We start from the raw sequence: 83,452 nt of genomic DNA, 5'->3' as shown, positions 1-83,452 counted from the left end.
TGGTTCATCAGAACCGCGAGGAGGAGAATCGGAGAGGTTTCCGGTAAACCTCGACGAAGAGAAGTGAGGCATCGGCCGACCTTCGACCATTTCTGAATGAATGGTTCATCAGAACCGCGAGGAGGAGAATCGGAGAGGTTTCCGGTAAACCTCGACGAAGAGAAGTGAGGCATCAGTGTTCTTCGAGGAATTATTTGCCCTATGTCGAAGCGATTCCGACGGAATCGCTTCTCCCGCCTCACCTCACGTTCCGTGAGGTTCGTCGTCCCCAAGAGCGTCTACGCTGAAACCCACTGATTTTTACAGAATAAAAAAAGATCAGGAAATATTTTCCATGCTGTAACCCTTGAGGGACAGGAGTTCCTTTACCCGGTCCCGGTGATTACCCTGCAGTTCGATCGAATTTCCCTTGACCGTCCCGCCGCAGGCGAGTTTTCCTTTCATATATTTGGAAAGATCTTCCAAATCGATATCAGAAGGATCAAGTCCGTCGATAACGGTCACTTCTTTCCCGTACCGGCGTTTGTTCACTTTGACATTGATCCTCTGCTGTTCCTTTGCTACCTCCTCACAAATACAAAGTTCCTTAGGTAGTCCACACGTCGGGCAAATCCCACCAATCATTACCAGTATTTTTAAGTTTCTCTTTATTTATGTCTTGGCATTGCACCGGGGAAAACCGTGTCATATAATACCAGACAACCCGTGCCTGCCCAGGGCACGGCAGCCATTTCCTGTTTTTCCTGCCCCCGGAACAACCCGGGATACATGGGTACCTGTTTTTATGATCCGTGCATACATTGTACGAATGTCGCTGTTTGTGATGGGGTCTGCCTCCCACGTGGGAAAGAGCGTCACGGTCGCCGCCATCTGCCGGTCTCTCGTCCGCCGCGGGATACCCGTCGCCCCGTTCAAGTCCCAGAACATGAGCCTGAACTCGTATGTCACCCCGGAAGGAGGCGAGATCGGCATGGCGCAGGCGATGCAGGCGTTTGCGGCAAAGGTGGTGCCTCATACCGATATGAACCCGGTGCTCCTCAAACCCAAGGGCGACTGCGTCTCGCAGGTGGTCCTGAACGGCCGGCCTTATAAGGATGTCCCGATCGCAGACTATTACCGCGAAACCCCTGAACTCCTGGAGCAGGCGCTTGCCGCATATGGCCGGCTGAAGTCGGCATACGGGCAGGTAGTCGTAGAAGGTGCGGGCGGGGCAGCGGAACTGAACCTGTACGACCGGGACATCGCGAACACCCTGCTCGCACAGAGGCTCCGCATCCCGATCATCCTTGTCGCCGATATCGAACGGGGCGGGGTCTTTGCGCAGGTGTACGGTACGATCACGCTCCTTCCTGCCGATCTCCGGCCTCTCGTGAAGGGGATCATTATCAACAAGTTCCGGGGCGATCCTGCAATTTTTGCCCCGGGCGTGAAAAAGATCGAGGAGATCTGCGGGGTGCCGGTGCTGGGCGTAGTGCCGTACTTCTCCCTGCCGCTGCCGAGCGAGGACTCGCTCTCGATCGGTGACAAGAAGTCCGGGAAGAACGGGGTGCGGGTTGCGGTCATCCGCCTTCCCCGGATCTCGAATTTTACCGACTTCGAGCTGCTCGAACAGTATGCATCGGTCGACTATGTCGCTCCCGGCACCCCGCTGGAGAAGTATGACTGTGTCATCATCCCCGGGACGAAGAATACGATCGATGACCTCAGGGTACTCCGTGAGACCGGCACCGGGCAGGCACTGCTGGATGCCCGAAGGCGGGGTGCACCGGTCATCGGGATCTGCGGGGGATACCAGATGCTCGGGAAGACCCTGGTCGATGCAGGATACGAGTCAGCAGCCGGCACGTACGAAGGGCTCGGGCTCCTCGACTGCGTCACCCGTTTCACCTCGTACGACAAGAACACGACGCAGGTGACCCGGCAGGCGGCCGATATCGGGCCCATCCTCTCTGCGATGGGTACGGTCACGGGATACGAGATCCACATGGGTGTCACGGATAGCGGGCGGAACCGGGAGGCCTTTGCCGGGGACGGTCGCGTGAGCGAGGACGGGCTCGTCTTCGGCACGTATATGCACGGGCTCTTTCTGAACCTGTCCGCGGCAAATGCCCTGCTTGCGTACCTGTATGAAAAGAAGGGGATTGCTTTCGAACCGATCCCTGCAACGGCTGCCGACCCGTACGAGGCGCTGGCGGATCTGTTCGAGGAGCACGTGGATATGGATGCGGTGGAGAGGATGGTGAGGGAAGGGGAGTGATCTTTCTGGCGGGGGATTGGGGAAAGAATATCTGGAGGTTTGACGCTCATCGGAGCTCCGCCCCTTGCCGCGTGGGCTAGCCCCGGGGTTATAACCGGAAAATTCTTTCATCTCATGCAACCAGTTTCGAATGATTTTCTGAATATACCGGTTTATTAGTTTATTCACATCGATATTTAAATGTGATATCGAATGATTTCATGATATGATAATTCTAAAATTAAACAAAAATCAAAAAATAACACATATATATAAAAATGGATAATTTAAAAGATAGTAGGAACGGTCCACCTGCTGTAGGAAGTGAGATGAACCGGAATCCTTCCCAAGAGCATGACATAATTAACTTCTTTTAACGTGAAGTTTCCGGTCATGTTCCCGAGCGAAGCACCGAAAAATCATGGAGATTGGACGAATTATTGAGAGTATTGAACCTCCCGTAATCCTTTCTTCATCGAAACCTCGTTGCTTGAAAAAGAGGAAATTACAATGAAGCAATCGCGTTACTCAGGGCATTTGCCGAAATATATCGGTCTGATTGTATTCTGTCTGCTTACAACGATTTTCATTTTTTTACCGGTCTTGGCTGAAGATCAAACAACTTCGAAAATTTATATTTCAATATCGGAGAAGACCTCATCTAACAAATCATTGATAAATGAGGCTGGACAGAAATCCTCTTCAAGCGCATCTGCCAGTTCACTGACGGCAAATTATAGCAAATATGTTGGTAAAATTGTGCAAATGTGGGTTGCTGGAACTAACCCTATACCCGGAGAAACAGTATTGTTCCAGCGATCTGAAGACGGTATTAATTGGTGTACTTACCATACTGATGTAACCGGATCTGACGGTTACGCCTATTATAATTATACCGAATCGTGCCCCGGGATCGTTTATTATCGTGGAGCTGATGTAAATGGACAGAATTCAGGAAATACTATTTCGATCGAATGGCTCCAGACGGATCCGCCGACAACCTGTGTGCCGATTCCCAAATGTGTTCAGAAGACATATTCGATAACCTGTATAGAAAATTATGATAATGTCTGTGGAGGGCCGGGGAAAACAAATTGTTCTATCCCTGGCTCTCTACAGGAATGCGATAATTTTGCGACTGCATTGAATAATGCCGGATATAAACAGAATTTTTACAATAAAGATGGGGATGTAATCGCTGAGAATTTTGGTACAGATCCATCCTATTCAGGAAATACTCTTACCGAATCGGCATTTCATTATCATTCAGGGCATGGAGCAGATGCCGGGAAAATCGGCTTCGGATTAACAGGAACCTATTTACTTCTGAAACCATGGGCTATATGGAGTCCTTTGTCCTACACAGTCAGTGCAGGGGATGTCGAGAACAAATGGGGTGGCGAAAACAAATGGGTAATGTTAGATTCTTGTAATATTTTCCGCGATAATGATTGGGGTCAATCATTAACAACATCTCACGGGATTCTTGGATTTACTTCCGATTCTGGTGTCAATCTCACATTTCCCGACACATTTATGAAATATGCGTTAAATAAAGACGAGACGATTGTAGGAGCTTACAAACAAGCGACTCTCGATACATATCACGATGATAATGTGACTGCAAAAGTTCTAGTAAAAACATCCAATCAATTATATAATGATCAATTTCCGGGACACGGGTATATGGCACCTGATGGGGATCCTAATAGTTTTGATATAAAACATCTTGAATGGAAATGCAGGAGTGGATATGAATGGTGACGAAGAAGGAGAAAATTGTCATTATCAGCATCATCCTTGCTATTGCTTTTATTTGTTTCATTATATTAATAAATATTAACCAAAAAACGGAATTATCTACTTCATCATATCTAACACCGATGGGCACCATAAGCATTAGCAATAATCTACCAAAATCTCCAGAAAATGTAATTCGATATTGGGTATTTCCTCAAGAAAATGATATGATTGAATATTCAGCTCCCGACCGGGGCAAGCCCCAGCGAACAATTCCCTCTGAAATTGAGGCTCCACAAATTGCTCAAAAAATTTTGTCAAAATATGGAGGATTACCTGAAGATGGTACCTTCGGGTCTATTAATACCGAATATGTTTATACTTATAATTTCATCACTCGGCAAGATCTACCCACAGATCCGATATCAACCGATGTTGGATATATCCGCAAACTGGATGGAATACCCGTTATCGGAAATGGGGGATTTATACAACTTGAACTTGGTGAGAATGGAAAATTACTTTATCTGAAGAAAATATGGAGAACCGTCAATAGTTCTGGAACAATTAGAATCATACCGATTACTGCTGCGATAGATAAATTACAGCGTGGTGAAACGCTCAGTGATCGTCCAAAATGTATGTGTGAACTGAATGTTAATTCGACACATCTTGGATATTTTGAAAAAGGATATAATATAACTCAAAATTTTTTAGATCCTGTATGGATTTTTTCTGGAACATTATCTGATGGAGATTCGTGGAGTTATACGGTCTATGCCTGGCAATTTGCAAATTTCACTATAACCCCCTATCATGGCTCTGATCCACTAATGATCCAGTTCAATGACACTTCAGAGACAAAATCTGTAAAATGGAAATGGGTGTTTGGCGATGGAGAAAATTCAACGGTACAAAATCCGGTTCATACATATCATATTTCCGGGATGTACAATGTCACATTCACCGCATGGAACGATTTGGGAAGCGATTCGATAACAAGACCGGTTAATGTCCCCATTACCTCCATTTCATTATCGGATTTTAATAACAATGCAAATACTCCTAGCGAAATAACGCCGGCGGGTAGTAATTTCTGATATTAGAGGAGTGGAAAATGAGGCTCATTCCTTTATTGGTAGCAATCGTTATCATTTATATAGGAAATACCATTTTTATGGTTCCAGTTCAGGGACTTCCTATTAATGGAAATTATTATTCTCCAATCGGTGTCGTTAATATTTCTGCAAGTATTCCCGAATTCCCTTCAACTATTACTGCGTTCCGAATAACACCAGATTCAAATGATATGGTGTATTATTCCGTTTCAGATCTTGTAAAAACCCGAACCAATGTCACTTCTGAAGTGGATGCCCCCATAATCTCTCAAAAAATCTTGGATAAATATGGTGGATTACCTCCTGATGCAATACTTAATTATGTAAAAACTGAATATATATACACATATAATTTTAGTACAAAACAAGATATACCTACAGATACGGTATCAACCAACGTACAATATGCCCGTTCTCTTGATGGTAAACCCGTTGTTGGTGACGGGGCATACATCAACATGGAACTTGGCGATAACGGGGAACTACTTTACTTGAACAAGGTATGGAGAACCGTTACTGCTGACGGAAATCTGCCAATTCAATCGGTTTCTGTTGCTATAGACAAACTAAGAACCGGGGAAGTGATCAATCCCAAAAAAGATCCTTATAATGTAAATGTTACAAAAATCAGGCTGGGGTATTTCGAAAAAGGCATGAATCAGTCAGAGGAATATCTTGAACCTGCATGGCTCTTCAAAGGAACGACAGAATCCGGTGATCCGATCCAATATTATGTCTACGCTCGCCAGTTTGCAAACTTCACCACCCCGGAGACAAACATCTCCACATTCCATGCCGTAAACTTCAATGACACTTCAGAGACAACACCGGTACAATGGTTGTGGGATTTCGGCGATGGTACGAATTCTACCACCCAGAATCCCTCCCATGCATACTTGACGACAGGGAATTATACGGTCAGCCTCCGGGCCTGGAACGAGCTGGGAAGTGACACGGAAACGAAAACGGATTATATCACCGTCTGGTACCAGAAACCCATCAATGCGGATTTCAACGCTACACCAACCGCTGCAACCGCCGGAGATGATATCCAGTTCTACGATGCTTCCGATTCCTCCCCCAATAAATGGTACTGGGACTTCGGCGATGGAACAAACTCGACCGACCAGAATCCCACGCACGCATATTCCGCCGGCGGGAATTACACGGTCAATCTTACAGCCGGGAATATATACGGCAACGACACGATATCCCGTGAGAACGCCATTTTTATCTTCCCGTCACCAGCACCGGTTGCTAATTTCATATCAAATTATTCGTGGTCATCAACCCGGACTCCGGTACCTATCGCATTCAACGACTCATCAGAAGGCAACATTACCCATTGGATCTGGGACTTTGGGGATGGGACGAATTCATCAGAACCATCCCCGGTTCATGTATTCACGGTTCTGCCCGGGGAGACCTATTCATTGTATGAGGTTAATCTGACCATTGTCGATAACTATGGACGGACATCCTCTGGGTTCGATTATTTCGAGATAAAAAAAGGATATTATCCTGACTTCAACGGGACTCCCAGGGAGGGGTTTGCACCGCTGAACGTAACCTTTCACGACCTGACTCCCGATTCCGATACGGCAAATCGGGTAGTATGGGATTTCGGCGATGGGGAATCATTCGACGTCTGGCGCCAGCCCATCCTCGCGACGGTCTTACACAAATATGTTCAACCCGGAACGTACGATGTGACCCTGACATATTATGACGAGCTCCCGCCTCGATTGGCCGCGACAGCAAGAACTTCAGCGGATAATTACGTGGGTAACGAATTCGAAGGATATGATGACCATTCATATTACCGGACAAAGGAATCTTATATCGTCGTAACAGAACCTGCCGCGCCGGTTGCCGAATTTACGGCAAATGTTACCACCGGAAAGGATACTCTGCCGGTGCTTTTTAGCGATCAGTCTACAGGATTTCCAACAGCATGGAACTGGTCGTTCGGGGATGGCGCATTCGCGACCGACTGGGATCCGGAACATCTCTATTCCACCGTAGGGAATTACACGGTCTCGCTAACGGTCAACAATGCTTATGGTGGGGACAATACTACGGTAAAAAAGGATTACATCACAGTCTTCCCGCGATCCCCGCCCGTTGCTACCTTCATCGGCACCCCCCCCTCCGGGAAAGTCCCATTAACGGTCTCATTCAACGATACGTCCACCGGTTCTCCGGCTAGCTGGAACTGGGACTTTGGCGACGGATCGAATGCAACAGATCAAAATCCTGTCCATACATATCCGACAGGAGGAAATTACTCGATATCACTTACTGCACAAAATGCAGATGGTACAAATTCCACAATAAAGATCGATTACATCACTGTTTTACCCTTAGTACCCCCGGTGGCGGATTTCATTGCCACACCTATCTCTGGTAAAACACCGCTGACTGTAACTTTCAACGACATTTCGACAGGATCCCCGGACCACTGGATCTGGGACTTTGGTGAAGGATCAAATGCGACCGATCAGAATCCGGTCCATACCTACACACGTGCAGGAACCTACACGGTTTCATTATCTGTAACAAATGCTGATGGCACGGACCTGAAAGTCAGGCCCGACTGCATAATCGTCTCCACTCTTACACCCCCGGTCGTAGGATTTACAACAAACAGCACATCCGGCAAGAGTCCCCTTGCCATCGCGTTTACCGATACTTCCACGAATTCCCCGACATCGTGGAACTGGACGTTCGGTGATGGTGCATTTTCCGATGAACAGAACCCTGTCCATGTTTACTCGGCAACAGGGACCTATACCGTATCGCTCATTGTTACTAACCCTGATGGCAGTGACACTGCCACAAGAAACGGATATATTTCTGTATCAGCCCCGGTTTTGCCAGTCGCAGATTTTTCGTCAAACAGGACTACGGGCAATGCGCCCTTGACTGTTGGATTTACTGATAGTTCGACTGGCCAGCCAACCAGCTGGTACTGGGACTTTGGTGATGGGAAGAACTCCACAGGACAAAACCCGGTCCACCAGTATATCTCCGCCGGCTCATTCACCGTTTCACTCACAGTTGCAAACCCGGATGGTTCCAATACAAAGACGCGGACAAATTACATCACGGTTACGGCAATCTCCGGCCCGGCAGCCAACTTCACAGGTCACCCAACCCATGGGAAAGCGCCCTTGAAAGTTACATTCAATGATACCTCCATTGGATTCCCGACGCAGTGGTACTGGAGCTTCGGTGACGGGACGAATACAACTGATCAGAACCCTGTCCACATCTACCTGGCAACGGGAAAATATACGGTTTCGATGACCGCTTCGAATGCCGGTGGAAGTGATATGAAGACGCGGAAACAATACATCACCATCACGGCCCCAACGCCAACCCCAGCACCAGTCCCGTTTTACCCGGTTCCGACTGTCAATGTGTCCGCGGACAAATGCAATGTGCGCCTTGACTGGAATGTCATCACAGATTCCCGGTTGCAGGGTTACAAAGTAGTAATCTCGAAGACCAACTCAAACCCGAAATATCCGGATGACGGCTATATGTACTGGATCACCGACCGGTACCACAACTACTCGGTCCTCGATACAAAGACACCCTACAACGGCGGCGATATTGGTGGGTACCTGAAGCCAGGCCAGAAATATTACTTCAGCATCACAGCGGTCTATACAGATGCGAAAGTTCCGGGTAACAGTGTGGAATTCGTGTACCCTGCGTGTGGGACACCAACTCCTACCACAACTACCATAAAACCAACAGAGACCTGCACTGTTAAACCAACAACAACATGTACGATAAAACCAACCGTAGCCACAACGGCTGAGCCACCCTGCGCAGCCCCGCATGTCACCGGTATTACAGGGAATTCTACGATCCGCCTTGACTGGGACGCAATCATGGATAGCCGGTTGCAAGCATATAAGGTAGTGATCTCGAAGAATAATCCAAACCCGAAATATCCGGATGATGGGTATATGTACTGGATCACTGATAGATACCAGAATTACTCAGTTGTCGACACCAGAACATCTTACAATGGCGGTGACATCGGCGTATATCTGAAACCCGGTCAGATCTATTACTTCAGTATCATCGCAGTCTATACGAATACGAATGTTTCGGGGAATGTCATCCATCTGAAATTTCCGGGATCTGGGAAGTCCGTGACGTAATTAATGGATACAACACCATAATTCACCGTATCATTTAAAGATTCGGAAGTTTTGGTGAATAACCAGATATCCTAATCCAAAATCCTTTTTTACAAGGCGTTTTTATTGCAGATCACGTTCTTAAAATAGGGTATTTTCTATTATTGTTTAGTAATGAACTGCTATTTTGAAATGCAAGCCTGTAGCTGAGCATTCCTCCGTGAGGGTAGAAAAACCGGATAACCCATTCCTTAATGACCGCGAGTATCACAGAAAACCCCGGCTCAGCTTATAATATTCGTAATGCTATGGAACCCTTCCCCCTGCCGGTCAGCACACTTCACCGCAGTGGCCTTGGAAAAATCCACCCGCTCGGTCACCCGGCATCTCGTGCAGTAGGCCAGCGAGGGCGACTTGACGAACTTCCCGCCCACCTCGAACTCCCGGCAGAAGATGCAGAACCCGCAGTTCTCCGTCGGCTCTTTCTTCTCCGGCAGGCACTGCACCTGCCCCTTATTGACCGGTAATACCCGGTAATCCTCGTCCGCCATAGTATAATCCATTCTCATTTTACCCGCGATCATATAAACCCGGAGCTGGCGACAGGACCCTGAAAAACAGTATCCTTAAACCATCCCGGCACAAAAACTGTAGCATGAAGGTGTGTATCATGTGCGGGGGGGAAGGCACCCGGCTCCGCCCCCTCACATTCGAACGGCCCAAGCCCTGTATCCCCATCGTCAACCGCCCATCCATCCAGCACCTCGTCGCACACCTCACGAACCTCGGGTTCCGGGAAATAGTGCTCACCCTCGGCTACATGGGGAGTTCCATCGAGGAAGCACTCGGGGACGGCTCGCTCTTTGGGGCCGAGATCACCTATGTCCACGAGAAGTGCAAGCTCGGGACTGCCGGCAGTGTCAAGAATGCCCAGAAGTATCTCGAGGGGCAGGACTTCCTCATTGTCGGCGGCGACCACGTCACCGACTTAAACGTGCTGGAGTTTTACCGGTCACACCAGAAAGAGAAGGCGACCGTGAGTATCGGCCTGATATCGATCGATGATCCGGGGGAATATGGTATCGCCGAGATCGATGTCGCGTATAATATAAAGCGGTTCAAGGAAAAACCCGAACCCGGGGAAATATTCTCCAACCTGGCAAGTACCGGGATGTACGTCTGCAGCCCCGATGTGTTCGATTACATTCCTGAGGGTGTCAAATACGATTTCGCCCGGGACTTATTCCCCCGGCTGATGGAAGAAGGCCATGCCCTCAAAGGCTGGCTGGCCCGGGGGAACTGGACGGATGTCGGGAGCCCGCATTCCCTGCGGCAGGCGGAGCGGTGGAAACTCCAGGGGATTGATTTTACCGATATCATCGGGGACCTCTCCATGCACGGGGCTCAGGTCAAGGGACCGATCCAGCTCGGCGGTTCGATCACGCTCGGGAAGAACACGCGGGTCATCGGCCCGGTGGCGATTGCCTCCGGCACGACCATCGGCGACAACGTGCTGATCGGCCCCTACACGAGCATCGGGGAGAAATGCATCCTCCGGAACAACGTGAAGGTCTTCTCGTCCTCGCTCTACGACCGGGTCATCATCGGGGCGAACACCACGATCTCCGGCAGCATCATGGACAACGACACCCATATCGGGGAGCACTGCAGCATCGAGAACGACACCGTCATCGGCCCCCGGGTCGTCCTGCGGGACCGGGTCGTGGTCCACTCCAAGACCCGGCTCTGGCCGGAGGTCGTGATCCCGGACGGCACGGTGGTAAAAGAGCACGTGCTCAACGAAAAGTTCGACCTGCGCTACGACGGGTCGTAGGTCTTCACTACATACTCTTTTTCTCCAGAGGTCCGGAACCTGTTTGCCGGTGAAGTTGATGGTAAAATATTTTGATCCTCCTTTGGAAAACTGCGATTCCTGAAGGGGCACGAACTTCCCGTCCGGCCAGACCATCGTTGACCTGAGGTATCCTGCGAATAGCGAGATGAGTACTACCCTCTCTACGGTCTCGTCCACCCAGATCATCGGGGCGCTGCCACCAAAAGACCACAAAGGATAAAGTTCAATCATGGTCTGCGATACCCTGACAGTACTGCCCGGAAGATAAAAGGATGAGTGAATGGTTGAAATATATGAGCCGGATAATTTACAGAAATTAATATCACAATTTTTAAGTAGAGGAATTAGGATATTATGCGTTCGTAGGAGACTAACAATTGAGTGTTAGGAGATGTCTCTCCACAAAAATGCATTTTGGATTTTTTGACAGGTTGACCGAAGGGATTACCCCGGGAAATCTGTTAAGAAAATGAAGGTGAAGGTTGTTGTATGATTACTGAAACGGTGCTCAGAAGCAGGATATGCAGTAAAGCAAAAAGGTTATTGACTGGTGTGAAAGGAACGAACGTTCATCCACCACAGATGATCCATGGAACCCCGAAGAATCGTGCCAGGCCAACTACCGTGCCCTCTGCCGGAATTCCGGCGAAGCGGGCTCCGATTCGTACCCTGTTCATCCTGGCATCTCTCTTTCTCCTGGTTTTTCTTGTCGTCCCGGCGGTATCTGCACTGCCAGTCATCACCGGGATTTCGCCGGGCACCGGCCCGCAGAACGGCGGCAACACGGTAAACATCACCGGTACGGATCTGGTGGCTGCGTCCGGAACGCCAACGGTACAATTTAACGCAGGAGGTACCGACGGGAGCGGGGGCGCTTCAGCACCGGCAACTATTGTCGGGACTCCCACCGCCAGTTCGATCAGCGTGACCGCCCCATTTAGCCCGGTTGTTGGAGGAGGGGGTTACGTTGACGTCGAGGTCACGAACAATGACGGCACATCAGTCGATTTACCTGCTGACGAATATAACTATGTAACCATCTTACCATCTCCGAATATCGTGAGCATAACACCGGGTTCCGGCTACCCGGGGGGCGGTCAACCGGTAGAGATTGACGGTACGAACTTCGTCAACGGCAACACGTTTGGTGTGACCATTGGCGGTTTTCCGGCGTTGAACGTTGTCTATGTTTCCCCGACTGAGATTACCGCGGAAACCCCCGGTGGCCCAGCCGGAACCATGCAGGCCGTGGTTCTTACCAACTACGACGGCCAGACCGCGACGAGCGGCTACTTCTACGATGCAAACCCGACGGCTACGACCATTTTGCCCTCAGCCGGCTCGGTAGTGGGCGGCCAGTCGGTAACGATCACCGGTACGAACTTTATTACCGGCTCTGGGCTTGGTGTGACCATTGGCGGTAATGCAGCAACGAATGTCGTTGTTGTCGACCCCACGACGATTACGGCAACAACACCTGCCGGCTCAGGAACCGGCCAATCCGTAATAGTTACCATCGGCGATGGCCAGACGGCGACCGCGACGGGCACCTACACCTATGATCCAGTCCCGACGATTTCAACCATATCGCCTTCAGCCGGCTCGGTAACCGGCGGTCAGACGGTAACGATTACGGGTACGAACTTTGAGCCCGCCGGGACTTCAGCCGGTGTGACCATGGGCGGTCATGCAGCAACGGTTGTCAGCCATTCTGCCACTCAGATTGTCGTGACAACACCCGCCGGCACAGCCGGATCCCAATCCGTAGTAGTCACCATCTCTGATGGCCAGACCGCGACGACTTCCTACACGTATGATGCAGTCCCGACGGTTACGGGCATATCGCCGTCCCACGGCTCGGTATCCGGCGGCCAGACGATAACGATCAAAGGTACGCACCTGCAGACGAGCGGGTCGTCGCTCGGCGTGACCATTGATGGTGTTGCAGCAACAAGTGTTACTGCTGTCAACCCCACGACGATTACAGCAACAACCCCTGCCGGCGCAGCCGGAGTCAAAAATGTGGTAGTTACGATCGGGGATGGCCAGACCGTAACCGATACGGGAGCATACACGTATGATGAAGTCCCGACGGCTACGACCGTCACGCCGTCAGCCGGTTCGGCAGCCGGCGGCCAGACGGTGACGATTGCCGGTACGCACTTTATTTCCGGGACGTCGCTTGGGGTGACCATTGGCGGCAATGCAGCAACGAATGTCGTTGTTATCAACCCCGATACGATTACCGCAACAATACCTGCCGGCTCAGTCGGAGCCCCCCAGGCCGTCATCGTTACGAACGGAGACGGCCAGACCGTGACCGCGACGGGTACCTACACGTATGATGCAGTCCCGACGGCTACGATCATAACATCGTCAATCGGCTCGGTGACCGGCGGTCAGTCGGTAACAATTACCGGTACGAACTTTGTCACAGGCCCTTCGCTTGGTGTGTCTATTGGCGGTCATGCAGCAACAAGTGTCGTTGTTGTTAACGCCACTGCGATCACGGCAACAACACCTGCCGGCTCAGCCGGGGTCAAGAATGTAGTAGTTACGATCGGCGATGGCCAGACCGCAACCGATGAGGGCGCATACACGTATGATGCAGTCCCGACGGTTACGGGCATAACGCCGTCAGCCGGCTCGGTGACCGGCGGCCAATCGGTGACGATTTCCGGTACGTACTTTATTGCCGGGACGTCGCTGGGGGTGACCATTGGCGGTGCCCCGGCAACAAGTGTCAGTTTTGTTAACGCCAATACGATTACGGCGAGAACACCTGCCGGATCAGCCGGGGTCAAAAATGTAGTAGTTACCAGCGCAGATGGCCAGACTGCAACCGATGCAGGAGCATACACGTATGATGCAGTCCCGACGGCTACGGGCATAACGCCGTCAGCCGGCCCGGTGACCGGCGGCCAATCGGTAACGATTACCGGTACGAACTTTATTACCGGCCCTCCGCTTGGTGTGACCGTTGGCGGTAACGCAGCAACAAGTGTCGTTGTTGTCAACCCCACGACGATCACGGCAACAACACCTGCCGGCACAGCCGGATCCCAACCCGTTGTAGTTACGATCGGTGATGGCCAGACCGCGACCGTGTCAGGTACCTACACGTATGATGCAGTCCCGACGGTAACGAGAATAATGTCATATGTCGGCCCGGTGGCCGGCGGTCAGTCGGTCACGATTACCGGTACGAACTTTATTACCGGTGCTTCGCTTGGTGTGACCATTGGCGGTAATGCGGCAACAAGTGTCGTTGTTGTGAACCCCACGACGATTACGGCAACAACACCAGCCGGCACAGACGGGGCCAAAAATGTGGTAGTTACGATCGGCGATGGCCAGACCGCAACCGATGCGGGAGCATACGTGTATGATCCCATCCCGACGGTTACGACCATATCGCCGTCAGCCGGCTCGGTATTGGGCACTCAGACGGTAACGATTACCGGTACAAACTTAAGTTCCACCGGTTATTCTTCGCTTAGTGTGACCATAGGCGGTAATGCAGCAAGGGTCTGGTCTAATACTGCCACCACAGTTTCGGCGGAAACACCAGCCGGCACAGCCGGAGTCAAGGATGTAGTAGTTACCATCGCAGATGGCCAGACCGCGACCTTGCCGGGAGCATACACGTATGATGCAGTCCCGACGGTTACGGGTATAACGCCGTCAGCCGGCCCGGTGACCGGCGGCCAGTCGGTAACGATTACCGGTACGAACTTTATTACCGGTGCTTCGCTTGATGTGATCATTGGCTCTAATTCAGCAACGAATATCGTTGTTGTCAACCCCACCACGATTACGGCAACAACATCTACCGGCACAGACGTCCACAAGGATGTAGTAGTTGTGATCGGAGATGGCCAGACCGCAATCGATAACTTTGCATACACGTATGATGCAGTCCCGACGGCTACGACCCTATTGCCGTGGGACGGCTCGGTATTGGGCGGTCAGTCGTTAACGATCACCGGTACGAACTTTATTACCGGTCCTTCGCTTGGCGTGACCATTGGCGGTAATGCAGCAACGAATGTCGTTGTTGTTAGCCCCACGACGATTACGGCAACAACACCTGCCGGCACAGGAAGTGCCAGGCCGGTAGTAGTTACGATCGGAGATGGCCAGAGCGCAACCGATGCGGGTGTCTACACATATGATGCAGTCCCGACAGTTACAACTATATCGCCGTCAGCCGGCCAGTCATCGGGCGGTACCACGTTGACAATTACCGGTACGAACTTTGAGCCTGCCGGGACTTCAGCTGCTGTGACCATTGGCGGTAATGCAGCAACGGTTGTCAGTCACTCTGCCACTCATATTGTCGTGACAACACCTGCCGGCGCACCCGGAACACGGCCTGTAATAGTTACTATCTCTGATGGCCAGACCGCGACGGGTACCTACACGTATGATGCAGCCCCCACGATTACGGGCATAACACCGTCAGCCGGCCCGGTAGCAGGAGGTCAACCGGTAACGATCACCGGTACGAACTTGAATACTACCGGGACATCGCTTGGTATGACCATTGATAGTCTTCCCGCAACAAATGTCGTTGTTATTAACAACACTACGATTACGGCAACAACACCTGCCGACGCAGCCGGCGTCAAAACTGTCGTAGTTACGATAGGAGATGGCCAGACCGCAACCGATGCGGGAGCATATACGTATGATGCACAGCCAACGCTTACGGGCATAACGCCGTCAGCCGGCTCGGTACTGGGCGGTCAACCGGTAACGATCTCCGGTACCTACTTAAGTTCCACCGGTACTTCTTCGCTGAGTGTGACCATAGGCGGTGCGCCGGCAACAATTCTTACTGCTTCTGGCACTACGATTACGGCGACAACACCACCCGGCACAACCGGAGTCAAGAATATAGTAGTTACCATCGCAGATGGCCAGACCGCAACCGATGCGGGAGCATATACGTATGATGCAGTCCCGACAACTACCGGCATAACGCCGTCAGCCGGCCCGGTAGCTGGCGGTCAACCGGTAACGATCACCGGTACGAACCTGAATACTACCGGGACATCGCTTGGTGTGACCATTGGCGGTAATGCAGCAACAAATGTCGTTTTAGTTAACCCCACGACGATTACGGCGAGAACGCCAGCCGGCACAGCCGGCGTCAAAGATGTAGTAGTTACGATAGGAGATGGCCAGACCGCAACCGATGCGGGAGCATATACCTATGATGCAGTCCCGACGGTTACGGGCATAACGCTGTCAGCCGGCTCGGTAGCCGGCGGTCAACCGGTAACGATCACCGGTACGAACTTGCAGACGAGCGGGACTTCGCTGGGGGTGACCATTGGCGGTAATGCGGCAACGAATGTCGTTGTTGTTAACCCCACGACGATTACGGCGAGAACACCAGCCGGCACAGCCGGAGTCCAGACTGTTATAGTTACCATCGGAGATGGCCAGACCGCAACCGATGCGGGAGCATATACCTATGATGCAGTCCCGACCGCTACGGGCATAACGCCGTCAATGGGCTCGGTAGCCGGTGGTCAATCGGTAACGATTACCGGTACGAACTTGCAGACTGCCGGGACTTCGCTTGCTGTGACCATCGGGGGTAACGCAGCAACAAGTGTCAGCTTTGTTAACTCCACGACGATTACGGCGACAACACCAGCCGGCACAGCCGGAGCCCAGAATCTCGTAGTTACCATCGGAGATGGCCAGACCGCGACCTTGTCGGGATCATACACGTATATCGCACGCCCGGTCGTGTCCAACATCGCACCGACATCCGGGCCGACAACCGGCAATACCGTTGTAATGATCACCGGTACTGCCTTGAGCAATGCGACCGTAGTTAAGTTTGGTAATACCGTGGTCCCCATGAGAAATATCACGGTGGACACGGCTAATTTAATCACCTTGATCGCCCCGTCCAATGCAACAGCCGGATCCCCTGATATTATTGTCACCACGCCTGGTGGCACATCCGCGACATCATCTTCCGACCAATACACGTATCAAGCAGTCCCGACCGTCACCAGCATCTCACCGACTGCCGGCCCGGTAACAGCCGGCACTACGGTAACCATCACGGGTAGTAACCTGGCCGGAGCGACCACGGTTAATTTTGGTAGTACACCGGGAACCATCACCGCAAACACTGCCACTTCAATAACCGCGACAGCCCCGGGCGGTTCAGGAACCGTTGACATTACCGTTTCCACACCTTCCGGCACATCCGCACCAGTAACCTCTGACAAATTCACCTACATAGCACTCCCGGTCGTGTCCGGCATCTCGCCGAAAGTCGGCCCGCTCACCGCCGGCACCCGAGTTACCATCACCGGGACCGCGTTTACCGGAGCGACCGAAGTTGACTTTGGTAGCACACCTGCTACCGGTGTAACCGTTGTCAGCGCTACTTCAGTCACCGCAACCGCCCCGGCTGGTACTGCCGGAACCGTTGACGTTACCGTCACCACAGCTGGCAGTACATCCGTCACGTCAGCCTCGGACCAATACACCTATGAAGCAGTCCCGACCGTCACCAGTATCTCACCGACTGCCGGCCCGCTCACCGCTGGCACCACCGTCACCATCGCCGGGACTGGCTTGTCCGGACCGACCGCAGTAAAGTTTGGTAGCACAGCGGGAACCATCCTCACGAATTCATCTACATCAATCACGGTGACCGCTCCGTCTGGTACTGCTGGAATTGTTGACGTCACGGTCACCACACCCGGTGGCACATCCGCAACCGGATCAGGAGACAAATACACGTATACAGCACTCCCGGTCGTAACCAGTATCTCACCGGTTGCAGGTCCGCTGACTGCCGGCACCCGAGTCACCATCACCGGGACCGGCTTGGCCGGACCGACCGCAGTAAAGTTTGGCAGCACAGCGGGAACCATCCTCACGAATTCTTCTACATCAATCACCGCGACCGCCCCGGCTGGTGCTGCCGGAACCGTTGACGTCACTATTACCACACTTGGTGGCACATCCGCGACATCCGCCTCTGACAAATTCACCTATGTAGCACTCCCGGTCGTATCCAGGATCTCCCCGGCCGCGGGTCCGCTGACCGCCGGCACCACCGTCACCATCACCGGGACTGGCTTTACCGGAGCGGTCGCAGTGAACTTTGGTAGCACAGCAGCTACCCATGTGAGCGTTGTCAGCGCTACTTCAGTCACCGCAACCGCCCCGGCCGGTGCTGCCGGAACCGTTGACGTTACCGTCACCACAGCTGGCAGTACATCCGTCACGTCAGCCTCGGACCAATACACCTATGAAGCAGTCCCGACCGTATCCAGCATCTCACCGACTGCCGGCCCGCTCACCGCCGGCACCACCGTCACCATCGCCGGGACTGGCTTGTCCGGACCTACTGCAGTAAAGTTTGGTAGCACAGCGGGAACCATCCTCACGAATTCATCTACATCAATCACCGTGACCGCTCCGGCCGGTACAGCCGGAGTTGTGAACGTCACTGTCACCACGCCCGGTGGCACATCCGCAACTGGATCAGGTAATAAATACACGTATACAGCACTCCCCGTCGTATCCAGGATCTCACCGGCCGTGGGTCCGCTGACCGCCGGTACCACAGTCACCATCACCGGGACTGGCTTGACCGGAGCGACCACAGTTAACTTTGGTAGCACACCGGGAACCATCACTGCGAATACTGCTACATCAATCAGCGTAACCGCCCCAGGCGGTTCAGGAGCCGTTGACATCACAGTCATCACGCCGGGCGGCACATCCCCGGTTACACCAGCTGACAAATTCACGTATCAAGCAGCCCCGTTCGTATCCAGCACCTCACCGATTGCCGGCTCGGTAACCGGCGGTCGATCAGTTACCCTCTATGGGACAGGCTTTACCGGAGCGACCGTTGTTGACTTTGGTAGCACACCGGCAACCATCACCGCGAACACCGGGTCTTTAATCACGGTGATCGCCCCGGCCCATGCAGCCGGAGTTGTTGACGTTACTGTCACGACACTCCTCGGCACATCTGCAACCGGAACCGGTGACCAATACACGTATGAAGCAGCGGCCCCGACCGTATCCGGCATCTCACCAACTTCCGGCTCAGTGACCGGTGGCACATCAGTCACCATCACCGGGACCGCGTTTACCGGAGCGACCGCAGTTAACTTTGGTAGCGTAACGGGAACCATCACCGGGACCCCCACCGCTACTTCAATCACGGCGACCGCCCCGGCTGGTACTGCCGGAATTGTTGATGTCACGGTCATCACCCCCGGTGGAACATCCGCGACCGGAACCGGTGATCAATACACGTATGTAGTATTCCCCGTCGTTGGCAGCATCTCACCAGCATCCGGCTCGGTAACCGGCGGTCAATCAGTAACCATCACCGGGACTAACTTGACCGGTGTGACTGCAGTAAAGTTTGGTAGCACAGCGGCCACTCATGTGACCGTTGTCAGCGCTACTTCAATCACCGCGACCGCCCCGGCCGGTTCGGGAATTGTTAACGTTACCGTCATCAAGCTTGGCAAAACATCCACCGTTACACCAGCTGACAAATACACGTATGTTGCAGCCCCCGTCGTGTCCAGCATCTCGCCGAAAGCCGGCCCACTAACTGACGGTCAATCAGTAACCATTACCGGGACTGGCTTTACCGGAGCGACCACCGTTAACTTTGGAGGCACAGCGGCAACCCATATGACGGTTGTCAGCGGTACTTCAATTACCGCGACCGCCCCGGCCCATGCAGCCGGAGTTGTTGACGTCACGGTCATCACACCTGGTGGGACATCCGCAATGGGAACCGGTGACAAATTCACGTATCAAGCAGCCCCTGTCGTATCCAGAATCTCACCAATGTCCAGCTCACATACTGGCGGCACTACAGTCACCATCACCGGGACTGGCTTTACCGGAGCGACCACCGTTAACTTTGGAGGCACAGCGGCAACCCATATGACGGTTGTCAGCGGTACTTCAATTACCGCGACCGCCCCGGCCCATGCAGCCGGAGTTGTTGACGTCACGGTCATCACACCTGGTGGGACATCCGCAACGGGAACCGGTGACAAATTCACGTATACCTGATAACGCAAAAAATAAGGTCTGTGGGGGATTTACCCCCCTCATTTTTTTTAAATCCGCAGAGTCCCGCGATCATTGAGATGTGCGGTCGATCGGCTTCGAATCATCCTTGGCCTTCCGTCCCTTCGTAAACAAATTATGTGGAGGTACGTTATGCTCGCAATGATCCACGAGCCGTTTCACTTCCTCAAAGGCTTTTTGTTTGTCTTTGAAACCGGTGCAGAGGATGCGGATAGTGTCGATATCGTCTTTGAGGTATACGGCCTCGGGATATTCGATGAAGACGATCTGACCTTCGGGACCGAAGTGCCGCTCTTCGATCTTCCCTATCATATACCGTTCGCGCTGTTCCTGTGTCGGCGCGGCATACGTATCTGCAAACCGAAAAACGCCCATCTTAATCTTCCTGCAATGGTTGATTGTTACTTCCTGCGATGATAACATAGCGGGCTCTCCCATCGTTATTGCTGCACGTTGCTCCTCCCATACGTTCCCCCATTAGAAAGGTGGATACACCACCCGCCATCATACTCCGGGCAGTCGGGTCCTTTGCAGGGGACCAGCGATTTGTCGAAGTTCCCTCGGGTTTTTCATCCGTTTCAGGCCAGTTATTGGGTTTTTAGAAATACCAGTCTTTTTATATGACATAATGTAAAAAACTATAGACAAAAATTTCGATATATTTAACATCTCCAGAAGAAAAGGAAGACATATTGGGGTCTGGTTGATCGTCCTGAATTATAGGGGATGTGAATTTTCCGTAGCCATCAGTTCCTGAAATTCCTGTCCCCGTCCCTGTATGCGGAGGATGCTGTTCTCATCAGACAGGCATCAGGTCTTTGATCAGTCCTCCGGTTGCCTGAGGGGAATGACATGCCCGAACACCGCCATACCAGCAGATATGCCGGATCTTTTCCGGCAGAACTGTTGCGGGCAGTCACTTAACGGGAGGAAAAATGAGTATACTTGTGGATTTGGTACCAGGAAAACGCACGATGAAAAAATCGTTTGGGGGGTATTTTACGTTCGGAACTATGCGCAGTACAGACGGGAGAGCCGTTCCTCAACAGGGAATGCAGGGACCGGTTCCCCGGTTCGGGAGTACCTGCCACGCAACCGCTGCAAAAGACGGGGCCCTCCATCGGAGCCTGTCACATCCTAGGGGAAGTGCCCTGCCGGTTATGGCCGGGATTATTCTTTTATTCCTCCTGCTCGTGCAGGGCGTCTGTGCCGACGGGCAGATATGGTCTCCGACAACGATCATCACGCCCGGGACCTGGACGCTCCAGAACGATATTGTAACGAGTGTCAACCCATGCATCACGATCCAGGCGTCCGATGTTGTGTTCGACGGCATGGGATACCGGATTGATTCGAGCGCGGTCGGGTCGGGCACAGGTATCTTAGTGCAGGGGAGCAACGTCACCGTGAAGAACGTGACCGTGTCTGACTGGTATGATGGGATCTATTACCAGGATGCACCGAATGGTATCATCACAAATACCACAGTCAGCTCCATCAGTCAGAGCGGGATCGTGATCCAGTCGACCAATCTTACCATTACCGGGAACAGGGTGACGGGAAATAGTGGTTATGGATTAAGTTTCTATATTGGTGCCTCCTGGGCATACAACAACAACAGGATCTACAACAATTACTTCAATAACTCCAACAATATCTATCCGTTCGATACCAACAATGTCTGGAACACTACCCTGACACCCGGCACAAACATCGTGGGCGGTTCCCTTATGGGAGGCAACTACTATGCCCAGCCGGACGGCAACGGCTTCTCACAGACCCACGGGGACTCTGACGGCAACGGCATCTGCGACGAGGTATACGGCCCTGATTACCTCCCCCTCCAGGCCAGTCCCGTAAGCTACGACATCACCGTCCCGGGATACATCACTTCGCCCGGGACCTATTATCTCCATAACGATATTCTCACCGGTTCTTCGAATGCCATCCAGATAGTCTCCGGTAATGTTACCTTCGACGGCATGGGGCACCGGATCGACGGTTCCGGATCCGGAGGAGGACAGGACGGGATCTATGTAACGAAGCCCAACGTCACGGTGCAGAATGTAACCGTGACCGACTGGAGCTACGGCATTTATTATAATTCTGCCCCCAACGGCACGATCGACAGGGTCAACGCCAGTTCGAATGGCAATGATGGAATTCACCTTGAGTCCTCCAGTGGGGTCGCTATTAACGGCAGCCAGATGAGTGGAAACAGCGGCAATGGGATTTATCTTGATTATATAAACGGAATGACCCTCGCCAACAGCCGGGTAACGGGAAATTCGGGAACTGGGATTTATTTCTACTACTCCAACAATGGTGACACGATCTATAACAATTACTTCAACAACACCAACAACGCTGGAAACTATTACGGGCCTTCCGGGATGATCTGGAACACGACGCTGACACCCGGCACCAATATCGTAGGCGGTTCCCTGATCGGCGGGAACTATTGGGCGCAGCCGAACGGTCTCGGGTTCTCGCAGACGGACGGGGACTCCAACAATATCGGCATCTGCGATGATGCGTATGGACTCCCCGGGGGTTACGACCAGCTGGCGCTCCATACCCCCCCGGCGAGCTACGATATCACTGGGCCGGGATACATCATCTCGCCCGGGACCTATTACCTGCGGAACGACATTACAACGACAGCGACGGCAATCCAGATCGTTTCCGCAAATGTGATATTCGACGGCATGGGGCACCGGATCGACGGTTCCGGATCCGCGGGCGGATGGAATGGGATCTATGTAACAAAGCCCAACGTCACGGTGCAGAATGTAACCGTGACTGATTGGTCTTCTTCTGGAATCTTGTATGAAAATGCCCCAAACAGTACAACCGAGGGAGTCAATGCCAGTTCGAATGGCCAATATGGCATCTATTATTATTATGGCCCGAACAGCACGATCGACAGGGTCAATGCCAGTTCGAATGGTGGAGATGGCATCTATTATTATTATGCCCCGAACGACATCATCGACAGGGTTGATACCCGTTCGAATGGAGGACAGGGAATTCACTTCGAATCCTCCAGCGGGGTCGCTATTAACGGCAGCCAGGTGAGTGGAAACAGCCAAAATGGGATTTATCTGGGGTCCACCAACGGCATGACCCTCACCAACAGCCGGGTGACGGGAAATTCGGGAACTGGGATTTATTTCTTTAGCAGCTATGGTGACACGATCTATAACAATTACTTCAACAACACCAACAACGCTGGAAACTATTACGGGCCTTCCGGGATGATCTGGAACACGACGCTGACACCCGGCACCAATATTGTAGGCGGTTCCCTGATCGGCGGGAACTACTGGGCCCAGCCGAACGGGATCGGGTTCTCGCAGACGGACGGGGACTCGAACAATATCGGCATCTGTGACGACGTGTATGGACTCCCCGGCGGATCTGACCAGCTGGCGCTCCATATCCAGTCGTTTGCGTACAACATCACCGGGCCGGGATACATCATCTCGCCCGGGACATATTATCTCCGGAACGACATTCTCACCGGTTCTTCAAATGCCATCCAGATCACTTCCGGGAATGTGATATTTGACGGCATGGGGTACCGGGTTGATTCCAGCAATCCCGGCAGTGGAAATGGTATCCTGGTAACCAAACCCAACGTCACCGTGGAGAATGTGACCCTGACCAACTGGTCCTCCGGAATCTATTACCAGAATGCTCCGGACGGTTTCATCATGAATACTACGACCAGCTCGAACTATAATGGGATCGGGATCCAGTCGCCCAATCTTACCATTACCGGAAACAGGCTGACGAATAATATTTATGGAGTAAATATCTATGCTGGCTGGACCGGGACATACAACAACAACCGCATTTTTAACAATTACTTCAACAACTCCAATAATGTCTACGGTTTCGATACCAACAACATCTGGAACACCACCCAGACACCCGGCACTAATATTGTAGGCGGTTCCCTGATAGGCGGGAACTACTGGGCCCAGCCGAACGGGCTCGGGTTCTCGCAAACGAACGGGGACTCCAACAATGACGGCATCTGTGACGATGCCTACGTCCCCGACCAGCTCCCGCTTCATATCAATCCCGCGATGTACAATATCACCGGGCCGGGATACATCGTCTCGCCCGGGACGTATTACCTGCAGAACGACATTACTCCAACAACGACGGCCATCCACATTACCTCCGGGAATGTCATCTTCGACGGCATGGGGCACAAGATTGACGGTTCCGGATCCGGAGGGGGACAGGACGGGATTGATGTTACGAAGTTTAACGTCACCGTGCGGAACGTCACGGTAACAAACTGGGGGGCTCAGGGGATCTATTATAATAATGCACCGAACGGCACGATCGAGGGGGTCAATGTCAGTAATTGCGCGAATGTGGGAATTCTCCTTGCATCAGCATCCAGCGGGGTCGCTGTTAATGGCAGCCGGGTGAGTGGAAGTAGCAACGGAATTTATACTCAGTGGACAGACAGCGTGACCCTTACCAACAACTGGGTAACGGGAAATACGGGGTCTGGGATTTATCTCTACTTCTCCAATGGAAACACGATCTATAACAATTACTTCAACAACAGCAACAACATCGGGGGCTATTACTCAAACCCCGATTACTGGAACACGACGCTGACACCGGGTACGAATATCGTCGGCGGACCATGGCTCGGCGGGAACTACTATGCCCGGCCGGACGGCAACGGCTACTCGCAGACTGACTGGGACTCCAACAATGACGGCATCTGCAACGACTGGTATGGGTCCGGTGTCGGGGGGTACGACCAGCTGCCGCTCCATATGGTGGTAGCACCAGCCCGGTGGGTAATACCCGGCGGAACGGTCTATGTCGGCGAGAGCGGGCTCGACATCACCGGCTGCATGGCCGGGAATACCACGCTCGCATGGTGGCCGGCCGGAGCGGATCCCACGTCCACGTCTCCGGCGACGACGATGGGTATCAGCAGCACGGTCCACAACTTCGTGGTATCACCAGCTGGATTTTCCAACATGACCGGCCCCTGGTACAGCTATGACGGGTCGCCCGGCGGGTCACAGTACCTGGCATTCCGGGTTGTGAATCCGGCAGTTGATATTGCGATACGGGACATCACCACCGGAGGTTTGAACGTCACTAGGAAGACTGCACCGGTCGGCGACGAGCTGGGTTTCGCGATCACCAACAACATAGAGAATATCTCGGCAGAGAGGAACATCACCGGAATCCCGTTCGATATCCTTCTGACCGGCCCGGATGGCCGGAATATCCCGACCCTTGTCAATACGACCGGAACGGTCAGTTCTCTCACCAATATCACGTTGCCAATATCACAATATGATACCGGCGGGTTCTGGAACACGGGGAATACCCTGTACCCGACCGGTACCTATACGGTCCAGGTGGAAGCGGAAACCACCCTGAATGGTATGCGGGGCACCAGCGTGAACCGGACCGTAACCCTTTCCAACACTCCCGCCCTTGTGCTTCCGGCCCCGGTTATAGCATCTGTCCCGACGGCATCCGGGTACCGGAACAGCACGGTTGCATTCACGATTATGGGGAGCAACTTTGAACCGGGCCTTGGTAATACTACCGTGGAATTCCGGAACCAGTCTACCGGGGTTATCCCGACTGCCCTTACGAACGTTACCATAACCCGCATTGACGGGACGCTGGCGATCCCGTTGAATGCAACCACCGGATCGTGGAATATCCGGGTGATAACTGCTGATGGCGGGGAGAATATCAAGTTTAATGCATTCTCCGTCGTGAACCTCTCGAAACCGACCATCGCAGCAGTAACCCCGGCGACCACATGGTACCGGAACACAACGGTCCCGTTCGTGATCACCGGTACGAACTTCGAGCCCGGCCTGACTACCATCTCGTTCAATTACCCGTCGAATGGCACGGCACTCAACAGAACGAACGGGTTCACGGTGAATACCGTCACTGCGACCACCATCAACGGAACAGTCGTCGTGCCGTATGACGCCCCGACCGGCGCATGGAATGTCAGCGTGACGACAGCTGACGGCGGCACTCTCTGGAAATCCTCGGCCTTCACGGTCACCCGGTTCGTGAAACCGACCATCACCGCCGTGACTCCGGCAACAACGTGGTACCGGAACGCAACCGTTTCGTTCGCGATCACCGGTACGAACTTCCAGCCCGGCCAGACTACCGTCTCGTTCAATTACCCGTTGAATGGCACGGCACTCAACAGAACGAACGGGTTCACGGTGAATACCGTCACTGCGACCACCATCAACGGTACGGTCGTCGTGCCGTATGACGCCCCGACCGGCGCATGGAACGTGAGCGTGACAACACTCGACGGCGGCACGATCTGGAAACCCTCGACCTTCACGGTCACCCGGTTCGTGAAACCGACCATCACTGCAGTAACTCCGGCAACTGCATGGTACCTAAACGCAACCGTCCCGTTCGTGATCACTGGTACGAACTTCCAGCCCGGCCAGACTACCGTTTCGTTCAATTACCCGTCGAATGGCACCGCCCTCAACAGAACGAACGGGTTCACGGTGAATACCGTCACTGCGACCACCATCAACGGCACGGTCGTCGTGCCGTATGACGCCCCGACCGGCGGATGGAATGTCAGCGTGACGACACTTGACGGCGGCACGATCTGGAAACCCTCGGCCTTCACGGTAACCCGGTTCGTGAAACCGACCATCACTGCAGTAACCCCGGCAACAACGTGGTACCGGAACGCAACCGTCCCGTTCCTGATCACTGGTACGAACTTCCAGCCCGGCCAGACTACCGTCTCGTTCAATTACCCGTCGAATGGCACCGCCCTCAACAGAACGAACGGGTTCACGGTGAATACCGTCACTGCGACCACCATCAACGGCACAGTCGTCGTCCCCTATAACGCCCCGACCGGCTCCTGGAACGTCAGCGTGACAACACTCGACGGCGGCACGATCTGGAAAGCATCGACATTTACGGTTGGCACGTTCCCTGCTCCCACGATTACGTCAATCACACCGGTCTCAGGATTCCGGAACACTTCGGTTTCATACACAATTACCGGTACCAACTTTGAGCCCGGCCAGACAAGGGTAGTCCTGAGTAACTCCACATCTGGTGAATTGGCATCCACGGTTTATTCTGTCACATCCACCCAGATCACCGGTGCGTTCGGCATCTCCTCTACAACCCCGACCGGTACATGGAGACTCAATGTCAGTACTCTCGATGGGGGTCTTGCCAGTAAACCCTCCGCATTCACCGTCAACACGTTACCGGTACCCTCCATCACCTCCTTTACTCCATCAACTGCTTATCGGGGAACACCGGTCTCCTTTATCGTAAACGGCAATTACTTCCAGCCCGGTGGACTGACTACGGTAAACCTGACTAAAGCCGGCCAAACCGATATTCAGACTACTCTGACATCCGTATTCTCATCACAGATTACCGGGACGGTAACGATCCCGGCAGGTAACACGACCGGATCGTGGAAGGTGAACGTAACTACTGTCGATGGCGGTGTGGGCACAAAACCCAATGCCATTACCGTGCTTTAGGAAAACTCACTTTTTTTTAAAATCAGCCCGTGGATCATTACGAGCATAAAATACCGCAAAAAATTTGTTTACGAAGGGACGGAAGGCCAAGGATGGTTCGAAACCGATCGACCGGAGTACCTGCCTGGTCGCGCATGGACAGCACGGTGAATTGGAGGCTAATAATGCAGATTCGCTATAAATAATTGTTGTGGAGATTCTGGTGCGTGAGGGGGTATTAATTGCGGCACTCCAGAGTTGGGGAACCCCGTTCAAATTTTGTTCCTCAAGGAATCATACGTTCACATCCCGGGAATGCACGTCGTTCAAAAACGTGTGCTGATAAAAACAGAAACCCGTCCTTTTTTTCCCGGTAAAAAAAGTCGTGATTACCTATAATAGAGATAAAATCAAGGTTGTATTAATGCCAGAAAAAAAAGGAATGCCCCTTTTTTATATTGTGTGTGCACTTTTCCTCGTTCTCATTATCCCCCACTCATTCGCTGAACCCGTCACCGACCAGAACAGTTCCCTTGAACTCAAATATGATAGTGATTCTGCTTCGTACAGTTTTTACAGCCTTGGTAATGGGGGTCATGCAGTTTATTTTGACAATCCGGGGAGTATCACAATAACAGGAATAAAAATTTTTGGCAAGATGTATGGAAATAGTCCTGATAACCCGGTCCATGTGAGACTCTGGGATAAAAATTTCAATAATATATATGCCTATGATATTACCTACAAGGATTTCCCTCAGAGTGATGCCAGTTGGATAACTGTTCCGGTTCCCCCATTATTGAGAACCGGTGATTTTTACGCTAGTGTTTTCACTCAATCAGCCCCGCAGGGTAATACTGGCGGCGGAGTTTCTATCGGGTATGACACATCAACAAAATCAGGGCATTCGCACATTCTTTCGGGGGGTAATAATAAAAGGGTGCAGGATGTCAATATCGGACCCAATAAAACTATTCCCCCATCCATGATTGATTGGAAAATACGGATTCTCTATTCTGCTCAGCCACCAGCTGCGCTTACAACTGCTGCCCAAACCACTCAGCAACCGGCTGTCCAGCAACCGGCTGCCCAGCAGCAGGGTATCCCGATATCTCTCTTGATGGTGGTCGTTGTCGTAGTTCTGGCGGTTACTGGTATAAGTGCTGTTGGCTATTACAAATATCGTAAAAAATCCAGAATCTCTGCCCCTCAACCGGCGGTACTTGATTCGCAGATCCCATCCGATGACGGCCATCATGATGTTTTTATCAGCTATGCACATGTCGATAAACCTACAGCAGATGCGGTATGTGCCAGACTTGAATCCCAGAATATCCGATGCTGGATTGCCCCCCGGGATGTACCTCCCGGAAAAAATTTCCCTGAGGCCATTATCGATGGGATTGAAGGAAGCAAAATAATGGTGCTCATCTTCTCATCTCATTCGAACGCATCAGAGCATGTGATTCGTGAAGTGACGAAGGCAATCAGTAAATCACTGCTTATTATCCCCTTCAGAATTGAGGATGTGCAGCCTACAAAATCGATGGATTATCTTATTGGCACACCCCATTGGCTGGATGCGATATCACCCCCCCTAGACCAGCATATCGACAAGCTTATTACCACCATTAAAAATTTTTTATCGGACAGGAAACCTGCGAATTGATGCAGTGTGATGGAGATCATCCATAAAAATAAGGAACGTGGGTTCTGATAGGTTGGCGGTTGATTCGAAAATTTTAACGAGATGAAACATGGGCCATCAACCGCAGACGCATCAGAACCGATATATCATATCTGATTATCGGGGCCGGACAACGTCATCGCCAGCGCAAAACCCGACCGGGATCAGTCGTCGCATCAGCGAAGAGAGCCTGATGGCTCTCGTCTCGTGTTCCTTCGCCACACAGCGAGGATGGATTCGAGAAGATGAAACCTTCGAGTCGTTTTGCGCATAGCGCCATCTGGAACTGATGAAATATCGGGTACGTACGAAAAAGTTATCCGGCCCTTTTGACATGAGAACATATCATCAGACCTGTGAGTGTAGAAGAGGGTCTTTAGACCCTCTTCACGAACGAACATATCATCAGACCTGTGAGTGTAGAAGAGGGTCTTTAGACCCTCTTCACGAACGAACATATCATCAGACCTGTGAGTGGTTTAACGTGTCATCAGACACGTTTAACCAGACGGTGCGTGATCGCCACGAGCGGGTGGCGGGCATAGTCGAGCACCTGCACATCGTCAAGAGACTTCAGGTTCATCGCATGTGCCGTGCGTTCCATACCGAGCTCGATATCCTCCTTGATCCCGATGATATACGCATCGAGCGCCGAGATCCCGAGTCTCTTTGCCGCAATGGCGCGGTGGTGGCCGTCGACAAGAATAATACGGCCCGGGCGTTTCACGACAATGATCGGCTCGGCCAGCCCTTTCTTGATCTCATAGATCCGTCCCTCCAGTTCGTCCTCGTAAATCTTCGACTGGGTGGGCAGCAGGTCCTTGACCGGTACGGTCCCCCGGTCAAGGGTGGGATCCACGTTATAGAGTTTCTTGAGCGTGGTCATGAAGTTGAAGACCTTCTCCGGCGATACGTGCTCGATCTGGGAACGGATGACATCCGAATTGGAGATGATGCCCAGCAGGTTGTTTTTTTCATCGACCACCGGCAGTTTCTGGATACCGCTCCGGAAGATCACCCGGGCGGCATCGTTGATATCCATCTCCGGGTCGGCGACAATGAGGTTGGCGGACATGACCTGTTCGATCGGGGTGTCCTGCTGGACGAACAGCAGGTCGCGGGCCGATATGTACCCGACCACGCTGTTCCCGTCGACAACCGGGAAACCATCGTGGTGGGTCTTCTGGATCTTGTCGATGACGTCCTTTGCGGTACCGTGGAGGTCCACGCTGACGACATCATAGGTCATATAGTCCTTGACCTTTTTTTTCTCCATCGGTACAGCTTTACTGCGTCCTGCACGTTAAAACATCGGTAGAATGTGCATAAAAAAGATGATTTTTTGGTTTTTCCTGACGGTCACTCGATCTCGATGCGGCTTTTTTTCAGAGGTTTTGTCTTTTTCAGTGTCACTTCCAGGACACCGTTTTTGAAGCTTGCTTTTGCACCGTCTTCGCTGACATCCGACGGGAGTGCGACGATCCGGCTCATGGTACCGGACATGCGTTCCCGCAGGTAAAATCCCTCGGATTTCTCCTCTTTCTCCTTGGTGCGCTCGCAGGTGATCTCGAGAGCCCGGGGGTTCAGCAGCTGCAGGGCGACTGCCTCCTTGTCGACGCCCGGGAGATCGGCGACGACAATGATCTCGTCATCGTCTTCCCTGACATCCACCCGGAACTCCCCGCGGAGTGCCGGAAGCATACGGTCGCTCATCCCTCCGGCCGGCAGGAGCCTGCCGCCGGCTGATGCCTGGCGGAATATGCTGTCCAGTTCCGCCCGCATCTCGTCCATCTCATGCCAGATCGAATCAAACGGGTATCGTCTCCATGCCATGATCATCCCTCCTTTCTCGTGTACCCATCCGTTAATGGATTAACCGATAGTTAGTATTTATTTATTATAAATATTTCTACAAACGGTTCTGATAAGATGACGGGACTTTCAAACAAAACAAACGCGCTGATAAATGGCGGGACTTCTAAACAATACCACTGCTACAATCAGGATATTATATTAACGGGAGATTCCTATTCTCATTTGGGGCGAAATCCATTGACCATCTGTATAGCCGCAATAGGACAAGAGAGAGGACAAGAGTGCATAGTTTTTGCAACAGATCATATGGTCACAATTGATATTGGTCTGGGAAGAGAACAAATCCTTGGAAAATTTGAACACGATATTAAAAAATACAAACACATTCCTCCAAATACCGTTGCTATGTTAGCTGGTAAGATGGACATTTTTGGGATTTTAACAGAAATCCCCAGTTACATGGAGGATTATGATAAGATAAAGATCCAAATATTTGAAAATTTCAAAAAATATCGGGACGAAGTTATAAAAAATGAAGTTCTCGACGCATTCAATTTAGATAAAGAATCTTTAAAATTGATAATGGAATCAAACACAACAAATCCTATGAATTCGATAACAGAAGCAATTGTGGATTCGATTAATAAATACTATACGAATACCAGAATTTTGTTAATCGGGTTTGATCAAAAGAATCAAGCAAAGATTACAGAAATTGATGAATATGCAACTATAGATAAAACATCCATCCAGTTTGGTACTATTGGTTCTGGCTACTTACAAGCGACAAACACATTATTTTTTCAAAAGCACACAAAGCAAAATTCACTGAAGGAAACTATATACAATGTTTTTAAGGCAAAATCTAACGCAGAAGTTCATGAAGGTGTTGGGAAAGAGACGGAACTTCTTATCTTGAAAAAAGACGGTTGCTATAAGACTAGCACCAATATGATGAAGATACTTGGGAGAGTATACCAAGACGAATTGAAATATAGTAAAAAAGATAAAAGGCTAAAGACTCTAAATCTAGAGAAGGAGTGTAAGTTATGTTAAAAACAGAAAAAAAACAAGATCGCCTCTCACTAAGAGAGAGAGTGCGTCGTAATATATCAGAAGTAATTGAAAAACAAAGGCGTAATCGGAAAAAAATATCCTGTAATTGATTAATCTTCACTCTCTTTTTCGATTACAATCCTCTTCCCATCAATCTTCATTTTTAAGTTATCATTCGGAGAGAATGGAAATGCACTATCCCTAACAAAGTCGCTGGGTAGATTAATGCTATGTCGTGATTTTACAGCGTATAATTTGACCTTTGCGTGGTTTACCATAAAGATATGTTGGTGTATCAAATACTTAATACTTTTGTATACACCAAAGTGCACACATAAGTATAAATACATACAATGGTATATACTATAGTATACACCAAATGAGAGTGAACAATAATGCAACAATTAACCAACCCAAGAGAATTAAGAGGTCTGGCAATCCTCAGCCAACCAAACACGATCATTCAGACCGGGAAGAACGAATGGGATGTTCGATCACAATCAAAGAATGCGTACTATCAAGTAACCCGAACTTTTGTAAAGGGTCGCGACCCCCAACACCTGCACGATTGGAAATGCACATGCCCGGACTTCGCAACCAGAAATATGCCCTGCAAGCATATCCACGCGGTACAGTTCTCCTTGAAACTCTCCGGTGACATACAGGAACACAGCACACCCGCAACAATCGCAGAAACCGAAATAAAAGTTCTCTGTCCATCCTGCAAGAGTGGCAACGTTGTAAAACGCGGTATCCGTAAGACGCAATTTGGAGAGGTTCAGCGGTACGGGTGCACAGACTGTGATCACCGGTTTGTTGTAGATAAGGGATTCTGCCGTATGAAGTTCAACCCAAAAGTAATCACTCTCACCCTTGACCTTTACTTCAAAGGAGTATCGCAGCGCAAGATTGCCGATCACTTGAAACAATTTGAGAACGTCGAAGTTACACAGCCCACAATCCTGAGCTGGATCAAGAAGTATCTCCGGCTTCTTGGCAAGTATTCAGAGAAATACAAAGTCGAAGTTGGTAATATCTGGCATTCTGACGAAACGACAGTGTTCATCAAGAAAGAAGGCGAGAAGAAATATTATCAATGGATATGGAACGTAATGGACGCGAAGACGCGCTACCTTCTCGCTTGTCAGGTTACCGAAAACCGGTTTGTGAACGACGCACGCAATCCATTACAGAAGGCAAAGAGCGTTACTAACGTAAGACCCGACGCGATTGTCACTGATGGATTACAAGCATACAAAGAAGCGGTGAAAGCAGAATTCTACGACAATGAGGCATTTATCCAGAATCCCCACATCAGGCTCAAAGACTTTGAGACAAAGCCTAACAACAACATCCTAGAACGATTAAACGGAACTTTCAGGGAGAGGACAAAGGTTATCCGGAGTTTCGATAGCAGCGCGGGTGCCGGAGAGTTCGCAGCGGGAATGCAGACATATTACAACTACATCAGGCCCCACATGGGAATCAACGGAATGACACCAGCACAGATGGCGAATATCCCGATCAATCTGATGGGGAACAGATGGGAAACGATGATCGGATTAGCAGCAACAAAATAATTATTTTCGGTTATGCCAAATTTCCCACAATTTTTCGTGTTCTTCATTAGAACAAGGGTATAACCCCGACATTTTTTTCAAGGCATGTTTTCTAAATTTTCGGAGTTTACCCGTTGGATTCTTTACAAGAAACGAATCCCCGCCTTGGCCACCCATCGATTCCCAATCCCCCCATGTTGTTTTATATCTCCAGACACCCTTTGTGTGAGATCCAATTCTGGGAGTGCCCTCAAAATAGCGATTGAATAAGCATAATCGTATGTAAGTTATCCAGTTTTTCCATGACATTGTATGTTTTTGAATTATTACCCCCTCAATAAAAAAGACATTGGTTAAGTCCCGCCATTTATCATGCGCTCCCAAAAGTCCCGAAGTCCCGTAGAGTTATCAGAACCCTACAAACCCCGGTTGAATCGGAATAATTTATACCGAGTGGTTACGATGTAGTAAGGAGGATCGTTACGTATGGGATCTAAAAAACAGAAGGAAGCATCCCAGAAGAAATGGATGAAAGTCATTTTCGTCATTGTCGCGCTGGTGTTTGTATTCGCCATGGTAGGCTCCTACCTTACGAACTTGGTTACTGCGATTGCCCCGATCAAAGCCGGAGACCAGGTGGTAATCGATTATACCATCTACGATGCAGCAGGCACTCCCATCATGACCACCAGCCAGCAGCTGTACAATCAGGTGACCGGAAACGGGCAGGGGATTCTGTATGCAAAACAGATCACCCTGACAGCAAACCAGAGCTGGAAACAGGCCATCTACCCGGTGCAGGTATATGTCGGTGGTTCCAGCAATGGAAGTGTGGAAGGGTTCGCCCTCTACAATCCGGAATACAACGCGATCAGCAGCAGCATTGTCGGCATGAGGAACAACGACAAGAAAACGGTTACCCTCACGTCCAATAATACCCTGAGTGCCTTGTTCACACCGGAAGACCTCCTGAAAGAGAATATCAACATGAGTACCCTTGAAGTCGGGGAATCACTTGCGATGGGAGTATCAGAACCCTCCAATGCCACAGCATCCAACACATCGGCGGTCACGTATATCCGGCTCGGGGAAATTACCCGGAAATCCCCTGCTGGTGTCGTGGTTGATTTCGGTTATCCCTATGCCGATATCACGGTCGCTTCCGTTACCAAGCAGTGATCAACGACCCATACTCTTTTTATCGCCGGGGCCGATTCCTGTTCATGGCTCTTCGTGTACTCTGCTTTTTCCAGCCGGGATGTATGGGCTGCATGGAACAGGCGCCGATCAATGCCGAAGTGGCAAAGAAGCTCGGTGTTACCATCGAGGAGATCGACGCGGTACAAAACCCGAAGTATATCGGTGAATACCATCTGAAAGCGACACCCACCATTCTTGCACTGGTGGACGGGGTGGAAAAGGAGCGGTTTGAAGGCGTTGTCCATGTCGAACAGCTGGAATCCGCCCTCGAAAAATACCTATGATCGGACGCCGTAGATCCGCTTGATGCGGTGGGCAACGGTCTTCCATCCCTCTTTCCGCATGAGCGGGCCGTCCCGGAGCTTGAGGTGCGAGATCCGGAACCTCTTCCCGGAGGCCACATACATGTCGTTGACAACAAACGGCTGCTCGCCGTCGCACTCCATGTAGACCGGGATCGTCTTCCTGCCATCGTGGATGGAGACCTTGACCACGACGTTCTCGATCGCACGTGTCCAGAGGGTCGTGATGTCGGTCGCCTTCGCCCGGTTTACCCGTTTCTCTCCTCCGCACTCGATAGAGGTCACTTCGACACCAAAGGCATCATCACCGCATTCGGCAACGAGGTGGTCGTCCACGCTGCACTCGTCCTCTTCCGCAAGCTCGATCCCGCAGACCTTCGATGTTCCTTCGCGGGATACGATTGCTTTGATCATGAGGGCCTGCGGTTCGCGTTCTTTGGGGACCCGCTGGTGATGGCCGCAGGTGGTGCACCGGATGAGCAGGTCGCGGGACTCGGCGACGACCTCGTGCTCGGTCTCGTCTTTGCATTCGGGGCAGTTGGCGGTGATAAACATTGAATATCTATGGCAACCCTCACATGATAAAGCATGAAGGCGCAGGAGTTCGTACGGTGCCGGGGACACCCGCTGGTCCTCGGCACGCATCCGACCACGTTTGAGGTGACCCGCGAGGACCACCTCACGGCGAATGGTAACTGTATTATCGGGATCGCCGCGGACAAGGGCTGTGCCGGGCTGTCGGAAGATTTTAAACGGGTGCTTGCTCATAACGATGCGATCCTCGTGACACGGCTGGAATGCGGCGGGGTTGTTGCGGATATCACGTCCCGTGGCTCTGCACGGATGACTCTCGATCACCCCGCTGACATGGTCTGGCGCCGGAGTACATTTGTCTGCGGGAGGACGATCGGCATTCACTCCGACCTCGTGGCAGCGACGCTCCCGGAAGAGCTGATCCGGAATCTTGCTTTGGGAAAAGAGATGCTCGTGACCCTGACGGCTACTTGTCCCGGCTGAGCGTCGTGATCTTCACTTCCGCCTCGGCAAGCATGCCCTCGCACTGCTTGACGAGGGCCGCTCCCTGCTCGTAGAGTTTCATGCTCTCGTCGAGGCTGGTATTCCCGTCTTCGATTTTTTCGATGATCTTCTTCAGCTGTTCGATCTTCACTTCAAACGTTTCCGTCATGGTCCACACGCTCCACGTTCACGAGACTGTTCCCGTCATAAAACCGTATCTTCATGCGATCGCCCGGTGCAATGCTCTTGACGCCCCGCACGACCGTGCCGTCTTTTTCTGCAACACAGTACCCCCGGGCCAGCACCGCACGGGGGCTCCTGCCAACGAGAGCCGTCCTCATCTCCGCGAGAAGGAGGCGCTCGCGGTCGAGCCGGGTGGAGAACCCCCGATCGAGCCGGTCAGCGAGATCGGCGAGATCGGTTTTGCGCTCATCCAGTTTCCGGAGAAACCGCTGCGGGCGGAGCCGGTCCCGGAGGCCGGTACACTCTTCCTTTGCCCACGCAACCCTTCCCAGCAGGGCGGAGCCCATCTGGAGCAGGAGTTCCTGCAGCTGCATGCGCAGGATGTTCCGGTCCGGAACGACAAGCTCGGCAGCAGCGGAGGGTGTTGGCGCACGGACATCCGCGGCGAGGTCGGCCAGCGTAACATCCACCTCGTGGCCGATCGCACTCACGACCGGTACCGGGCAGGCCGCGATCGCCTTCACCACATCCGGGTGGTTGAAGGGGAAGAGGTCTTCGAAACTTCCCCCTCCCCGTGCCACGATCACGACATCCACGAGCCCCGCGAGGCGCCGTATCGCCGCAGCTATCTCGCGGTGGGCGTCCTCGCCCTGCACGGCCGTGGGCGAGATGATGATCTCGACCGGGTACCGCCGCCCGATCACATTCCGGATATCGTGGATCACCGCGCCGGTCTCGGACGTGACAACCCCGACCCGGCCGGGAAACAGAGGGAGCGGGCGTTTCCGCTCTGTTGCAAACAGCCCCTGTGCCGCAAGTTCCTTCTTCCACTGCTCCACGAGCAGGTATTTCTCCCCGAGGCCGGCCTTCTCCATAGCCCGGACCTGCAGCTGGTAGGCGCCGTGGGGGGCATACACGACTACCGAACCGGAGACCACGACTTCCATCCCCTCTTCCGGCGTGAACGCAAGCCGGTCCGCATCCGACCGCCACATCACGCACTTGATCACTGCTGCGGTTGAGCCGCCGCCCTTCTCCGAGAGCGAGAAGTACCGGTGTCCTCTCCCGTGGTGCTTGTAGTTGGTGACCTCACCCCGCACCCGGATATCCTGCAGCCGGGGGTCGTCGAGGAGCCCGGTGATGATTGCCGAGAGCTCGGATACCCGCAGTGGCGCACTTTTTCCCGCAGGTGGTTCGTCCGGGGTGTTGAACCAGTCCATCAACAATTATTAGGCTAAAACCGCATATCAAATAGTACTACCATGGTGTCGTTTTCCGTCGCGAGCATGTTCTTCCACGAGTACACTGTTCCGGAGATCTTCTCGTTTGTCTCCCGGTCCGGCCTCAATGGGATCGAGTTCTGGCTGGAGACCCCGCATTTCTGGCTCCGGGACATGCCCGTGGACGAGGTGGTTGCATGCCGGAAGCAGCACCCGGAACTGTCGACCTTTACCGTGCATGCCCCCATCCTCGACCTCAACCCGTGCTCCATCAACCCGGATGTGGCGGAGGTCTCCGTGGAGTATACCGTGCGGTCGCTTGGGATCGCCGGGCAGATGGGTGCGGGAGTCCTGACGGTCCACCCCGGCCGGAGGACGGCAAAGCGTCCCCCGGGCGATGCGGATTTCGCCCGGTTCGACCATTACATCAGCGTCCTCCGTGAGGCGGCGATGCGGGACTCGATCCGGGTCTGCATGGAGAACATGGAGCCGAAGGTCAACTCGCTGCTCTGCACACCCGAGCGGATGCGGGAACTCCTCGATGACGAACCGTGGCTCTTCTTCACGCTCGATGTGGCCCACGCCCTCTCAAAGTCGGAAGACGAGCCGCAGCGGTACATCGAGCTCTGCCATGACCGACTCGTGAACGTGCATATCAGCCGGGCCGAGGGAAAGACCCTGCACCTGCCGCTCGCGAAAAGCCCGGTCATGGCACGGGTCATGCGTTCCTTAGGGGACCACGGTTTTGCCGGCAGCCTCACGCTCGAGATCGAGGACCTGAACTTCGGCCGGCCCTACTCGTCCGGTGAGAAGATCGCCCTCCTCACGCAGGACTGCGCCTTCATGCACGACTGCATGGACTAGGCGCTGGTTTTATTAAATTCGCTCCCGAATATGATTGTGAAATCCCCCGCTTTCCCGCGGTAAAGATATGCGTGCACCCGCACGTTGTGAAACCCGATGATCCAGGATGCCCTAGAAATTCTTCTCTTCATCATCTGTATCCTTCTCTCCGCGTTTTTTTCCAGTTCTGAAGTCGCCCTTATCGGTATCACCCGTGCGAAGGTGCGGACGCTCGTCAACGAGGGGAAGCCGGGGTCGAAGGCGGTTGCAGCCTTAAAGGAGTCGCCCGAACACCTGCTGATCACCATCCTGATCGGCAATACGGTCGTCAACATCACGGCCGCATCGCTCGCAACAGCAATCGCGATTCAGGCGTTTGGTGATATCGGGGTTGGCATCGCTACCGGCTTTGTGGTGATTGTCCTCCTTATCTTTGGCGAGATCGGCCCCAAGATCTACGCGGCCCGGGCATCCGATTCGTTCCCGCTCACGATTGCCCCCATCGTCCTCTTCCTCTCCCGCATATTCTCCCCGGTCGTCTGGCTCGTGGAGCGGGTGAGCCCGAGCTTTGGGATCGGCAAGGAAGTCTCGGAACCGGCGGTCACGGAAGAGGAGATCAAGGAGTGGATCGATGTCGGCAAGGAAGAGGGCACGATCGAGCAGGGCGAGCAGGACATGCTCTACTCGGTGCTCGAGTTCGGCGACACCACGGTACGCGAGATCATGACCCCACGGGTCGACGTGATCCTGATGGAGGACACCGTGACGTTCGAGGAGGCGATCCGGATCTTCAACGAGACGGGTTTCTCGCGGATCCCGGTCTACCACGACCGCATCGACAACATCACCGGTATCCTGAATGTCAAGGATGTCTTCTCTGCCATGGTCTCCCACCGGAAGAGCTCCACGATCAAGGAGATCATGTTCGATCCCATGTTCGTGCCGGAGACCAAGAAGATCGACGACCTGTTGAAGGAGCTCCAGGTCCACCGGGTGCTGATGGCGATCGTGATCGACGAGTACAGCAGTTTCGTCGGGATTGTGACCGTTGAGGACATCCTCGAGGAGCTCGTAGGCGATATCATGGACGAGTACGACAAGGAGGAGCCGGAGGTGCAGGAACTCTCGCCGGGCGTCTTTGTCGTGGACGCCCAGATGTGGGTCGAGGATATCAACGAGCGGATGGACCTCGGGCTGCCGGTGGATGAATCCTACGAGACCGTAGGGGGCCTCGTCATCGACCGGCTCGGCCACCTGCCCCAACACCCCGGGGAGAAGGTGGAGATCGATTCAGGGCGGGTGACCCTTGTCGTCATGCAGATGCACGGACGGCGTATCGTGAAGGTGAAGATCATTACCCGTGCTGCGAACGGGAGCGGCAGCAGCCAGACGTGAAGTGCAGGAGATTGAGTGCATGAAAAAACGTATTGCAGTCCTCGCATCCGGCCGGGGCTCGAATTTCCAGGCCGTGATCGATGCCATCGCCGCGGGGAAGGTGCCGGCACGCTGCGTTGCGCTCATCACAGACAACCCGAAGGCCTACGCGATCGAGCGGGCAGAGAAGGCACACATCCCGGTCCGGATGGTCGATTTTGCTGCGTTTCCCACACGGGAGGCATATGAGCGGGCCCTGCTCGTCGCAATGCAGGAGGCCAGGGCGGACCTCTATGTCCTTGCCGGCTACATGCGCATCCTCGGGTCGGAGGTCGTCCGGGCCTTCCCGGGGAGGATGATGAACATCCACCCGGCTCTCCTCCCCAGTTTTACCGGCCTGCACGCCCAGCGACAGGCAGTGCTCCACGGCGTGAAGGTCTCGGGGTGCACAGTGCATTTCGTGGACGAGAGCCTGGACGGCGGTCCCATCATCCTCCAGACGTGCGTCCCGGTCCAGGACGACGATGACGAGGAGAGCCTTGCCGACCGCATCCTCGAACGGGAACACGAGTGCTTCCCCGAGGCGATCCGGCTCTTCTGCGAGGACCGGCTGGAGATCGTGGGACGGAAGGTGCGGGTGCGGAAGTAGGCCCTCTTTTCTTCATTCTTACCAGCAGTTCTCCGATAGTACGGGATTTTTACGATCCTGAAGATTATTAGGCAGGACGCTGATAGTATACCACAACCGGGAGCCGGTACAGGGAACATGAAAGAGAAATCCAGGAACCCGGCGACAAAAAAGATCGCCCGGGAGCGTATCAGTATATTGTTCGAACAGGCCCGGCAGGCATTCCCGGCACACCCGGAACGGAGCAACCGTTACGTGGAACTTGCCCGGAAGATCGCGATGCGCCAGCGGGTCCGGATCGACCGGGAATTCCGCCGCCAGTACTGCCACCACTGTTACGCGTTCCTTGTACCGGGCAGCAACATGCGGGTGCGGGTGCACCGTGGCAATGTCGTGGTCACCTGCCTCTCCTGCAACAAGAAGACGCGATACCGCGTGGTGAGACCAGATGCCGGAACCGAACAATAACTCAATGCAGGACCTCAAGCCGACCGTCTGGATCGGGAAACAGGGATGCACGAAGACGATGATCGATGAGATCGTATCCCAGCTCAGGAAGCGCACGCTGATCAAGGTCAAGTGGCTCCAGAACACGGAGGTCGACCCGGAGGCGATCGCTGCACAGACAAAGGCCCGGCTCGTCGAAGTGCGGGGCAGGACGATGGTGCTCGCGGATAAGGGCCGGGCGCCGGGAACCCCGGGAACTACGGCAAAGGCCCCCGCGAAAGTCACGGCAAAGGCAGCGGCCCGGGCTTCTGTCAAATCCCGGGAAAAAGTGCCGGAGAAGGCTCCAGCGAAGGACGCTGGAAAGGACGTTGCAAAGGATACGAAGCCTGCAAAACCGCGGCAGATCGGCATGATGAAACGGGCGGAGAAGTGAGTGCGATCAAGGCCGGTATCCTGACTGGTATCTTGGTCTGATGGGGGCTGATACTCGAAAATAATCCTGCGGATTATTTTCTCGAACCCGCATTGTCCCTGTGGACAATGCAGATTCCCCCCAAACCCCACCTTGTGATAACGGCTCGTGGGGATTGACAAGCATACGAAATCATCTTCGATGATTTCTCCAATCATTCGGGACATTGTCCCTCTTGACATCCCCTCTCGCTGCGGATGGGAGTACGGGTGATAATCCTCGAGGCGTTTCCCTGCTGGTCAGATTCATGATGACTCAGGTAATTCGCCCCGCCGTGCCCCGAAGGGGCCCTGAGGCGGGGAGCCCTCTTAATGGAAATAATGATATCGAAGGAATCTTCAACGCAGAGGCTTTCACTGCAATTAAATATCTGTTATCGGAACAGCTGGACACCCATCACCTTCTTTTCCCCATCCGTCGGGGCCTATGTCCTTGGAAATATATAAGAACCATCCTCACAAATAATATAAGACTGTTATTTCATTATTCAACAGTGAGGTAGTAGATGACAACAGTATACGATGTCCCCGCTGACCACATCATCCGGAGGGTTGCCGAGGAGCTCAAGAAGAAGAAGGAGATCACTCCTCCCGCCTGGGCAGCCTTCGCAAAGACCGGCGTGCACAAAGAGATGCCGCCGGAAGACCCCGACTGGTGGTTCATACGGGTAGCAGCAGTGTTGAGACGCGTCTATATCGACGGCCCTCTGGGCGTCGAGAGGATGCGAAGCTTTTACGGCGGTAACAAGAACCGCGGCTCGAAGCCCAACGCGTTCCGCAAGGGCAGCGGGTCGATCCTGCGCAAGGCTGTCCAGCAGCTGGAGGCAGCAGGTCTCCTTGTCCACGACAAGACCGGCCGGAAAGTCTCTCCTGCAGGTATGGCCTTCCTCGATGCATTTGCACAGGATGTGAAGAAGAACCCGCCCGCACCCGTCCCGAAGCGCGCCAAGCCGGTTGTCGAAGAGCCCAAGAAGGCTGACGGCAAGAGCAAGAAGAAGGGCGGCGACAAGGCAGCAGCCGAAGGCGCCGAGGGTGCCAAGGGCGAGAAGAAGCCGGCAGCCAAGAAAGAGAAGGCTGAAGGCAAGAAAGCAGAAAAAACTGAAGCCCCCAAGTAGAGGTAGCAGTATGGGAGACGACGAGCTTAACGAAATCCGCAGACGCAGGATGGCGCAGCTGCAGCAGCAGGCTGGCGATCAACAGGGTATGCAGGAAGAGCTCGAACGCCAGCAGCGTCAGAAGTCTCAGATCCAGATGATACTCATGCAGATTCTCGAGCCGGATGCACGGGAACGCCTGAATACCATCAAGCTGACCAAGCCGGATTTCGCCGGTTCGGTCGAGCAGCAGCTCATCCAGCTCGCACAGAGCGGACGGCTGCAGAAGAAGATTACCGATGCACAGTTCAAGGAGCTGCTCAGGCAGCTCGCGCCTGCCAAGCGGGATTACTCCATAACAAGGAAATAATGAAAGCCGGAGTGCTGTACAGCGGCGGTAAGGACAGTTCCCTTGCAGCAATCATGCTGGGTACGTATTACCAGGTCGAACTCAACACGTTTGTGTTCGACCCGGACCGCCTGATCCCCTCGGTTGAGGCTGCGGCAAAAGCACTGGGATTTCCCATAAAGAAACGAGTATTTCAGAAAGGATTGTTGAACGAAATGGTCGACCTGGTCATGGAGAAGGGGTATCCGAACGATGCCATCAACCGCGTGCACCAGTCGGCCGTGGAATCGCTCGCGGGAGAGTATAACGTGGTCGGGGACGGCACACGGTTTAATGACCGGGTCCCGATGCTCTCGCGTGCGGCGGTCCAGAGCCTGGGTAACCGGACAGGGTGCTCGTACGTGCGGCCCCTGCTTGGCTATGTCAGGCCCGAAGTCGACCGGCTGGTGGACCGTTTTCTCATCGTGGAATACGGGGAAACGGGGACGATCCAGAACGGCGATTACGAGACAGAGATCCGGGAGGCGTGCCGGGCCCGCGGGCTCGACTGCGCTTCCCTGTTCCCGCAGCACCACGACCAGTCGCTCGTGGTGGGCAGGAAAGATAAATAACAAGGTGAACAGAGATGAGCAAACTAAGCAAAGGCAGGAAAATCCGGCTTGCGAAGGCATGCGACCAGAACCGGCGCGTGCCCCAGTGGGTAATGGTCAGGACCAAGCGCTCGGTGGTTGCGCACCCGAAACGGCGCAACTGGCGTAAGAGCACGCTGAAGGTGTAGACAATGGCAGAGAAGATGGAAGAGCACGTCTATGTGATCCCTCTCAGGGATGCACGCCGCATGCCCCGCTGGAAGAGATCCAACGGTGCGATCAAGGATATCAGGAAGTACCTGGCCAAGCACATGAAGAGCGAGGATGTCAAGATCGACCAGGGCATCAACGAGAAGGTATGGGCACGGGGCAGTTCCAAGCCGCCATCAAAGATCCGGGTCCGTGCCATGAAGATGGAGGACGGGCAGGTCCAGGCAGAACTTGCACCGGAATCGTAAGATGGAACGGACGATCACGTTAAACGGCGATCCGAACATCGGGGTCTTTGCCCGGGTGTTCGGCGATATCGCCATTGTTCCCCCGGAAGCACCGGAGGATTTCAAGGCAGCTGTGAAGGCGGCCCTTGACGTTACGCTTGTCGAGACCACGATCCAGGGGAGCGCCATCATCGGCTCGCTCGTTGCCGGCAACAGCCGGGGGATCGTTGTCTCGGGGCTTGCCACGGAAGAGGAAGTCGGCATGCTGGAGAAGTACCGCAAGGTGATGCTCTTGAACGAGTCGATGAATGCCGCGGGCAACGTGATCATGGCAAACGATAGCTTTGCCGCAGTCCACCCGGACATGCCGGTCGACGTGATGCACGCGATCGGCGAGTTCCTTGGCGTCGAGGTCATTTCCCTCGTGCTGGGCGGTGTCAAGACCGTCGGCATGGCAGGTGTGGCGACGAACAAGGGCGTGATCCTGCACCCGCGGGCGACCGATCAGCAGATCGCACGGGTCGAAGCGGTTGCAAAGGTCCCGGTCGGGACGGGCTCGATCAACATGGGCAGCGGCCTCGTGGGTACCGGCCTCCTCGTGAACGAGAAGGGGTACCTTGCGGGCAATGCCACGAGCGGGTTTGAACTGGGCAGGATTGAGGACGTATTTGGTTTTCTGGAGTGAATGAATTATGGCAGATCAGAAGTTTGAAGTGAAAGGCACATTCAGGATGGGCGAGGACTGGATGCCCTACACGAAGATCGTCGAGGCACCCAACGAGAAGCAGGCGCAGGAGCGCACCTTCACCGTCATCGGCAGCAAGCACAACCTGAAGCGGCGCTACATCAAGATCGATGGCATCAAGGCTGTGAAGGCTGAGTAAAACTTTCTTTATTTCTTTCCTGTTTTTGCAGGATTTTTGAAAACCTCGGAGGATATCCTTGGGGAGTCTATTCAGCATTCGTTGAGAGAGTGATATCTTCCCATTATGAGGGACGCCGCCGCAGTCCAAGATTTTCTGAAGAAAATCTTCTCCACAGCCTTCGGCCGCCCCCGGCGGGGCGCCCCCACGGCGGATCTGTGACTAATACGGCAATAAAAAACTTCCTGCACCGCCGTGACTCGAAGTTCTCACGACCTTCTCGAATTCATGGTCGAAGAGGTTTGTCAGAACCTCGATGAGGAGAAGCGAGGCATCGGCCGACCTTCGACATTCTGATGAACCACTCAATCCCCGGAGAGGCCCTGATGCGGGGGAGCTTCACAAACTATCACCTTCTCTCTCGTTTTTAATGAGTCAACTGTTGGTTCTATCAAATTTTTTATCTCCTCCCGTACCGGATATATCCTCATGAAGGAAGAGATCCGCTGGAAATTATTTGCCGGTAGTGCACTGGTAACCCTGACCCTTCTCCTGATGCTTGCCCATTTCCTGATCTTCCAGGACTCACACTACCTGTTCACTTACCTCCTCGCTGACCTTGCCTTTATCCCGGTCGAAGTCCTCTGTGTGACGTTCATCATCGATGCGATGCTCTCGTCCCGGGAGCGGCGGCAGCGGCTGGAGAAGCTGAACATGGTGATCGGGATCTTCTTCTCCCGGATCGGGACACCCCTCCTCGCCCGGCTCGCGAAGGCCGACCCGCACGACCTGCCCCTGCAGGCACAGATCACGGCAGGCCTTGTCTGGGACAAGGCACGGTTCCGGGAAGCACACGGGAGCCTCACCGGCTGGAACGGGACCATCGATCCCGCCCGCATCGACCGCGAAGCGCTGCGGGTCTTCTTCCGGGAGAACGAGGACTTCCTCCTCCGCATTGTGGAGAACCCGATGGTCTACGAGCACGAAACCTTCACGGACCTGATCCTCGCGGTCACGCACCTCGTGGCGGAGCTGAAGGCCCGGGGCGATCTCTCGCAGCTTCCCCTTTCTGACATCGCCCATCTCACTGGTGATATGGAACGAGTCTATTCGCGGCTCGTGCCCGAGTGGCTGAAATACATGGAATATTTGCAGCGCTCGTATCCCTACCTCTTCAGTCTCGCGATGCGGATGAACCCGTTCGATGAAGGGGCACGGGTGGTGGTGGAGTAGGGACCCCCCATTCAGAAGGGGTACCCCCCTCTTATCAGGGAGGGTCAACCCGCCCAAAAATCCACCTGGGAGGGGGAATCTCCCGCAGACTCCCCCGATGGGCCGGGGCCGATCCTGCCACGGTTCTGTATTGCAGGCATTCACCGGCATATTTATAGGATGAACGGCAATTTTGTGGTGGTTGAACTATGAGAAATACTGCCGATCTTGTGAAGGAGATGCTGGACGAGGCGAAGGGGGCATGGCTGGTCGCGATAGCGGTCGGCTTCTATGATGATACGAAGTTTGTCTTCAGTTCCTCAAAGCAACCCATCGCCGAGCTGAATGGTTTCGTGAAGACCGGCGGGTTCCCGGTAGGGCTGCTCCGGTTTGAGAAGGAGAAGGGTTCGGTCCAGGGGTCTTACCGCCCGTTCCAGGAATACGAGAAAGAAGAGTGGGCAGCAACTTACCTCGCGGGGCTCCTCGAAAAAACCGGGAATATTGTTGCAATGAGCGAGGAGCAGCAGCCCGTTTATCGTACCGCGACCTGAACCCCTATTTTTCGGTAAAGAAACGGGCTCTGGAAAAAACCTTCGTTTGCATTGATTTTTTAAAAACACATGATGACGGAGGGGACAGTGCCCCGCCACCAGACCTGCCCCTTTAATGAGGGGGGTTGATACAACTATATCTTATGTTACGATGAATGCTGCCGCAGTCGAAGATTGATATCTTCTCCACAGCCTTCGGCTGTCTCCAGCGGGGCGGAGTCAAAGGTTTGCAGCCTTTTCATCGTCGTGGTTCTGATGAACCACTCAGAAGTCGAAGAATTCTGATGCATTCATCTCCCATCAGTCATCGCTGTGTGACACAGGAACCCGAGAAGAGAGCCATCAGGCTCTCTTCGCTGTTGCGATCACCGATTCCCCGCGGCGGACCGGTGACCGGAAGCACGATTAACAACACCTGCCCTGCCGTGCCGCGAAGACTTACACAGGATTGCGTAACCATGACCGTTGCAGTGCATGTAGAGAACCTGACCCGGCGATTCAACGATCTCGTCGCCGTAGACCACATATCCTTTGAGATCGGGCAGGGCGAGATCTTCGGCCTCCTGGGGCCGAACGGCGCCGGCAAGACGACCACCCTCTCCATGCTCGCGACCATGCTCAAGCCGACCGAAGGTACCGCCACCGTCAATGGTATCGATGTTGAACGTGACGAGGATGGCGTCAGGAGGTCCATCGGCATCGTCTTCCAGGACCAGAGCCTCGACGAAGAACTCACGGCCTGGGAGAACATGGACTTCCATGGCCGGCTCTACCGCATCCCAACGGAAGTACGGAATGAGCGGATCGACGAGCTCCTGAAACTGGTCGAGCTCTCTGACCGGAAAGACGACATCGTCAAGACCTTCTCCGGCGGGATGCGCCGGCGCCTCGAGATCGCACGGGGGTTGCTCCACCACCCCTTGGTCCTCTTCCTTGACGAACCCACACTCGGCCTCGACCCCCAGACCCGCAATCATCTCTGGCAGTATATTGCGACCCTGAGCCGGGAGAAGGGGATCACGATCATCCTCACCACGCATTACATGGAGGAGGCCGACCGGCTCTGCAACCGGGTCGCCATCATCGACCATGGGAAGATCATCGCGCTCGATACCCCCCGGAACCTCAAGGACGGGATCGGCGGCGATGTAGTCACGATTGTTTCGGCGGATACCGCTGCGATCGCCCGGACCCTTCAGGAGCCCTGGATCAACCGCATGGACACGAACGACGGTGAAGTGGTCATCAGCCTCCGGAACGCGGAGCAGCACATCAGTGAGATTGTCACGACTCTTGCCAGCCGGCAGATCCCGATCAGCTCGATCTCGATCCACAAGCCGACACTGGAGGATGTTTTCCTCTCCTTCACGGGAAAAACCATCCGGGAGCAGGAAGCGGGCAATACGGAGATCATGAGGCAGCATATGAAGATGATGCGGAGGCACTAGAACATGGATATTATCTACACCATCTGGCTCCGCAGCATGAAACGGTATATCCGGTCGAGAAGCAGGATCATCGGGAGCATCGCCATGCCGCTCTTCTTCCTCCTCTTCCTGGGGTTCGGCCTCAACTCGGTGGTCAGCATTCCGGGGTTCGGCCAGAACTACACCCAGTTCCTTATTCCGGGCATGGTTGCGATGAGCGTCCTCTTCACATCGGTATTCTCGGGGATCCAGATCATCTGGGACAAGCAGTTCGGGTTCCTGAAAGAGACCCTCGTCGCCCCGGTCACCCGGCTTGAGATCATGCTCGGCCAGACCGCCGGCGGGGCGACGACCGCGGTTGTGCAGGGCGTCATAATCCTCGTCCTGTCGCTCCTGATCGGCCTCTCGGTCAAAACGATCGCCGGGTTTCTCGTCGCGATCGGGTTCATGATCCTTATCGGGATCGGGTTCACCGCGTTCGGCATCGCGATCGCATCGACCATGGAGGACATGAACGGCTTCCAGCTGATCATGAACTTCGTCATCTTCCCGATCTTCGGGCTCTCGGGGGCACTCTTTCCCATCAGCTCGCTGCCCGGGTGGCTTTCGCCCATCACGATGCTCGATCCTCTCACGTACGGGGTTGAAGGGATCCGCTACGGCCTGACCGGCGTCTCGCAGATCAACCCCGTCATCAGCTTCGCGGTCATCGGCGGTTTTTCGGTGGCAATGGCGGTGCTCGGGGCGTACCTGTTCAGGAAGATCGCCATCTGAAATGAGATGAAGTCCCGGTTTTCCACCACCTTTTTCCGGGTCCAACGCTTCCGGGACCGGCAGGAATCACCTGCTGCCCGGATCACGCACCGCCTTCCCACCCTGCCATCACCTCCCGGAAAATGGGTGCTGGATGAGCCGGTGATCCCCCTTCGGATCCCCCCTCCCGGTATGTAAATAACACCGACTGCAATAAAGTTTGGAGATTCGGGTTGTTGCATCAACCCTTTGGTGACGAAACTATCCAGAAAAAGAAAAGAAGAAATGCTACGGGCAGCCCTCAGCTCTCCCGGCACACCAGGTCCCCGTTGTGCACCCGCTCGTTTACCCTGATGCCGATGTCCTGTCCCGGATCTGCCTCCTGGATCGGCTGGTGGTCGTATTCCATCGATGTCACGGTCTGGTAAATGTCGTCATGCGGCCCGTGGATGTGGATCCGGTCACCTTTGGCAATATGGTCCGAAAGGACGATCGCGGCGACACCTACTCTCGGGTAATAGTGGGTTACCCTCCCAATCATGGTCTCCATCGTCTTCTCCCTCCCAACATGAGACTAATACCGGGTACCGCGGGATAAAGGTTGTCCCTGAAGGGATCATTCCTGAACGTTTGTTTGCGTTTTTTCACCCTTACGCAGCAGACGCTAAAAAAACCTGGTGCAATTTCCTGCCGGACGAGTTTTAATGGGGTTGTAATTTTTCATGCGATTATAATAAAGCGTCCGGTGAAAATTTGATGAGGTGTGAAATTCTCTGACAATCCGACTATACGACTGCTGAATTCATCGACTGTTGTCGCCATATCCGGGGGGCTGCGCCTGCATGTCGCATTTCTCCTCACGGGTATTGCCATACGACTCCCCGAGTATATCGCCTTCTCCCTGATCGTCTATGCAACGTATACCCTGGATCGCACCCTTGAGTGCAAGGAAGATGTCCTGAACCGGGGCGAACTGGCCGGCGCCGATAAAAGGGCCGGTATGGTTGGTTGCCTTGCAGCATTCCTGATCGGTACGGTGATCCTCCTGCATGACGGCATCTGGGCCGCTCCGTTCTTTCCCTTCATTGTCGGGTACATTTATACCCGCGGTATACGGATTGGCCCAATAAACCTCCGCTTCAAGGCAGGGGCCGGCGTCAAAAATGTCGTGATCGGGCTGACCTGGGGTGGTACCATTGCCCTCATCGTCAGCCAGTGGTGCAGCAGCCTCGCCGCGGTCACGGTGATCTTCCTGTTTTTTGGATTGAAGGTCTTCATCACCTCGTGCATAAACGACTTCAAAGATATACGTGGGGATCTGGCTGCCGGTATACGCACCCTGCCGGTCAGCCTCGGGGAAGGCCAGACCAAGAGGGTCCTGATCGGGATCCTTCTCGTATCTTACTGCGTAATGGTGTACGCCCTGCTCCAGGCACTCATCCGGAATGAGTGCATCCTCCTTGCCTTCGGGTTCCTGAGCACTCTCGTCTTCCTGATGATCTATTCCCCGTCGTTTGAGAACAGTTCGCAGCTGGTGTTCCGTAAAATGCGGGAATTTGTGATCAGCTGGGAAACGGTTGTCGGGCTGGTGCTCCGGGTCTGCGTGCCGGTTTAATCGAGGGACTCAATCTTTTTCGATTGTTTCAGGTAATAGGAAAAGATGCGTTCGCCCCATTTCCGCGCCGACGGGTCAAAGCTGACAACGTCATTTTTCGAATCGAATACCCCGCTGTTATAGAAGAGCGAGATCGAGAAATACGAATCAGAGACCACATACGAGAATTTGATATCTCTCGCCGGCACGTAGAGATGCGCATTTTTGTACTCCAGCCATTCTTCGAGAAGGTCACGGTATTTTTCCTTCACGACGCGGTAGACTCCAGGCGTGAGGATCAGCGATGATTCGGCACCCTTCTTTGCGAGGTTCAGGAAAAAATTCGGGTATTTCGGGTGCACGGTGTGGGAAATACCCTTGATCGTGGTCGAATGCGATATATTTTTTAAAAACGTGTTGATATCGAAGATCTCTTCATCAGTGTTCTCGAGGATCTGGTAATCGCCCAGTTCTCTGATATCCATGAGGATCTCCAGGGGCAGTGCGCCAAGGTTGTGCTCCTGCCAGAATTTCCGGTTCTTGTCAAAGACTTCCATAGTCCTGATAAGAGGTTCCATCTGGGTTGCAAGCACTTTGCCTTCCGGAGTCAGTGAAAATTTCCTCCCGTCACGTTCGATCAGGTGCTCCTCTTCGAGAATTTTTATCTGGGGGAGCATCCCCGTGGATGTGACATTGAGTATTTTCTTGATATCATCCCATTCATTCGGCCCGCTGTTCAGGAGGATCAGGAGATTACGCCGTTTGTCCGATGCCGAGATGACGTTCAGGAGCTCGTTCATACTCCACCATTCTTATTGTAATGAGGTTGTTAAACGGGGGGAAAAAGCCTCCTGAACGACCATTTGATCTTTATTGTGATATAAAATATCTCATTCTCACATTTACGTTCGGGCAGGACCTTCCTTTTTCGTGCGTACCTCAGATCTCACGACAATGACGGGACGCCATGGGAAAACTCCAGTTATCCCGTTCGGTCCGGCTTTTTCTGGTACTGTTCCGGAACAATTCATCCCTGACCGGGTCTTCGAGGAGACCATTATAATGGCATTAAAAATTATAATGGTGTTGTAATCGTTGAACGGATAATAATATACAATCTCTCTCCTAGTATTCTGCTGGAGTATCGATCTCTCTTGAGCGTGCATCACATCCACTTCACACCCATTACAGATCGGATACTCCTTCGCGTTTACCAGTAAGTGCTCTCCGAACGAATGTAATTGTAATAAAAACCAGGGTCAACGGTAACTGCTATGGGTCTTGCATCTCCCGACGTTCCCCCCTCACGTACACACTCAAACCCGGATCACCCGATATCAATCCTTTATGTTGATGATGAACCGGACCTGCTTGAGATCGGAAAACTCTTCCTTGAGCAAAGCGGGCAGTTCAACGTTGACACCGTCACCGCGGCTCCAGCCGCACTTTCCCATCTGAATACAAAGAGTTATGATGCCATCATTTCCGACTACCAGATGCCTGAGATGGACGGCATCGAATTTTTAAAGATGATACGATCTTCGGGAAATACCATCCCGTTTATCCTCTTCACCGGACGAGGACGCGAAGAAGTCGTCATCCAGGCCTTGAATGAAGGAGCCGATTTCTATCTCCAGAAAGGCGGGGACCCCAGGAGCCAGTTTGCCGAGCTTTCAAACAAGATTCGTTACGCGGTCCAGCAGAAACGTGCAGAGGCAAGCATCCGGGACCATGAGCAGCGCGAGGCGGATATCATCAACTTCCTGCCGGATGCGACCTTTGCAATCGACCGGTCCGGTAAAATTATCGCGTGGAACCGTGCTATTGAAGAGGTGACGGGTGTTCCAGCAGCGGTGATGCTGGGAAAAGGGGATTACGAGTACGCCATCCCGTTCTACGGGCAGCGGCAACCAATCCTGATCGATTTGATCTTCGAACCTGATGATGTTATTGCCAAAAAATATGCACACATCTTTCACAAGAAGGATTCCCTGATCGCCGATACATCTCTTTCCTTCCTGAAAGGACAGCCGGCAACGCTCATGGTCATGGCGAGCCCACTCTACAGCCGGCAGGGCGATGTTGTCGGTGCGATTGAGTCGATCCGGGACATCACCGAACGCAAGAAGTCAGAGACAGAACTCCGGGAGGCATACAAACAGATCGCCGCACAGGAGGAAGAGCTCCGGCGGCAGTATGACCGTATGGTCTCCCTGCAGCACCAGACCGCCGAATCGCAGCAGATGCTTACTGCGGTGCTCAATACTGTTCCGGCCCGGGTATTCTGGAAGGATACGGACCTCCGGTACCTGGGGTGCAACGAACCCTTCGTCCGCGACGCCGGTTTCTCAGATCCTGCTGACCTGATCGGGAAGACAGATTTCGATCTGGCATGGAGGGAGCAGGCTGAGCTGTACCGTGCCGATGATCGGAAGGTGATTGATACCGGTATACCGAAAATCGGGTACGAGGAGCCCCAGACCGCGGCGGACGGGAACCGGATCTGGCTGCGGACCAGCAAAGTCCCGCTGCGGGATTCGGGCGGGAGAATTATCGGCAGCCTCGGAACCTACGAGGATATCACCGAAAATAAACGGGCGGAGGAGGCACTGCGGGAGACCGTGCTGCATTTCCGGACTCTCTTTGAATATTCCGGGACAGCGATCATGGTTCTTGATGATGACATGATGATTTCCCGTGTCAATACCGAGTTTTCACATTTGACCGGATATTCAAAGGATGAGGTTGAGGGTGTTCTGCGCTGGACCGACATTATTGATAGTGACGATAGTAAAAAACTGCTGGAGCGCTATCATCTCCTGCGCGGGGGATCGATTCCTGCGATAAACCGGTTTGAGTTCCAGTTCATTACAAAAGACCACCGTATCAGGAAATTTTCAGCGACCGTAGCGATCATCCCCACAACCGGGCGGAGCATCGCCTCCTTTCTTGATTGTACCCTCCTGTCCCGATCCGAAGATGCGTTCGGAAAGAACCGTGACGAGCTCTGCAGGATACCGAATACTGCCTGATCCTTACCGATCCAACGATTGAAACCCCGCAATGTCGTACTTCTGAATTATTTATCCCGGGTTCAGCAGGAGTATTCTCACTCTTAACAGGGTGGTCTTTTCCCGGTATCACGTTAGGGTGTAAGGTCCCGGTGTCGCAGCGAGTCCATGGGAGTAAATAAATGATCGGGCTTCTGTGTCGCAAAGAACCCGTACCATGCCCCGGGCGTTGTCGGGTTTCATGTCAGCGGGCGTGTCGGTGATGTACAAATGGCTGGCACGGGCATCTGAGGGGACCATGGATCATACGGTCTCATCAACACGGAGGCTCTCGCTCGGAGGGGCACCGGAGGCATATGAGAGTGTCTGTCGTAACAGCCGGAAAAAAGGGGGAGGTCTGGTTCGGGGCCGGCCCCGTCACTTGTTGATATGCACGACTTTTGCCGGCGGGAAACCGTTGAAGTACGTGGACGAGGCGTGGGAGTATGCCCCGATATTTTCAGAATAGACAAGATCGCCGATGTCCAGCTCCGGCAGTTCCGCGGAGAGCGTGATCGTATCGAATGCATCGCAGGTCGGCCCGAAGACCGCGGAGATCTGGGTCTCCCCACCCTTGAAGGGCAGCACCGGGTAATTGATGTGGTCGAACACCTGCCCCGAGTAGGTGTGGTAGACCCCGTCGTTGATATAATAGCAGGGCTTGCCGTCGCGGACTGCCTTGCCGATCACTTTTGCAACGAGCGTGCAGGTGTTGGCGACAAGGAACCTGCCCGGCTCCGCGAGGATCTGCATGTCCTTCGGAAACAGCCGTTCAATCTCGGCATTCAGCTTCTTTGCAAGTGTCCGGATGGACCGGATGCCGGGGTGGTACTTGACCGGGAAGCCCCCGCCGATATCGAGGATCCGGATCTTCCTGCCGGTCCGGGACTCCACCTCATGGATGATATTTGCCGACAACTGCAGGGCCTGCATGTAGTTCTCGAAGTTGGTGCACTGGCTCCCCACGTGGAAGCTCAACCCCTCCACGTCGAGACCCATATCGAATGCCGAGATGATCAGGTCCACCGCCTCGCCCGGGTGTGCCCCGAACTTCGAGGAGAGCTCGACCATCGAGCCCGTGTTCGGGACACGGAGTCGCAGGACAAGGCCGGCGTGAGGTGCGTGCTCCTTGATCTTTTTAAGCTCGAAGATGTTGTCGAACGTGACGAGAGGCTTGTACTGGTCGAGGGCTTCGAGGGTCTCGATCGGCTTGATGGTGTTGGCATAGATAACCTTATCCCAGATCCACGCCAGTCGCTCCTTCTTGGGCATATCCTTGATGTTCTCGTATACGATCATGAATTCAGGCATGGACGCCACGTCGAAACTGCATCCCATGTCAAAGAGCGTCTTCACGATCTCTTTGTTCGAGTTGGCCTTTACGGCAAAATAGACCTGGACATCCGGCATGTGCACCCGGAATTCCCGGTAGTTTTCCCGGATTTTCTCATGATCGATAACGAAAATGGGGGTCCCGTGCTCGCGGGCAAGGACCTGCAGCAGTTCGAGGCGTGCCTTGCCGATATGGTGGACCGTCATCGGCTCGTCCGTTCCTTTCTTCTTCCGCTTCTTCTTGGTGTCGACCGCAGTTTTTGTCATTATATGATTGATTTATTGCACGAATAAGAAGTTTTTGAATTGCCAGATGTCTTCGCGGTCGTAATTGTTCTCCGGGTTCTCCCTGAAGTAGACCACGCGGTTCTTGAGGGGTGTCCAGTCAGAGGGTCCCGACCAGAACTCGCCGAGGTAGGGCTTGGCGATGTCGAGCACGAACTCGTGCGGCAGGTCGTCGGGCAGGCAGAAACCCTTCTTCGGGTTGTCGATCATCCACATCACCGCGCTGACCACGCCGAGCGCGACCTGGATCGTGGTCGCGTTCTGGCCGGGCGCGAGTTTTTTTGCCTCGTCGATGGGGAGGATGCTGCCGGTCCACCACGACTTGTAGGGATGTCCCATCAGGAGCGCTCCCAGGATGTCCGCGCCGGACACGATCTCCCGGTCGCTCATGATCCGGATCTTGGGCTGGAGCTCGTAGTTGCGTGCCCGGAGCTCGTGAAGGGACGCGATCGTTGCATCGCAGGGCATGTAGGCGTAGTGGACGGTCGGGCGGTAGATTGCCTTCCCGTCCTGCCAGACCGTCCACCGGTCGGAGATGCCGAATGCCTCCCCGTGCCGGATCACCATGCCGATGATCTCCTGGTTGGGGATCCAGGACCTGACCCAGGTATTGATCCCCATTTTAGGGAGGAGTATCCCGTTCTTCGGGCCCACGGGAGGAATAATTGCCATGGGGGGGAGGGTCTTTTCGTGCGTTCCCCAGCCGATCTCGGCAGGGGCGGTGCCCTCTTCCTGGAGCCCTTCGATACACCAGGTGCCGACGAATTCGCCCACCTTTTTCGGGGAGCGTGAGATCTGGGTATCATGTTCCGAACAGTGGATTACCTTGACGCCGGTCTCCATCGCAAGCCCGCCGAAATTCTGCTGCTTGATCAAGGATTTTATCCGGTCCGGGTCTTTTGCGATCCCATCGGCAATCATCCGATCCGCGATATCGACGAGGCCGTGCTTGGCGAAATGCGAGATGAGGCCGGGGTTGGCGCCATGGTCAACGACACAGGTGGTGGCGTCTTTCCAGTCTTTTGTCAGCTCCATGAGCCTCATCTGCCGGTAGTACAAGGTCTTCTCGTAGGGGCTGGCGGTCTGCTTGACGGCATCCGGGTCCCACGCCTCGACCGAGGTGTTGACGTACAGGACCTGGTTCTCGTGGCACCACTGCACGAGCTCGCAGCAGTCGATGTTCCAGGCAAGGTCGATCAATATGTCGCCGGGCGACAGGTATTCCGCAAGGACTTCCCTGAGGTTCTTGGGCGTGACCCGTCTCTTGAAGAACCGGAGGCCCCGCGTGGTCCATGCCTTGAGATCCGCCGACTTGTCCTTGAAATCGATGATGGTAATATTTTCCAGGGGGATATTCACATGTCGGAGCAGGATCGGGAACATGCACCTGCATACAGCGCCATAACCGATGATCAGGACTTTGTTCTTGAATTCCACGTCAACCCTCCCGGCTTGGATTGTTGGATGAGCGTACCTCTATTTTGTCAGTGTTTCCTAATAAATTCATGAGAACGGCCTGCATCCCACCGGAAAAACCGCGTGCCCATCCCGGCAAGCCAGGCCTGCTCTTGACCATCATTATTTAAAAAAGCAGGTCAACAATCCCTGCAGAGCAGATGTATACAGGTATGGAAGAACAAAACGATCTCAGCAGGGTCAGGGACTCCCGGTGGAAGTTCCTGGGATCATTAAAACCCTACGCCCTTGGCAGTCTTATCGTCACCGGGCTGTTCTTTGAGCTGTTCATCCATTATTACCTGAAAATTTCCATTGTTTACACGCATTTTTATTACCTTATCATTGTCATCGCCGGGCTGTGGTACGGCAGGAGGGCCGTCTGGGTGGCACTCTTCTTCGGCGGTCTTCAGGTCATCGTCAGCTGGGTAATTGCCGGTTACATCGCCCCGGACTCCCTTCTCCGGGCCCTGATGCTGGGGATCGTCGCGTTCGTTGTCGGATCTATTGTCGAGATGATGAACTCTTACTATCGCATACTCGAGACACAGAACCGGGCTCTCAAGGAGGTGAACGAGCGGCTTGCAGCATCGGAAGACGCCTTTGGGACTGCCAATAAAAAACTGAACCTCCTCTCCAGCATCACGCGACATGATATCCGGAACCAGCTCATGGCCCTCATCACGTTCCTTGAACTCACAAGGATGAAAGTCACCGACCCGGAGGTACTCCGGTATATCGAGAAAGAGCAGGACGCTGCAGAGGCGATCCGCCGCCAGATCGAATTCACCAAAAACTACGAGGAGATCGGCGTCCGTGCCCCGCAGTGGCAGGACGTAACGCTGGTTGCGGAACAGCTGCAGTCCCGCCTGTCGACGGGAGAGATTACGCTCACCCTCGCGCTCGATGGCCTCGAAGTCTATGCTGATCCCCTTCTCGGCAAGGTCTTCGAGAACCTGGTCGACAACTCCCTCCTCCACGGGAAACGGGTGCGGAACATCACCCTCTCCCCCATGCAGTATGGTCGTGGTGATATTGCTATCGTGTACGAGGACGACGGGGTCGGCGTTCACGAAGAGGAAAAGGAACGGATCTTTGAGAAAGGGTTCGGGAAGAACACGGGCCTCGGCCTGTTCCTGAGCCGGGAGATCCTGGCCATCACCGGGTTTGCGATGAAAGAGTCGGGGAGCTACGGCAAAGGCGTGCGGTTCGAGATTGTCGTGCCGAAGGGTAAGTACCGGTTTTCGGGAACGGGTCCCGGCAGGAACCCGTAAACAGGACTTCCTGCTTTTTGCCCGGCAGGGACCTCCTGCACAGTAAGGTCTTTTCGTGCAATGATGTATTTATTGGGGTGGAGAACATACATATCCGGAGTCACAACTCACACGTTACTGACATATTTTTATGAGGTGGCGGATTTTGGCAGATAAAAATGCACCAATGGACCAGCGCGAACTGATGATGCTCCAGAACTACCTGCAGGAATACGGGCAGCAGGCAGAGATCTTTGTCAACCAGCTGCAACTGCTGGAGAACGGGAGGATGGAGGCGCACGCCGCTATCGAGTCTCTCGAAGAGATGCTCGTCACGGAAGACGGGACGGTCCTCCTCCAGATCGGCGGCGGGACCAGTGTCCGGGCAAAGGTCCTGGAACCGGAGAAAGTCCTCCTCGCAATCGGCTCGGAAGTCGTTGTCGAGCGTTCCAACAAGGACGCCGTGGAGTTCTTAAAAGAGCGGATCATGGAGATGGAAGCCTCCGAGAAGAAGGTGGCAGAAACGCTCGACCGGCTCCGGGCCCAGATGAACGAGATCAATAAACGGATCGAGTCGGGATACCAGCAGGCCATGGCATCCGGGCAGGATCAGGGCTGATCGGAGCTATTACATCCATGTTCGGGGGTCTTCGCGAAAAGCTGCGGGCGGCACGGGACCGGCTCGGCAGCAGCATCCAGGCAGCAGGAGACACACCGCAGGCCGCGGAGAAGGCACCTGCTGAGCTCCCGGGACAGCAGGCAGGAGCACCGGCCGGAGCTGCAGCATCCGTACCCGCATCGCCGACCTTTGCTGACAAAGTCAGGGTCCTGATCACGGAGCGGGAACTGATCGTCTCGGAAAAGGACGTGAACGATGCCCTCTCGGAGCTGGAGATGACCCTTCTTGAGAGCGATGTCGCCCTCCCGGCAACCGATGCGATCATCGACAGCGTGGAGAAGAACCTTGTCGGGAAGCACCGGAAGATCGGGGAATCCGTGGATGCCCTCGTGGTGTACGCCCTGAGATCTGCCTTGCTGGGCGTACTGGGCACAGGCTTCGACCTCAGGGACTATATCTCGAAGCACGAACGCCCGGTGAAGATCCTCTTTACCGGTGTCAATGGTACCGGGAAGACCACGACTGTTGCGAAGATCGGGGCATACCTCAAGAAGGAAGGGTTCACGGTTGTCATCGGTGCCGGTGACACCTACCGGGCCGGGGCAAACGAACAGATCAGCGTGCATGCCGAACGTCTCGGGATCCGGATCATCCTGCACAAGGAAGGTGCGGACCCCTCGGCCGTGCTCTTCGACACGGTGCAGTATGCCCAGTCTCATAAGATCGATGTGGTCCTTGCCGACACGGCAGGACGGTTCCACAACAAGGCGAACCTGATGAGCCAGCTTGAAAAGATCAAAAGGGTCATGAAGCCCGATCTCGTCGTCTATGTCGATGAGGCCGTTGCCGGCAACGATGCCGTAACCCGGGCCTTCGAGTTCGACAAGATCGTGGGGGCGGATGCTGTGGTACTGACGAAGGCCGACATGGACTCCCGGGGAGGTGCTGCAATCTCGATCGCCCACACGATCGGGAAACCGCTGATGTTCCTCGGCATCGGGCAGGCCTATGACGATATCATGCCCTTCGAACCGGAGAAAGTGGTCGACGAGCTGCTGGAAGGAGGCGCCTGATGCTCGACGGGCTCTCCACCTCCCTTAAGGACGCCCTCAAGAAACTCGCCGGCAAGACGGTGGTCGACCGGGCTGCGGTCGACGAGCTGGTGAAAGACCTCCAGCGGGCGCTGATCTCCTCGGATGTCAACGTCAAGCTCGTCATGGAGCTTTCCAAAGCGATCCGCACCCGTTCGCTCGATGAGGAGCCCCCCAAGGGCATGAACGTCCGCGAGCACGTGCTCCGCATCGTGTACCAGGAGCTTGTCCGGCTGGTCTGGGCCTCGACCGAGGTCCGGCTCGAACCCCAGATGATTCTCATGGCCGGCCTGCAGGGGAGCGGCAAGACCACGACCACCGCGAAGCTTGCCCGCTACTTCCAGAAGAAGGGCATGAAAGTCGGGGTGATCTGTGCCGATACGTTCCGGCCTGGCGCCTTTGACCAGATCTCCACGTTCTGTACCAAGATCAATGTTCCCTGTTTCGGGAACCCGCTCGAGAAGGACGCATTGAAGATCACCCGGGAAGGTCTGGTGGCCCTGAAGGAGCAGGAACTCATCATCATCGATACGCAGGGCCGTCATGCGCTCGAGGCCGGCCTCATCAGGGAGATCATCGAGCTCAACGTGCTGACGAAAGCGACCCACCGCTGGCTCGTGATCGATGCGGCGCTCGGCCAGCAGGCAAGCGAACAGGCCCGGCGGTTCCACGAGGCGATCGGGATCGACGGGGTCATCATCACGAAGATGGACGGTACCGCAAAAGGCGGCGGTGCGATGTCAGCCGTTGCCGAGACCAAGAGCGGGATCGCGTTCATCGGCAGCGGGGAGACGATCGAGGACCTCGAGCGGTTCGACCCCGACGGTTTTATCTCCCGGCTGCTCGGCATGGGAGACTTAAAGGCCCTCGTGGAGCGGGCGAACGAAGCGATCAACCCGGAGGACGTGGACGTCAACGCGATGATGAAGGGCAAGTTCACCCTCCGCGACATGTACAAGCAGCTCGAGGCCCTGAACAAGATGGGCCCCTTAAAACAGATCATGGGGATGCTCCCGCTCGGGAACATGCAGTTGCCCGAGGGCGTCTACGACGTCACCAGCACGAAAATGGTGCGCTACCGGATCATCATGGACTCGATGACGCCGAATGAGCTGGACGACCCCTCGCTCATCAGCAGTTCCCGCATGCAGCGGATCGCCCACGGGGCAGGGGCGACTCCCGACGAGGTGCGGGAACTCCTGAAATACTACAAGATGATGCAGCGGACCCTCAAGGGCCTGCGGGGCGCAAGCGGCGGGAAGTTCAATATGCAGCGCCTGATGAAACGCTTCTCCGGAATGCAGTGAAATGACCGCATTTGCCATTATCGGGCACGGTGCCCGGACCGACGGGAGTTTCACGCTCAACGACCTGCCGGGGAGCGGTGGCCGCATGGACGTCCTCTGCCGGTGCGTGAACGCATCGCTCTTCCTCTCGCATGACATGAGGCGGGACGTGGACTGCTATCTCGTGCTCCTCGGGGCGCCGTCGGGACCGAAGACCGTGAAGTTCTCCGGGGCATCCGTCCGCTCGCTCTCACCGGACGAACGGAGTGCGGGTGCCCTGATCAAGAAGGTGATCGACGTCCCCTGCGGCAGCGAGTTCCGCGAGGCGGCGGACGGTGTCTCCATCCGGAAAGGCGGCCTCGAACGGCTCATCAAGGACCTGCCGTTCGCGATCCTCGACGAGACGGGCACGGACATACGGACGGTACAGGATTTGCCGGGGGCATACCTCCTCTCAGATCACCTGAACTTCACGGAAGCGGAGAATGAACTGATCCGGGAATGCCCGAGATATTCGGTGGGGCCCAAGTGCCTGCATGCCGATCACACGATTACCGTAGTGCACAATGAACTGGACAGGAGGATGTAGTGGATGGAAATGAACGAACAGGTAAAGGCGATCCTTGCCTACGGCGAATGCTGCGACCACTGCCTCGGGCGGTTCTTTGGCAAACGCTCGCACGGGCTCTCGAATGACGAACGCGGCCGGGGGCTGAAGATTGCCCTTGCCCTTGCCGAGAACCAGCCGTACACGAAGTTTGCCGGTTCCTGCTGGGTCTGCGGAAACTTCTTCGATGATGTGCTCCTGTGGGCAGACCGGGTCATTGAGGCGACGAAGGATATCGAATATTCCACGTTCCTTGTCGGCTGCCGGGTGCCGCCGCTCATTGCAGAGAACGAGGAGATGGTCTGGAGCGACCTCTCGCTCCCGGAGCCCGAGCCCTTCAAATCGGAGGTGAACCGTGAAGTAGGAAAGGCGGTATCTGCACGGATCGGCAAAGTTGTCGACTTCAAAAAGCCGGAAGTCGTCGCGATCCTCGACCCGTCGAATGGTTCAGTCGAGGTTCAGATCAATTCGGTCTTCTTCTATGGCCGGTACAGGAAGTTCGAGCGGGGCATCCCCCAGACCCACTGGGACTGCCGGGCCTGCAAGGGAGCGGGCTGTGAGAAGTGCAACTTCACCGGGGCCCAGTACCTGGACTCCGTGGAGGAGTTGATCGGCAGGCCGGTGATCGCCGCGTTCAATGCGGAGAATGCGGTCCTCCATGGCGCGGGACGGGAGGACATCGATGCCCGCATGGTGGGGACCGGCCGGCCGTTTATCCTTGAAGTCGTCTCGCCAAAGAAACGCTCCATCGACCTTGCGGCACTCGAAGCGGAGATCAACCGGACCGCGGAAGGGCGTGTTTCCGTTGCGATCAAGCGCTGGGCGGACCGTGCGGAGGTGGAAACCCTTAAATCAAACAAAGCGCATAAAAAATACAGGATCCTGGTCGAGGTTGACGGCGAATTATCTGCGGACGAGTTCGCAAAAGCCGTAAAAACCCTGGCGGGCGTCACAATACAGCAGCGCACGCCCGTGAGGGTTGCTCACCGCAGGGCCGACAAGGTCCGTGAGCGAACAGTCCTCGATATCGAGTGTGTGGGGGAACAGGACGGCAAATTTGTTGTTGAAGTCCTGGGCGAAGCCGGCCTCTACATCAAAGAACTCGTATCCGGGGACTCGGGGCGAACCCGTCCAAGTCTTGCCGAGATCCTGAACAGAACGGCTCACGTCACCAGCCTCGACGTCACGCAGGTGGAAGGAGCACAGGAGGGAGAATAAACAATGGCACATCACAATGGTCCACGAAAGAAAACACGGTATAAATTCAAGAAAGATTTAAGAGAACGGGGGCTGCCACCGTGCACCTGCGTTATCCAGAGATTTGAGATTGGCGACCGGGTGCACATTGTCTGTAACCCCAGTGTCCAGAAGGGAATGCCCCACCGCCGTTTCCACGGCCTGACCGGAACAGTTCTCGGCCAGCGCGGGCGGGCGTGGATGCTTACAATCCGCGATGGTAACGCCGACAAGATCGTCATCGCAAGACCACAACATCTAAAAGCACAAAAGTAAATTCACTGTCAGGAGATTGGCATGAAAGTTAAGGCTATAATTAGCGAAGAGAAGGTCACGCTTCCCGAGATGCGCAGCGTACTCCTCAGAGTGGAGTCTGAACGGCTCGCTGCCGAGAAGGAGATGACCTACGAGTTCAGGCGCAGTATCGAGCATGCCAATCAGCTTGCAAAGACTGATCCCGAAAAGGCCCGCGATCTTGTGAATGAGCTTACCAAGATGGAGAAGATGAAGCCCGAGATTGCGTTCCGGATCGCCAATATCATGCCCAAGTCACGCGATGAAGTGCGGGCGATCTTCGCAAAAGAGCGGTTCACCTTATCTCCCGAAGAGATCGATTCCATCATCGAACTGGTAACAACACACTTCTGAGGTGTGGCACATGAAGGCGGAGAAAAAAGAGATCAATGCGATTGTACTGGACGTGCTTATGAAAGGCCATCCCGATGATCCCCGCCCCACTTTTAAGAGGGAGCCGATCGTCCAGGCGATGGGCCTCGAGCAGTTCAAGCTCCTCGAGCTCGTGCCAAAACCCACGGCACAGATCAATCTTTACGACAGGCTCTATATCGGCGATGCGGAACGCGACAAAGTGGAACGCGTGAAGCGCCGGATCGGCTACGACGAGCTGACCCAGACCGCAAAGGGAGAACTCCCGTTCATCATTGAGAACGTGATCAAGGAACGTGAGCCGGAATTTGTGGCATTTTTCAACAAGTCGATCTCCATCACGCCAAAACTCCACATGCTCCACCTCCTCCCGGGCATCGGCAAGAAGCTGATGTGGGAGATCCTCGAGACCCGGAACAAGAAGCCGTTCGAGAGTTTTGCCGACATCTCCGCACGGATCAAGGCGATCCCGCACCCGGAGAAGATGATCCAGGCACGGATCCTCGAGGAGCTCCAGGACAAGGACATCAAGTACCACGTCTTTACCACGAAATGAAAGCGCACCACGACCAGCACTTCCTCATCGACCCCCATGCGGTAAACCGCATTGCAGACCTTGCGGACGTGCAGGGAAAGAAGGTGCTTGAAGTAGGACCGGGCAACGGGGTTCTGACCCGGGCCCTGCTCGACCGTGGCGCCATCGTGCATGCCATCGAACTCGACGGGCTGCTCTGCGAGCAGCTCGGTGTTACCTTTTCTGACGAGATTGCTTCCGGCCAGCTCACCCTCCAGCAGGGCGATGCGACCCGGTGCGACATCCCCCGTTTCGAGATCACCGTCTCGAACCTTCCCTATTCCGCGTCATCCAAGATCACCTTCCGTCTGCTGGACAGGGGATTCGAAGTTGCGGTGCTGATGTACCAGGCCGAGTTTGCCGAGCGGATGGTGGCAAAGACCGGGACCAAGGACTGCGGCCGGCTCTCGATCATGGTGCAGACCTATGCTGCGGTGCAGCAGTGCTTCCGGCTTCCGCCGCAGTGCTTCTCGCCCCGGCCGCAGGTGCATTCCATGGTGGTGAAGATCTTCCCCCGCGACCCGATCTTTTACATCAATGACCGGCGCCTGTACGCAGACGTGGTCCGGGCGCTCTTCTCGCACCGGCGCAAGACTGTGCGCAACTGCCTGAAGGGCTCGGTGGGGAGCATGCTCGGCGGGGAATGGGTGAAACGGGTGATCGCGGCGCTGCCGGAAGAGATCCTCGCGAGCCGGCCCGAGGAATTATACCTCGAGGACTTCGCCACGATTGCGAATATTGCGTGATTGTCATAGTGCGGATAGGGTTGGTACTCGGCCAGGTCGCACTGGTTTATTGGGTCCCTGGAATATGTGAGAGTTGGGGGGGTATCAGGTATACCCCCTCCCCCTTTTGCCAGCATGAAAATCCTTCAAGGATTTTCAGCAACGTGTATGAAAGTCTGATTACTTTCATCCCCGTTTTTCAAATCGATCATACCCCCCCTGCATGGGGGGTGGGGGGTGTCCGGCATACCCCTCCCTTGATCGGCCGGGAAATTCCCTGTTCGCTCACTTTTGAGAACCCATTGAATCTCGTAATTCCGTCTGGGGGATCCTGAGCGATCATGGCCGATACGTGTGCCTTACTCACAATTGAGGGGAGGGGGTATGCAGCATACCCCCCCACCGTTTGGATTTTAAAACGATCATACCCCCCCACCATGGGGGAGGGGGGGTATGCGGGAGACCCCCCCTCCGATTATTTTTTGGTAGGGGGTACGTCCGAAAGAAGCAGAGCCGGAGAGGTAAATGAAACATTTCTCTACGTTATCGATGCTTTTGACTTTCGGAAGTACCCGACCACAGTAGTTCCGAAAGTAAATGCGTGGAAATATGATTAAAAGTAATAATCCCAAGGAAAGAGTTGATATATTACATCACTTTAATATTTTTAATTATAATTCACCTCTAGACCGTTGGTGCTGGCTCTTGAGAAATGTCGAATATGATGATGTGATAAGTCGATATAATAACCCAATTTTGATCTATCAAGGAGGCCAAAGAATTGTATTCAAGGTAACAGATCCTGAATTTGGAACTGTTGCCTTAAAGATAGGTTGTTACCGAACACCTCAAAATCCCGACGGATGGGATATTGAGAGGATAGAACGGGAAATTGGGATACTACGACAAATTGAATCAAGTTATTTCCCAAAAAATTTCAAATTCGAAAAAATATCAAATGATCGATATTTGATTCTTGAGGAATTTATTGAATCCGTTCCTCTTTCGCATTGCATGGACAAATTTCAAGAACCTAATAACATCCTAATCTTAATAAAATATCTTGTCACTGGACTAGAAATCATATGGAATAAAAATATTGTCCACCGAGATTTAAAACCGGACAATATTCTAATTCCTTCAAATGGTATCCCAAAAATAATTGACTTGGGCATCGCAAGAAGTCTTGATAGCACGACTATAACTCGTCATTTAGCAGCTGGGCCTTGCACTCCATTTTATGCAGCACCTGAGTTACTGCGCTATGATAGAAAATTAATCGATAAAAGGACGGATCAATACAATCTTGGGATTATTTTGGTTCAATTATTATTGAAAGGTACCCACCCATTTGACCCGACTCTTGTAGGTGGGCAATCAATACCTTACAACATCTTATCCGATAACTGGTACAGAAAAATCTTCGACGATCCCCAATTTTCCAAAATGGGTTCAATTGCTTCAACATTACTTGGTTTTCAGCAGTACCAACGATTCAGAACATCAGAAATGTTGTTGAATGAAATCAACTCTTGTTTGAGGTTGTATCCATGACATTTGAAATTTATCATCAACTCGGTCATCGAGATGTATGGAGCTTGCAGAGTATCGACGAAGATCAAACCGGAGATGGTGTAATTATCTCTCCAAGGAGTAGATCAATGCCGAGGGTGGAAAAACTTGGTGACTCTATTAAAAGAAAAGCCATCTTTGACCCCCAGATACTAAATCCAAAAGTAGTCCTTAAAAACATGGAAAGTTATGATTTTTATCCTGGTTGCATATTGCCGGCTGGGTTTGATACTGACGAATACATTGTCGATTCGACATTAATTGCTGAAAGATGCATTGATTTTCAAGTGAGAAATAATTTCAGGTTTTTGGTAATACCAACTCGATTTTATCAGGGGATGCCCCCTGTTGATGAATTCATTGAAAACCAGAATCAACAGTCTATCACTCCATTTTTAAGTACAGTGAAAAAACTTGGTCTGAAAAAGGAGATGATTCTTCAGTTATTTCTTACCGGACATATGATAAAAAATAAAGAATATACTGATAATCTACTTAATTGGATCACTGGGATCGAAGGAATTTCTGGAATCTATTTGGTTACTGAATTACACCCTCGACAGAAACAAATTAGAGATGCAGAATTCCTCCTATCATTACTGAATTTCACAAATTCACTCTATAAAAATAAAATGAAAACCATTCTCGGATATCTTAATAGCGAATCTCTGTTGTTATCCATAGCAAATCCATCCATTCTTACAATCGGTTCGTATGGAAACGTTCGGATTTTTCATCACAGTATGTTCGAAATAAGTGAAAAGGATCTCATCCAGATTCCCAATCTACAGATTTATGTTCCTACCTTGATCGATTGGTTAGATTACCCCTATATTGAAATAATGAAACGGAAAACGTTTAAATCTCCAATATTTTTTGGGGATAATAAATATTTAACAAAAATGCTGAATCCGGGATATCGCGGAACTGCGCATAACATAGAACCCCACAAACACTACTATATAGAAATGTCGAAGCAGTTACGCCAAATTAGAACAGTAGAAAATCAAAATCGATATCAGGAAGTATGTAAAATAATTGAATCCGCAAAACAGGGATTTTCACAACTCGATGAGGCCGGCATTGATGTCGGAGATAAGGGAGCCTTTTTACCGCATTGGTTAACCGCAGCCAAACAGTTTGCGGAGGTGCAGGGCTGGGGGGTTTAAGCGTGGCGTTCAGCAGTGAGAGAGACATGGTCGAGACAATAAAAACAAGTACATACATCCAAGATCTCGTTAATACAGAACCGCAATTGATCAGAGACGAGGTTAAAGGCTATTTTGGTGTTCCAGACTTAGTTGTTGTTGGGATAGAGAACGGGAAACCAATCGCCATCGCATTTGAAGCAAAGCTCTCAAATTGGAGAAGGGCACATTTTCAAGCCTTCCGTTACAAAGCGTTTGTTAATAAATCATACGTGATTATGGATGACGACTTTGTGAATCCGGCATTATTACAAAAGGATCGATTTGAAAAATCAAACGTTGGCCTGCTCAGTATCGATCATAGTGGAGATGTTCATTGCCATTATGATCCGTACTTTGAAACCCCTTATTCCCCCAGATTAGGTGCAAAATTCAACGATCAGATAACAAACACAATTTAAAACTTTTAATCTCGTCGTTTAAAGGTTCAAAAGAATATTATAGGAATCTTTTAAGAGGAATTATCGCTCAGACTCCCCAATGGCAATCTTACAGAATACTCCATGGGTTACCCCCAATCAAATAATTGAAGCCTTTTCACCATTTAATAACCCAAATTCCATCGAAGGGATTATCATCGGCAATGATCTCGACTCGCTTCTCTCTGCTTGCTTATTAAAATTCAAATACAATTGGGATGTTGTAGGGATATATGACCTAAAGAAAATTTGGTATAACCAAGAGAATCCGGAATTTATAGAAAAATTATTACACGGAAAATACCTCGCAGTTGATTTAGATATTTATCATTCATCAATTTTTAGCATCGGTCATCATATTGAGACGATGACAAGAGATGACCGCATTCCTGGGCATATAAAATCCTTAAATCCCAATCTGATCCGAGGAATTCATAATCGAGAGTTCAAGCGAAAATATCCTCTCGGTACAATACATTTTTTGACTTGGATACTTCAAGAAACTAGAAACCTCACTCAAGAATCGAAGGAAATAATATGGCTTGCTGATTCTTCTTATATAAACGGACAGAGTCATAAATACCGTCCTAATGTAAATGATTGGCTTGTAAATTTTTTCAACGATCCAATTTTTCTTCAACATTTTAATGAAATTGACGACGTCGAATTCGAGATTCTAATACGAACGCTCATAGAAAGGATTCGCGCCACAGGAATACATGTTTCCAGAGGGCAGGTCGGATCAAGACATCTTAATATAAGAGGTGGGCAATGTCAATTTTCAAATCCGTCAGATCCCACAATCGGAAGAATGTTAGATTTGATCTGTGAGATCACTCGATGGAGAAAACCAGAGTTTCCTTTAGAGTATACTCAAATTCAAGGAGTTAGAAATACAGACACCACTACCAATACGGTAACAAGAGGAAGGTTAGACCAATTTTTAACAGAGGACAGAGTGTTCTCTTATGCCATACCAAATGGGGGGAAAATAAATTATACAAATGGTTTTCCATTTATTTAAGAAACTTCGATAAATTTTCTACAGGTTTTTTCTTCATTTGCTTCGGCCTTTTTAAAGCGGGAAGATCAAGTTTTTTCAATGCTTTTTCAATGGCCCAACGACCCCGACCAAATTCATTACATAGCAATTCCTTGATTTCTTTTTTTGGTTTGTTCAAAGTAACTAAATTAAAGTAACAATCACTTAATTTTTGTATTTCTTCGTCCGTCCAAGTTTTTCCTTGATTTTCAATTTCCTCAATAATAGGCCTTCTTAATGTCGGGATTAAATAGCCCGGGGTGATTTCCCTCATTTCTTCAATCTTCATATCAAACATCGACTTTGAAATCTCAAAGCCTGTAGCGACCCGATTTAGGCTAATTGCTGCCTTTGCAGTAGAAAATCCACCGAGGAAAAAATCACAAACGAGATCTCCCTCGTTACTGCTGTATTGAATCATTTTGATGAGCAACTTTGTTGGAAGTTCATTTTTATTTTTTACTTGCCCCGGTTTGTATTCTCGGTTGATGATCCAAACATCTTCACGATCTGCATTATTGCAGGATCTGTCGGTTTCTGTTTTTTCTGATAACCCAAACCTCGACTCTAAATTGAAGGTTCTTTTACTCCCCGGTTTTTCATAGAAGAGAATGTGATAATGTGATGAGATGTACTTCTGGGTTGTAAAAACCCCAAAATTGTATTTCCAAATAATGTGATTGATCTCTTTGAGATTGGTTTTTTTGAGGGCGTTGAGAATATCAATCAGATTAGTATACCCAGATACAATATAAATTGAGCCACCTGGCTTCAGAACCCTTTCTGCCTCTTTTATCCATTGCGTACTAAAATCGGAATATTCTGATTGTGGGATCTCCACATAGCCGTCAATAACGAATTCTTCTTTTCTGTTGTAGTGTTTGTGAAGTTTATCCCCGTTAATTCCATAAGGTGGATCTGTAATGATCAAATCAACCGAATCATCTTTGATATTTTCAGTAGCACCACTAATGCAATCACCGTTGTAAAATGTACTATCGTGAATCTGAATGGGTTTCATCAGGTCACGACCTTATTGACCCGTTTTAATTCTTTTGACGGAAACTTCAATATAATCGCCTTTTTTTAGTTTTTCGTCGTCCCATGCACCTTTGTCAATGACAATGCGCCTCTGTTTTTCATCCTTAACTTGGACGATAAATGGATTCGCCATATTCACCACTAATACCATATTCCCCACAAATTATTTATACTTACCCGTCCAATAGGTGATTGTGGTGAAATAACCATAAATGGTGACAGGAGGGGAGTCTTGGCGGCCCCCCTCCTGTGCGAGAGTGATCCTTGTGAGAGAAATCAGCTCTGCAACTAAGAATGTCGGTGGCACGCGACATAAAGCCAACCACCAGCAGCGGAGCAACCTCATCAAAAAGACTTGGGATCTCGTTCAGAAGGTAGTCATACCAAATCTGAAACTCAAAACGCACCACAACTGCAAATATTCCTATAACGATTTCTTCAAACTACTCACCTTTGCGGGAATCAATAACGGGTGTGCTGAGGGCAGCGCGAATAATCTGAATTTCCTTTCAGATGAAGAATGCCCCAATGGTGACACGCTTCTCTATCATCTTAAGAAGTTTACAACAATCGAGTTGTTAGAATCATACGAGAAGATAACAGACCAGATTATCTCAATGGCAAAGAACCGTGGCCTGTTAAATGGGCCGGTAGATTGCGCCATTGATTTTACGGATGAATTGTATTATGGAGACCGAAAAGATCCAATGGTTGTCGGAACCAAGCCGCAAAAAGGAACCAGCAAAGCATTCCGATTTGCCACTATAACCATTATTGAAGACGAATGCAGGCTGACAATCAGAGCTCTTCCGGTCGGAAAGGATACACCAAAGCACGAAGTAGTGGCCGACCTCGTAAAGTATACTCAAGAAAGAATTGAGATCGGCGTCCTCTGCGTTGATCGCGGATTCTATTCAGTGGATGTTTTTACCACGCTTAACAATCTGGGCGTGAAATATTTGATCCCCGCCGTTCAGAATCCGAAGAATGTAAGAGAAATGCGTGGTCTCTACCCACCGCAAATCCTTCCCATCACGATAAAAAGCGTAAGCAGTGATAACAAATCGGTAACTGCAAACCTTGTTATGGTTCTCGACATTGATATGGAAAAGCGCGGATTCGTTACAAATATGGATCTTGACCGTAAGCGCACCAGGCAACTGTCTAAGTTGTATTCGAAAAGATGGGGAATTGAAACCTCTTACCGAGTGAAGAAAGATTTTAGGCCGAAAACAACGTCGAAGAACTACATTATTCGACTGTTCTATTTCCTATTCTCAGTTGCGCTTTACAATCTCTGGGAACTTGTCAATGTCATTCTGGCTTTAGTGGAAAAGATTGATCCAAAGACGCCGGTTATTGCCGCGAAGTTGTTTGGAACAATCATTTTCAGAGCGTTTGATTTGAATGGGATAGATCCGCCTCCATACTGCGGTCAATAGTAATTTGGTCGATGATCCCCAATTACATATCAATTTAAGATAAACTTAAATATATCATATACGAATATCTATTCGAGATGGCAATGATTTCAAAAAATAAGGTAATGTCAATTAAGTTGAGCGATCTGGAAGAACTGGATAATCCTGTTACCAGTGATGACCTTGACTTTGACTCAGAAAACTGGAAACATCTCAGCCCCGAAGTCCGAGAAACCTTCACAAGGGAGAAAGTGCGACGCGCTGTTAGGGAATTCGGAAAAGATGGACTTTCCATTGAGGAAATATCCGCTCTCACAAACCTGAACCGTATCGCGATCAAAAAACATCTCGATAAACTTATCAGTTTAAGAGAGGTTTACCCTCAAAAAAAGAACTACAAGATAACATTGTACTACCACAACGGAAAACCACTACATCACTTGGGGAAAAAAAGGTTGGATTGCGGAGATACGATCCTCGAAAGTACTATAGCCCAAGGAAAAAACAATTCCATCTTTTTCCATATTCTCGAAAAAAGATATTCTGTTCTTGAAGGAGAAACCTCGGAAGGAGCCGTAATGGTTCCTATTGAGCAATTGGAACGGTTTATAGAAGATCTTAAAGAGTTAAGAGAGAATTACGGAGGAACGTAATGGAACAAAAACAGGAACAAAAACAATTTCTCGTATTTGATCAACCCGCAGGAAGAACAACAAGTTATCTCATCGGGGATGTTGTAATTCCCGCACCCTCTTTTATCCCGGAGATTAAGGGGGATGAAGATATCGAAGTAATATTAAAGAATAGTAAACTTCTCCCCATAGGCAACCCGTTAATGGTTCCCGCGTTTAGGTGGACAAAACTAATTGAAAACCCTCTATTCAGGGATGGGGATGTGTTCAGGGGATTACAGCCAGCCCTCTCATTCGTAAAAGAACATCCCATCATATTTTATGACCCTCCCGAATTGTTCAGATACACATTAACGAAAACTCTGATCTCATATGCCCTAAAAGGCGATAGGGGGGCCGCAAGGCGATTTAATAATTATCTGAAAAAAGGAAATCAACAATCTGCCATAGGTATGGTTGATCCATTTTTCCAACCGTTTATTGAGAGACAAATGCCGAGTATATTGGACGAGATGGATGTCAAATCAGACAATTCCATTGATGATGAAAAATCGTCACACCTTGAAGAGGCCTGGCTCGATTCAAAAATCAACGATGCATATTTCTCATATATCTTCGGAATTGTCACAGAAGCACAAAAAATGCCGAATGCAACTGTTATCCCTCCCGTCCCACCTCTGTTGAAATCAAGCAGCAGAACCTTCCTGTCCCGTATTAAGATGGCGAATAGGGCTGCATCTCTCGCATGCAAAATGGCATCAGACGCTACCGAGTCAAAAGAGATATTCCCCTATTACCATCTGTACGTAGATTGGAACATCATCGAGCCCGGACAAGGTAACGATGTTGCGACGGTTCTACAATTGGTGAAAGACGGTGTCACCTCTGGAAGATATGGGGGTGTTGCTGTCACAATTAAAGGGTATGAAGATGCTGCAAAGAAAAGAAAAATAACCCAGCTTGCAATGTTTATGAATGATATTGTAAACATTGCCCACGAATACAAACTGCCAGTGATTACTCCTCGTTCAAAGTGGTATGGGTTGTATTTTACGGATTATACCACCCAAGGATTCAGTTGTCTTTTAAGTGGAACTGAACGGTATCTCAGACGCGGGGCCCCGAAAAACCCGGAAGTCAAATTCGGAAAAACGCCCATAATAGAAAAATGCATTGAGATGTACCTTGAAGATCTGAAGGCATTCATAAAACAAAACGGAGAGTGCCCAACAATCGAAGGGTTACCCAGAAGGATTCCCCCAGAATTGTTAACAAAGGATAAAGATTTCAGGATTAACTGGTCAAAACCGATGAGATTAATCCACATAGAAGAAGCGCGGAGAATGCGCGAAACAAAACTAAAAGGAATCTGGAATCCAGCCAAATTATATCTGGAGCGATCCGAAGACCCTCTCTTAAAATCAATTACATAATTTTTTTCTCGAAGTTTTCTCGAAGAACACTAGATAATTCTTATTAATCCATTAATTTGTCAGAACATTTTTAATCTTTTGATATATAGTGAACGCCGAACATTTTTTCATCGAAGTCTCCATACATTGCTGCCATCTCATTTTGTAACCTATTAATTTTTATTTTAATCTTTTTTGATTCTTCTGGTGTTCGAATTCTACCGCTTGGTGTAATGTGGACACATTCGAGAGGGCCGGGTCTTCGCCCAAAGTCTTGGCAAATTGAAGGACGATGTTCATAGATAACGCATTTATTATTAAAATCAAGAAAAACGCATTTATCATCGGAAGTTTTGATTGTTAAATATCTAGGACCACGAATTATACCCGGGGAGGAAAATTCCTTAATCACATTGCGCTGAAATTTATCTCTCATTTGATTTACAAGACTATCCTCTATTGGGATATTTACGCAGCATTCCCCGCACATTCTGCATGGCCAATCCTTGGACTTATTTTCCCTTTTATTTCTTTTAGCCATATGAATTACTTCACAAGGATACATCAAAAAGTTACTTTCGGAACTACTGGACCAGGTTCTTTTCCCCGATATAAACTACCGGTGAGTGTATAATGTAAAAGCCCCACGGTTTTGACCCGGGCGTTACGTGCCAGGCATACAGGTCGCAATTATCCAATCCCTTTTTGCATTTGCCACCCAACCATTCCCCTGAGTATGCACTACGATCCCGGCCAGGTGTACCAGCCGGAAGCAGACACCTATCTCCTGCTCGATGCGGCCCAGGCTGAAGTGAGGCCCGGTGACCGGGTGCTGGAAGTGGGCACGGGTTCAGGTCTCATCGCCACGGAGCTGGCAAAGGTGACCGGTGTCGTTGCAACGGAGATCAACCCGCATGCAGCGATGTGTGCACATGATGCCGGCGTTGATGTGGTCCGGTGCAACCTCATCGACCCGATACGGGGAAGGTTTGACCTGGTGATCTTCAATCCCCCCTATCTCCCCACGGAGCCGCACGAGCGGATCGATGACTGGCTCGAGTACGCCCTTGACGGCGGGAAGACCGGGCGGGCGGTGATCGAACGGTTCGCCAGAGATGCCGGAAGTATTCTTGCGCCGAAAGGGAGGATCCTGCTGTTAATTTCATCGCTGACCGGGCGTAAGGACGTGGAGGTGCTGTTTGCCCTGCAGGGTTTTTCTGTGGAAGTGATCCGGGAGGATCGGGTAGAGGACGAGGTGCTGTATGTCCTGCGGATTTTTGTCAGATAAGCTTCGGTGAGGACGATACTCAGTCCTGCACGGTCACTGGTGCAACCTCATCACAATGACAATGAGATTGGTCCCGAGGATCAGCCCGATCATCATGAACGCGGGCCAGAGCCATGTCAGGCGGCCAAGGAAGAGCAGGGCAAGGATGAGCCCCGCCGTGGAAAAGAGGTACAGGTAATACAGGAGCGCAAGGCGGGCCATAGGTATGTCTTATCCTACTCTTGCCGTAAGGACATAAGAGCATTCCCTCCGCCTCTGCACGGATGATAGGGGAAAAAAAGGGCAGTGCTCTCCGGTACGACCGCCCGTTCAGACGATCAGCCGCCGCCTCATCAGGTTGATCGAGAGCAGGCAGAAGACCGCGGTGATGATGGCGATCCATGCGAGGTGGACCAAGATCATCCACGACAACGAGGGCAGCGTGAACATCCGCATGATCGCGACGAGATGCGTGAGCGGGAGCAGGGCGAAGGCGATGTACTGGAGGAAGACCGGCATCAGCGTGAGCGGGAAGAACGTGCCTGAGAAGAGCGCCATCGGGGTGATGAACAGGAACGAGGGATAGTTCAGCGTGTCGATACCGGGGCTGATGGAGGTGAAGCACATGGCGATGCCGGCAAACATCAGGCCTCCGAGGAACGCAAACGGTATCGTCAGCAGGGCAATGGGGAGCGAGACTACGCCGAACGCGGCGAGTACGGGCAGCATGATGATGACATAGATGACGCTCCGGGTCGCTCCCCAGAGCAGCTCGCCGGCAATTACGTCCTCGATCGAGAGCGGTGTCGCGATCATGGCATCGAAACTTTTCTGGTAATACATCCGCACATAGGACCCATAGGTGCACTCGAAGAATGCGGAGTTCATGACCGCGATGGCAAGGATCGCCGGCGCGATGAAGTTCACGTACGGGATGCCGTCGATCTCCTTGATGTATGACCCGATGCCAAGGCCGATGGCAAACAGGTACAGGAGGGCCTCAACGAGGGGAGGGAAGAAGTTCACCTGCCAGGTCCGGACAAAGACTACCATGTTCCGGTACCAGACCTTGCCGGCGCGGCGGGTGATGCGGGGGAATGACAGGAGGTGCGGCATGGCTACTCCCGGAGGGTCCTCCCGGTCAGTTTCAGGAACACGTCCTCGAGTGTCGCCGGCCGGGTGATCACTTTTTCCGGCCGGCAGCGTTCAAGAAGGGTGCGGGCGATCTCCCTGGCTGAATCTGTGGTGATCTGGATCATGTCACCGGTCTTTTCAAAGGGTACTCCCAGTTCCGTGAGGCATGCGATTACCTCCGCACTTGTCTCCACTTCGACAATCTCGTGGCTGACGTGCCGACGGACAAGGTCTGCGGGAGCCCCCTCGACGAGGATCTTCCCGTTGTCCATGATCACGAGCCGGTCGCAGAGACGTTCGGCTTCATCAAGATAATGCGTGGTCATGACAATGGTGTTGCCCTGCGCCTGGAGGTTCCGGAGTTTCTCCCAGATCAGGTGCCGGGCCTGCGGGTCGAGGCCGATCGTGGGTTCATCGAGAATGAGCAGGTCGGGGTTGTTGACCAGCGCACGGGCGAGGATCAGGCGCCGCTTCATCCCGCCGGACAACTTCTCGACTGCTACGTCCCGTTTCTCCTGCAGCTGCACAAATGCGAGCAATTCGTCGGCCTTCTTTTCCGCCAGGTCTTTAGGGATATCAAAATATCGTGAATAATAATAGAGATTGCCAAAACAGGTGAAATCCGGGTCGAGATTAGTCTCCTGCGGGACAACGCCGAGGCGCTGTTTGATCTCCGCGGGGTTCTGTTGGGGGTCCATCCCGAGGACGCGGAGTGAACCGGAGGTACGGGGGGATACGCAGGTGATCATCTTCATCGTGGTGGTCTTGCCGGCTCCATTGGGCCCGAGAAAACCGAATATCTCCCCCTTCTTCACCGTGAAACGGATGCCGTCAACTGCGACGGTGCTTCCATAGGATTTTTTTAAGTCATCTGCTTCGATGATGTCGGGAATGGTCTCACCCTATCGATCAGAGCTTCTGCGGGAGTACTAAAAAACTCTCACGTTGGGACAAAAGGGACACTGCCGGTTCCACCCGGTAAATGAGGTTACCCGAGTGGCTCCGGCTTGACGAGCACGATACCGGCAATAAGGACTGCAAGGAGTGCGACTGTCCCGAACAACATGGCAGGGTCCACCGTGGCGATATTGTATACGAGGACATGTCTCACAATACCCGTAAGCCCCGCGATGAGAAATGCGCGTACTTCGATATGTTTTGTCTTGAAATAAACTGTCACGGTCTCGAACAGCACGATGATGGTTATGGTGAGGAGGAGTGCATTGATGACATTGACGAGACTGTTGGCAAAGTCCCGGGACATGATCATCTGGGCGATCAGCTGAAGGGCATCCCATACGGAGAAAACGGCTATTATCGTGAGCAGGATCGCCACGATGGTGTAGAGTATCAGCGGTACCAGGGAAAAAAAGGCGATGAGGTGATCCATAATTGACTTGTTATTATCCATGAACAGGCCCCGATGTGTCGTTAAACGTAGTGTGGCGCCATAAGAATAAAAAGGTGCGGGAGGTTTCCCGCACGAAGGATTTTATTTTCGAAAGCGTGCAAGTGCTGTCTCCGCCGCTTCACGTACTTCAGAGAACGGATCGTGCAGGAGTTTTTCCAGGGATCCGATGGCCCGACGGTCCCCCAGTTTTCCCAGCACAACGGCTGCCCCGATCCTCACGCCCACATCCTTGTCGTTCACGAGACCGGCGACAGCCGGGGCGGATGCAGGATCCTTGATCCTCCCGAGTGCTGCAAGGGCTGCTGCACGGACCGCCGGCTCGGCATCGTCAAGAGCGCTGGTGAGGTGGGGCACAGCGGACGAATCGGCAAGCCGGCCAAGCGCCTGCATGATCTCGCACCGGACTGCCGGATGGGGGTCTCCCCGTGCGGCAGCGAGCGCCGGGATCGCTGCTGTCATGCCGGACTTTCCGAGTGCCACCGCCGCAGCCCGCCGTTTCGCCACGCTTCCGGCCTGCAGGTCAGCGACAAAGGGGGCGATATTTTTCATAAGAGGGGGACTCTGTTCCTGTTAATGTGGGCATTCGTAACCGGATTCATAGGCAGAGATGACCTTCTGTGCAACTTCGGGTGAGAGATGGTCATGGATATGGTGGACGAGCGCTTCCACATCCTCGACCGGCAGGCACCCGAGGCTTTCCTCACCTTTCTGGATCATGTCGGCGATGTAGGAGAGTTCTTCGGTGCTGAGCTGGCTGATCCGCCGGATGAAATCCTCAGAATCCTCGGAAAAATGGTTTGAGACCGGTGGCAGGATGGAGTGGAACTGATGGCCGGAGCCCGAACAGGTCAGGTCACCGCATTCCGGTGCAAGTTTTTTCAGGATGGCGATATCCTTCTCGTCAAGTTCCCGTGGCATAATGAATGTACCTTTGTAATTATTTTCCGGCCTTTGGAATAAACGTGCGTGAAGGGCACCGTTCGCTCTCACGGTCCGGCATGGTCTCTCCATTGATCCGGCAGTCCCCCCGGTCCTGTGACCGGGGAGTATAACTGATGCAGTCGGCACAGGTTGGCATACACTCTTCTTTTGTTGCCCTGCCCGATTATGCTTGCGATAAAAAAGGGATCAGAAATATTTGCCCAGCCAGTTCCTGATTCCTGCGAAAACACCGCCGGAACTTCCTGAACCGGATGATTTCTTGCCACGGGGCTGGATGGTCTGTGAAGGGTGGGCGACGGTCCGCCTCTGCGCTGGTTGCTCTCGTGCCGGGATATCCCGGAGTGTGCCCTGCGGCTCATCACCGGTAGGTTCAAAACCCCATGCGAACCCGATCTTATATGCCTCTTCGTTCTGCCGGATCCAGTTGGCGGCGTTCATATATCCGCGGTCTTCTGCCTTCTTGATGGTGTCCGAATGATCCTGGGTGAAATGGATCTCACGCTGGAGGGCGACTAACTCCTCATAGACTTTTCCGGGGACCTTGATCTTCTCCCTGCTCATAACTCCTCATATAGGGTTATGCTGGGATACGATATTTAATGTTTCCTCCTAAAAACGCACAAATTGGGGGTGAATTGTAATCCGGATTGTACGGAACGGCCAGAACACGCATCGCACACTATTGATCAGCGTTCTGGTCAATTGTTCTCCAAATCAGGAACGGAGTGGTAACCGTATGCTGAAAGTCTCGTATGAACGGGACGATTTCAAGCGGATGCACAGGACGGACATGATCGCCCTGGAACGTCTTGTCGCTTCAGGAAAAACCGGCATCCATGAAGTCCGGTACAAGGATACGAAGATCAAGGTCGAGATCAAGAAGAAGGGCATAAATATTGTTGTCAGACGGTTCAGGGCAATTTAAACCGGGAATTTCCCGTGTTTGTTAAATCGTTCTTTTCCCCCCCATTTCCTGCACCAACGGAAGATCTCCGGAATGACGGTGCCCCATTTTTATCTGTCGGAGGTTGCCCTGCGGCAATCTCCATCCGCTCCCCGCACATCACAATGCATAACTCTCATGAATAATTGTCTGTAATAGTTATGAATGGGAAATACCGGTAACGGGAAGCCGGAGGCCGGCTTCGGTCTCCTAATCCTTTCCATCTCGCTGGCCACGTTCATGTCGGGCCTTGACGGCACCATCGTCAATAGCGCTCTCCCTACGATCTCGGAGTCATTAATGGCAGACCTACAATGGTAGAATCTGGTAAATTAAATGCGACTATCCTTTATATGCGAATTCGAAAAGCAATCGAGGTCGCTGAAAAAATTGTCAATCATCATCATCGCTTGGGAAGATGGTTAGAACTAAACGATAATTAATATCCGATTATAGTTGATGGCTTCGCCATGATGTGAGAGTGGGGGATGAATTGAGGAATTCGGAAAATTTTTAGACGAGGGGTCGCTCTTCTTGATGGATGAAGGCACGCATGAAATTTTCGCCAATTGCCGTCAAATGTTATCAAAGATGTTTTATATGAAAAATAGGATATCTCAAAGTTTATTCTCAAGTTATCACGCTGGTTCAAAAAGGTGGGGTGGCTAGTTGTTCAGGGTTCCTAATTAGAAATCCCTAAACAATGCAAATAGTGATCTTTAGAGCAATGCTTTCTCTAATTCGATGTATTGTTCAAAGTTTTATCCAAGGTTTCTAAACGATTCTATTTGTTTACTTTGGAGTGCTAGAATCGGTGATACTCAACATATTCACGCCACGGTCAATAGATTTATATTTTCTATCAAAATATATCCCTTCATGGAAGAAGAGAAAAAAGAACCTCAACAAGCGAGATCAACAGATCGGACACTACCTGTAATGACCGAATCGTATGTTTCAATTGAAAATATGCGGAAGGAACCTGATAACATCCGAACTGTTGAGGGGGATCTCTCAAATGGCAGAAAGAGAAGAATCCTCTAATGTGAAAGACCAATCGGTCGAAAAGAAGAAGAAACTTCCAGTTATGGAAGATGCCTACCTTACGATCCGAAAAGCCAAGGTGAAGGAGGGTTAACTATTCAACTTTTATTAGAATAAATAATGGAACTACGATTGCTAGTCCAAGTAGCAATAATCCCAATAAAAACAAATTCAATGCAGGCTTAAAACAATCGACTATTTCTTCGTAATTTTTAAGATTTGTGGCATTTGCTCCTTCGATAGTCCCGAGTAAATTTTCATATGCCTCATCAGAGTCTATGAGTAAATTTCTTTTGCTTAAAGCATTCCAAGTTTCTGATACGCCTAACATCTTGTAAAGTTTAGTCTTTAAAGTGCAGACACAAAAATACGAAGAAAGGATTAGAAAACAAATACAACCAACGGCGAAGCCTTTACTCATATTATTGAATCCATTGAGAACAAATCCTAATAATACTCCATTCGCAACTAGTATCATGTTGGCTTTGTTTTCGATGTTGGATTTTGATTGAAAAATGAAATCATAATTCTTCCAAGCAAGATCCAATAATCTATTATATATTTCACTCATGGGACTCCCAATAGATAAGAATAAAGCTTGCTTGAATATATTTTAGTTATGCAATTTATTGGCGTCACAACTTTCAAAAAACTCAATCCCAAAAAGGGATTCAGCGCGCCTTACATTCGTCTACCTTGGGGATATGACCCTTCAAAGAGATCGATTGGAAGTTTGTAGATCGTTTATATGAAACAGGGATGAACTACAAGGAGATAGCAGAAAAGATCGATGTTCCCTATGTAACATTGATAAGAAGGAAACGTCGATTATAATCCAAGTAACTCTTTCTTTTTCTTATCAAATTCATCTCTAGTAATAATTCCCTCATCGAGTAACTGTTTAAATTTCCGAAGTTCATCCGCACTGCTAACTTGAACTGTTTGGTTAGTGCTCTGCCTTGATTTTTGAACCAATTCTTCAATTTTTTCTTTCAATTTGGTAGCTGAATCATTTGCTGAAGGAGAAAAGGTCACGGAATTTTCATCTTTCTGCGCGTCTAAAACTCCGCTTTTACTTTCAATTCCTCCGGGTAGGGTAAATTGAATGTATCCCACTAATAGACCTCCAAGTTTTAGTTGGATTCCCGTAATCTGATTGAGATAAATCGTTTTATCACCTTTGGTTAGCCCTTGTGTCAATACAGCAATAAACCCCTGCCGTTTGATTATGAGCTTATCGTGGTATAATTCAATTTGACCATTTTTCCCTTCAAACTTCGTTAATAGACCCGAATTAATCGTGGCTTTCTTATTGACATTATTTTCAGATTTTGGGATAATAACAGACCGGGGGCTTGCTTGGTATTGTGATAACGGTTTTCCGCAGCTCCCGCAGAATCTACTATCATCGGGATTTTTCACTCCACATTTGTCACAAAACATAATGTATCGCTCACGATAGTATCCCGTTATAAGACTTTGAATACTCTGATCTGATTCTAGATCTTAATTATTACGTCCTCTCATCACAAGGGAATGAATAACAAAGAGATTGCTGAAAAGATCGATGTTCCTTACCCAACATTAATTAGACGTAAACAAAATCTTTCCTAATTCGTTTTTATGTTAAATTAATCCCTTAAAACTTGATTCCATATCTTTATCTGGAATAGAATATTCTTCCTTCCACTCCTTGCGTAAATTATTAAATATTTTTTTATACTCTGTTTCGACCTTGGAAAATGTATCTTTTATTCGTTTATACTCCTCCATATCTTGTTTAAAATCAGCATCAATTAATTTTGAGATTAAATCCTCACGATAATGGTTAAAAAATTTGTATTTAGTATAGTTCTCACTTTTAGAATCAGCCAGAGCCAAGGCAAAGACTTCATAATCTCTAAATTCGAGATTTGTAGATTTGTCGGGGTTTGGTAAAGAGTTACAATATTCGTTTAATTTATCGATAAAATTCCCTTCTTTTTCAAAAACCCTTTTCAGAAGCAAATCTAAATTTTTTGCGTAATCGTCAAATTTTCTATTCGATTGAAATATTTGCTCCAAATATTTTTGTAAAATTGGATCGCGAACTAGGATATAATCTTTAAATATGTCGCTTGGTGTCTGGTAATGAATATTCTTATTTTTTCCTTCTTTCTGATAAATAATATAAAGCGTTATCACATATCCACTGTCTAAAAATTCTTTTTCCCGTTGAAGAATTAATTGAATTGCTCCGATAATTTTACTTGAAAATTCAATAATCAGATCACGTTTCAGTTCCTTAACCTGCATTGATGCTTGATTTTGTGCTATTTGAACAAGATTTTGATTTGCTTTCGCCATTTCAATGGCCGCATATGTTGACATCCCTGTAATAACGAGAAGCATGAGTGTTGCGCCTGCTTGTATCCAACTTGGAAGTGTTGAGTAATCTGATCGAACAAAACCCCATAGCATCAATAAACCAATTAACCCTGTTGCAAAAAGAAATGTATATTGTATTCCAAGAACTCCTTTAATTGTCCAAAAAAATACGGCTGAAAGAGCAATAAAAAGAGAGATAAGAATTATCCAATCCACTATTTCAAGTATCATTTGTTCACATTATCTCCATATTTCTTTATTAATAATACATCCATTACTTCCTTTTGAGTGGTGAGAGATTATCTTACTCCCGCTGTGCGTAAACAAATAAAGATAAGTTTAAGCTTTTGAGATTTCGATCATTATCATGAATCTTATCGCCTCAACAGAATTTAAACGAATGGCCCCCAAGAGAGAATTCATCGCACGATACATTAGGTTCCCTTGGGGTTATGACCCTGCGCTTATCGGGCAACCAATAAGCGTGTATAAAACGGATAATGGATTTTATATAAAAATAAATAATGGGAATCTCACGTCATTAGGCGAGTATAAACTAACTGAAATCGAAAATAGCCTTCAGAATGAGTCAGAATCAGCAAAAGGAAATGCTGCTAAGGGGATTCGAACCCCTGTCGCGAGCGTGAGAGGCTCGCATGATTGGCCGGTCTACACTATAGCAGCAGAGTTGCTCAATAAAATGGGCGATGTGTTTACTTATAGTTTTTTACGGGTGCACTTCGGCCGCCCCAGCGGGTCGGCCTTGAGGAGTGTTTCCCGTTAAAAACTAAGAGAAGACCCAAAAAGAAAAGCGGGTCTTCGAATGATAGTTTTTTACGGGTGCACTTCGGCCGGCCCAGCGGGTCGGCCTTGAGGAGTGTTTCCCGTTAAAAACTAAGAGAAGACCCAAAAAGAAAAGCGGGTCTTCGAATGATAGTTTTTTACGGGTGCACTTCGGCCGGCCCAGCGGGTCGGCCTTGAG

At 51.7% G+C, this 83,452-nt stretch carries 79 protein-coding genes and 1 tRNA gene; 52 read left to right on the top strand and 28 right to left on the bottom strand.

Features of this window, described 5'->3' with window-relative positions:
* Positions 1 to 318: 318 nt before the first annotated feature.
* On the bottom strand, positions 319 to 624 hold the full coding sequence (yciH, locus tag ABSG49_RS11085; RefSeq protein ID WP_424026192.1) for a stress response translation initiation inhibitor YciH: 306 nt from the start codon (positions 622 to 624) through the stop codon (positions 319 to 321).
* Between the two features lie 184 nt (positions 625 to 808).
* On the opposite strand from yciH, the gene ABSG49_RS11080 reads away from it, so the two are divergent.
* From ABSG49_RS11080 to ABSG49_RS11065, 4 genes are all read left to right on the top strand, one after another.
* The gene (locus ABSG49_RS11080; RefSeq protein ID WP_424026191.1) at positions 809 to 2,257 is read left to right on the top strand and encodes a cobyric acid synthase; all 1,449 of its coding nucleotides are present in this window, start codon (positions 809 to 811) and stop codon (positions 2,255 to 2,257) included.
* A gap of 465 nt (positions 2,258 to 2,722) precedes the next feature.
* Positions 2,723 to 4,000 (top strand): DUF6345 domain-containing protein, encoded by a 1,278-nt coding sequence (locus ABSG49_RS11075; RefSeq protein ID WP_424026190.1) that lies wholly within the window; start codon positions 2,723 to 2,725, stop codon positions 3,998 to 4,000.
* Positions 3,994 to 5,076 carry a PKD domain-containing protein gene (locus ABSG49_RS11070; RefSeq protein ID WP_424026189.1) on the top strand — a complete coding sequence of 361 codons (1,083 nt, stop codon included), beginning with the start codon at positions 3,994 to 3,996 and terminating at the stop codon, positions 5,074 to 5,076. The genes ABSG49_RS11075 and ABSG49_RS11070 overlap by 7 nt, the downstream gene beginning before the upstream one ends.
* A gap of 671 nt (positions 5,077 to 5,747) precedes the next feature.
* Positions 5,748 to 9,272 (top strand): PKD domain-containing protein, encoded by a 3,525-nt coding sequence (locus ABSG49_RS11065; RefSeq protein ID WP_424026188.1) that lies wholly within the window; start codon positions 5,748 to 5,750, stop codon positions 9,270 to 9,272.
* Positions 9,273 to 9,535: 263 nt separating this feature from the next.
* Here ABSG49_RS11065 and ABSG49_RS11060 read toward each other — a convergent pair whose 3' ends face one another.
* A complete protein-coding gene (locus tag ABSG49_RS11060) occupies positions 9,536 to 9,814 on the bottom strand; it encodes a hypothetical protein (protein WP_424026187.1) in 279 nt (92 codons plus the stop codon).
* 92 nt (positions 9,815 to 9,906) lie between these two features.
* On the opposite strand from ABSG49_RS11060, the gene ABSG49_RS11055 reads away from it, so the two are divergent.
* Complete coding sequence (locus ABSG49_RS11055) at positions 9,907 to 11,085, top strand: nucleotidyltransferase family protein (RefSeq protein ID WP_424026186.1); 1,179 nt, start codon at positions 9,907 to 9,909, stop codon at positions 11,083 to 11,085.
* 603 nt (positions 11,086 to 11,688) lie between these two features.
* Positions 11,689 to 20,199, top strand: a complete 8,511-nt coding sequence (locus ABSG49_RS11050; RefSeq protein WP_424026185.1) for an IPT/TIG domain-containing protein — start codon at positions 11,689 to 11,691, stop codon at positions 20,197 to 20,199.
* 69 nt (positions 20,200 to 20,268) lie between these two features.
* Here ABSG49_RS11050 and ABSG49_RS11045 read toward each other — a convergent pair whose 3' ends face one another.
* Entirely contained in the window at positions 20,269 to 20,592 is a 324-nt protein-coding gene (locus ABSG49_RS11045) for a hypothetical protein (protein WP_424026184.1), read from the bottom strand.
* A gap of 560 nt (positions 20,593 to 21,152) precedes the next feature.
* Here ABSG49_RS11045 and ABSG49_RS11040 point away from each other — a divergent pair.
* On the top strand, positions 21,153 to 27,785 hold the full coding sequence (locus ABSG49_RS11040) for a NosD domain-containing protein (protein WP_424026183.1): 6,633 nt from the start codon (positions 21,153 to 21,155) through the stop codon (positions 27,783 to 27,785).
* Positions 27,786 to 28,188: 403 nt separating this feature from the next.
* On the top strand, positions 28,189 to 29,433 hold the full coding sequence (locus ABSG49_RS11035) for a toll/interleukin-1 receptor domain-containing protein (RefSeq protein WP_424026182.1): 1,245 nt from the start codon (positions 28,189 to 28,191) through the stop codon (positions 29,431 to 29,433).
* A 508-nt stretch (positions 29,434 to 29,941) separates the two neighbouring features.
* On the opposite strand, the gene ABSG49_RS11030 is transcribed toward ABSG49_RS11035, so the two are convergent.
* Both ABSG49_RS11030 and ABSG49_RS11025 read right to left on the bottom strand, forming a co-directional pair.
* Complete coding sequence (locus ABSG49_RS11030) at positions 29,942 to 30,727, bottom strand: CBS domain-containing ParB/RepB/Spo0J family partition protein (RefSeq protein WP_424026181.1); 786 nt, start codon at positions 30,725 to 30,727, stop codon at positions 29,942 to 29,944.
* Positions 30,728 to 30,810: 83 nt separating this feature from the next.
* Positions 30,811 to 31,284: an Hsp20/alpha crystallin family protein gene (locus tag ABSG49_RS11025; RefSeq protein WP_424026180.1), complete on the bottom strand. Its 474-nt coding sequence runs from the start codon at positions 31,282 to 31,284 to the stop codon at positions 30,811 to 30,813.
* 96 nt (positions 31,285 to 31,380) lie between these two features.
* Here ABSG49_RS11025 and ABSG49_RS11020 point away from each other — a divergent pair, with 96 nt between their 5' ends.
* From ABSG49_RS11020 to ABSG49_RS11005, 4 genes are all read left to right on the top strand, one after another.
* The gene (locus tag ABSG49_RS11020) at positions 31,381 to 32,322 is read left to right on the top strand and encodes a hypothetical protein (protein ID WP_424026179.1); all 942 of its coding nucleotides are present in this window, start codon (positions 31,381 to 31,383) and stop codon (positions 32,320 to 32,322) included.
* A gap of 395 nt (positions 32,323 to 32,717) precedes the next feature.
* Entirely contained in the window at positions 32,718 to 33,902 is a 1,185-nt protein-coding gene (locus ABSG49_RS11015) for a DDE-type integrase/transposase/recombinase (RefSeq protein ID WP_424026178.1), read from the top strand.
* Between the two features lie 465 nt (positions 33,903 to 34,367).
* The gene (locus ABSG49_RS11010; protein WP_424026177.1) at positions 34,368 to 35,060 is read left to right on the top strand and encodes a SurA N-terminal domain-containing protein; all 693 of its coding nucleotides are present in this window, start codon (positions 34,368 to 34,370) and stop codon (positions 35,058 to 35,060) included.
* A gap of 44 nt (positions 35,061 to 35,104) precedes the next feature.
* A complete protein-coding gene (locus ABSG49_RS11005) occupies positions 35,105 to 35,365 on the top strand; it encodes a thioredoxin family protein (protein ID WP_424026176.1) in 261 nt (86 codons plus the stop codon).
* On the opposite strand, the gene ABSG49_RS11000 is transcribed toward ABSG49_RS11005, so the two are convergent.
* Entirely contained in the window at positions 35,360 to 35,938 is a 579-nt protein-coding gene (locus ABSG49_RS11000; protein WP_424026175.1) for an HVO_0476 family zinc finger protein, read from the bottom strand. The genes ABSG49_RS11005 and ABSG49_RS11000 overlap by 6 nt on opposite strands.
* 33 nt (positions 35,939 to 35,971) lie before the next feature.
* Between ABSG49_RS11000 and ABSG49_RS10995 the strand changes: the two genes are divergently transcribed.
* Positions 35,972 to 36,400, top strand: a complete 429-nt coding sequence (locus ABSG49_RS10995) for a DUF371 domain-containing protein (protein WP_424026174.1) — start codon at positions 35,972 to 35,974, stop codon at positions 36,398 to 36,400.
* Here the strand turns inward: ABSG49_RS10995 and xseB are convergent.
* Both xseB and xseA read right to left on the bottom strand, forming a co-directional pair.
* Positions 36,384 to 36,569 carry an exodeoxyribonuclease VII small subunit gene (gene xseB, locus ABSG49_RS10990; protein WP_424026173.1) on the bottom strand — a complete coding sequence of 62 codons (186 nt, stop codon included), beginning with the start codon at positions 36,567 to 36,569 and terminating at the stop codon, positions 36,384 to 36,386. The genes ABSG49_RS10995 and xseB overlap by 17 nt on opposite strands.
* The gene (xseA, locus tag ABSG49_RS10985) at positions 36,553 to 37,803 is read right to left on the bottom strand and encodes an exodeoxyribonuclease VII large subunit (protein WP_424026172.1); all 1,251 of its coding nucleotides are present in this window, start codon (positions 37,801 to 37,803) and stop codon (positions 36,553 to 36,555) included. Before xseA ends, xseB begins: the two co-directional genes overlap by 17 nt.
* A 42-nt stretch (positions 37,804 to 37,845) precedes the next feature.
* Between xseA and ABSG49_RS10980 the strand changes: the two genes are divergently transcribed.
* The 12 genes from ABSG49_RS10980 to rpl18a all read left to right on the top strand — a co-directional run bounded on the left by ABSG49_RS10980 (position 37,846) and on the right by rpl18a (position 44,920).
* A complete protein-coding gene (locus ABSG49_RS10980) occupies positions 37,846 to 38,667 on the top strand; it encodes a sugar phosphate isomerase/epimerase family protein (RefSeq protein WP_424026171.1) in 822 nt (273 codons plus the stop codon).
* 96 nt (positions 38,668 to 38,763) lie between these two features.
* Complete coding sequence (locus tag ABSG49_RS10975) at positions 38,764 to 40,041, top strand: hemolysin family protein (protein ID WP_424026170.1); 1,278 nt, start codon at positions 38,764 to 38,766, stop codon at positions 40,039 to 40,041.
* Positions 40,042 to 40,060: 19 nt separating this feature from the next.
* Positions 40,061 to 40,669 carry a phosphoribosylglycinamide formyltransferase gene (purN, locus tag ABSG49_RS10970; protein WP_424026169.1) on the top strand — a complete coding sequence of 203 codons (609 nt, stop codon included), beginning with the start codon at positions 40,061 to 40,063 and terminating at the stop codon, positions 40,667 to 40,669.
* 117 nt (positions 40,670 to 40,786) lie between these two features.
* Complete coding sequence (locus ABSG49_RS10965; protein ID WP_424026168.1) at positions 40,787 to 41,116, top strand: ribonuclease P protein component 4; 330 nt, start codon at positions 40,787 to 40,789, stop codon at positions 41,114 to 41,116.
* Positions 41,097 to 41,528, top strand: coding sequence for a YhbY family RNA-binding protein (locus tag ABSG49_RS10960; RefSeq protein ID WP_424026167.1), 432 nt, complete (start codon positions 41,097 to 41,099; stop codon positions 41,526 to 41,528). The genes ABSG49_RS10965 and ABSG49_RS10960 overlap by 20 nt, the downstream gene beginning before the upstream one ends.
* Positions 41,529 to 42,072: 544 nt before the next feature.
* On the top strand, positions 42,073 to 42,681 hold the full coding sequence (locus ABSG49_RS10955; RefSeq protein WP_424026166.1) for a 30S ribosomal protein S19e: 609 nt from the start codon (positions 42,073 to 42,075) through the stop codon (positions 42,679 to 42,681).
* Between the two features lie 10 nt (positions 42,682 to 42,691).
* Positions 42,692 to 43,030, top strand: a complete 339-nt coding sequence (locus ABSG49_RS10950) for a DNA-binding protein (RefSeq protein WP_424026165.1) — start codon at positions 42,692 to 42,694, stop codon at positions 43,028 to 43,030.
* Positions 43,030 to 43,620, top strand: coding sequence for a DUF7411 family protein (locus ABSG49_RS10945; RefSeq protein ID WP_424026164.1), 591 nt, complete (start codon positions 43,030 to 43,032; stop codon positions 43,618 to 43,620). The genes ABSG49_RS10950 and ABSG49_RS10945 overlap by 1 nt, the downstream gene beginning before the upstream one ends.
* 14 nt (positions 43,621 to 43,634) lie before the next feature.
* Positions 43,635 to 43,787, top strand: a complete 153-nt coding sequence (locus ABSG49_RS10940) for a 50S ribosomal protein L39e (RefSeq protein ID WP_321506882.1) — start codon at positions 43,635 to 43,637, stop codon at positions 43,785 to 43,787.
* A gap of 3 nt (positions 43,788 to 43,790) precedes the next feature.
* Positions 43,791 to 44,057, top strand: a complete 267-nt coding sequence (locus tag ABSG49_RS10935) for a 50S ribosomal protein L31e (protein ID WP_424026163.1) — start codon at positions 43,791 to 43,793, stop codon at positions 44,055 to 44,057.
* A gap of 1 nt (position 44,058) precedes the next feature.
* A complete protein-coding gene (locus ABSG49_RS10930; RefSeq protein ID WP_424026162.1) occupies positions 44,059 to 44,721 on the top strand; it encodes a translation initiation factor IF-6 in 663 nt (220 codons plus the stop codon).
* A gap of 7 nt (positions 44,722 to 44,728) precedes the next feature.
* Complete coding sequence (gene rpl18a / locus ABSG49_RS10925) at positions 44,729 to 44,920, top strand: 50S ribosomal protein L18Ae (protein WP_424026161.1); 192 nt, start codon at positions 44,729 to 44,731, stop codon at positions 44,918 to 44,920.
* A 201-nt stretch (positions 44,921 to 45,121) separates the two neighbouring features.
* Here the strand turns inward: rpl18a and ABSG49_RS10920 are convergent, their stop codons facing one another.
* Positions 45,122 to 45,268, bottom strand: coding sequence for a hypothetical protein (locus ABSG49_RS10920; protein WP_424026160.1), 147 nt, complete (start codon positions 45,266 to 45,268; stop codon positions 45,122 to 45,124).
* A gap of 120 nt (positions 45,269 to 45,388) precedes the next feature.
* On the opposite strand from ABSG49_RS10920, the gene ABSG49_RS10915 reads away from it, so the two are divergent.
* The 4 genes from ABSG49_RS10915 to ABSG49_RS10900 all read left to right on the top strand — a co-directional run bounded on the left by ABSG49_RS10915 (position 45,389) and on the right by ABSG49_RS10900 (position 48,863).
* Positions 45,389 to 46,132 (top strand): hypothetical protein, encoded by a 744-nt coding sequence (locus ABSG49_RS10915; RefSeq protein ID WP_424026159.1) that lies wholly within the window; start codon positions 45,389 to 45,391, stop codon positions 46,130 to 46,132.
* 188 nt (positions 46,133 to 46,320) lie between these two features.
* Positions 46,321 to 46,662 carry a hypothetical protein gene (locus tag ABSG49_RS10910; RefSeq protein ID WP_424026158.1) on the top strand — a complete coding sequence of 114 codons (342 nt, stop codon included), beginning with the start codon at positions 46,321 to 46,323 and terminating at the stop codon, positions 46,660 to 46,662.
* Positions 46,663 to 47,120: 458 nt separating this feature from the next.
* Positions 47,121 to 48,110, top strand: a complete 990-nt coding sequence (locus ABSG49_RS10905; RefSeq protein ID WP_424026194.1) for an ATP-binding cassette domain-containing protein — start codon at positions 47,121 to 47,123, stop codon at positions 48,108 to 48,110.
* Positions 48,111 to 48,113: 3 nt separating this feature from the next.
* On the top strand, positions 48,114 to 48,863 hold the full coding sequence (locus ABSG49_RS10900; protein WP_424026157.1) for an ABC transporter permease: 750 nt from the start codon (positions 48,114 to 48,116) through the stop codon (positions 48,861 to 48,863).
* A gap of 280 nt (positions 48,864 to 49,143) precedes the next feature.
* Here ABSG49_RS10900 and ABSG49_RS10895 read toward each other — a convergent pair whose 3' ends face one another.
* Positions 49,144 to 49,392 (bottom strand): translation elongation factor-like protein, encoded by a 249-nt coding sequence (locus ABSG49_RS10895; RefSeq protein ID WP_424026156.1) that lies wholly within the window; start codon positions 49,390 to 49,392, stop codon positions 49,144 to 49,146.
* A 213-nt stretch (positions 49,393 to 49,605) separates the two neighbouring features.
* On the opposite strand from ABSG49_RS10895, the gene ABSG49_RS10890 reads away from it, so the two are divergent.
* Complete coding sequence (locus ABSG49_RS10890) at positions 49,606 to 50,457, top strand: UbiA family prenyltransferase (RefSeq protein WP_424026155.1); 852 nt, start codon at positions 49,606 to 49,608, stop codon at positions 50,455 to 50,457.
* Here the strand turns inward: ABSG49_RS10890 and ABSG49_RS10885 are convergent.
* Positions 50,454 to 51,236: a helix-turn-helix transcriptional regulator gene (locus tag ABSG49_RS10885; RefSeq protein ID WP_424026154.1), complete on the bottom strand. Its 783-nt coding sequence runs from the start codon at positions 51,234 to 51,236 to the stop codon at positions 50,454 to 50,456. The two genes, ABSG49_RS10890 and ABSG49_RS10885, sit on opposite strands and share 4 nt — an antisense overlap.
* A 474-nt stretch (positions 51,237 to 51,710) precedes the next feature.
* Between ABSG49_RS10885 and ABSG49_RS10880 the strand changes: the two genes are divergently transcribed.
* Complete coding sequence (locus tag ABSG49_RS10880; RefSeq protein ID WP_424026153.1) at positions 51,711 to 53,468, top strand: PAS domain S-box protein; 1,758 nt, start codon at positions 51,711 to 51,713, stop codon at positions 53,466 to 53,468.
* A 396-nt stretch (positions 53,469 to 53,864) separates the two neighbouring features.
* Here the strand turns inward: ABSG49_RS10880 and ABSG49_RS10875 are convergent, their stop codons facing one another.
* Together ABSG49_RS10875 and ABSG49_RS10870 are read right to left on the bottom strand one after the other, a co-directional pair.
* A complete protein-coding gene (locus ABSG49_RS10875) occupies positions 53,865 to 55,085 on the bottom strand; it encodes a type III PLP-dependent enzyme (RefSeq protein ID WP_424026152.1) in 1,221 nt (406 codons plus the stop codon).
* Between the two features lie 12 nt (positions 55,086 to 55,097).
* Complete coding sequence (locus ABSG49_RS10870) at positions 55,098 to 56,540, bottom strand: saccharopine dehydrogenase NADP-binding domain-containing protein (protein WP_424026151.1); 1,443 nt, start codon at positions 56,538 to 56,540, stop codon at positions 55,098 to 55,100.
* A gap of 191 nt (positions 56,541 to 56,731) precedes the next feature.
* Here ABSG49_RS10870 and ABSG49_RS10865 point away from each other — a divergent pair, with 191 nt between their 5' ends.
* From ABSG49_RS10865 to ABSG49_RS10800, 14 genes are all read left to right on the top strand, one after another.
* Positions 56,732 to 57,832: a sensor histidine kinase gene (locus ABSG49_RS10865; RefSeq protein WP_424026150.1), complete on the top strand. Its 1,101-nt coding sequence runs from the start codon at positions 56,732 to 56,734 to the stop codon at positions 57,830 to 57,832.
* Between the two features lie 145 nt (positions 57,833 to 57,977).
* The gene (gene pfdA, locus ABSG49_RS10860) at positions 57,978 to 58,430 is read left to right on the top strand and encodes a prefoldin subunit alpha (RefSeq protein WP_424026149.1); all 453 of its coding nucleotides are present in this window, start codon (positions 57,978 to 57,980) and stop codon (positions 58,428 to 58,430) included.
* 17 nt (positions 58,431 to 58,447) lie between these two features.
* Entirely contained in the window at positions 58,448 to 59,503 is a 1,056-nt protein-coding gene (gene ftsY, locus ABSG49_RS10855) for a signal recognition particle-docking protein FtsY (RefSeq protein ID WP_424026148.1), read from the top strand.
* On the top strand, positions 59,503 to 60,828 hold the full coding sequence (locus ABSG49_RS10850; protein WP_424026147.1) for a signal recognition particle protein Srp54: 1,326 nt from the start codon (positions 59,503 to 59,505) through the stop codon (positions 60,826 to 60,828). Before ftsY ends, ABSG49_RS10850 begins: the two co-directional genes overlap by 1 nt.
* Before the next feature lies 1 nt (position 60,829).
* A complete protein-coding gene (gene trmY / locus ABSG49_RS10845) occupies positions 60,830 to 61,396 on the top strand; it encodes a tRNA (pseudouridine(54)-N(1))-methyltransferase TrmY (RefSeq protein WP_424026146.1) in 567 nt (188 codons plus the stop codon).
* Positions 61,397 to 61,399: 3 nt separating this feature from the next.
* On the top strand, positions 61,400 to 62,632 hold the full coding sequence (locus tag ABSG49_RS10840) for a tRNA pseudouridine(54/55) synthase Pus10 (protein ID WP_424026145.1): 1,233 nt from the start codon (positions 61,400 to 61,402) through the stop codon (positions 62,630 to 62,632).
* 3 nt (positions 62,633 to 62,635) lie between these two features.
* Positions 62,636 to 62,926, top strand: a complete 291-nt coding sequence (locus ABSG49_RS10835) for a 50S ribosomal protein L21e (protein WP_424026144.1) — start codon at positions 62,636 to 62,638, stop codon at positions 62,924 to 62,926.
* Positions 62,927 to 62,947: 21 nt separating this feature from the next.
* Positions 62,948 to 63,298: an RNA polymerase Rpb4 family protein gene (locus ABSG49_RS10830; protein WP_424026143.1), complete on the top strand. Its 351-nt coding sequence runs from the start codon at positions 62,948 to 62,950 to the stop codon at positions 63,296 to 63,298.
* A 10-nt stretch (positions 63,299 to 63,308) separates the two neighbouring features.
* A complete protein-coding gene (locus ABSG49_RS10825) occupies positions 63,309 to 63,872 on the top strand; it encodes a DUF655 domain-containing protein (RefSeq protein ID WP_424026142.1) in 564 nt (187 codons plus the stop codon).
* A complete protein-coding gene (rsmA, locus tag ABSG49_RS10820) occupies positions 63,869 to 64,636 on the top strand; it encodes a 16S rRNA (adenine(1518)-N(6)/adenine(1519)-N(6))-dimethyltransferase RsmA (protein WP_424026141.1) in 768 nt (255 codons plus the stop codon). The genes ABSG49_RS10825 and rsmA overlap by 4 nt, the downstream gene beginning before the upstream one ends.
* 588 nt (positions 64,637 to 65,224) lie before the next feature.
* The gene (locus tag ABSG49_RS10815) at positions 65,225 to 66,169 is read left to right on the top strand and encodes a serine/threonine protein kinase (protein ID WP_424026140.1); all 945 of its coding nucleotides are present in this window, start codon (positions 65,225 to 65,227) and stop codon (positions 66,167 to 66,169) included.
* A complete protein-coding gene (locus tag ABSG49_RS10810; RefSeq protein WP_424026139.1) occupies positions 66,166 to 67,356 on the top strand; it encodes a hypothetical protein in 1,191 nt (396 codons plus the stop codon). Before ABSG49_RS10815 ends, ABSG49_RS10810 begins: the two co-directional genes overlap by 4 nt.
* Before the next feature lie 2 nt (positions 67,357 to 67,358).
* Positions 67,359 to 67,796: a hypothetical protein gene (locus tag ABSG49_RS10805; protein WP_424026138.1), complete on the top strand. Its 438-nt coding sequence runs from the start codon at positions 67,359 to 67,361 to the stop codon at positions 67,794 to 67,796.
* A 79-nt stretch (positions 67,797 to 67,875) separates the two neighbouring features.
* Positions 67,876 to 68,838 carry a hypothetical protein gene (locus ABSG49_RS10800; protein WP_424026137.1) on the top strand — a complete coding sequence of 321 codons (963 nt, stop codon included), beginning with the start codon at positions 67,876 to 67,878 and terminating at the stop codon, positions 68,836 to 68,838.
* Here ABSG49_RS10800 and ABSG49_RS10795 read toward each other — a convergent pair.
* Positions 68,831 to 69,877, bottom strand: a complete 1,047-nt coding sequence (locus ABSG49_RS10795) for a DNA-methyltransferase (RefSeq protein WP_424026136.1) — start codon at positions 69,875 to 69,877, stop codon at positions 68,831 to 68,833. The two genes, ABSG49_RS10800 and ABSG49_RS10795, sit on opposite strands and share 8 nt — an antisense overlap.
* Positions 69,878 to 69,889: 12 nt before the next feature.
* A complete protein-coding gene (locus tag ABSG49_RS10790) occupies positions 69,890 to 70,048 on the bottom strand; it encodes a hypothetical protein (protein ID WP_424026135.1) in 159 nt (52 codons plus the stop codon).
* Between the two features lie 115 nt (positions 70,049 to 70,163).
* Between ABSG49_RS10790 and ABSG49_RS10785 the strand changes: the two genes are divergently transcribed.
* From ABSG49_RS10785 to ABSG49_RS10775, 3 genes are all read left to right on the top strand, one after another.
* Positions 70,164 to 71,339: a transposase gene (locus ABSG49_RS10785; RefSeq protein WP_424026134.1), complete on the top strand. Its 1,176-nt coding sequence runs from the start codon at positions 70,164 to 70,166 to the stop codon at positions 71,337 to 71,339.
* A gap of 77 nt (positions 71,340 to 71,416) precedes the next feature.
* Positions 71,417 to 71,971 carry a hypothetical protein gene (locus ABSG49_RS10780; protein WP_424026133.1) on the top strand — a complete coding sequence of 185 codons (555 nt, stop codon included), beginning with the start codon at positions 71,417 to 71,419 and terminating at the stop codon, positions 71,969 to 71,971.
* Positions 71,971 to 73,383, top strand: a complete 1,413-nt coding sequence (locus ABSG49_RS10775; protein WP_424026132.1) for a hypothetical protein — start codon at positions 71,971 to 71,973, stop codon at positions 73,381 to 73,383. The genes ABSG49_RS10780 and ABSG49_RS10775 overlap by 1 nt, the downstream gene beginning before the upstream one ends.
* 70 nt (positions 73,384 to 73,453) lie before the next feature.
* Here ABSG49_RS10775 and ABSG49_RS10770 read toward each other — a convergent pair whose 3' ends face one another.
* Positions 73,454 to 73,903, bottom strand: a complete 450-nt coding sequence (locus ABSG49_RS10770) for a YkgJ family cysteine cluster protein (protein WP_424026131.1) — start codon at positions 73,901 to 73,903, stop codon at positions 73,454 to 73,456.
* 195 nt (positions 73,904 to 74,098) lie between these two features.
* Between ABSG49_RS10770 and ABSG49_RS10765 the strand changes: the two genes are divergently transcribed.
* Complete coding sequence (locus ABSG49_RS10765) at positions 74,099 to 74,650, top strand: HemK2/MTQ2 family protein methyltransferase (RefSeq protein ID WP_424026130.1); 552 nt, start codon at positions 74,099 to 74,101, stop codon at positions 74,648 to 74,650.
* A gap of 33 nt (positions 74,651 to 74,683) precedes the next feature.
* Here ABSG49_RS10765 and ABSG49_RS10760 read toward each other — a convergent pair whose 3' ends face one another.
* The 8 genes from ABSG49_RS10760 to ABSG49_RS10725 all read right to left on the bottom strand — a co-directional run bounded on the left by ABSG49_RS10760 (position 74,684) and on the right by ABSG49_RS10725 (position 78,677).
* The gene (locus ABSG49_RS10760) at positions 74,684 to 74,851 is read right to left on the bottom strand and encodes a hypothetical protein (protein WP_424026129.1); all 168 of its coding nucleotides are present in this window, start codon (positions 74,849 to 74,851) and stop codon (positions 74,684 to 74,686) included.
* Between the two features lie 108 nt (positions 74,852 to 74,959).
* On the bottom strand, positions 74,960 to 75,745 hold the full coding sequence (locus tag ABSG49_RS10755; protein WP_424026128.1) for an ABC transporter permease: 786 nt from the start codon (positions 75,743 to 75,745) through the stop codon (positions 74,960 to 74,962).
* Positions 75,746 to 75,747: 2 nt separating this feature from the next.
* Positions 75,748 to 76,656 (bottom strand): ABC transporter ATP-binding protein, encoded by a 909-nt coding sequence (locus ABSG49_RS10750; protein ID WP_424026193.1) that lies wholly within the window; start codon positions 76,654 to 76,656, stop codon positions 75,748 to 75,750.
* 95 nt (positions 76,657 to 76,751) lie between these two features.
* The gene (locus tag ABSG49_RS10745; RefSeq protein ID WP_424026127.1) at positions 76,752 to 77,174 is read right to left on the bottom strand and encodes a phosphate-starvation-inducible PsiE family protein; all 423 of its coding nucleotides are present in this window, start codon (positions 77,172 to 77,174) and stop codon (positions 76,752 to 76,754) included.
* Between the two features lie 81 nt (positions 77,175 to 77,255).
* Entirely contained in the window at positions 77,256 to 77,723 is a 468-nt protein-coding gene (locus tag ABSG49_RS10740) for a HEAT repeat domain-containing protein (protein ID WP_424026126.1), read from the bottom strand.
* Between the two features lie 21 nt (positions 77,724 to 77,744).
* Positions 77,745 to 78,092 carry a hypothetical protein gene (locus tag ABSG49_RS10735; protein ID WP_424026125.1) on the bottom strand — a complete coding sequence of 116 codons (348 nt, stop codon included), beginning with the start codon at positions 78,090 to 78,092 and terminating at the stop codon, positions 77,745 to 77,747.
* Between the two features lie 19 nt (positions 78,093 to 78,111).
* A complete protein-coding gene (locus ABSG49_RS10730) occupies positions 78,112 to 78,252 on the bottom strand; it encodes a hypothetical protein (RefSeq protein ID WP_424026124.1) in 141 nt (46 codons plus the stop codon).
* A gap of 50 nt (positions 78,253 to 78,302) precedes the next feature.
* Entirely contained in the window at positions 78,303 to 78,677 is a 375-nt protein-coding gene (locus ABSG49_RS10725) for a hypothetical protein (protein ID WP_424026123.1), read from the bottom strand.
* Positions 78,678 to 78,852: 175 nt separating this feature from the next.
* Between ABSG49_RS10725 and ABSG49_RS10720 the strand changes: the two genes are divergently transcribed.
* From ABSG49_RS10720 to ABSG49_RS10710, 3 genes are all read left to right on the top strand, one after another.
* On the top strand, positions 78,853 to 79,041 hold the full coding sequence (locus tag ABSG49_RS10720; protein ID WP_424026122.1) for a hypothetical protein: 189 nt from the start codon (positions 78,853 to 78,855) through the stop codon (positions 79,039 to 79,041).
* A gap of 183 nt (positions 79,042 to 79,224) precedes the next feature.
* A complete protein-coding gene (locus ABSG49_RS10715; RefSeq protein ID WP_424026195.1) occupies positions 79,225 to 79,380 on the top strand; it encodes a hypothetical protein in 156 nt (51 codons plus the stop codon).
* 558 nt (positions 79,381 to 79,938) lie between these two features.
* Entirely contained in the window at positions 79,939 to 80,103 is a 165-nt protein-coding gene (locus ABSG49_RS10710) for a hypothetical protein (protein ID WP_424026121.1), read from the top strand.
* Between the two features lie 94 nt (positions 80,104 to 80,197).
* On the opposite strand, the gene ABSG49_RS10705 is transcribed toward ABSG49_RS10710, so the two are convergent.
* From ABSG49_RS10705 to ABSG49_RS10690, 4 genes are all read right to left on the bottom strand, one after another.
* Positions 80,198 to 80,674 (bottom strand): hypothetical protein, encoded by a 477-nt coding sequence (locus tag ABSG49_RS10705; protein WP_424026120.1) that lies wholly within the window; start codon positions 80,672 to 80,674, stop codon positions 80,198 to 80,200.
* Positions 80,675 to 80,931: 257 nt separating this feature from the next.
* A complete protein-coding gene (locus ABSG49_RS10700; RefSeq protein ID WP_424026119.1) occupies positions 80,932 to 81,546 on the bottom strand; it encodes a DUF4429 domain-containing protein in 615 nt (204 codons plus the stop codon).
* Between the two features lie 183 nt (positions 81,547 to 81,729).
* The gene (locus ABSG49_RS10695) at positions 81,730 to 82,701 is read right to left on the bottom strand and encodes a hypothetical protein (protein WP_424026118.1); all 972 of its coding nucleotides are present in this window, start codon (positions 82,699 to 82,701) and stop codon (positions 81,730 to 81,732) included.
* 378 nt (positions 82,702 to 83,079) lie between these two features.
* Positions 83,080 to 83,154, bottom strand: a tRNA-Glu gene (locus tag ABSG49_RS10690).
* Positions 83,155 to 83,452: the final 298 nt, after the last annotated feature.

The sequence above is a fragment of the Methanoregula sp. genome, from assembly GCF_049510175.1.
In the GTDB taxonomy this organism is placed as follows: domain Archaea; phylum Halobacteriota; class Methanomicrobia; order Methanomicrobiales; family Methanospirillaceae; genus Methanoregula.
This window is presented reverse-complemented; position numbering and strand designations above follow the sequence as displayed.

What these genes read in the sequence shown, in the direction of transcription:
- ABSG49_RS11015 (WP_424026178.1), top strand. Translation starts at nt 32,718, where the DNA reads ATGCAACAATTAACCAACCCAAGAGAATTAAGAGGTCTGGCAATCCTC.
- ABSG49_RS11070 (WP_424026189.1), top strand. Translation starts at nt 3,994, where the DNA reads ATGGTGACGAAGAAGGAGAAAATTGTCATTATCAGCATCATCCTTGCT.
- ABSG49_RS10905 (WP_424026194.1), top strand. Translation starts at nt 47,121, where the DNA reads ATGACCGTTGCAGTGCATGTAGAGAACCTGACCCGGCGATTCAACGAT.
- ABSG49_RS11060 (WP_424026187.1), bottom strand. Translation starts at nt 9,814, where the DNA reads ATGGATTATACTATGGCGGACGAGGATTACCGGGTATTACCGGTCAAT.
- ABSG49_RS10945 (WP_424026164.1), top strand. Translation starts at nt 43,030, where the DNA reads ATGAAAGCCGGAGTGCTGTACAGCGGCGGTAAGGACAGTTCCCTTGCA.
- ABSG49_RS10775 (WP_424026132.1), top strand. Translation starts at nt 71,971, where the DNA reads ATGGAACAAAAACAGGAACAAAAACAATTTCTCGTATTTGATCAACCC.
- xseB (WP_424026173.1), bottom strand. Translation starts at nt 36,569, where the DNA reads ATGACGGAAACGTTTGAAGTGAAGATCGAACAGCTGAAGAAGATCATC.
- ABSG49_RS10910 (WP_424026158.1), top strand. Translation starts at nt 46,321, where the DNA reads ATGAGAAATACTGCCGATCTTGTGAAGGAGATGCTGGACGAGGCGAAG.
- rpl18a (WP_424026161.1), top strand. Translation starts at nt 44,729, where the DNA reads ATGGCAGATCAGAAGTTTGAAGTGAAAGGCACATTCAGGATGGGCGAG.
- ABSG49_RS10900 (WP_424026157.1), top strand. Translation starts at nt 48,114, where the DNA reads ATGGATATTATCTACACCATCTGGCTCCGCAGCATGAAACGGTATATC.
- ABSG49_RS10965 (WP_424026168.1), top strand. Translation starts at nt 40,787, where the DNA reads ATGAAAGAGAAATCCAGGAACCCGGCGACAAAAAAGATCGCCCGGGAG.
- ABSG49_RS10830 (WP_424026143.1), top strand. Translation starts at nt 62,948, where the DNA reads ATGAAAGTTAAGGCTATAATTAGCGAAGAGAAGGTCACGCTTCCCGAG.
- ABSG49_RS10760 (WP_424026129.1), bottom strand. Translation starts at nt 74,851, where the DNA reads ATGGCCCGCCTTGCGCTCCTGTATTACCTGTACCTCTTTTCCACGGCG.
- ABSG49_RS11025 (WP_424026180.1), bottom strand. Translation starts at nt 31,284, where the DNA reads ATGGCATGGAGACGATACCCGTTTGATTCGATCTGGCATGAGATGGAC.
- ABSG49_RS10930 (WP_424026162.1), top strand. Translation starts at nt 44,059, where the DNA reads ATGGAACGGACGATCACGTTAAACGGCGATCCGAACATCGGGGTCTTT.
- ABSG49_RS10850 (WP_424026147.1), top strand. Translation starts at nt 59,503, where the DNA reads ATGCTCGACGGGCTCTCCACCTCCCTTAAGGACGCCCTCAAGAAACTC.
- ABSG49_RS11020 (WP_424026179.1), top strand. Translation starts at nt 31,381, where the DNA reads ATGACGGGACTTTCAAACAAAACAAACGCGCTGATAAATGGCGGGACT.
- ABSG49_RS11005 (WP_424026176.1), top strand. Translation starts at nt 35,105, where the DNA reads ATGGCTCTTCGTGTACTCTGCTTTTTCCAGCCGGGATGTATGGGCTGC.
- yciH (WP_424026192.1), bottom strand. Translation starts at nt 624, where the DNA reads ATGATTGGTGGGATTTGCCCGACGTGTGGACTACCTAAGGAACTTTGT.
- ABSG49_RS10815 (WP_424026140.1), top strand. Translation starts at nt 65,225, where the DNA reads ATGATTAAAAGTAATAATCCCAAGGAAAGAGTTGATATATTACATCAC.
- ABSG49_RS10725 (WP_424026123.1), bottom strand. Translation starts at nt 78,677, where the DNA reads ATGAGCAGGGAGAAGATCAAGGTCCCCGGAAAAGTCTATGAGGAGTTA.
- ABSG49_RS10800 (WP_424026137.1), top strand. Translation starts at nt 67,876, where the DNA reads ATGGCAATCTTACAGAATACTCCATGGGTTACCCCCAATCAAATAATT.
- ABSG49_RS11050 (WP_424026185.1), top strand. Translation starts at nt 11,689, where the DNA reads ATGATCCATGGAACCCCGAAGAATCGTGCCAGGCCAACTACCGTGCCC.
- ABSG49_RS10895 (WP_424026156.1), bottom strand. Translation starts at nt 49,392, where the DNA reads ATGGAGACCATGATTGGGAGGGTAACCCACTATTACCCGAGAGTAGGT.
- ABSG49_RS11010 (WP_424026177.1), top strand. Translation starts at nt 34,368, where the DNA reads ATGGGATCTAAAAAACAGAAGGAAGCATCCCAGAAGAAATGGATGAAA.
- ABSG49_RS10730 (WP_424026124.1), bottom strand. Translation starts at nt 78,252, where the DNA reads ATGCCAACCTGTGCCGACTGCATCAGTTATACTCCCCGGTCACAGGAC.
- ABSG49_RS10980 (WP_424026171.1), top strand. Translation starts at nt 37,846, where the DNA reads ATGGTGTCGTTTTCCGTCGCGAGCATGTTCTTCCACGAGTACACTGTT.
- ABSG49_RS10885 (WP_424026154.1), bottom strand. Translation starts at nt 51,236, where the DNA reads ATGAACGAGCTCCTGAACGTCATCTCGGCATCGGACAAACGGCGTAAT.
- ABSG49_RS10765 (WP_424026130.1), top strand. Translation starts at nt 74,099, where the DNA reads ATGCACTACGATCCCGGCCAGGTGTACCAGCCGGAAGCAGACACCTAT.
- ABSG49_RS11000 (WP_424026175.1), bottom strand. Translation starts at nt 35,938, where the DNA reads ATGTTTATCACCGCCAACTGCCCCGAATGCAAAGACGAGACCGAGCAC.
- ABSG49_RS10960 (WP_424026167.1), top strand. Translation starts at nt 41,097, where the DNA reads ATGCCGGAACCGAACAATAACTCAATGCAGGACCTCAAGCCGACCGTC.
- ftsY (WP_424026148.1), top strand. Translation starts at nt 58,448, where the DNA reads ATGTTCGGGGGTCTTCGCGAAAAGCTGCGGGCGGCACGGGACCGGCTC.
- ABSG49_RS10755 (WP_424026128.1), bottom strand. Translation starts at nt 75,745, where the DNA reads ATGCCGCACCTCCTGTCATTCCCCCGCATCACCCGCCGCGCCGGCAAG.
- ABSG49_RS11030 (WP_424026181.1), bottom strand. Translation starts at nt 30,727, where the DNA reads ATGGAGAAAAAAAAGGTCAAGGACTATATGACCTATGATGTCGTCAGC.
- ABSG49_RS10880 (WP_424026153.1), top strand. Translation starts at nt 51,711, where the DNA reads ATGGGTCTTGCATCTCCCGACGTTCCCCCCTCACGTACACACTCAAAC.
- ABSG49_RS11045 (WP_424026184.1), bottom strand. Translation starts at nt 20,592, where the DNA reads ATGGGCGTTTTTCGGTTTGCAGATACGTATGCCGCGCCGACACAGGAA.
- ABSG49_RS10735 (WP_424026125.1), bottom strand. Translation starts at nt 78,092, where the DNA reads ATGCCACGGGAACTTGACGAGAAGGATATCGCCATCCTGAAAAAACTT.
- ABSG49_RS10695 (WP_424026118.1), bottom strand. Translation starts at nt 82,701, where the DNA reads ATGATACTTGAAATAGTGGATTGGATAATTCTTATCTCTCTTTTTATT.
- ABSG49_RS11080 (WP_424026191.1), top strand. Translation starts at nt 809, where the DNA reads ATGTCGCTGTTTGTGATGGGGTCTGCCTCCCACGTGGGAAAGAGCGTC.
- ABSG49_RS10720 (WP_424026122.1), top strand. Translation starts at nt 78,853, where the DNA reads ATGCTGAAAGTCTCGTATGAACGGGACGATTTCAAGCGGATGCACAGG.
- ABSG49_RS11055 (WP_424026186.1), top strand. Translation starts at nt 9,907, where the DNA reads ATGAAGGTGTGTATCATGTGCGGGGGGGAAGGCACCCGGCTCCGCCCC.
- ABSG49_RS10955 (WP_424026166.1), top strand. Translation starts at nt 42,073, where the DNA reads ATGACAACAGTATACGATGTCCCCGCTGACCACATCATCCGGAGGGTT.
- ABSG49_RS10745 (WP_424026127.1), bottom strand. Translation starts at nt 77,174, where the DNA reads ATGGATAATAACAAGTCAATTATGGATCACCTCATCGCCTTTTTTTCC.
- rsmA (WP_424026141.1), top strand. Translation starts at nt 63,869, where the DNA reads ATGAAAGCGCACCACGACCAGCACTTCCTCATCGACCCCCATGCGGTA.
- trmY (WP_424026146.1), top strand. Translation starts at nt 60,830, where the DNA reads ATGACCGCATTTGCCATTATCGGGCACGGTGCCCGGACCGACGGGAGT.
- ABSG49_RS10780 (WP_424026133.1), top strand. Translation starts at nt 71,417, where the DNA reads ATGGCAATGATTTCAAAAAATAAGGTAATGTCAATTAAGTTGAGCGAT.
- purN (WP_424026169.1), top strand. Translation starts at nt 40,061, where the DNA reads ATGAAAAAACGTATTGCAGTCCTCGCATCCGGCCGGGGCTCGAATTTC.
- ABSG49_RS10935 (WP_424026163.1), top strand. Translation starts at nt 43,791, where the DNA reads ATGGCAGAGAAGATGGAAGAGCACGTCTATGTGATCCCTCTCAGGGAT.
- ABSG49_RS10790 (WP_424026135.1), bottom strand. Translation starts at nt 70,048, where the DNA reads ATGGTATTAGTGGTGAATATGGCGAATCCATTTATCGTCCAAGTTAAG.
- ABSG49_RS10700 (WP_424026119.1), bottom strand. Translation starts at nt 81,546, where the DNA reads ATGTTTTGTGACAAATGTGGAGTGAAAAATCCCGATGATAGTAGATTC.
- ABSG49_RS10835 (WP_424026144.1), top strand. Translation starts at nt 62,636, where the DNA reads ATGGCACATCACAATGGTCCACGAAAGAAAACACGGTATAAATTCAAG.
- ABSG49_RS10875 (WP_424026152.1), bottom strand. Translation starts at nt 55,085, where the DNA reads ATGACAAAAACTGCGGTCGACACCAAGAAGAAGCGGAAGAAGAAAGGA.
- ABSG49_RS10810 (WP_424026139.1), top strand. Translation starts at nt 66,166, where the DNA reads ATGACATTTGAAATTTATCATCAACTCGGTCATCGAGATGTATGGAGC.
- ABSG49_RS10770 (WP_424026131.1), bottom strand. Translation starts at nt 73,903, where the DNA reads ATGGCTAAAAGAAATAAAAGGGAAAATAAGTCCAAGGATTGGCCATGC.
- ABSG49_RS11040 (WP_424026183.1), top strand. Translation starts at nt 21,153, where the DNA reads ATGAGTATACTTGTGGATTTGGTACCAGGAAAACGCACGATGAAAAAA.
- ABSG49_RS10865 (WP_424026150.1), top strand. Translation starts at nt 56,732, where the DNA reads ATGGAAGAACAAAACGATCTCAGCAGGGTCAGGGACTCCCGGTGGAAG.
- ABSG49_RS10950 (WP_424026165.1), top strand. Translation starts at nt 42,692, where the DNA reads ATGGGAGACGACGAGCTTAACGAAATCCGCAGACGCAGGATGGCGCAG.
- ABSG49_RS10825 (WP_424026142.1), top strand. Translation starts at nt 63,309, where the DNA reads ATGAAGGCGGAGAAAAAAGAGATCAATGCGATTGTACTGGACGTGCTT.
- ABSG49_RS10715 (WP_424026195.1), top strand. Translation starts at nt 79,225, where the DNA reads ATGGGAAATACCGGTAACGGGAAGCCGGAGGCCGGCTTCGGTCTCCTA.
- ABSG49_RS10995 (WP_424026174.1), top strand. Translation starts at nt 35,972, where the DNA reads ATGAAGGCGCAGGAGTTCGTACGGTGCCGGGGACACCCGCTGGTCCTC.
- xseA (WP_424026172.1), bottom strand. Translation starts at nt 37,803, where the DNA reads ATGGACTGGTTCAACACCCCGGACGAACCACCTGCGGGAAAAAGTGCG.
- ABSG49_RS10705 (WP_424026120.1), bottom strand. Translation starts at nt 80,674, where the DNA reads ATGAGTGAAATATATAATAGATTATTGGATCTTGCTTGGAAGAATTAT.
- ABSG49_RS10940 (WP_321506882.1), top strand. Translation starts at nt 43,635, where the DNA reads ATGAGCAAACTAAGCAAAGGCAGGAAAATCCGGCTTGCGAAGGCATGC.
- ABSG49_RS10840 (WP_424026145.1), top strand. Translation starts at nt 61,400, where the DNA reads ATGGAAATGAACGAACAGGTAAAGGCGATCCTTGCCTACGGCGAATGC.
- ABSG49_RS11065 (WP_424026188.1), top strand. Translation starts at nt 5,748, where the DNA reads ATGAATCAGTCAGAGGAATATCTTGAACCTGCATGGCTCTTCAAAGGA.
- ABSG49_RS10915 (WP_424026159.1), top strand. Translation starts at nt 45,389, where the DNA reads ATGAAGGAAGAGATCCGCTGGAAATTATTTGCCGGTAGTGCACTGGTA.
- ABSG49_RS10975 (WP_424026170.1), top strand. Translation starts at nt 38,764, where the DNA reads ATGATCCAGGATGCCCTAGAAATTCTTCTCTTCATCATCTGTATCCTT.
- ABSG49_RS11035 (WP_424026182.1), top strand. Translation starts at nt 28,189, where the DNA reads ATGCCAGAAAAAAAAGGAATGCCCCTTTTTTATATTGTGTGTGCACTT.
- ABSG49_RS10740 (WP_424026126.1), bottom strand. Translation starts at nt 77,723, where the DNA reads ATGAAAAATATCGCCCCCTTTGTCGCTGACCTGCAGGCCGGAAGCGTG.
- ABSG49_RS10710 (WP_424026121.1), top strand. Translation starts at nt 79,939, where the DNA reads ATGGAAGAAGAGAAAAAAGAACCTCAACAAGCGAGATCAACAGATCGG.
- ABSG49_RS10795 (WP_424026136.1), bottom strand. Translation starts at nt 69,877, where the DNA reads ATGAAACCCATTCAGATTCACGATAGTACATTTTACAACGGTGATTGC.